Origin of the sequence: Nocardia sp. CDC159 (genome assembly GCF_023740735.1) — a bacterium.
GTDB lineage: Bacteria > Actinomycetota > Actinomycetes > Mycobacteriales > Mycobacteriaceae > Nocardia > Nocardia pulmonis.
In genome coordinates this window covers 223,647-338,989 of record NZ_JAMRXH010000008.1, presented here as the reverse complement: position 1 = coordinate 338,989, position 115,343 = coordinate 223,647, and the positions used below count along the sequence as shown (strand labels likewise).

Annotated in this window: 100 protein-coding genes (2 of these 100 cut by a window edge); 76 read left to right on the top strand and 24 right to left on the bottom strand. The window is 68.4% G+C overall.

Going from position 1 to position 115,343, the window contains the following annotated elements; translation table 11 throughout:
* Window positions 1–149, top strand: partial view of an Nramp family divalent metal transporter gene (locus NDR87_RS20225; protein ID WP_251914272.1) — the 3' portion only. The gene continues 1,099 nt to the left of window position 1, outside the view; the window shows 149 of its 1,248 coding nt (coding positions 1,100–1,248); its start codon lies off the left edge, out of view; its stop codon occupies window positions 147–149.
* On the opposite strand, the gene NDR87_RS20220 is transcribed toward NDR87_RS20225, so the two are convergent.
* On the bottom strand, window positions 150–1,016 hold the full coding sequence (locus NDR87_RS20220; RefSeq protein WP_251914274.1) for a polysaccharide deacetylase family protein: 867 nt from the start codon (window positions 1,014–1,016) through the stop codon (window positions 150–152).
* 65 nt (window positions 1,017–1,081) lie between these two features.
* On the opposite strand from NDR87_RS20220, the gene NDR87_RS20215 reads away from it, so the two are divergent.
* Complete coding sequence (locus NDR87_RS20215) at window positions 1,082–1,468, top strand: MerR family transcriptional regulator (protein ID WP_251914277.1); 387 nt, start codon at window positions 1,082–1,084, stop codon at window positions 1,466–1,468.
* Here the strand turns inward: NDR87_RS20215 and NDR87_RS20210 are convergent.
* On the bottom strand, window positions 1,448–3,049 hold the full coding sequence (locus NDR87_RS20210; protein WP_251914279.1) for an aldehyde dehydrogenase family protein: 1,602 nt from the start codon (window positions 3,047–3,049) through the stop codon (window positions 1,448–1,450). The two genes, NDR87_RS20215 and NDR87_RS20210, sit on opposite strands and share 21 nt — an antisense overlap.
* A gap of 320 nt (window positions 3,050–3,369) precedes the next feature.
* On the opposite strand from NDR87_RS20210, the gene NDR87_RS20205 reads away from it, so the two are divergent.
* Genes NDR87_RS20205 through NDR87_RS20195 form a run of 3 tightly spaced genes read left to right on the top strand, consistent with a single transcriptional unit; the run spans window position 3,370 to window position 6,013 of the window.
* Window positions 3,370–4,359, top strand: a complete 990-nt coding sequence (locus NDR87_RS20205) for an ATP-binding cassette domain-containing protein (RefSeq protein WP_251914281.1) — start codon at window positions 3,370–3,372, stop codon at window positions 4,357–4,359.
* Between the two features lie 41 nt (window positions 4,360–4,400).
* The gene (locus NDR87_RS20200; RefSeq protein WP_251914576.1) at window positions 4,401–5,168 is read left to right on the top strand and encodes an ABC transporter permease; all 768 of its coding nucleotides are present in this window, start codon (window positions 4,401–4,403) and stop codon (window positions 5,166–5,168) included.
* Window positions 5,169–5,173: 5 nt separating this feature from the next.
* On the top strand, window positions 5,174–6,013 hold the full coding sequence (locus tag NDR87_RS20195) for an ABC transporter permease (RefSeq protein ID WP_372494233.1): 840 nt from the start codon (window positions 5,174–5,176) through the stop codon (window positions 6,011–6,013).
* Here the strand turns inward: NDR87_RS20195 and NDR87_RS20190 are convergent, their stop codons facing one another.
* Window positions 6,014–7,228, bottom strand: a complete 1,215-nt coding sequence (locus NDR87_RS20190) for a TetR/AcrR family transcriptional regulator (protein ID WP_251914283.1) — start codon at window positions 7,226–7,228, stop codon at window positions 6,014–6,016.
* 133 nt (window positions 7,229–7,361) lie between these two features.
* Here NDR87_RS20190 and NDR87_RS20185 point away from each other — a divergent pair, with 133 nt between their 5' ends.
* From NDR87_RS20185 to NDR87_RS20175, 3 genes are all read left to right on the top strand, one after another.
* Window positions 7,362–8,162, top strand: coding sequence for an enoyl-CoA hydratase-related protein (locus tag NDR87_RS20185; protein WP_251914285.1), 801 nt, complete (start codon window positions 7,362–7,364; stop codon window positions 8,160–8,162).
* A 74-nt stretch (window positions 8,163–8,236) separates the two neighbouring features.
* Window positions 8,237–8,995: an SDR family oxidoreductase gene (locus NDR87_RS20180; protein ID WP_251914287.1), complete on the top strand. Its 759-nt coding sequence runs from the start codon at window positions 8,237–8,239 to the stop codon at window positions 8,993–8,995.
* Window positions 8,996–9,076: 81 nt separating this feature from the next.
* Complete coding sequence (locus tag NDR87_RS20175) at window positions 9,077–10,105, top strand: SDR family oxidoreductase (protein ID WP_251914289.1); 1,029 nt, start codon at window positions 9,077–9,079, stop codon at window positions 10,103–10,105.
* Here NDR87_RS20175 and NDR87_RS20170 read toward each other — a convergent pair.
* Window positions 10,052–11,266, bottom strand: a complete 1,215-nt coding sequence (locus NDR87_RS20170; protein ID WP_251914298.1) for a lycopene cyclase family protein — start codon at window positions 11,264–11,266, stop codon at window positions 10,052–10,054. The two genes, NDR87_RS20175 and NDR87_RS20170, sit on opposite strands and share 54 nt — an antisense overlap.
* A gap of 175 nt (window positions 11,267–11,441) precedes the next feature.
* Between NDR87_RS20170 and NDR87_RS20165 the strand changes: the two genes are divergently transcribed.
* Both NDR87_RS20165 and NDR87_RS20160 read left to right on the top strand, forming a co-directional pair.
* Window positions 11,442–12,461: an alpha/beta hydrolase gene (locus tag NDR87_RS20165; RefSeq protein WP_372494224.1), complete on the top strand. Its 1,020-nt coding sequence runs from the start codon at window positions 11,442–11,444 to the stop codon at window positions 12,459–12,461.
* Window positions 12,462–12,465: 4 nt separating this feature from the next.
* Window positions 12,466–13,386, top strand: a complete 921-nt coding sequence (locus tag NDR87_RS20160; protein WP_251914301.1) for a triacylglycerol lipase — start codon at window positions 12,466–12,468, stop codon at window positions 13,384–13,386.
* A gap of 9 nt (window positions 13,387–13,395) precedes the next feature.
* On the opposite strand, the gene NDR87_RS20155 is transcribed toward NDR87_RS20160, so the two are convergent.
* On the bottom strand, window positions 13,396–13,872 hold the full coding sequence (locus NDR87_RS20155) for a hotdog fold domain-containing protein (RefSeq protein WP_251914303.1): 477 nt from the start codon (window positions 13,870–13,872) through the stop codon (window positions 13,396–13,398).
* Window positions 13,873–14,046: 174 nt separating this feature from the next.
* Here NDR87_RS20155 and NDR87_RS20150 point away from each other — a divergent pair, with 174 nt between their 5' ends.
* The 17 genes from NDR87_RS20150 (at window position 14,047) to NDR87_RS20070 (ending at window position 24,706) form a co-directional block, all read left to right on the top strand.
* Entirely contained in the window at window positions 14,047–14,439 is a 393-nt protein-coding gene (locus tag NDR87_RS20150; protein ID WP_251914305.1) for a hypothetical protein, read from the top strand.
* Window positions 14,440–14,540: 101 nt separating this feature from the next.
* Complete coding sequence (locus NDR87_RS20145; RefSeq protein ID WP_372494225.1) at window positions 14,541–16,094, top strand: hypothetical protein; 1,554 nt, start codon at window positions 14,541–14,543, stop codon at window positions 16,092–16,094.
* Window positions 16,091–16,522: a hypothetical protein gene (locus NDR87_RS20140; RefSeq protein WP_251914308.1), complete on the top strand. Its 432-nt coding sequence runs from the start codon at window positions 16,091–16,093 to the stop codon at window positions 16,520–16,522. The genes NDR87_RS20145 and NDR87_RS20140 overlap by 4 nt, the downstream gene beginning before the upstream one ends.
* A gap of 31 nt (window positions 16,523–16,553) precedes the next feature.
* Window positions 16,554–17,699 carry a hypothetical protein gene (locus NDR87_RS20135; protein ID WP_251914310.1) on the top strand — a complete coding sequence of 382 codons (1,146 nt, stop codon included), beginning with the start codon at window positions 16,554–16,556 and terminating at the stop codon, window positions 17,697–17,699.
* Window positions 17,696–18,241, top strand: a complete 546-nt coding sequence (locus tag NDR87_RS20130; protein WP_251914312.1) for a hypothetical protein — start codon at window positions 17,696–17,698, stop codon at window positions 18,239–18,241. Before NDR87_RS20135 ends, NDR87_RS20130 begins: the two co-directional genes overlap by 4 nt.
* 417 nt (window positions 18,242–18,658) lie before the next feature.
* A complete protein-coding gene (rpsJ, locus tag NDR87_RS20125) occupies window positions 18,659–18,964 on the top strand; it encodes a 30S ribosomal protein S10 (RefSeq protein ID WP_003938093.1) in 306 nt (101 codons plus the stop codon).
* A 14-nt stretch (window positions 18,965–18,978) separates the two neighbouring features.
* Window positions 18,979–19,644, top strand: a complete 666-nt coding sequence (gene rplC / locus NDR87_RS20120; RefSeq protein WP_251914314.1) for a 50S ribosomal protein L3 — start codon at window positions 18,979–18,981, stop codon at window positions 19,642–19,644.
* Window positions 19,641–20,312 (top strand): 50S ribosomal protein L4, encoded by a 672-nt coding sequence (gene rplD / locus NDR87_RS20115; RefSeq protein ID WP_251914316.1) that lies wholly within the window; start codon window positions 19,641–19,643, stop codon window positions 20,310–20,312. Before rplC ends, rplD begins: the two co-directional genes overlap by 4 nt.
* Window positions 20,309–20,614 (top strand): 50S ribosomal protein L23, encoded by a 306-nt coding sequence (gene rplW / locus NDR87_RS20110; RefSeq protein ID WP_251914318.1) that lies wholly within the window; start codon window positions 20,309–20,311, stop codon window positions 20,612–20,614. The genes rplD and rplW overlap by 4 nt, the downstream gene beginning before the upstream one ends.
* Before the next feature lie 33 nt (window positions 20,615–20,647).
* Window positions 20,648–21,478 carry a 50S ribosomal protein L2 gene (gene rplB, locus NDR87_RS20105; RefSeq protein WP_251914320.1) on the top strand — a complete coding sequence of 277 codons (831 nt, stop codon included), beginning with the start codon at window positions 20,648–20,650 and terminating at the stop codon, window positions 21,476–21,478.
* Window positions 21,479–21,493: 15 nt separating this feature from the next.
* A complete protein-coding gene (rpsS, locus tag NDR87_RS20100) occupies window positions 21,494–21,775 on the top strand; it encodes a 30S ribosomal protein S19 (RefSeq protein WP_251914321.1) in 282 nt (93 codons plus the stop codon).
* Window positions 21,772–22,170 (top strand): 50S ribosomal protein L22, encoded by a 399-nt coding sequence (rplV, locus tag NDR87_RS20095; protein WP_251914322.1) that lies wholly within the window; start codon window positions 21,772–21,774, stop codon window positions 22,168–22,170. Before rpsS ends, rplV begins: the two co-directional genes overlap by 4 nt.
* On the top strand, window positions 22,171–22,977 hold the full coding sequence (gene rpsC / locus NDR87_RS20090; RefSeq protein ID WP_251914323.1) for a 30S ribosomal protein S3: 807 nt from the start codon (window positions 22,171–22,173) through the stop codon (window positions 22,975–22,977).
* Between the two features lie 3 nt (window positions 22,978–22,980).
* Entirely contained in the window at window positions 22,981–23,397 is a 417-nt protein-coding gene (rplP, locus tag NDR87_RS20085; RefSeq protein WP_251914324.1) for a 50S ribosomal protein L16, read from the top strand.
* Window positions 23,397–23,636: a 50S ribosomal protein L29 gene (gene rpmC / locus NDR87_RS20080; RefSeq protein WP_062507077.1), complete on the top strand. Its 240-nt coding sequence runs from the start codon at window positions 23,397–23,399 to the stop codon at window positions 23,634–23,636. The genes rplP and rpmC overlap by 1 nt, the downstream gene beginning before the upstream one ends.
* Window positions 23,633–23,929 (top strand): 30S ribosomal protein S17, encoded by a 297-nt coding sequence (rpsQ, locus tag NDR87_RS20075; RefSeq protein WP_251914325.1) that lies wholly within the window; start codon window positions 23,633–23,635, stop codon window positions 23,927–23,929. The genes rpmC and rpsQ overlap by 4 nt, the downstream gene beginning before the upstream one ends.
* A gap of 243 nt (window positions 23,930–24,172) precedes the next feature.
* Window positions 24,173–24,706, top strand: a complete 534-nt coding sequence (locus NDR87_RS20070) for a hypothetical protein (RefSeq protein WP_251914326.1) — start codon at window positions 24,173–24,175, stop codon at window positions 24,704–24,706.
* On the opposite strand, the gene NDR87_RS20065 is transcribed toward NDR87_RS20070, so the two are convergent.
* Window positions 24,703–25,122 carry a VOC family protein gene (locus NDR87_RS20065; protein ID WP_251914327.1) on the bottom strand — a complete coding sequence of 140 codons (420 nt, stop codon included), beginning with the start codon at window positions 25,120–25,122 and terminating at the stop codon, window positions 24,703–24,705. The two genes, NDR87_RS20070 and NDR87_RS20065, sit on opposite strands and share 4 nt — an antisense overlap.
* Window positions 25,123–25,202: 80 nt before the next feature.
* Between NDR87_RS20065 and NDR87_RS20060 the strand changes: the two genes are divergently transcribed.
* The gene (locus tag NDR87_RS20060) at window positions 25,203–25,805 is read left to right on the top strand and encodes a TetR/AcrR family transcriptional regulator (protein ID WP_251914328.1); all 603 of its coding nucleotides are present in this window, start codon (window positions 25,203–25,205) and stop codon (window positions 25,803–25,805) included.
* 101 nt (window positions 25,806–25,906) lie between these two features.
* A complete protein-coding gene (locus tag NDR87_RS20055; RefSeq protein WP_251914329.1) occupies window positions 25,907–26,524 on the top strand; it encodes a hypothetical protein in 618 nt (205 codons plus the stop codon).
* Here the strand turns inward: NDR87_RS20055 and NDR87_RS20050 are convergent.
* Window positions 26,514–27,278, bottom strand: a complete 765-nt coding sequence (locus NDR87_RS20050; protein ID WP_251914330.1) for an alpha/beta hydrolase — start codon at window positions 27,276–27,278, stop codon at window positions 26,514–26,516. The two genes, NDR87_RS20055 and NDR87_RS20050, sit on opposite strands and share 11 nt — an antisense overlap.
* Window positions 27,279–27,359: 81 nt before the next feature.
* On the opposite strand from NDR87_RS20050, the gene NDR87_RS20045 reads away from it, so the two are divergent.
* From NDR87_RS20045 to NDR87_RS20035, 3 genes are all read left to right on the top strand, one after another.
* The gene (locus NDR87_RS20045) at window positions 27,360–28,409 is read left to right on the top strand and encodes an aldehyde reductase (protein WP_251914331.1); all 1,050 of its coding nucleotides are present in this window, start codon (window positions 27,360–27,362) and stop codon (window positions 28,407–28,409) included.
* Between the two features lie 42 nt (window positions 28,410–28,451).
* On the top strand, window positions 28,452–29,636 hold the full coding sequence (locus NDR87_RS20040; protein WP_251914332.1) for an MFS transporter: 1,185 nt from the start codon (window positions 28,452–28,454) through the stop codon (window positions 29,634–29,636).
* 258 nt (window positions 29,637–29,894) lie between these two features.
* Window positions 29,895–30,806: a DUF6585 family protein gene (locus tag NDR87_RS20035; protein ID WP_251914333.1), complete on the top strand. Its 912-nt coding sequence runs from the start codon at window positions 29,895–29,897 to the stop codon at window positions 30,804–30,806.
* A gap of 21 nt (window positions 30,807–30,827) precedes the next feature.
* Here the strand turns inward: NDR87_RS20035 and NDR87_RS20030 are convergent, their stop codons facing one another.
* The 4 genes from NDR87_RS20030 to NDR87_RS20015 form a co-directional block, all read right to left on the bottom strand.
* Window positions 30,828–31,439: a maleylpyruvate isomerase N-terminal domain-containing protein gene (locus NDR87_RS20030; RefSeq protein ID WP_251914335.1), complete on the bottom strand. Its 612-nt coding sequence runs from the start codon at window positions 31,437–31,439 to the stop codon at window positions 30,828–30,830.
* Window positions 31,440–31,663: 224 nt separating this feature from the next.
* Entirely contained in the window at window positions 31,664–32,374 is a 711-nt protein-coding gene (locus NDR87_RS20025; RefSeq protein WP_251914336.1) for a hypothetical protein, read from the bottom strand.
* A gap of 158 nt (window positions 32,375–32,532) precedes the next feature.
* Window positions 32,533–34,932 (bottom strand): hypothetical protein, encoded by a 2,400-nt coding sequence (locus NDR87_RS20020; RefSeq protein WP_251914337.1) that lies wholly within the window; start codon window positions 34,930–34,932, stop codon window positions 32,533–32,535.
* A 180-nt stretch (window positions 34,933–35,112) separates the two neighbouring features.
* The gene (locus NDR87_RS20015) at window positions 35,113–35,847 is read right to left on the bottom strand and encodes a CPBP family intramembrane glutamic endopeptidase (RefSeq protein WP_251914338.1); all 735 of its coding nucleotides are present in this window, start codon (window positions 35,845–35,847) and stop codon (window positions 35,113–35,115) included.
* A gap of 212 nt (window positions 35,848–36,059) precedes the next feature.
* Here NDR87_RS20015 and NDR87_RS20010 point away from each other — a divergent pair, with 212 nt between their 5' ends.
* Both NDR87_RS20010 and NDR87_RS20005 read left to right on the top strand, forming a co-directional pair.
* Window positions 36,060–36,494 carry an EXLDI protein gene (locus NDR87_RS20010; RefSeq protein WP_251914339.1) on the top strand — a complete coding sequence of 145 codons (435 nt, stop codon included), beginning with the start codon at window positions 36,060–36,062 and terminating at the stop codon, window positions 36,492–36,494.
* A 28-nt stretch (window positions 36,495–36,522) separates the two neighbouring features.
* Entirely contained in the window at window positions 36,523–38,649 is a 2,127-nt protein-coding gene (locus NDR87_RS20005) for an MMPL family transporter (protein WP_251914340.1), read from the top strand.
* Window positions 38,650–38,693: 44 nt separating this feature from the next.
* Here the strand turns inward: NDR87_RS20005 and NDR87_RS20000 are convergent, their stop codons facing one another.
* Window positions 38,694–39,635, bottom strand: a complete 942-nt coding sequence (locus tag NDR87_RS20000; RefSeq protein WP_251914341.1) for an RluA family pseudouridine synthase — start codon at window positions 39,633–39,635, stop codon at window positions 38,694–38,696.
* A gap of 106 nt (window positions 39,636–39,741) precedes the next feature.
* The gene (locus tag NDR87_RS19995; RefSeq protein WP_251914342.1) at window positions 39,742–40,206 is read right to left on the bottom strand and encodes a hypothetical protein; all 465 of its coding nucleotides are present in this window, start codon (window positions 40,204–40,206) and stop codon (window positions 39,742–39,744) included.
* A gap of 145 nt (window positions 40,207–40,351) precedes the next feature.
* Between NDR87_RS19995 and NDR87_RS19990 the strand changes: the two genes are divergently transcribed.
* The 19 genes from NDR87_RS19990 (at window position 40,352) to NDR87_RS19900 (ending at window position 78,757) form a co-directional block, all read left to right on the top strand.
* Window positions 40,352–41,650, top strand: a complete 1,299-nt coding sequence (locus tag NDR87_RS19990) for a SidA/IucD/PvdA family monooxygenase (RefSeq protein ID WP_251914343.1) — start codon at window positions 40,352–40,354, stop codon at window positions 41,648–41,650.
* A 42-nt stretch (window positions 41,651–41,692) separates the two neighbouring features.
* Entirely contained in the window at window positions 41,693–42,634 is a 942-nt protein-coding gene (locus tag NDR87_RS19985; protein WP_251914344.1) for a methionyl-tRNA formyltransferase, read from the top strand.
* Between the two features lies 1 nt (window position 42,635).
* The gene (locus NDR87_RS19980; protein WP_251914346.1) at window positions 42,636–45,743 is read left to right on the top strand and encodes an amino acid adenylation domain-containing protein; all 3,108 of its coding nucleotides are present in this window, start codon (window positions 42,636–42,638) and stop codon (window positions 45,741–45,743) included.
* Window positions 45,740–46,822: an AMP-binding protein gene (locus NDR87_RS19975; protein ID WP_251914348.1), complete on the top strand. Its 1,083-nt coding sequence runs from the start codon at window positions 45,740–45,742 to the stop codon at window positions 46,820–46,822. Before NDR87_RS19980 ends, NDR87_RS19975 begins: the two co-directional genes overlap by 4 nt.
* Window positions 46,823–46,882: 60 nt before the next feature.
* Window positions 46,883–47,890, top strand: coding sequence for an ABC transporter substrate-binding protein (locus NDR87_RS19970; protein ID WP_251914349.1), 1,008 nt, complete (start codon window positions 46,883–46,885; stop codon window positions 47,888–47,890).
* Between the two features lie 11 nt (window positions 47,891–47,901).
* Window positions 47,902–49,569, top strand: coding sequence for a condensation domain-containing protein (locus NDR87_RS19965; RefSeq protein ID WP_251914350.1), 1,668 nt, complete (start codon window positions 47,902–47,904; stop codon window positions 49,567–49,569).
* Window positions 49,566–53,900 (top strand): amino acid adenylation domain-containing protein, encoded by a 4,335-nt coding sequence (locus tag NDR87_RS19960; RefSeq protein WP_251914351.1) that lies wholly within the window; start codon window positions 49,566–49,568, stop codon window positions 53,898–53,900. Before NDR87_RS19965 ends, NDR87_RS19960 begins: the two co-directional genes overlap by 4 nt.
* Window positions 53,897–55,696: an ABC transporter ATP-binding protein gene (locus NDR87_RS19955; protein ID WP_251914352.1), complete on the top strand. Its 1,800-nt coding sequence runs from the start codon at window positions 53,897–53,899 to the stop codon at window positions 55,694–55,696. The genes NDR87_RS19960 and NDR87_RS19955 overlap by 4 nt, the downstream gene beginning before the upstream one ends.
* Window positions 55,693–57,423, top strand: a complete 1,731-nt coding sequence (locus NDR87_RS19950) for an ABC transporter ATP-binding protein (RefSeq protein ID WP_251914353.1) — start codon at window positions 55,693–55,695, stop codon at window positions 57,421–57,423. Before NDR87_RS19955 ends, NDR87_RS19950 begins: the two co-directional genes overlap by 4 nt.
* 132 nt (window positions 57,424–57,555) lie before the next feature.
* Window positions 57,556–60,990, top strand: a complete 3,435-nt coding sequence (locus NDR87_RS19945; RefSeq protein ID WP_251914354.1) for an amino acid adenylation domain-containing protein — start codon at window positions 57,556–57,558, stop codon at window positions 60,988–60,990.
* A gap of 44 nt (window positions 60,991–61,034) precedes the next feature.
* Window positions 61,035–67,118: a non-ribosomal peptide synthetase gene (locus NDR87_RS19940; RefSeq protein WP_251914355.1), complete on the top strand. Its 6,084-nt coding sequence runs from the start codon at window positions 61,035–61,037 to the stop codon at window positions 67,116–67,118.
* 21 nt (window positions 67,119–67,139) lie between these two features.
* Window positions 67,140–67,889 carry a thioesterase II family protein gene (locus tag NDR87_RS19935; RefSeq protein WP_251914356.1) on the top strand — a complete coding sequence of 250 codons (750 nt, stop codon included), beginning with the start codon at window positions 67,140–67,142 and terminating at the stop codon, window positions 67,887–67,889.
* Entirely contained in the window at window positions 67,886–69,184 is a 1,299-nt protein-coding gene (locus NDR87_RS19930) for a polyketide synthase (protein WP_251914357.1), read from the top strand. The genes NDR87_RS19935 and NDR87_RS19930 overlap by 4 nt, the downstream gene beginning before the upstream one ends.
* Window positions 69,177–72,227 carry a nocobactin polyketide synthase NbtC gene (gene nbtC, locus NDR87_RS19925; protein ID WP_251914358.1) on the top strand — a complete coding sequence of 1,017 codons (3,051 nt, stop codon included), beginning with the start codon at window positions 69,177–69,179 and terminating at the stop codon, window positions 72,225–72,227. The genes NDR87_RS19930 and nbtC overlap by 8 nt, the downstream gene beginning before the upstream one ends.
* 83 nt (window positions 72,228–72,310) lie before the next feature.
* On the top strand, window positions 72,311–73,264 hold the full coding sequence (locus tag NDR87_RS19920; protein WP_251914579.1) for an ATP-binding cassette domain-containing protein: 954 nt from the start codon (window positions 72,311–72,313) through the stop codon (window positions 73,262–73,264).
* A complete protein-coding gene (locus tag NDR87_RS19915) occupies window positions 73,261–74,040 on the top strand; it encodes an ABC transporter permease (RefSeq protein ID WP_251914359.1) in 780 nt (259 codons plus the stop codon). Before NDR87_RS19920 ends, NDR87_RS19915 begins: the two co-directional genes overlap by 4 nt.
* A complete protein-coding gene (locus NDR87_RS19910; protein ID WP_251914360.1) occupies window positions 74,037–74,825 on the top strand; it encodes an ABC transporter permease in 789 nt (262 codons plus the stop codon). Before NDR87_RS19915 ends, NDR87_RS19910 begins: the two co-directional genes overlap by 4 nt.
* Window positions 74,826–75,335: 510 nt before the next feature.
* Complete coding sequence (locus NDR87_RS19905; protein WP_372494226.1) at window positions 75,336–76,637, top strand: glycosyltransferase family 4 protein; 1,302 nt, start codon at window positions 75,336–75,338, stop codon at window positions 76,635–76,637.
* A complete protein-coding gene (locus tag NDR87_RS19900; RefSeq protein WP_251914361.1) occupies window positions 76,634–78,757 on the top strand; it encodes a glycogen debranching N-terminal domain-containing protein in 2,124 nt (707 codons plus the stop codon). Before NDR87_RS19905 ends, NDR87_RS19900 begins: the two co-directional genes overlap by 4 nt.
* A 9-nt stretch (window positions 78,758–78,766) precedes the next feature.
* Here the strand turns inward: NDR87_RS19900 and NDR87_RS19895 are convergent, their stop codons facing one another.
* Window positions 78,767–79,441, bottom strand: a complete 675-nt coding sequence (locus NDR87_RS19895) for an AIM24 family protein (RefSeq protein ID WP_251914362.1) — start codon at window positions 79,439–79,441, stop codon at window positions 78,767–78,769.
* A gap of 380 nt (window positions 79,442–79,821) precedes the next feature.
* Here NDR87_RS19895 and NDR87_RS19890 point away from each other — a divergent pair, with 380 nt between their 5' ends.
* Window positions 79,822–81,381 carry a sugar porter family MFS transporter gene (locus NDR87_RS19890; RefSeq protein WP_251914363.1) on the top strand — a complete coding sequence of 520 codons (1,560 nt, stop codon included), beginning with the start codon at window positions 79,822–79,824 and terminating at the stop codon, window positions 81,379–81,381.
* On the opposite strand, the gene NDR87_RS19885 is transcribed toward NDR87_RS19890, so the two are convergent.
* Window positions 81,321–81,911, bottom strand: coding sequence for a Uma2 family endonuclease (locus NDR87_RS19885; RefSeq protein ID WP_251914364.1), 591 nt, complete (start codon window positions 81,909–81,911; stop codon window positions 81,321–81,323). The genes NDR87_RS19890 and NDR87_RS19885 overlap by 61 nt on opposite strands.
* A 57-nt stretch (window positions 81,912–81,968) precedes the next feature.
* A complete protein-coding gene (locus NDR87_RS19880) occupies window positions 81,969–84,008 on the bottom strand; it encodes a M13 family metallopeptidase (protein WP_251914365.1) in 2,040 nt (679 codons plus the stop codon).
* Window positions 84,009–84,331: 323 nt separating this feature from the next.
* On the opposite strand from NDR87_RS19880, the gene rplN reads away from it, so the two are divergent.
* The 8 genes from rplN (at window position 84,332) to NDR87_RS19840 (ending at window position 88,682) form a co-directional block, all read left to right on the top strand.
* Complete coding sequence (gene rplN, locus NDR87_RS19875) at window positions 84,332–84,700, top strand: 50S ribosomal protein L14 (protein WP_040745724.1); 369 nt, start codon at window positions 84,332–84,334, stop codon at window positions 84,698–84,700.
* A gap of 1 nt (window position 84,701) precedes the next feature.
* The gene (gene rplX / locus NDR87_RS19870) at window positions 84,702–85,016 is read left to right on the top strand and encodes a 50S ribosomal protein L24 (RefSeq protein ID WP_195107361.1); all 315 of its coding nucleotides are present in this window, start codon (window positions 84,702–84,704) and stop codon (window positions 85,014–85,016) included.
* A complete protein-coding gene (gene rplE, locus NDR87_RS19865) occupies window positions 85,016–85,579 on the top strand; it encodes a 50S ribosomal protein L5 (RefSeq protein WP_251914366.1) in 564 nt (187 codons plus the stop codon). The genes rplX and rplE overlap by 1 nt, the downstream gene beginning before the upstream one ends.
* A gap of 2 nt (window positions 85,580–85,581) precedes the next feature.
* Complete coding sequence (locus tag NDR87_RS19860) at window positions 85,582–85,767, top strand: type Z 30S ribosomal protein S14 (RefSeq protein WP_062507012.1); 186 nt, start codon at window positions 85,582–85,584, stop codon at window positions 85,765–85,767.
* Between the two features lie 125 nt (window positions 85,768–85,892).
* The gene (locus NDR87_RS19855) at window positions 85,893–86,231 is read left to right on the top strand and encodes a WXG100 family type VII secretion target (protein WP_251914367.1); all 339 of its coding nucleotides are present in this window, start codon (window positions 85,893–85,895) and stop codon (window positions 86,229–86,231) included.
* Entirely contained in the window at window positions 86,228–86,533 is a 306-nt protein-coding gene (locus NDR87_RS19850; protein WP_251914368.1) for a WXG100 family type VII secretion target, read from the top strand. Before NDR87_RS19855 ends, NDR87_RS19850 begins: the two co-directional genes overlap by 4 nt.
* Window positions 86,530–88,023 (top strand): hypothetical protein, encoded by a 1,494-nt coding sequence (locus tag NDR87_RS19845; protein ID WP_251914369.1) that lies wholly within the window; start codon window positions 86,530–86,532, stop codon window positions 88,021–88,023. Before NDR87_RS19850 ends, NDR87_RS19845 begins: the two co-directional genes overlap by 4 nt.
* Complete coding sequence (locus NDR87_RS19840; protein WP_251914370.1) at window positions 88,020–88,682, top strand: pentapeptide repeat-containing protein; 663 nt, start codon at window positions 88,020–88,022, stop codon at window positions 88,680–88,682. The genes NDR87_RS19845 and NDR87_RS19840 overlap by 4 nt, the downstream gene beginning before the upstream one ends.
* A gap of 241 nt (window positions 88,683–88,923) precedes the next feature.
* Here NDR87_RS19840 and NDR87_RS19835 read toward each other — a convergent pair whose 3' ends face one another.
* The gene (locus NDR87_RS19835) at window positions 88,924–89,535 is read right to left on the bottom strand and encodes a Uma2 family endonuclease (protein ID WP_251914581.1); all 612 of its coding nucleotides are present in this window, start codon (window positions 89,533–89,535) and stop codon (window positions 88,924–88,926) included.
* A 733-nt stretch (window positions 89,536–90,268) separates the two neighbouring features.
* Here NDR87_RS19835 and rpsH point away from each other — a divergent pair.
* The 13 genes from rpsH to NDR87_RS19770 all read left to right on the top strand — a co-directional run bounded on the left by rpsH (window position 90,269) and on the right by NDR87_RS19770 (window position 100,913).
* Window positions 90,269–90,667: a 30S ribosomal protein S8 gene (gene rpsH, locus NDR87_RS19830; RefSeq protein WP_251914371.1), complete on the top strand. Its 399-nt coding sequence runs from the start codon at window positions 90,269–90,271 to the stop codon at window positions 90,665–90,667.
* 14 nt (window positions 90,668–90,681) lie between these two features.
* Complete coding sequence (rplF, locus tag NDR87_RS19825) at window positions 90,682–91,221, top strand: 50S ribosomal protein L6 (protein ID WP_251914372.1); 540 nt, start codon at window positions 90,682–90,684, stop codon at window positions 91,219–91,221.
* A 3-nt stretch (window positions 91,222–91,224) separates the two neighbouring features.
* Window positions 91,225–91,632 carry a 50S ribosomal protein L18 gene (rplR, locus tag NDR87_RS19820; RefSeq protein WP_251914373.1) on the top strand — a complete coding sequence of 136 codons (408 nt, stop codon included), beginning with the start codon at window positions 91,225–91,227 and terminating at the stop codon, window positions 91,630–91,632.
* Window positions 91,633–91,666: 34 nt separating this feature from the next.
* Window positions 91,667–92,302, top strand: coding sequence for a 30S ribosomal protein S5 (rpsE, locus tag NDR87_RS19815; RefSeq protein ID WP_251914374.1), 636 nt, complete (start codon window positions 91,667–91,669; stop codon window positions 92,300–92,302).
* 1 nt (window position 92,303) lies between these two features.
* Window positions 92,304–92,516 (top strand): 50S ribosomal protein L30, encoded by a 213-nt coding sequence (gene rpmD, locus NDR87_RS19810; protein ID WP_251914375.1) that lies wholly within the window; start codon window positions 92,304–92,306, stop codon window positions 92,514–92,516.
* A complete protein-coding gene (rplO, locus tag NDR87_RS19805) occupies window positions 92,513–92,959 on the top strand; it encodes a 50S ribosomal protein L15 (protein ID WP_251914376.1) in 447 nt (148 codons plus the stop codon). Before rpmD ends, rplO begins: the two co-directional genes overlap by 4 nt.
* Window positions 92,960–93,069: 110 nt before the next feature.
* Window positions 93,070–94,392 (top strand): preprotein translocase subunit SecY, encoded by a 1,323-nt coding sequence (secY, locus tag NDR87_RS19800; protein WP_251914377.1) that lies wholly within the window; start codon window positions 93,070–93,072, stop codon window positions 94,390–94,392.
* A complete protein-coding gene (locus tag NDR87_RS19795) occupies window positions 94,389–94,934 on the top strand; it encodes an adenylate kinase (protein ID WP_251914378.1) in 546 nt (181 codons plus the stop codon). Before secY ends, NDR87_RS19795 begins: the two co-directional genes overlap by 4 nt.
* Window positions 94,935–94,939: 5 nt before the next feature.
* Window positions 94,940–95,740 (top strand): type I methionyl aminopeptidase, encoded by an 801-nt coding sequence (gene map, locus NDR87_RS19790; protein WP_251914379.1) that lies wholly within the window; start codon window positions 94,940–94,942, stop codon window positions 95,738–95,740.
* Between the two features lie 171 nt (window positions 95,741–95,911).
* The gene (locus NDR87_RS19785) at window positions 95,912–97,732 is read left to right on the top strand and encodes a hypothetical protein (protein WP_251914380.1); all 1,821 of its coding nucleotides are present in this window, start codon (window positions 95,912–95,914) and stop codon (window positions 97,730–97,732) included.
* Window positions 97,733–97,737: 5 nt separating this feature from the next.
* Window positions 97,738–98,556: an ESX secretion-associated protein EspG gene (locus tag NDR87_RS19780; RefSeq protein WP_251914582.1), complete on the top strand. Its 819-nt coding sequence runs from the start codon at window positions 97,738–97,740 to the stop codon at window positions 98,554–98,556.
* 157 nt (window positions 98,557–98,713) lie between these two features.
* Window positions 98,714–100,597 carry a hypothetical protein gene (locus NDR87_RS19775; RefSeq protein ID WP_251914381.1) on the top strand — a complete coding sequence of 628 codons (1,884 nt, stop codon included), beginning with the start codon at window positions 98,714–98,716 and terminating at the stop codon, window positions 100,595–100,597.
* Window position 100,598: 1 nt separating this feature from the next.
* Window positions 100,599–100,913, top strand: a complete 315-nt coding sequence (locus NDR87_RS19770; RefSeq protein WP_251914382.1) for an ESX-1 secretion-associated protein — start codon at window positions 100,599–100,601, stop codon at window positions 100,911–100,913.
* Between the two features lie 71 nt (window positions 100,914–100,984).
* On the opposite strand, the gene NDR87_RS19765 is transcribed toward NDR87_RS19770, so the two are convergent.
* The 4 genes from NDR87_RS19765 to NDR87_RS19750 all read right to left on the bottom strand — a co-directional run bounded on the left by NDR87_RS19765 (window position 100,985) and on the right by NDR87_RS19750 (window position 105,879).
* Window positions 100,985–101,209 carry a hypothetical protein gene (locus NDR87_RS19765; RefSeq protein ID WP_251914383.1) on the bottom strand — a complete coding sequence of 75 codons (225 nt, stop codon included), beginning with the start codon at window positions 101,207–101,209 and terminating at the stop codon, window positions 100,985–100,987.
* 211 nt (window positions 101,210–101,420) lie between these two features.
* On the bottom strand, window positions 101,421–101,864 hold the full coding sequence (gene dtd / locus NDR87_RS19760) for a D-aminoacyl-tRNA deacylase (RefSeq protein ID WP_251914384.1): 444 nt from the start codon (window positions 101,862–101,864) through the stop codon (window positions 101,421–101,423).
* 31 nt (window positions 101,865–101,895) lie between these two features.
* Window positions 101,896–104,214, bottom strand: coding sequence for a serine/threonine-protein kinase (locus tag NDR87_RS19755; RefSeq protein WP_251914385.1), 2,319 nt, complete (start codon window positions 104,212–104,214; stop codon window positions 101,896–101,898).
* Between the two features lie 138 nt (window positions 104,215–104,352).
* Complete coding sequence (locus tag NDR87_RS19750) at window positions 104,353–105,879, bottom strand: amino acid permease (RefSeq protein WP_251914386.1); 1,527 nt, start codon at window positions 105,877–105,879, stop codon at window positions 104,353–104,355.
* Between the two features lie 159 nt (window positions 105,880–106,038).
* On the opposite strand from NDR87_RS19750, the gene NDR87_RS19745 reads away from it, so the two are divergent.
* Complete coding sequence (locus NDR87_RS19745; RefSeq protein ID WP_251914387.1) at window positions 106,039–106,809, top strand: MerR family transcriptional regulator; 771 nt, start codon at window positions 106,039–106,041, stop codon at window positions 106,807–106,809.
* Between the two features lie 71 nt (window positions 106,810–106,880).
* On the opposite strand, the gene NDR87_RS19740 is transcribed toward NDR87_RS19745, so the two are convergent.
* The 3 genes from NDR87_RS19740 to NDR87_RS19730 form a co-directional block, all read right to left on the bottom strand.
* The gene (locus NDR87_RS19740; RefSeq protein ID WP_251914388.1) at window positions 106,881–107,189 is read right to left on the bottom strand and encodes a WXG100 family type VII secretion target; all 309 of its coding nucleotides are present in this window, start codon (window positions 107,187–107,189) and stop codon (window positions 106,881–106,883) included.
* Between the two features lie 76 nt (window positions 107,190–107,265).
* Window positions 107,266–107,583: a hypothetical protein gene (locus tag NDR87_RS19735; RefSeq protein ID WP_251914389.1), complete on the bottom strand. Its 318-nt coding sequence runs from the start codon at window positions 107,581–107,583 to the stop codon at window positions 107,266–107,268.
* Between the two features lie 35 nt (window positions 107,584–107,618).
* On the bottom strand, window positions 107,619–115,343 hold the 3' portion of the coding sequence (locus NDR87_RS19730; RefSeq protein ID WP_251914390.1) for an alpha/beta hydrolase. 3,753 nt of this gene lie beyond the right edge of the window; 7,725 of the gene's 11,478 nt are visible here — the last part of the coding sequence; its start codon lies beyond the right edge, outside the window; its stop codon occupies window positions 107,619–107,621.

Below are 115,343 nucleotides of genomic sequence, written 5' to 3'. Positions count from 1 at the left end.
TGATCCCGCTGGTGCGCTTCACCAGTGATCGCGCTCTGATGGGCGACGCCACCAACCATCGCGTAACCTCCGCGCTGGCCTGGCTGATCGCCGCCGTCATCAGCGCGCTCAACCTGTTGCTGATCTACCTCACGGTCACCGGCGCCTGATCAGCGCGCCTGCGCCGCATATCGTTCGGCGATCTCATCGCTCGTGGTCACCCACACCCCGGGGTGATTGGTGACGTAGTCGAGAGCCTCGTCGAGATACCGGTGCCGGAACGCCTGCCCCGTGATGAACGGATGCAGCGCCAACGCCATCACTCGTCCGCTGTCCGCGGCATCCTCGTGCAGCTGATCCACCTGATCCCGCACGATGCGTACGAAGTCCGGTCCGGTGAGCCCCTTGCTGACGAAGATGCCGATGTCGTTGAGCTCCACCGAATACGGAACGCTCAGCATGCCCGGCACGTTCAGGCGATACGGCTGATCGTCGTTGGTCCAGTCCAGCACGTAGCTCAGGCCCAGTTCGGCCAGCAACTCGGGGGTGTGGAAGGTCTCGGTCAGCCCCGGTCCCATCCAGCCCTTCGGCCGCTGCCCGGTGCTCTTCTCGATCGCCGAGACGATATCGCGCAGCACGCCGCGCTCCTCGTCGATCGACAGCCCCGTATGCAGATGGCTGTTGCTGCTGCCGTGGGCCAGCCATGCCCAGTCGCGCTCCCTCCCCGCGGCGATGATCTGCGGATACCGCTCGCCCACATCGGAATTGAGCAGGGCGCTGGCCCGGATGCCGTACTTGTCGAGCAGTTGGATCTGCCGCCAGATGCCCACCCGCGGCCCGTAGTCGCGCCAGCCGTAGTTCAGCGCGTCGGGGGTGAGGGAGGTGGTGCCCTCGTAGGTGGCGGTGCCGGGCAGATCCACGTAGAAGTGCTCGATATTCAGGCCCACGTAGAACGCGACCCGCTTGCCCTCGGGCCAGTGGATCGGCTCGCGCTCGGTGATGGGGCGGTAGTCGTAGAGGGTGATGTCGGTGCTCATGCGCCTATGCTGAAACCCTCACACAGATGTGATGGTCAAGCGAGAGTGGTTGTGAGGTAGGGCATATGCGAATCGGCGAACTCGCCAAGCGCACCGAGACATCCCCGCGCCTGCTGCGCTACTACGAGGAGCAGGGCCTGATCCGGGTCGCCCGCCGCGCCAACGGCTATCGCGACTACGACGAGCGGCTGGTCGAGCAGGTCCTGCACATCCGCGGTCTGCTCGAGGCGGGTCTGCCCACCCGCCTGATCAAGCAGATCCTGCCGTGTCTGGGCGATCCGACCGACATCCACTTCGCCGATGCCTCCCCGGAAATCATTGCCACCCTGGAGGATCAGCGCGACCGGCTCTCGGCGCGGATCGAGCTGCTGAGCCGCAACCGGGACGCCATGTCGGCCTATATCGACTCCCTGAAGGGCTGCATGCGTCGGTCAGACGCGTCCGTGGCGTAGCCGGAAGATGGCCTTGGCCAGCCGCAGATGTCGCGGATGACGGTCGAAGGTGGACAGGTTGACCGGGGCGCGGTAGCGCTTCTGCGCGATGGCCAGCGTGCGGCTGAATTCGCGCAGACCCGCCTCGCCGTGGGCATGGCCCTGACCGTACTCGCCGACGCCGCCGAAGGGCAGCGACGGGATGCCCGCATAGGTCATCGACGAATTGATCGTCACCACACCGGTTCTGATCCGCTCGGCCAGTTCGGGTACCGCGCCCACGTCGCGGGTGAACACCGGCACCGCCAGCCCGTGGTCGGCGGCATTGATCCGCTCCACCGCCTCGTCCATGGTCGCGACCCGGTTCACGATCAGCACCGGTCCGATCGCCTCGCCGGTGATGGCCAGGCTGTCCTCGGGCACCTCGGTCAGCACGATGGGTTCGATATACGGCTCCCGGATCGATTCCAGCCCGCCGACCACGGCCCGGCCGCCGCGCGCGAGCGCGTCCTTGATCTGGCGGCGTACCACCTCGACCTGCGACTCCAGGATCATCGGGCCGTAGGAGGCCTTGCGGTCCCCGCCCGGGCGGAGCTTGCGGGCCTGGGCCACAACGCGTTCCAGGAACGGCTCGTAGACCGACTCCGCGACGTAGGCCCGCTGGATCCCGGCCGCGCTCTGCCCGGCATTGGCCATGGCGCCGAACACCGCGGCCTCGGCGGCGTCGTCGAGTTTGGCGTCGACCTGTACCACCATCGCGCCCTTGCCCGCGCGCTCCACCACCACCGGGGTCATGGTCTGCGCACACAGTGAGATCACCTCGCGCGCCCCGGCCTCGGGTCCGGCATAGGCGATCTTGTCCACCCGCGCCCGGCACAGCGCGGCCCCGGTGCTGATATCGCCGGTAACCACCTGCAGCACCGGCTGATTCGGGGCCTGGCGGGCCCAGCTCTCGGCCAGCCACACCCCGACCCCCGGGGTGAGCTCGCTCGGCTTGAACACCACCGCGTTGCCCGCGGCCATGGCGTAGGCGATCGAGCTCATCGGCGTGAACACCGGATTGCTCCACGGCCCGAGCACGCCGACCACGCCCAGCGGCAGATGGCCGACCGAGGCGCGCTGATTGCGGGTGAGCCAGGTCGAGCCAAGCCGCCTTCGGCCCAGGGCCGATTCGGCATTGCGCGCGGCCCAGTCCAGATTCTCCACCGCCAGCATGACCTCGATGGCCGCGTCCACCCCGGGCTTACCCGTCTCGGTGCAGACGATCTCGACCAGTTCCGAGGCGTGCCGGGCGATATCGCGCTTCCAGTCCAGCAGCCAGCGCCGCCGCCCCGCGAATCCGAGTGCCGCCCACCACTTCTCCGCCGATCGCGCGGCGCGCATCGTCCGGGTCAGCTCGCCCGTGCCCATGATCGCGTAGTCGCCCACGGCCTCCCCGGTCCGCGGATCATAGGACGTCAGGACCCGCGAGCGGCCCGATCCGGTGGAACGCGCTGCCGCCGTACGAGACTGTGTCGCTTGGCGGCGCTCCCGGGTCCCTTCGTGGTTACGCACGCTGCCGCCTTCGGTCTCGTCGCTCGCGCCGCGGGCAGACTCGGCCATTGGTAACCCTTCTCGCTGGCGAAATGCCCTCGGCGCGGTGCGATCACAGCCACCGAGGACAACTGAGTCGTGTCAGTTCCCCTTGTCCGCCACACTATGGGCGGGGCCGTCGCGCGGACAAGGAACGACTCTTGACGCATACCGTTCGGTCTGTCGCTGGACCAGCGCGGATTCCTGGATGGACCGACAGGTATGGCAAATTGTGAGCAACGACACAAATATCCGGATCATGAAGTGGGTACCGGTTTGCTCGACCAGTAACATCGGCGCCGGTGGAAGGGATCACCAATCGACGCCCCGGCCCCGATAGTGGAGAGTTGATGCCGAGCTTGGACAACGCAGAATCGCACCCCGCGCCGGGTGACCCCGCCGTGGTGGTATCGGAGGTACGCAAATCCTTCGGCGAGGTCCATGCCCTGCAGGGCATCAGCTTCACCGCCGCGCGCGCCTCAGTCCTCGGCATCCTCGGCCCGAACGGCGCGGGCAAGACCACCACGGTGAAGATCCTGTCCACCCTGTTGCGTCCCGACTCCGGCACGGCCGTGGTCGCCGGACACGACGTGAGCAGGGATCCGGCGGGCGTGCGGCGCTCGATCATGATGACCGGCCAGTACGCCGCCCTGGACGAGAATCTGTCCGGCCGCGAGAATCTGGAACTGTTCGGCCGCCTGATGGGCCTGTCCAAGAAGGCCGCCCGCACTCGCGCGGACGCGCTGCTCGAGGAGTTCGATCTGGTCAGCGCCGGTCGGCGTGCGGTGCGGCACTATTCGGGCGGCATGCGCCGCCGCGTCGACATCGCCTGCGGCCTGGTCGTGCGCCCCGAGGTGGTGTTCCTCGACGAGCCGACCACCGGCCTGGACCCGCGCAGCCGCCAGGGCGTGTGGGACCTGGTGACCGCGCTCAAGGAGCAGGGCATCACGGTGCTGCTCACCACGCAGTACCTCGAGGAGGCCGACGTCCTGAGCGACAACATCATCGTCATCGATCGCGGCACGGTCATCGCCGAGGGCACCGCCGACGAACTGAAGGAGAAGACCGGCGGCAGCTACTGCGAGGTGGTCCCGCTGGACCCCTCCCGCCTGCTCCGCGCGGTCGACGCACTCGGTGATCTGGTGCCCGACCATGTGCGCAGGGATCTGAACGGCGCCGACCGCGTCTCCATTCCGGCCCCCGACGGCGCGGCCACCCTCGCCGAGGCGCTGCGCCGTCTCGACGCGGCCGCCGTCGACCTGGCCGATATCGCCCTGCGTCGCCCGTCGCTCGACGATGTGTTCCTATCCATCACCGGCCGCTCGGGTGGCCACCGGTGACCGCTTCCACCCTCGACGCCCGGGTCCGGCTGTTCGCCGACATGCCCACGGCCCGGCTCTCCAGCTTCGCCCAGTGGCGGGCATTGACCGGCCGGATCGTGTGGACGATGGCCACCAAGGGCGAGTTGATCGTCGCCGTCGTCACCCCGCTGGTCTTCACCCTCGGCTTCTATCTGCCGCTCAAATTCGTCATGCAGTTCCGGGGCATCGACTACGCCCAGTTCGTCATGCCGATCATCGTGCTGCAGACGATGGCCTTCACGATGATGTCGAATGCGCAGATCGCCGCCTTCGAATCGATGACCGGGCTGAACACCCGGATGCAGACCATGCCCATCGGCACGCTGGTGCCGCTCACCTCGCGGATCTCGGCCGGGATGGTGCGGTCGGTGACCTCGCTCGTCGCGGCCCTCGGCTTCGGGCATGTGATCGGTTTCCGCTTCGTCGCCGGGTTCTGGCAGGCCGCGCTGTTCTGCGTGTTCTCCCTGGCGGTCGGCACGGTGCTCGCGATCGGCGCCGACGCGCTGGGCTGTCTGACCAAGAGCCCGGAGTCGCTGAGCCAGGCGCTGACGCTGCCGACGCTGATCTTCGGCATGCTGTCGTGCGGGTTCGTGCCGGAAAGCGGCTTTCCCGCGTGGATTCGGCCGTTCGTGCGTAATCAGCCCGTCTCGCAGTTCTCCTTCGCCATGCGGGATATGGCGGCGGGCGGAGTGAGCTGGGATGTGCTGTGGGTGCCGCTGCTGTGGCTGGGCGGACTCGCGGTGTTCTTTGTGCCGCTGGCGATCTGGGCGAGTGTGAGGCGTTCGTGAGTTCTGTGGAAGTTGCCGATCGAACCGACCGCGTCGCCGTGCTGCCGCGCGTCGCACCGCCGTCGGAGCGGGCGCTGTCGACCTGGGTGCGGCACAGCCTGATTCAGTGCAAGCGATTGCTGCTGGTGTGGGCTCGCGATCCCGCGACCACCATTCAGACGCTGGTGTATCCGGCGCTGACGCTGCTGATGTTCCGCGTGGTACTGGGTGATTCGATCACCAGCGCCACCGGGATGCCCAGCGTCTACGGCACGGTCCCGTTGATCACGCTGGTGGCGGCCATGTCCGGGGCGGTGGTCAGCGCGCTCGGCTTCAAGGGCGAGAAGTACACGGGCCTCCTGGGCCGGTTCTGGACCATGCCGATCCACCGCGCCGCCGGGTTGACCGGGCGGCTGCTGGCCGAGGCGGTCCGGGTGCTGGTCACCACGCTGTTCGTGATCGCGGTCGGCGTGTGCATCGGCTTCCGCTTCTGGAACGGCCCGCTGGCCTCGCTGGCCATGATCCTGGTTCCGGTGCTGTTCGGGGTGGGTTTCGCGGTGCTGGTCACGGCGCTGGCCACCTTTTCCGAGGGCGTGATGCTGGTGCAGATCATCGGCATCATCAATACGCTGCTGATGTTCTTCAACTCCGGCTTCGTCCCGGTGATGGCCTACCCGATGTGGCTGCAGAAGGTCGTGCAGTACCAGCCGATGAGTACGGCCATCGACGCCATGCGGGGACTGGCCTGGGACGGCCCGGTGGCGGAGCCGCTGCTGCAGACCCTGGCCTGGATCATCGGTTTCATCGTGGTCTTCACCTATCCGGCCATCCGCGGCTATCGCCGCGCGGCCGAGACCGGGGCCTGATCAGCCCTTCTCGCCCAGCAGAACCGCGGTCATCAGGGCCTGCACCCGGGCCAGGCTCTCCGGGCGTGAGTCGAAGCGCATGCGGCGTCCGGCGTCGATCACCTGGGCGATGGCGGCGTGCACGCGGAAGCGGGCCTCGGCCTGGTCGCCGTCGAGCAGGTGCGCCCATTCCAGGACGTTCTGGCGCTGGATGGAGCGCAGCTTCTGCTGTTCGGCGGGGGGCAGATTGGAGAATTCGGCGAAGTAGACCGGCAGGATCTCCGGCATGGCGAAGGTGAGCCGGGCGAAGCGGGCCGCGATGCGCACGGCGGCGTCGGCGCGGCTGGTGGCCTCGGCCAGAGCCTCGGCATTGGCGATCGCGACTCGCTCACCGGTGCGGTGAAAGGCGGCGGCCAGCAACTCGGACTTGCTGGGGAAGTAGCGGTAGACGCTGGAGGCGTTGATGCCGACCGCCGCGCCGATCTCCTCGATGCTGGCCTCGTGATAGCCCTGGCGGCCGAAGATCCGGATCGATTCCGCCAGCAGCTGTTCGCGTTTGGAGCTCAGCGGCAACCCGCGCACGGGCGAGCGGGTCGCCGGCTCGGTGGGCGCGGGCGGCAGATCGGTGCGCAGGATCGAGGCGCAGACATCGGCCAGCAGATCGGTCAGCCGACCGGTGGCCAGCGCGGTGCGATGGGCGGTGATGCTGCCGATCGCACCGAGCATGCCGGTGGCCAGCAGTTCCACATCGTCGCCGGGGAGCTCGGGGCGCAGCCCGGCGATCGCCCGCTCGACGGTCTGGTGCAGACCCTCGTAGACGAGCCGGATGCGGGCGCGGTCCTCGGGCTCCAGATACCGGCGCTCCCAGCGGTACAGCCCGCCCTCGCGGCGCACCTCGATGGTGTGTTCGGCCAGCGCGCGGATCAGTGCGGTGAGTCGCGATTCCGGATCCAACGCGGGATCGTCGGCCGCACGGGCCACCTCGAGCAGCTGCTGCGCGCCGGATTCGGCGGCGGCGACCAGCAGCGCGTACTTGTTGGTGAAGTGGCGGTACAGGGCCGGGCCGGAGATGCCGACCTCGGCCGCGATCTCGTCCACGCCGACCGGGTGATAGCCCCGCTCGCTGAACGCACGGGCCGCGACCCGCACGATCTGGGCCTTGCGATCCTTGGGCCGGCGCTGAGTGGGTTGGCGTCGCGCGGAAGCGAGCCCGGCCTCGCTGCGATCCGCGACCATACACCTCTCCTTCTACCCGAGCCGCCTTTGTTGACAGCGCCGGACCAGTCAACCTAAGTTAACCACAATTCGCAAAGTTAACCACCATTCTGGCGGCCGTGCCAGCGCTGGCGGTCCACTCCCGGGAGTAGCAATGAGCGAGCTCGACCACCCGACCTCCGGCACCGGATTCAGCGCGGTCCGAGACGGCCGGGTGCTGCGCGTCACGATCACCAACCCCAGGCGCAAGAACGCCGTCGACTACGACACCATGGCCGCGCTGGGCGACACCTTCCTGGCGGCCGCAGACGATACCTCGGTCCGGGCGATCGTGCTGACCGGCGAAGGGGGCGACTTCTGCACCGGGGCCGATCTGTCCGCGGCGGCCGGCGAGGCGCAGCGGGGGATCACCCCGGAGATGACCATGGATGTGGCCAACCGGATGGTCACGTCCATCGTCCAGGCGCCCGTGCCGGTGGTCGCGCGGATTCGGGGCGCGGCCGCGGGCGTCGGCGTCGCGCTGGCCCTGGCCGCGGATCTCACCTACGCCGCCGACGATTCCTATCTGTTGCTGGCCTTCATCAATATCGGACTGATGCCCGACGGCGGCGCGGCCGCGCTGGTCGCCGCCGCGGCGGGCCGCCCGCTGGCCGCCGAAATGGCCCTGCTCGGCGAGCGGCTGCCCGCGACCGAGGCCGCCCGCCGCGGCCTGCTGACCGCCGCACTGCCCGTCGACGAACTCGACGCCCGCGTGGAGGCGGTGGCGGCCAAGCTGGCGGCCGGCCCCCGCCGCGCCCTCGAACTCACCAAGCGCGCCCTCAACCAGGTCGCCCTGACCTCCCTCGACACCGCCCTCGCGGCCGAGAAGTCCGGGCAGACCGAACTGCTGCGCTCCCCGGATTTCGCCGAGGGCGCCGCGGCCATGCTCCAGAAGCGCAAGGCTGTGTTCGATTAGTCGGTTCACGACATTGTCACACTCGCACCGCGCCCGTCGTCATCGGCGTGAACCCGAGACGAAAGGGAGTGGACATGCGAATCGCGGTCATCGGGGCGAGCGGGCGGATCGGCCGGGAAGTGGTCGACGTGCTGAACAATCAAGGGCACGAGACGGTTTCGATCACCCGCGCGGCGGGCGTGGACGTCTACACCGGGGAGGGACTCGCGCGGGCGCTGGCCGGGGCGCAGGCCGTGGTGGATGCCACGAATGCGAGCACCACCGAAACGGCGGCGGTCACCGAGTTTTTCGCCACCGTCGCCCACAATGTCCAGCGCGAGGCGGTCGCCGCGGGTGTGCGGCACATCGTGGTGGTGTCGATTATCGGCATCGACCGCTTCACCGCCGGGCACTACGCCGGAAAGCTGGCCCAGGAGCGCGCCTACCTCGCGGGCCCGCTGCCGGTCCGCATCCTGCGCGCGGCCCAGTTCCACGAATTCACCGAGATGATGCTCGACTGGACCACTCGGGGCGATACGGCCTGTGTGCCCAGAACCCGCACGCAGCTGGTGGCCGCCCGCACGGTCGCCGAGCGGCTGGCCGAGCTCGCCGTCGCCGAAACCGCCCCGGCCCGGCTGGATATCGCGGGTCCCGAACAACTCGAGCTGGCGGCCGCCGTGGCGAAGCTGGCCGCCCGCCGCGGCGCACCCGCGACGGTGACGGAGATCGTGGACACCGCCGACCCCAACCACGAACTCCAGGCGAACGGGGCGCTGCTCGCGGGCGCCGAGGCGATCATCGCGGGCCCGACCTTCGAGGAATGGCTCGATCGAAACTACCCGGTGAACCGTTGAGCCGGACATGTCCGACACGGGCGAATGGTACGCAACCATCCCATTGATCTGGCTTTTTCGCCGAAGCGATAGGCTGTCGCTATGGCTTACCTGGTAACCGGGGCGACTGGGTGGATAGGGCGGTATCTCATCCCCGAGTTGCTGAAGCGTAGCGATGAGATCTACGTGCTGGTGCGGCCCGGGGCCGACTCCGCGTACCGATTCGACCGGTGCGCGCGGGAATGGCTGGGCGGGGATCGGGTCCGACCGGTGCGCGGCGATCTCGACGTGCCCGGACTCGATCTCGACCCGGATTGGCTTGCCCGCCATCGCGGTTCGATCGACCAGATCTTCCACTTGGCCGCCGGATACGACGCGGGCAGGCCGGGTGACGGCACCCGCAATCTGCTCGGCGTCGCGGAGCGGCTGGGAGCGGGTGTGCTGCATCACGTTTCGACGGCCGAGGTGGCGGGTTCGGCGGAGGGCCTCTACACCGAGGACATGTTCGATGTGGGCCAGGTGCTGCTCACGCCCTATCAGCGGGCCTGCTTCGAGGCCGAGCGCGCGATCCGGGAGCAGCACCGGGTGCCGTGGCGAATCTATCGGCCCTCCATCGTGATCGGGCACTCCCGCACCGGCGAGATCGATCGCATCACCGGCCCATACTACTTCTTCCGGCTGCTGCGTATCGCTGCCCAGTTACCGCGGCTGCTGCCGCTGGTGGTGCCCAAACTCGGCGAGACCAATATGGTCCCGGTCGATTTCGTGGCCAGGGCGCTGGACCACATCGCGCATCTGCCCGAATCCACCTCCACCACTTACCATCTGGTCGATCCACGCCGCCAGACCGCGGCCGACGTGCTCAATCTGTTCGCCGACGAGGCCGGTGCCCCGCACCTGGTCGAGGTCATGCCCAAGGAGAGCCTCGACGTGCTCATGCGGGTGCCGGGGGTGAGCTGGGTGCTGCCGCGCCTGGGCGTCCCCCGGGACGTGCTGGAGCACAGCGAATTCGGCTGCTGGTTCGACTGCCGCAACACCACCACGGCCCTGGCGGGCACCGATATCAGCGTGCCGCCGTTAGCCGCCTACGCCCCGATCATCTGGAAATATTGGATCGAGAACTGGGTCTGACGGACCGTATTCATAGCCCACCCAGCGGTTCCGGTTGGTCCAGCCCACCAGGTCGAACCGCCAGCGGAACGGCCAGGTCCGCGCCACCGTCATGAACAGCACCGCCCCCAGCGCGGCATAGTCGTCGTGGGCCGACAGCAGGGCCCGCTGCTGGCGCGGTGCGGCGGTGAAGAACGCCTCGAACATCGAGATCGACTGCGCCGTGGTGAGTCTGCCCAGCCCGTACAGGCCGCGCTCGCGCATCCAGTACACCAGCCGCGCCCGCGTCGGCCACAGCTCGCGAATCGGATCGCGCCCGGCCCGCACGGCCTCGACGGCCGTATCCACCAGCGCCAGCGAGTCGGCCACGCTGTAGCCGGTGCACGGATGCATCATCCCGCCGCGCGAGCCGAACGGGATCGCCATCGTCGACCCCGGCCGGGGTGGGGGTTGATCCAGCGGATAGTGCGCGGCCTCGCTCGGCTCGTCGCCGCGCAGCCGGATGCCGTGCGCGGCAAGCCGGTTCAGCGTGCGGCGGCGCAATTCGCGCTGCGGCATCCCGCCGCGCAGGCCCAGACTGGTCTCCTCGAAGATGACCCGGCCGTCGCCGAGGGGCACCGCGTACAGGAACGAGGGCGGCTCCCCGGGGCCCGCGCCGTTCTGGTCGCGCCAGTCCAACAGCAGCCCCTCGCCCTCGCCGACCATGGGCGCGGCCCGTTCGGCGTCGACGAAGATGCCGTGCGCGCTGGCGGTGCGGCGGGCGCCGGGGGCGGGCAGGCCGCGGGTGTCGAAGACCGTCTCGGCCGTGACGACCGTATCGTCGTTCAGCTCGACCCGGTGCGCCCCGACCGCGGTGGCCCGCGCGGTCAGCACCGTGGTATCGGCCAGCGGCAGCGCCTCGCGCAGGCCGGATTTGGACAGCACACAGTAGGGCCGCTGGATCCGGTGCTCGGATCGGGTCCACACGGTGGGCGCGGCGATCCGGGCGGCGATGGCCGACCCCGGCAACCACGCGGGCAGTTCGTCCACCCAGCAGGAGAACGTCGGCACCCACGGGCGCTCCGGTCGCGGGTCCACCGCCACCACGTCGAGGCCGGCCGCCATCGCCCGATGCGCCAGCGCCCGGCCCGTCGGCCCGAGGCCGACCACACAGATATCCGTCCGGACCCGCCGACCACTCATATGTCTCATTCAATCAAGACCGATTCATCGGGTTTGTACCGACTCGTGTTACGCCCCAAAAAGTCCTGACCCAGCAAATTCTGTCATGAAATCCATTACGCTCGTTCATAACCTGACTCCGGGCGCCGGAGGCCGGTGCCCGGGACTAGTGCGGGTACGCCCTGGAGTGTGGGAAATGAACAAGGCTCGATACGGGCGTGGGTGGCGTTGGGCTGCTGGGATGGGGGCCGCGGTCGCGATCGTCGCCGCGAGCGTGGTGGCGGCGCCGATGAGTCGGGCCGAGCCGGGGGAATCCGCGATCGTCGCCGTGAGGTCGGACGATGAACGGCATCAGGTCCTGACCGTGCGCTCCGCGGCGATGGCCGCCGACATCCCGGTGGAAGTGCAACTCGCGGCCGATCGGAGCGTGCCGCGCCCGGTGCTGTACATGCTGCTGGGCGCCGCGGGCGGGGTTGACGGCGCGACCTGGGCGTCCAAAACCGATGCCTGGCAATTCCTTTCCGATAAGAACGTGAATGTTGTCACACCTATCGGCGGTATGTTCAGCTACTACACCGACTGGGTGCGCGACGATCCCCGGCTGGGCCGCAACAAATGGCGCACATTCCTGACCCAGGAATTGCCGCCACTGCTGGATCGGCATCTGAATGCCAACGGCCGCAACGGAATCCTGGGCTATTCCATGTCGGGCACCAGCACCCTGGCGCTCGCGGCCACCACGCCGAATCTGTATCAGGCCGTCGCCGCCTACAGCGGCTGCGCGCAGACCAGCGATCCGCTCGGCCACGAATTCGTCCGACTCACCGTCGAGGAGTGGGGGCTGGCGAATGTGCAGAACATGTGGGGCCCGCCCGACGATCCGAACTGGGTCCGAAACGATCCATACGTACAGGCGGAGGGCCTGCGCGGCAAGGCGATCTACATCTCCAACGGCTCCGGACTGCCCGGCGCCTACGACGTCTACGGCGGCAAGCACTCGCTGCCCGGTGCGTGGGGCTATGCCAACCAGCTCGTGGTCGGCGGAGTCATCGAGGCCGGTACCGACTACTGCGCGCGCAATATGCGCAAGCGGCTGGACGACCTGGGCATTGCGGCCACCTACAATTTGCGGCCCACCGGCACCCACTCCTGGGGCTACTGGGAGGAAGATCTGAAGGACTCCTGGCCGGTGCTGGCCGCGGGGCTGGGTGTGTAGAGCCGTGCGCCATCCGATTCGCCGCCTCGCGGCCCTGCTCGCGCCGCTGGCCGCCGCCCTGATCGCACTGCCTCCCAATGCCGCCGCCGTGGAGATTCCCGACGTGCCCGGCGCCAACGACTTCACCTGCCGCCCCGCGGCGGGCAAGCAGAATCCGGTTGTCCTGGTGCATGGTTCGGCGACCGATGCGGTGCGCAGCTTCGGTGTGCTCGCACCCGCGCTGCGCGCCGAGGGCTACTGCGTCTACGCCGCCAACCTCGGTCGGACGCAATCGCTGGCGAGCAATGCGAGCGCGCCCGCCAACCCGGCCTGGCCGGGTCTGGGACCCATCGGCGCCGCCCTGTCGGGGCGGACGCTGTTCGGAGTGGCCGATCTCGCCACCTCCGCCGCCGAACTGGCCGCCTTCGTGACCACCGTGCGCGCCACCACCGGGGCCGAACGCGTTGCGCTGGTGGGGCATTCGACCGGCGGCAACATCATCCGCCAGTATCTGAAGGCGCATCCGAACGAGACCGCCGCGGTGGTCACCCTCGGCACCCCCTATCGCGGTTCGGATTTCGCCGAACTGCCCGCGAAGTATCCGGACCTGGCCTCCCTGGGCCTGGACGGCCCGCACATCGCCGCGCAGGTGTTCGGCAGCGCCGGGGTGCAGCAGACCGCCGGATCGGCGGTGCTGTCCCAGCTCAACCGGCCCGCCGAAACCGTGCCCGGCATTCGCTACACGGCCATCGCCAGCCGCGACGACGAGGTGATCACCCCGACCGACACGGCCCTGCTGGCCGCGCCGACCGAGGTCGATCGCAATGTCTGGGTGCAGGACGGCTGCCCGGACCGCAAGGTGGACCACAGCTATCTGCTGGCCGATCGGCACGCACTGGCCCTGGTCGCCGCGGCCCTGGCCGACGCGCCGCCCCCGCCGTGCTGAGCGGGGCCCCTACTTCGGCGTGACCCAGGTGGTGATGTCGGCGTGCACCACCTCGCGGCCCGACTTGTCATAGATCGACACCGGAACGACCAGATCCCGCCCCTCGGTGATCTGGTCGAAGTCCGGCACCTCGGGCAGTTGGGCGACCGCGCGCAGACCGGTCTCGGCCTTGGTCAGGTACTGCACGTTCATTGCCTTGGGAATCCAGCGGTGGGTGGTGGGAACCGTTGCCTCGCTGAGCATTCCCATGGCCGCCTCGGCCAGATTGCACGCGGCGATGGCGTGGAAGGTGCCGAGGTGGTTGTGGATGCCGAACCACTTCGGCGCGGTGACCTCGCACAGACCGGGTTCGAGCCGCACGACCGTCGGCAGCACGGTGCCGAAGTAGGGCACCCGGGCCACCATGGCCAGCGAGAACAGCGTATGTCCCAGCCGGTTGTCGGGCAGCCGCTTCCAGCCGCGGAGGGTGGTCGTCTCTTTCGTCATACGCGCATCTTACTTCGGAGTAAGTTTTGTGCGCGGCGACCCGTAGACCCCCTAGTTGGGGGCACATTTTCCCGGGTGTTCGGGCATTTGTTCTGCTACGTTGAGCGCGCACGCCGAGGGGGCGTCGCCGGGGGGCCGACGCCGTTCAGTCGGCGAAGTGGAGTTCGACATCTCATGCGTATCCGCACAGTCGTCGCGACGGTCGGCACCGCCGTCGTGGGCGGCGCGATCGCCGCGACCGTCACCGCGGGTCCGGCCGCGGCGTTCCGGCCGATCATCAACGATGCCCGCAACGGGATCGTCGTCGGGGTCGGGCTCGACCACGGCGAAACCGTCGCGGTCGCGAACAGCCCGATTCCGGCGCTGCTGGACCAGGCATTCCCCAACACCCAGTACTGGATGGATCCGGCCTCGCAGCTGCCGCAGGACGACGAGTACGTCTATGCCGACCTGCCCGCCGTCTTCACCGAGACCGCACGCGACCCGCAGGGCCAAATCGCCTTCGCCGTGGTGAATCCGGCCATGTACGAGGGCCACAACTCGATCATCGTGCAGGATCTGGGCTGATCCCTGGCGATACCCCGACTTCCCCCGAGTCACGATCACTCTCGCGGGGGAGTCGGGATCAACTCGGGGAGTGATGTTTTCGCGGCCGGATGGTTCCTACGATGGCCTGCGTGAGCGCAGCGATGAGGACCGTCCGACTCGGATTGCTCCTGCTCGCCGCCCTGTTCGTCGCCGGAATGCCGGTGGCGCAGGCCGATTCGCCGTCGTTCGGCGGGGATGTCTCGGTGGCCCAGACGCTCGGCGATCGCGAGCTGACCGTCATCCTGCGCCGGATCACCTCGATTCCCGGGCCATTGCGCGTCGACATCGTCACCCACGCCGGAACCCCGCCCGGTCGGCTGCGGGTGGCGGCCGTCCCGTTCGGTTCGGCGCGGGATCGGCCCGCCCCCGGTGCGCCCACCAGCCGCGGCGAGGTGGAACTCGGCGCCGCGGCGGGGATGTATTCGACCGATCTCGAAGTGGACCGCGCGGGGCCGTGGGAGCTGACGGTCGATGACGGCATGCGCGTGGCACGCATACCCTTCGCGGTGCCCGCCCAGGTCGTCTCGCCGCCGGAACGACTGGTCTACGGCGGCTTCCTGATCGCCGGTGTGCTGCTGCCGATTTCGGTGCTGGTGGCGGTCCGGGCCCGGCGCACCGCATGGGCCCTGGTACCCGCGTGCGGCATGATCGCCGGTGTCGCGGTGGCCGTCACCGCCGCCCTGCTCTCCGCCACGCTGCCCCTGCCGCCGCAGCCGGGCGCGCAACTGGATCCGAGCGCCGCCAACCTGACCGATCCCTACTACCTCGGACAGCCTCAAATCTCGGACTACTCGCGGCCGCCGGTCATGCTGACCGTCGCGGACGGCGCTCTCGTGGCCGGGCGGCCGGGGGAGCTTCGCCTCGCGGTCACCGACTCCGCGACCGGGGCGACCGCGGACGATCTGGTCGTGCACGACAGCGCGCTGATGCATCTGCTCGTCATCGGACCGGGCGGCGATCTGCACCATCTGCATCCGATCCGCACCGGTCCCGGTCGTTACGAGGCGCATCTGACGCCGTCGACGCCGGGGCGGTACGCGCTGTCGGCGGAGGTGGCGCGTCGCGGGGGCGGCGTCCAAATGGTATGGGCGGCAACCGGTTTCGCGGTCGGTCCGGGTGCGGCGGCGCGGCCGGTCGACCCCGTCCGGCTCGGCGCGAATCAGAGCGTCTCGACCGTCGTCGGCGAAACGCCCGTCACCGTCACCATGACACCCGCCCGTGCGGGAACGCCGACGACCCTCTCCGCGCGCTTCGGCGACCGCTCGGATCTGCAACCCTGGCTGGGGATGGTCGGCCATATGATCGTCGCCGGGCCGATCGCCGACGAGGCGGATATCGCCGCGGGAGTGCACAATTCGCCGGTCTGGGGTCATGCGCACTCGATGGGCGGGACCGCCGCGGGCCACGATATGACCGCTATGCACGATATGCCCGGTCATGCGGGCTCGAGGAGCGTCATGCTCATGCTCCCCGCCAACGGTGACAGCGCGCCCGACGAGACCGTCGCCGCCTACGGTCCCGAGGTGCCCTTCACCTACACCTTCCCGGCCCCCGGCCGCTACCGGATCTGGATCCAGGCCGAACGCGGGTACACCGTGCACACCGTCGCGGTCGCGCTGGATGTGGCACCATGATCACCGAAACCCTCTACCGCACAACGGTTCTGCGCGTCGCCGGACCCGTGGTGGTCGTCGGACTGATCGTCGCGGTGGTGGGCTGGCTGCTCTGGCCCAGCCCGCCGGGCCCGCTCACCGTGCGCTCGGGCACCGAGCGGCACCTGGTGACCGTCACCGTCGCCAACCCCCGCGTCGGCGACAGCGAGGTCGATATCGAGGTCACCGATCGAGACGGCCGCGCCGCCGAGGCCATGGTGCATCTCGAGGCCATCGAACCGCGGATGGGCTACGCCGCCCCGGTCGTCATGGCGAAGCCGGTGCGACCCGGGCTGTTCCGCGCCGTGGCGGTGGCCTTCATGTCGACCGGCCCCTGGGAGTTGCGGCTGTCGGTACGCACCGCCGAGGGTGACGATCGAATCGGTCTGCCGCTCTGGATATCCGGCTGAGCACCTGCGCGAACACTGGAAGGAAGCAACGATGAGCACCTCCGTCCCGTTCGACGCGGCCGCCCGCGCGAGCGATGCGGCGACCGCCGCCCCGATCGTCGTCACCGACGACACCGGCACCGCCGCCCGGCTGGGCGCGTGGATCGTCCTGCTCGGCACCCTCGTCACCACGGTGGGGATCAGCTGGGACATCCAGTGGCACAACGAGGTCGGCCCCGACACCTTCTTCACGCTGCCGCATCTGTTCCTGTACTCCGGCAGTGCGATCGCCGGTTTTGCCAGCCTGGCCATGGTGCTGATGGCGACCGTGGCTCAGCGCGCCGGGCGGCCCGTGCCGCGTGCGGGCGGGACGCCGGTGCGAGTGTTCGGCGGTGCGCTGACCGTGCCGCTGGGTTACATGATCTCCGGTGCGGGTGCGGCCGCCTTCCTGCTCTACGGCCTGCTGGATCTGCAGTGGCATTCGATCTACGGCTTCGACGCGGTGCTGAACACGCCCGCGCACGTGGCGCTGTTCCTGTCGATCACGCTGACCATGATCGGCAGCCTGATCGTCTTCGCCGCCCATTGCGACGAGCGCTGGGGCCGAATCGGTTTCGTCTGTGCGCTGCCGATCCTCATCGCCTTCGCGCCGATTCCCTTCACCGCGCTGGACAATATCGATCCGCCGGTCGATCCGATGTTCTGCGGCACTGTGCTGTGTGGATCGCTGCTGCTGATCCTGGGTGCGCTGGTGCTGGCCCGGCCCGGCGCGGCACTGACCATCGCGGTGGCCACCGGCATCCTGCAGGCCGCGCTGTGGTGGTTCTCGCCGTGGGCCGCGGAGACCTACGCCGCCGCGATCGGGCTGCCGCTGCGCGACGAGGTGAATCGCGAGCCCGCGTTCCCGAGCATGCTGCCGATGTTCCTGATCGCCGCGGCGCTGGTCGTCGAGGCGGTGTTTCGGCTGGCCCGGGGGCGCGATCTGAAGTGGATCCTGCTGCCGACGGGGGTGGCGGTCGGCGTGACCATCGCGGTGAGCATGCCGCTGCAGTATCGGCTGGTCTTCCAGTCGCATGTCGCGGTCTACGACGTGCTGCTGCTGGGCGTCATCGCGATTCCGCTGGGTTTGCTCGCCGGATATCTCGGCGGCCGCTTCGCCGTCATGTTGCGCGCCCTGGCCCCGGAGGAGGTCCGATGAGATCGCTGCGCCGACTGGGTGCCGCCCTGCTGACGCTGTTCGTGGTGTCGCTGTTGGCGGCCGGTCCATCCGCGGCGTACGCGCCCGTGGACATCGTGCACACCGAGCGGGTGCAGGCCGGTCCGTACGGCGTGACCGTCGGCTTCTCCACCTGGCCGATCCGGGCCATGCAGTCGCTGGACTTCACGTTCATGCCCGACGACGGCATCGCGGGCAAGTCCGGCACCCTGACGGTGCGGGGTCCGGGCGTGCGCAATGGCGAACGCACCAGGCCACTGGTCCGCCATCCCCGCAAGCGCGAATCGTGGGGACTGGATGTGAAGGCCTACGACGATCCCGGCAGCTACAGCTTCCGCTTCGTCATCGACGGACCGCAGGGCCGGGGCGAGGGCACGCTCGCCAATGTTCGGATTCTGGATCAGCCCGGTCCGCCGCTGGCACTGAGCTGGACCATCGGCTCGCTGCCGCTGGTCGGACTGTTGATCTTCCTCGGGGTAGTGTGGCGACGGGTGCGCCCGGGGCGCGCGCCGCTGCGGGTCTGAGGCTTGTCGCGGCTCACACCACCCCCGATTTGAACTCGTCCGAGCCCGTCGGGCATACTGTTCGGGTTGCCTGCACCGGGTGGCTTATGTCCATGAGGCATTCGACCTGATCGGAGCGGGCGAGCAGTACCCACTTTGTATCCCGTCGAGTCCGGCGCGGGTACGTCCGGGACGGCGTTCCGAGGCTCATGGGAAGTATTCCGGGGCCGAAGAATGAGCGGCGGCGCGACACGCCCGACCGCGTGGACCGGAAGAACCATGACAGATGAACAGCGGCGATGGATCGGGTCCAAGTCCCCGGTCGTTGGTAGAGACGGATGCGTCTGCTGTGACTTCTTCGGGTTCGGGCATGCAAATGAGGGTGCTTCGGGAGGCGACTCCCGGAACACGACGAAAGCGGAGAAAAGGACACTCAGCGTGGCGGGACAGAAGATCCGCATCAGGCTCAAGGCCTACGACCATGAGGCGATCGACGCGTCTGCGCGCAAGATCGTCGAGACGGTGACCCGCACCGGTGCCCGCGTCGTCGGGCCGGTGCCGTTGCCGACCGAGAAGAACGTGTACTGCGTCATCCGTTCGCCGCACAAGTACAAGGACTCGCGCGAACACTTCGAGATGCGCACGCACAAGCGGCTGATCGACATCCTCGACCCGACGCCGAAGACGGTCGATGCCCTCATGCGCATCGATCTGCCGGCCAGTGTCGACGTCAACATTCAGTGACGGGGACTTCGAATATGACTGACAACAAGAGCCGTCCGGCCGCGGGCATTCTGGGCACCAAGCTCGGCATGACCCAGGTCTTCGACGAAAAGAACCGCGTCGTTCCCGTGACCGTCGTCAAGGCCGGTCCGAACGTCGTGACCCAGATCCGCACCGTCGAGAAGGACGGCTACTCCGCCGTCCAGGTCGCCTTCGGCGCCATCGACCCGCGCAAGGTGACCAAGCCGGTCTCCGGCCAGTTCGCCAAGGCGGGCGTCACCCCCCGTCGCCACGTGGTGGAGATCCGCGTCGCCGACGCCTCGAAGTTCGAGGTCGGCCAGGAGATCAGCGCCGACGTGTTCGAAGAGGGCACCTACGTCGACGTCACCGGCACCTCCAAGGGCAAGGGCTACGCGGGCACCATGAAGCGCCACGGCTTCCGTGGTCAGGGCGCCTCGCACGGTGCGCAGGCCGTGCACCGCCGCCCGGGTTCGATCGGTGGCTGCTCCACCCCCGGCCGTGTCTTCAAGGGCATGCGCATGGCGGGCCGGATGGGTAACGACCGCGTCACCACGCAGAACCTCTCGGTCCACAAGGTGGACGCCGAGAACGGCCTGCTGCTGATCAAGGGCGCGATCCCGGGCCGCAAGGGCGGCGTCGTGATCGTCAAGAGTGCTGTGAAGGGTGGTGCCCGGGCATGAGCACCGAGACCAAGACCAACCTGACGCTGCCGGTCAAGGAACCGGGCGGCAAGACCAACGGCACCGTCGAGCTCCCCGCGGAGATCTTCGACGTGACTGCCAACATCGGGCTGATGCACCAGGTCGTCGTGGCCCAGCGGGCCGCGGCTCGCCAGGGCACGCACGCCACCAAGACCCGCGGCGACGTCCGCGGCGGTGGTAAGAAGCCGTACCGCCAGAAGGGCACCGGCCGCGCCCGCCAGGGTTCGACCCGGGCGCCGCAGTTCGCCGGCGGTGGCACCGTGCACGGCCCGCAGCCGCGCGACTACTCGCAGCGGCTGCCCAAGAAGATGAAGGCCGCCGCCCTGCGTGGCGCCCTGTCGGACCGTGCGCGCAGCGAGCGCATCCACGTGATCACGGAGCTGGTCGCGGGGCAGACCCCCTCGACCAAGGCCGCGAAGAACTTCCTGGCCGAGCTGACCGACCGCAAGAAGCTGCTGGTCGTGGTGGGCCGCGAGGACCTCGCCGCGTGGAAGAGCGTCGCGAACCTGCAGAACGTGCACCCGATCGCGCCGGACCAGCTCAACACGTACGACGTGCTGAACAGCGACGACGTCGTGTTCAGCGTGGAGGCCCTGAACACCTTCGTGCACGGGCCCGCTGAGGCTGCACAGGAGGAGAGCAAGTGACCACCATCGCCGACCCGCGCGACATTCTGCTGGCGCCGGTCATCTCGGAGAAGTCCTACGGACTGATCGAAGAGGGCACCTACACCTTCCTGGTGCACCCGGACGCGAACAAGACGCAGATCAAGATCGCCGTGGAGAAGGTCTTCGGCGTGAAGGTGACCAGCGTCAACACCGCCAACCGTCAGGGCAAGCGCAAGCGGACCCGCTTCGGTTACGGCAAGCGCAAGGACACCAAGCGCGCGCTCGTGACCCTCTCGGCCGACAGCAAGCCCATCGAGATCTTCGGAGGCCCGGTCGCGTAAGCGGCGGGGATTCCAGAAAGCAGAGAAGAACTCATGGCTATCCGTAAGTACAAGCCGACTACGCCGGGCCGCCGTGGCGCCAGCGTCTCGGACTTCGCCGAGATCACCCGGTCGACCCCCGAGAAGTCGCTGCTGCGCCCGCTGACCAAGTCCGGCGGTCGTAACGCGCACGGCCGCATCACGACTCGTCACCGCGGTGGCGGTCACAAGCGGGCCTACCGCATCATCGACTTCCGTCGCCTGGACAAGGACGGCATCCCGGCCAAGGTCGCACACATCGAGTACGACCCCAACCGGACCGCGAACATCGCGTTGCTGCACTACGCCGACGGCGAGAAGCGCTACATCATCGCGCCCAAGGGCATCGCCCAGGGCACCCGGATCGAGTCGGGCGCCGGTGCGGACATCAAGCCGGGCAACAACCTGCCGCTGCGCTCGATCCCGACCGGTACCACCATCCACGCGGTGGAGCTGCGTCCGGGTGGCGGCGCCAAGCTGGCCCGTGCCGCGGGCATGAGCATTCAGCTGCTGGGTAAGGAGGGCGCCTACGCCGTCCTGCGTATGCCGTCGGGCGAGATCCGCCGCGTCGACGTGCGCTGCCGCGCCACCGTCGGCGAGGTCGGCAACGCCGAGCAGTCGAACATCAACTGGGGCAAGGCCGGCCGCATGCGCTGGAAGGGCCGTCGCCCCACGGTCCGTGGTGTCGTGATGAACCCCGTCGACCACCCGCACGGTGGTGGTGAGGGCAAGACCTCCGGTGGTCGCCACCCGGTCTCGCCGTGGGGTCAGCCCGAGGGCCGCACCCGTAAGCCCAACCGTCCGAGCGACAAGCTCATCGTCCGCCGCCGCGGCAAGAAGCGTTAAGGAGGAGGTTAAGACATGCCACGCAGCCTGAAGAAGGGCCCGTTCGTCGACGAACACCTCCTCAAGAAGGTGGACGTCCAAAACGAGAAGGGCACCAAGCAGGTCATCAAGACCTGGTCGCGTCGTTCGACCATCATCCCCGATTTCATCGGGCACACCTTCGCGGTGCACGACGGTCGCAAGCACGTGCCGGTGTTCGTGTCGGAGAACATGGTTGGCCACAAGCTCGGTGAGTTTGCGCCCACCCGTACGTTCAAGAGCCACGTCAAGGAAGATCGGAAGAGCAAGCGGCGATGAGCACTGACACTCAGATCACGACCGCGCGCGCGACCGCGAAGTTCGTTCGCGTGACGCCGATGAAGGCTCGCCGCGTCGTGGACATGGTCCGCGGCAAGCGGGTCGAGGACGCGCTGAACATCCTGAAGTTCGCGCCGCAGGCCGCGAGCGAGCCGGTCGCCAAGGTCGTGGCCTCGGCCGCGGCCAACGCCCAGAACAACTTCGGCCTGAACCCGGACACCCTGGTGATCTCGACGGCCTACGTCGACGAGGGCGCCACCCTGAAGCGGTTCCAGCCGCGTGCCCAGGGCCGGGCGTTCCGGATTCGCAAGCGCACCAGCCACATCACCATCGAGGTCGAGAGCGTCGCCAGCGCCGTTCCGGCTCGCAGCCGCCGGAAGGGAGGGGCTAAGTAAATGGGACAGAAGATCAACCCCCATGGCTTCCGCCTCGGTATCACCACCGACTGGAAGTCGCGTTGGTACGCGGACAAGCAGTACGCGGACTACGTGAAGGAAGACGTCGCGATCCGTAAGCTCCTGGCCACGGGCATGGAGCGGGCCGGTATCTCGAAGGTCGAGATCGAGCGCACCCGGGACCGCGTGCGGGTGGACATCCACACCGCGCGTCCGGGCATCGTGATCGGCCGTCGTGGCGCCGAGGCCGACCGGATCCGCGCCGAGCTGGAGAAGCTGACCGGCAAGCAGGTGCAGCTGAACATCCTCGAGGTCAAGAACCCCGAGTCGGATGCGCAGCTGGTCGCCCAGGGCGTTGCCGAGCAGCTGTCCAACCGTGTCGCGTTCCGTCGCGCGATGCGTAAGGCCATTCAGTCGGCCATGCGCTCGCCGAACGTGAAGGGCATCCGGGTGCAGTGCTCGGGCCGTCTCGGCGGCGCCGAAATGTCGCGCTCGGAGTTCTACCGCGAGGGTCGGGTGCCGCTGCACACGCTGCGCGCCGACATCGATTACGGCCTGTACGAGGCGAAGACCACCTTCGGCCGCATCGGCGTGAAGGTCTGGATCTACAAGGGCGACATCGTCGGCGGCAAGCGTGAGGTCACCGCGACCGCTGCCCCGGCCGGTGAGCGTCGCGAGCGTCGTGAGCGGCCGAGCCGTCCCCGTCGCAGCGGTGCCCAGGGCACCACGGCGACCAGCACTGAGGCCGGGCGTTCGGGCGCCGCGACTGCGGTGGCCGAGGCTCCGGCAGAGAATCAGGAGGGCTGACCCATGCTGATGCCTCGCAAGGTCAAGTTCCGCAAGCAGCATCACCCGCGTCGCACCGGTGCGGCCAAGGGTGGCACCTCGGTGGCGTTCGGCGAGTACGGCATCCAGGCGCTGGAGCCGGCCTATGTCACCAACCGCCAGATCGAGTCGGCGCGTATCGCGATGACCCGCCACATCAAGCGTGGCGGCAAGATCTGGATCAACATCTACCCCGACCGCCCGCTCACCAAGAAGCCCGCCGAGACCCGCATGGGTTCCGGTAAGGGTTCGCCGGAGTGGTGGGTCGCGAACGTGAAGCCCGGTCGGGTCATGTTCGAGATGTCTTACCCGAACGAGGAGACCGCTCGCGAGGCGCTGCGCCGCGCGATGCACAAGCTCCCGATGAAGTGCAGGATCGTGACCAGGGAGGAGCAGTTCTGATGGCTACCGGAACTCCGGCCGCAGACCTGCGCGAGCTCACCGAGGAAGAGCTCGTCGCCCGCCTGCGTGAATCGAAGGAAGAGCTGTTCAACCTGCGCTTCCAGATGGCGACGGGCCAGTTGCAGAACAACCGTCGTCTGCGTGTGGTCCGTCACGAGATTGCGCGTATCTACACGGTCATGCGTGAGCGCGAGCTCGGCCTGGCCTCGGCTCCGGCGGACAAGGGAGATGCGGCATGAGTGATGCCAAAGGTCCGGCCAAGACGCCGGCCAAGGAGAAGGAGCGTGGCAGCCGCAAGGTGCGGATCGGCTACGTCGTCTCGGACAAGATGAACAAGACCATCGTGGTCGAGCTCGAGGACCGGGTGAAGCACCCCCTCTACGGCAAGATCATCCGCACCACCTCCAAGGTGAAGGCGCACGACGAGAACGAGATCGCCGGCGTCGGCGACCGGGTCCAGCTGATGGAGACCCGCCCGCTGTCCGCCACCAAGCGCTGGCGACTGGTGGAGGTCCTGGAGAAGGCCAAGTAGTCCTTCCCGCGGCTGACAGTCGAAAATCGAAGGCCCGCTTCCCGATTGGGAGGCGGGCCTTCGTGCGTACGCGGTCGGTACCCCCACGGCGGGCCAAATGCGTTCTGCGCGTGCGGTGATCGGTGACACGTGCGACGGGGGTTATTGGCGAAGTCGCGGGGGATTCGCTACCGTAGTCGGGCTATGAGTGGGGCAGCTACTTCGACGACTTCTGGGGCCTGGCGGGCGAGTGACGGGACGGCGGTGTCCTTTCGGGATGCCACGGTGGCGTGGGCGTTGGCCGCGCACGAGGTGCTCGTCGAAACCGCAAGGGGTTACGGGCATTTCGTGACCATCAACGAGCTGGCCGCGCAGGTGCAGGAGATGTCGGGGGTGCGCACCAGCGCGCCGACGCGGACGTGGGTCGATGCCGTGCTGCGCAAGGTGGCCCGGCGCTGCCACTCCGCCGGGGAGCCGCCGCTGACCGCGCTGTGCGTGCGGCCGAACCACACCGTCACCGACAGCTACAAGTACGTGCTGGAGCTGGCGGCGCTGCCGATTCCGGACGATATCGAAATGCACGCCGCCTATGCGCGGTGGCAGTGCTACGCCACGCACGGCACCGATGTGCCCGCCGGAGTTCCGCCGCTCACCCCGAAGGTCGCCGCCCGCCGCGGTCAGGCCCCGGCCCGACCCGAGCCGAAGCCCGAACCGGAGGTGCGGGCCAAGGTCTGCGAGGAATGCTTCATTCAGCTTCCCGCCAGCGGAATCTGCGGATTCTGCAACCCCTCCCGCTAGGAGCCGACCCGGAACTGTCCGGCGTACTCCGCCGACGGCGGGACCTCGGTGATCACGTCGATCAGCACACCGCTCGGGTCGGCGACGATGAAATGCCGCTGCCCGAACTCCTCGGTGCGGATCGGTAACTCCGCGCGCAACCCACCCGCGACGACCAGCCGCTCCCACTCCGCGTCCACATCGTCGACCTCGAAGTTCAGCAGCAGGCCACGGACCGGTTGGCGGTAGCCCTCCGGAATGGTCGGATGGGCCGGATCGAGCAGGGCCAGTTCGTATTCGACCGCGCCCGGGCGGCGCAGGCTGATGTACCAATCCGTCTCGAAGGTGATCCCGAAGCCGAGCCAGCGGGTGTAGAAGTCACGCGACTCGATCAGCCGGGTGGTGCCGATGACGGGGTAGAAGCTCTGGAGGTGCACAGCCGTTCGCCTTTCGCATACCGGTGGTATGTGAGGTAACGTAGTTCGCGTACCAACGGTATGTCAACGGAAAGGTTCGCATGCCCAGCGCCCTGCGCGCCCAGCAGCGGGAACAGACCCGCCGCACCCTGCTGCGCGAGAGCAGGCGGCTGTTCGCCGCCAAAGGCTTTGCGGCCGTGGGGCTCTCGGAGATCGTCGCGGCCGCGGGCGTGACCAAGGGTGCGCTCTACCACAACTTCGACAGCAAGACCGAACTGTTCCGCGCGGTGCTCGAACAGGTTCAGCAGGAGGTCGGCGAGCGGGTGGCCGCGGCGGCGGACACCCATGCGGATCCGTGGAGCCAGCTGCGCACCGGCTGCGAAACCTTCCTGTCGACCTGCGCCGATCCGGAGATTCAGCGGATCATGCTGATCGATGGTCCCGCGGTCCTGGGCTGGCACGACTGGCGGGCCATGGACGAGGCCGCCTCCGCCCGCCACCTCGCCGACGCGCTCACCGCGGTGGTGGACGCGAAGGTGATTCCGCCGCAACCGATCACGCCGCTCACCCGGCTGCTCTCCGGGGCGATGAACGAGGCCGCGCTCTGGTTGGCGGGTAATCCCGATCCGAACGCCCTCGCCGATGCGCTCGCGGCCCTGCGTCGACTGCTGGACGGATTGCGCACCGAGCCATCCGGACGATAGCCGCGTGTCCGACGGTGTGATCCGAACTTCGCCGCCCGCATTGCTCGGCGAGCCGTGGTTACGATCGGGGCGATTTCGGGTGTGTGATTCGTGAGGTCGGTATGGGTGCGGTAGTCCGGAAATTCGGTGCGGTCGCCGTCGCGGCGGTCGCCATAATGACATTGGCCTCGGCATACGCATCGGCCGACACCGGAAGTGGGGTGCCGCGCGCCGACGGGCAGTGCGTGATCGACCCGGCCGATCGCGAGAAGACGGTCGATTCGCTGCGTTTCCACTGCACCCCCGAACAGGCCGCCGACCTGTTTCTGCGGGCCGAGCCCGGTCCGGCGCCGGTCGGCTCGCAGCGGTTCTGGGTGCTGCCGCAGGTCCGGGTCGCGGGGCAGCCGCTGGACTATGCGCTGGGCCGCGCCTGGGCCGCGGCCGAGGGACAGTTGGGCAATGGGCTCACCTTCGTCCCCGGTCCCGGCGGCACGATCGTGCACAAGAACTATCTGCTCGGCTCCTCACCCGGCGGCCCGCTGCGGCTCGGCATCTCCTACGGCGACGGCAAACCGGCCTGGACCATCGACTTCGCCGGGGAAATGCTCGGAATTCCGGTGAGCTATCACGAGTTTCGAGAGATCGCGCCGGGGGTGTGGCTGGGCTGGTCGTACTTCTTGCAGCAGTGGAATCCGGATCCGGCCCGCCCGGTCCACGGCAGCTATGTGATCACTCGCTGACCCGCTCGCGCACGGCCGCGGCGATCGCGGGCCAGGCCGGGGAATCGGGTTCGACCAGCCGGAAATGGTCGATCCCCGGCAATTCGACCAGCCGGGCGCCCGCCTTCGCACAGTAATCGCGCGACATCTCGATCGGCACTCGCTGATCCTGTGCACCGTGTACGACCGTGGTTGAAACCGGCGGTGGCCCGAGTTCCGGCAAATCGGCCACGGCATAGCGCTCGGGGAAGCGATCGGGGCCGCCGCCGAGGAATTCCGCTACCGCATTTTCGCCGTGACCGCGCCGATAGGCCTCGGCGAGATTCGTGACCGGTGCGAGCGCGACGATACCCGCGATGCGCGCCGACTCGTCGCGATACCAGGATGCGTTGGTGGGCAGGCGATCTCGCAGCGCCGCCCACAGGGCGAGGTGACCGCCCGCGGAATGGCCGAGCCACACCACGCGGGCGAGGTCGATCCGTCCGGGCTCGGCGCGATCGATCCGCCCGGGCAGCGTATCCAGGGCCAGGGCCGCGTCGTCGAACGTCTCCGGCCACCCGCCCCCGTCGCCGACGCGCCGGTACTCGACATTGGCCACCGCGTACCCGGCCGCGGCGAGCGCCCGCGCCAGCGGGTCGGCATACCCGCGATCGATCCGCGCCCGCCAGAATCCACCGTGCAGCAACAGAATCAGCGGCGCGGGCCCGTCCTCGGGTAGACCCACATCGGCCACCTGATCCGGATGGGACCCATAGGCAAGGGTTCTCGTCGTCATGCCCTATAGACTGCGCCCTGCTCTTTCTCGGTAATGCGCTTTCTGAATACCTGCAACTCCGACCGAACGGATGGCGATGGTATGACGGACGAAACAGTGCTGGTGACCGGTGGTACGGGCTTCCTGGCCACGCGGTGTATTGCTCAGGCGTTGAACGAGGGATACCGGGTGCGGACCACGGCCCGCAACAACGATGCGGCGCAACGGATTCGGGAGCAGGTGGCGGCCGCCGGCGCGGCGAACGCACCCGCGGTGGAGGTGGCGGCGGCCGATCTGACCGCCGATGCGGGCTGGGCCGAGGCGGCCGCGGGCTGCACCCATGTCCTGCACGTCGCCTCGCCCTTCCCGGCCGCCCAGCCCGAGGACGAGGACGAGGTGATCGTCCCGGCCCGTGACGGCACGCTCCGGGTGCTGCGCGCCGCCCGCGATGCGGGGGTGCGTCGGGTGGTGGTCACCTCCGCCTTCGGGGCCTGCGGGTACGGCCACAAGGAGACCAAACGTCCCTTCACCGAGGAGGATTGGACCAATCTCGACGACCCCACCCTGCCGCCCACGGTCAAGGCCAAGACCCTGGCCGAGCGGGCGGCCTGGGACTTCCTCGCCCGCGAGGGCGGCGGGCTGGAGCTGTCGGTGGTCAACCCGGTCGGCATCTTCGGTCCGGTGCTCGGACCGGAGTTCTCGAACTCGATCTCGGTGCTGCTCAAGCTGCTCGACGGCACCGCGCCCGCCATCGTGCCGCTGTCCTTCGCCGTCGTCGACGTCCGCGATGTCGCCGAGCTGCACCTGCGGGCGATGACCCACCCGGCCGCCGCGGGCCAGCGGTTCATCGCCTCCGCCGGCGACGTGATCGAGATGGGTGCGGTCGCGAAGCTGCTGCGCGACCAGCTCGGCCCCGACGCCGACCGGGTGCCGACCAAGCAGCTGCCCATGTGGGTGGTCAAGGCGGCGGCCAAGATGGCGCCCGGGGCGAGCGAGCTGGCGGGCAATCTCGGCAAGGTGCGCCATGTCAGCAATGCCAAGGCGCGCGAGATCCTCGGCTGGACACCGCGTTCCACCGAGGACACCCTCCTCGTCACCGCGCGCAGCCTGCTCGAACAGGGGCTGGTCGGGACGCCCGCAATCATGGGATAAATCCGTGGCGCGGCGGCGGGTGCACATGCCAGGCTCGGTGGAGTGCGGTCCTATCGGGAGGTCCTGAGTATCGCGGCGGCGCGCAATGTGCTGCTGCTGGGCGCGTTGGTACGGATCCCGTTCTTCGCCGGTACCGTCCTGTTGGCCGTGCATGTGGTGCAGACGCTGCACGGGTCCTATGCCCAGGCCGGGGTGCTGAGCACGGTCGTCACCGTGTGCACGGCGGCGAGCGGGCCATGGCGCGGGCGACTGCTGGACCGATTCGGGCTGCGCCGCACGATCGTGCCGTCGCTTGTCGTGGGCGCGGTCTGCTGGTCGATCGCGCCGTTCGTCGGCTACGTCCCGCTGCTCGTACTCGCCGCCGTCGCAGGGCTTTTCGATATTCCGATCTTCACCGTGGTGCGCCAGGCGGTGGTCGCCGCGACCTCCGAGCGCACCCGGCAGTCGGCGCTGGCCCTGGAGTCGGTGTCGGTGGAGGCGGCGTTCATGGTCGGCCCGGTGCTGGGCGTCGCGGCGGCGACCTGGGCCGGGTCGACCTCGCCGGTGCTGTTCGGCGCGCAGTGGACCCACATCCTGGCGGGTGTGCTGGTGTGGGTGCTGAATCCACCGCTGCGCACCGACGCCGAGCGGTCCGCGCGCGCGGCGCCGCGCCGGGAGTGGTTCCGGATCGAATTCGTGGCGTTGTGTATCGGCGCCAGTGCGGCGGTCGCGGTGCTGGCCGGATCGGAGCTCACCTTCGTCTCGGCCCTGCGGGAATTCGAGGCGCAGCGCTGGCTGGGCGCGGTGATGGCGGTGTGGGGCTTCGGTTCGCTGGTGGGCGGGCTCGTCTACGGCGCCATGCGGCGGTCGGTGTCGACCTATGTCCTGCTGGCCGGGCTGGGCGCGCTGACCTTGCCGATGGCCTTCGCGAACGGCCCGCTCGCGCTGGCGATCACGGGGTTCGTGGCGGGGCTGCTGTGCGCGCCGACGATCACCGCCTCGGTCGACCAGGTCACCCGCATCGTGCCCGATGGTGGTCGGGGGGAGGCATTCGGCTGGCACGGCGCGGCGCTGACGCTGGGTAACGGCATCGGCAGTTCACTGGCCGGATTGGCGATCGACGCGGGCGGGTTCGCGGCGGCATTCGGCGGGGCGGCCGCGCTGGGAATCGGGGCGGGGGTGGGTTTGGCCGCATTGGTCGTGTTGGTCGCGCGTTCCCGGAAGCGAGAGTACGTGTCGGCGTGGTGAATTCCGGAGCCGCCGATTTGTTGCGAAGGGCATTTTTCGGGGTATAGGGGTGTCGACGGGCGGATACCGGTCCGTCGCACGCGGTTCGGTGGGCGCTAAGATGGCCCGACTCGCACACGACCGAGATCGAATCGAGATCTGGCGATCCAGGCCGTGTCGGTTTGTCCAAATTTCCGGCGCGTCGACCGCGCGTAGCGGTAGCAGGATGCCACTCGGTCGAATACGCTTCGCGCGGAGAAACCGCCTATTGGAGGGATATTGACCACCACCCCGAGCACGCTCGAACGCGGCGACGGGGGAACCGATGGCCGCCGAACGGTGCCCCTGACGCAGCTGATTCATCTCATGGCCGAGTACGAGAAGCTGGGCGCACACCGGCAGACGTTCCAGCCGGCGCCGATCAGCAACGACACGGTCGTGCGTGGCTGCGCGCTGGTGGCGGGCGGATTGCTGATCGTCGGCGTCATCTGCGCGGCGGCGGGTTCGCTCGTCGGCAGTGTGGCGGTCGGTGGCCTGGCCATCATCCCGCTCACGGCCATGGGGTTGCGCGGTCAGCACAATCGGCGCGCCCGCGGCGCCCGGTTGGACCTGTTCGACCACGGCATGACGGTGTATCACTCGGGGGAGGAGATCGTCGCATTCCGTTGGGACAGCGTCCAAGTGCGGCAGCTGGTCATCCCATTCCGCCCGGCCGACGCCGCGGCGACCGACTATTCCTTCGTCGTCACCGGCCCGGGCGCCATGCATGCCGAATTCGACGAGCATCTGTTCGCCGACGCCCGGGAATGGGGCCCGCACATCCAGTCGGCCGTCACCGCAACGCAATTACCGATGGTGGTCGCCGCCATCGATGCCGAGCAGACCGTCGATTTCGGCGAAATCGCGGTATGCCTGGACGATCTCAGATATCAGGGCGCCTCCTATCGCTGGGAGCGGGTGCAGACCATCGACTCGCGCGACGGTATGGTGCGCATCAAGGTCGACGGCCGCTGGCACTCGCTCGCCCCGGTCGGCACGATTCCCAACTTCTACATCTTCAACGAGGTCGCCGAGCGGCTGCGGATCGCGGCCGCCATGGATCAGGTCGCGCTCGAGGCGGTGGGCGTCGAGGACGAAACGGACGGTGCCGCTTCGGATGTCGGCGAGCCGCCCGCCCGCGAGGTGTCCTGAACGTCGGGATCGTATTGTCGCTCAACGCATGACGGGTAGTACGGTCGCGGTCGATCGGCCCGAGGCCGCCTCGATGAATTCGACCGGATCGGGGACCGCCGACAGGATCTCCGCTGTCCGGCGCAATGCCGCCGCGGGAATCGGATCGCCGCCGACGGCGGCCATCAGATCGAGCATGTGGACGGTCGCCTCGACGATCATTACCTCGATCAGCGTGCCGAAGCTGACGGTGCCGAGGGCCGGATGTGGGTGCGCGACACCGATATTCGGGTCGGCGTTGCGGAATTCGGCGATCACCTCGGGCCCGTCGTCGATGAAGAAGGCGACCAGTGCCTCGGGGCCCGCGCTCGCGGCCTCACGCGCCAATTCCGCGTTCTGGTCGGCGGCGGTGTGCGCGACCCCGCCCGGCATGTTGTAGATCCGCAGCATCTGGGCGCCGCTCGTGATGGCCGGGGAGTCCACTCGCGGACCGCGCAGCAGCTCCAATACCCGCTTGTCCGGTGCCATATGGGCGACCAGATCCTGCACCGTCCAGCCCGGCAGGCGGGTGGGGGTGGACCACTCCGCTTCGGTCAGCGCACGAACCCGTGCCGCCCAGGCCGCGAAGACCTCCGCCAAGACCGTGCCGTCCATGCCTGCCCCCTCTTCCGTTCGGAACCACTGTCACCATCCATGCCAGCACCCGGTCCGACGGCACGCAACGGGTTGAGGCGCGGCGCGCCGTCCGGTCTTGGGGATGGCGCGAGCACCGAAATGATTGCCTGGTCCGGTATTCGAAACGCGCCGAGCCCCCGCCCGCGGACGGGCGAGGGCTCGACTGTCCCCCGGGCGGCTCTCTTTCCGCCGGGTTGGTTCCGCTACTTCGCGGGCGGAGTGAAGGGCTGGTTGATGGTGGTGAAGTACTGCACCGCGGCGGCAATGGCCACGGGCGCTGTGATCAGGAGCTGGCCCGCCAGGACGCCGAGCGCGCCAAGGCTCGCGGCCCCGAACAGGCAGCCGACCGCCGCGGCGGGAAGAAACGCGAACAGTGCACCGATGACGCCGGTGGCGAGGGTCGCACCTGAGGCCACCACGGCCCCACCGAGAATACAGCCGACCGCGCCCGCGCCGAGGCCGCCGACGACGGTGCCGATGGTCGCACCCATGGAGATGGTGCTGGTCAGGCGGCTCCACGCCGCCTGCTCACGGTCGTACGGGGTCTTCCAGGGCGCCTGATCCTCGAACGGCAGGGCAACCGGCTTGTAGACCGCGTGCTCGGCGTCGAACCTCGGGGTCAGTGTCGCGGTGCGGTCCTTGATGTCCGCCGCGATCGGAAACTCGAAATCGTCAACGCGGAATTTCAGATCGGTGCCGGTAAGCACCGTCCCGTTGGCCGCTTTGATCTTGAATACGCCGTCCTCGACAACCATAGAGCCGGCATCGGTCCGGATGATCGCGGACGAATCCTCGGTAGTTGCCTTGACATTGACGGCGTCGGTATCGGTCGGGTTAGCGTGCACGGCACCGGCCGTAACGCCAAGGGCGGCGATCGTCATCGCGGCCGTCGCCGCGAATCTCCTCATCAGCATGCTTACTTCGGTTCCTTGGTCTGTTGTCCAACAGAGACCGAAGGATCGAAACCGGACATGGGAAACGAAGAATGTCCGGTTGTGCACTTCCAGGTGAAACCTTCGAGGGTGTGCTGGAGAACACGGTGTACCGACCGCGTCCTGCACAGCGGCGGTGATCAGCTGGGGATGGCGTAGGGGCGGCGGATTCGACGGGCGGCCTCGAGGATGCCGAGGATTCGGGAGCCGGGGAGCCCGATGGCGGCGCCGATGGCGGCGGGGGTCCAGGATTCGTCGGCCAGGGTGAGGACCTCGGCGAGTTGTTCGACCGGGAGTTTGGAGAGGCGGCGCTCGGAGATCGCGCGGGCCACGGCCCAGACCTCGACGTCATCGATATCGGCGGCGATGTCGTCGGTGTCGTCGTTGGGAGGCTCGGGGTCGAATTCGTCGGGCATATCGGGGTCGGGCTCGACATCGGTGAAGCGGCCGCGGGGCAGCGGGATTTCGATCGGGGCGTCGTCGAGGGCCAGTTGGGTGGCGCGTTCGATTGCCTCGTGGGTGCGGGTCTTCCCGTTCGTGGCGGCTTCGTCCTCGGTGGTCGAGGGGCCGCTGGGTCGGCGAGTGTAGGGGTGTTCGGCGCCAGCTTTCCGGTTACTCGAAGGGCGGATCTCCGTGGGCGCCGAGCCTTTTCCCCTGCCGCCGGGGGCGGGAGTCGATGCGTCGGTGGGTTTCTCGTCGATGCGGCGGTCATCGAGCTTCCGAGCGGATTGCGATCCGTCGCCTTGCCCCGTGGAATGCGTTGCCGCCGCGGAATTTTCGATCTCTTGCGGGTCGTCCTGCACGGATTCGGAGGTGGTCGGGTGCGCGTGACCGTTGTGCTGTGGCACCCGGGCGTCAGGATGTTCGTGGCCGCTGCGAGAGGGAGCGTGCGCGTCGAGAGGGGCGCGGTCGAGCTGGGGCATCGGCTGCGCCGCAAACGTCGCGGTGGGATGAACGTTTCCACTGCCGGACTGCACCTGCTCGGCAGGGTGCCGGTGGCCATTGCGCGAGGTGGGCTGGGGCGCGGGGTATTCGTGACCGTTGTGGGGCGCGGGAGGTTCATCGGCGGCACGAGCCTGACCGTTGTGAGTGGGGGCGTGCGCGGCGGGAGGCACGTGGCCGCGGAGGGGAGTCGGCCGCGCTACGGATGTGGCGGTGTGGACGTGGCCGTTGGCGAATGCCGTCTTCTCGCTGCGGTATTCGTGGCCGTTGGGTGCGGAGGACGTGGCCGCGGGGTGGACCCGGCCATTGTGCGAAGCGTTGCGCGCCTGGGCCGGCACGGCCTGGTCGAAGTCGCCCTGCTCCAAGGGATACGTCGCGTCGGTTTGTTTTCCGGCCTGGGGCTGTGTGCCCGGTCCCGAGCCGGGGATGCCGGGATGCGGGTGACCGTTGTGGGAGAGGGCCTGTGCGCCAGGGTATTCGCGGCCATTGGAGGGCGTGGGTTGCGTGTGGGACGCGTCGGCGGAATGAACTCGGCCGTCATGAGGGAGGCCGGGCGCGGCAGGGTTCTCGTGGTTGCGGTCGTGGGTTGGGTGCGTCGCGGATGTGGCAGTGGGACGAACCTCGCCGTTGGTCGACGGCGACTGCGCGGCAGGATGCTGGTGGCCGTTGTGCGCAGGGAACTTCGCCGCGGGGTGAATATGGCCGGTGGGGGTGGGGCGGGATTCGAGCGGGCGCGGGGTGGCTTGGAGGACGCTGGGTGTGGGGGTTGGCAGGTGGGAGTGACTCGGGGGAGTGGAGAGGTCGGTGCGTTCGCTGGGAATCGTTGTGCAGGTCCGGGGCTCGTGGTCGGGGAGCGGGACGGCGTCGATCAGTTGGGCGTAGCGGGTAGCGACCCAGGCGTGCAGCCAGATGACGACGCCGACCATGAGGGGGGCCACCGCGGCCTCGGCGGCGCGGGCGGGGGCGCCGTTCACCAGGTGGGGTCCGGAATTGAGGGCGATGGTGACGCCGAGGAGGGTGGCCTCGAGGAAAACGACCTTGCCGCGCGGGATTTCGCGACCCCAGCGGGCGGCGGTGGTGGCGACCACCATGATGGCGATGATCGGGATGGAGATCATGGCCTCGAAGCCGTAGCTGAGCCAGTACAGCGGGTCGCGCATATCACCGCTGGGGACGAGGTTCTGCTGGACGTTGACGCCGGACCACAGCATGCCGAGGACGACGACGCCGATCAGGGCGCGCGAGGTCCACTCGGCGCGGCGGTACAGCTGGGCGAGGCGGGCATCGGGATTGGCGACGCGGCGGCGGGCGGCCAGGGCGCGGCGGTGCCAGCGCACGTCGGCGTCGTCGGCGCGGCGCACGGACAGCGCGACGCGGCGCTCGCGCTTCTCGGCGGCCAGTTCGGCCGCAACGGCGCGGCGGCGCTGCCGCCGCCGCTGGGCCCGGATCCACTCGGCCAGTTCGCGTTCCGCGGCGATCTCCGCCTCGGACAGCTCCTCGAACAGCGCCGGATCGGTCTGCAGCGGCAGCTTGCCGCGCGCGATGGCGACCCGCTGGGCCAGCGTCTCGATCTCGGAATTGCCGGACTCGTATTTCATGGCCTCGCTCCGCTCGGCGGGTGGATGCGTTTCCGCGTCGTGCAATGCCTGAGGGTGATTACTCGAACGTATGTGTGATCGAGGTGAGAGTAATCCGAGACCTACCCGTGGTCAATGCCGCAACCGAACATCAGTTCGGTGTCGCATGCGAAAACGCCCCGCTACCGGCAATTTTCGATTTCAGCGCGACGCGACATGCCACGCCAGCGCGGCGGCCAGCGCGCCCGCGCCGTTCAGCGACCAATGCAGGGCGATCGGCGCGAGCAGGCTGCCGCTGCGCCGCCGCAACCAGGTGAATACCGCCCCGGCGGCCGCCGTCGCCGCCACCGCGAGCGCGATACCCGCGATCTGCCCGGCCAGCCCGCCGCCGAGAATGCCGCTCAATCCGCGATTACCGCTGGTCAAGCCCAGCGACGAGGCGATATGCCAGAGCCCGAAAAGCAGTGAACCGGCCGCGAATACACCCCGCACTCCGGACGCGCGGTCGAGCGCGCCGTGTAGCACGCCGCGAAATGCCAGTTCCTCCGGAATGGCGGTCTGCAGCGGGATGACGATCATCGAGGCGACCAGCGCGCCGGAAATGGTGGCATAGCGATCGGCCAAAAAGAACGGCCGCGTGATCGGCAGCAACGCCCCGATCGCCACCGCGGCGACCACGATGCCCACCGATCCGACCGCGTACAGCGTCCCGCGTCGCCACTGCCGCGGCGAGAGCCCGAGTTCGGCCCAGCCGAGCCCGCGCCGCCGCATCATCGCCACCAGTGCCAGCGCCGCCAGCGGCACCGTCACGATGTTCGCCCACGCCGAGGTGAAGTGGGCGATCAGATTGGTGCAGGCCAGGACGGCGACAACGACGGCAACGTCGATCCAGGCGTGCAACCGGCGCGGCGCGACGCCGTTATCGGTTCGAGACATCGCGGCCAGTCTACGTTCATTCGCCGAAGGTGTGCCGGGCGAAGTCGATCACAGGTCCGAGAATTGGGCCTTGCTCTATATGTATACGTCTACGTATAGTCAGTCGCGGAGCGAGACGTGCGATCAGTGCACCGACGTTCCGACGCACGCGCTCGCCCGCGCGATCAATCGAAGAATGCGCACCTGCGCAGCAATGCATGAATGGAGCAGCCATGACCACCGAACCGCAGCAGCCCGCCGTGCTCGACGACGAGCGATTCGAGGAGATCCTGGTCAAGGACGGCCCGGGCGGCCTGCGTGCCAAGCGCTTCGTCGGCCGCTTCCTGGCCGAAGCCAGGGAGCACACCAAGACCGGCATCGAGGTGACCAAGGTGTACCGCAGCCGCAAGGGCAAATTCGTCGCACAGCGCCAGGCGACCGAATGGCTGGAGTTCCCCAACCACGCCGATCTGGTGGCGGAGCTGAAGTCGGATTGGCGCAACTGGCGCAACCTGCTGGGATTCGGCCCCGAACTGCCGGAGTGGGGCGACTACACCGTCGAGATCGTCGACTCGATCGAGGAACTGCGCGAGCGGATTTCGCCGAAGCTCTACCGCCGGGTCGCGGCCGCGGTGGAGACCCCGCGCACCGACGACCTCGACATCTGAGCTCGCCGCGCGCGGAAGGGTAGCCGATATGTTCGCACGCCTGGGCCGCCTGGTCGTCCGCCATCCGTGGTGGACGATCGGCCTGTGGCTGCTGGGCGTCGTCGCCGTCGTGGCGACCGCGCCGAAGCTGACGACCACCACCGACCAATCCGAGTTCCTGCCTTCGCATTACGAGTCCATCCAGGCAATGCGGCTGCAGGAGGGGGCGTTTCCGAATACCGCCGCCCCGGCGGCGATCATCGTCTTCGAACGATCCGACGGCGCACCGCTGCGCGACAGCGATGTCGCGACGGTCGGATCGATCACCGCCCGGCTCGCCGAGGCTCGCATCGCCGATGTCACCGCGATCCAGGCCCTGCCGCCCTCGGACAACCGGTTGATCCAGATTGCCGCGGTCCAGATGACCAAGGTCACCAATCCCAGCGATACCCGCCAGGGCGATGCGGTCAAGGAGCTGCGAAAGGCACTGCGGCCCACTGTCTCCGGCGCCGAGCTGCGCGCCGGTGTGACGGGGCAGGCCGCGCAGGCGCTGGACGCGCAGGAGTCCTCGACCAAGGGCCTGGCCATCGTCGGCATCGCGACCATCGTGCTGATCCTGGTGCTGCTGCTACTCATCTTCCGCAGCCCGATCATCGCGCTGTTGCCGATCGTGGTGATCGGCGCGGTCACCGGCGCGGTCAACGGTCTGATCGGCTGGGTGAGCCAGGGCTTCGACCTGAAGATCGACAGCTCGATCAGCTCCATCCTGGTGGTGGTGCTCTACGGCGTGGGCACCGATTACATTCTTTTCCTGATGTTCCGCTATCGCGAAAGACTGCGCGCGGGAGAGGATTCCAAGTCGGCGATGATCAGCGCGGTCGGTCGCGTCGGTGAGGCGATCACCTCGGCCGCGGCTGCGGTGATCATCGCGTTCATGGCGCTGATCCTGTCCACGCTCGGGATGTTCCGTGCACTCGGCCCGGCCCTGGCGATCGCGGTGGCGGTGGCGCTGCTGGCGGGACTGACCCTGGTGCCCGCGGTGGTATCGCTGTTGGGCACCAGGGTGTTCTGGCCGTCCAAGGCGTGGCGCGCGGAACCGCGCGGGGCGCGTTTCGCGGCCCTCGGATCGGCGCTGGGGCGGCGGCCCGCGGCGTTCGCGGTCGCGTCGGGGCTGGTGCTGGCCGGACTCGGCGTCCTCGCCGTCGGCTTCAACCCGACCTTCGATCTGACCTCCGGATCGACCGCCAATGCCTCCGAATCCGTGGTCTACAGCAAGGAATTGCTCAGAGGCATGCCCGCCGGTGTCACCCAGCCCTCGGATGTCCTACTGCGCTCGCCGGGCTCGCTCGGCGACGAGCAGTTGGCCGCCTATCGCGAGGCCCTGCGGGTGCCGGGTGTCGGCCAGGTCGCCGAACCCATTGTGTCCCAGGACCGGACGGTCGCCGACTTCAAGGTCACCCTGGCGTCGGCGCCGGAATCGGATGCGGCGATCGATACCGTGCGCGGTCCGCTGCGCGAGGCCGCCCATGCGGCCGCCCCACCCGGCACCACCGCCGTCGTGGGCGGAATGACCTCGGTCTTCGTCGATTTCCAGGATGCGATGAAGCGCGATTACGCGATCGTGTTCCCGGTGGCGGCGGTCCTGATCATGATCGTGCTGGCGTTGCTGCTGCGCAGCCTGGTGGCGCCGTGGTATCTGATGGCCTCGGTCTTCCTCGGATTCGCCGCCACGCTCGGTGCGTCGGTGCTGGTCTTCCAGCATATTCAGGGCGAGACCGGATTGATCTTCACCCTGCCGGTGATCATGTACCTGTTCGTCGTCGCGCTGGGCACCGACTACAACATCCTCATGGTGGCCCGGCTGCGCGAGGAGGCCCGCGAGGGCAACGATCCGCGCCGGGCGGCGGCGCTGGCGGTGCGGCACGCCGGGCCGACCATCGCGGCTGCCGGTGTCATCCTGGCCGGGACGTTCGCGTCGATGATGCTGGCGGGCAATACGGTGCTGTCGGAGATGGGTTTCGCCATCTCGGTCGGCATCGCGATCGCGGCCTTCGTGATGGCGTTGTTCTTCACGCCCGCGCTGACCGCGCTCATCGGCCACCGGGCGTGGTGGCCGGGGCACGGCGATCGAAAAGCGGTGCGCGAGAAGAGGTCACCGGACTCGGTCCGCGTCTGAGGTAGCCGCGGATGCGGGCCGCCCGAGCGGGTGGCCCGCATCCGTCACGGCATGCGGCCCGTCGCCCAACCCCGCGGATCGGCCCACGCCTGCAGGGTGCGGGTGGTGCGGAATCGACGTGGCTCACGGGTGATCGGATCGGTGAATTCCAAGGTGGCGGCCAGCAATTGGAGCGGCCGGGTGAAATCGTCGACCGGGCGGTCGGTGATCTCGGGATAGAAGTCGTCACCGAGGATGGGAATGCCGAGGCCGTTCATGTGCAGGCGCAGCTGATGGGTCCGGCCGGTGTGCGGGATCAGGCGGTAGCGGCCCAGGCCGTCGCGATGCTCGAGCAGTTCCACCCGGGTTTCGGCATTGGGTTCGCCGTCCACCTCGAAGGCGCGCAAAATATTGCGCTCCTTGATGATTCGGCTGCGGATCGTGCGGGGGAGGTCGAGCCCGGGGTCGTGGCGCGCGATCGCCTCGTATTCCTTGTGCACGCGGCGCCGATGGAACATCGTCTGATACGCCCCACGTCGCGCCGGATTGACGACGAACAGCACCAGTCCGGCGGTGGCGCGGTCGAGCCGATGCGCCGGAATCAGCTCGGGCAGATCGAGTTCGCGGCGCAGCCGCACCAGTGCGGTCTGCAGGATGTGCTGTCCGCGGGGGATGGTGGACAGGAAGTGAGGCTTGTCGACGACCAGCAGATCCTCGTCGCGGTGGACGATGGTGATCTCGAACGGCACCTCGGTCTCCACCGGAAGGTCGCGATGGAACCAGACCGCGCCACCCGGAACATAGGGCGCGTCCGGGGCGATCGGACCGTCCAGATCCACGATCGCGCCCTCGGCCAGCATTCGATCGATGCGTTCGGCGGGCACGCGGGGCAGCCGTTCCACCAGATGGTCGCGGATGGTCGTCCACGCGCCGTCCTCCGGAAGCCGGAGCCGCGCCGGATCCAGTCCATGCCGCTTGCCCAGGGGCGGCTGCTGCCTGCGTCTCATCGGTTACGACAGTAGCTGGCCGATAGCACTACCCGGACAGGGAGCGAGCCGCGGCCGGTATCGGTCCTCATTCGACCGGCCCGGCTCGCCCCCTGTCACCGGCCTGCTAGACCGTGCAGGCCTGGCCCGCGTAGTAGGCGATGGTGCACTCGGACTCGCGGGTCAGCTTCCAGGTGCCGTCGATCTGCTTCCACGACAGCTCGATGAACATCGCATCGAAGCCGGGGACGTTGACCTGCAACTGGTGGGTGAGGGTGTCGCCCTGCACCGCGATCGGCTCGACGACCTGCCACTGGAAGCCCGGCACCGTGGCCATCACGCCGCCGACGGTGTCGACCAGCGGCAGTCCGGCCTCGCCGGCCTCGAGCTGGGCGGCCCGGCTGGCGCGCGGCGCACCGGGGTTGAGCACCAGCTGCAGCTTGCTCTGCAGCTCACCGGCGCCGGGGGCGGCCGTGCGCACGCCGACCGAAATGGGCGCGGCGACAGCCGGAACCGCCGCCGCCACACCGCCGGTGAACAGCGCCGAGGCTAGGGCGAGGGCCACCAGAGCACGGGACTTGATCTTGATCATGGGCATATCCAATCGTTCGTGGTACGGGTGTGCCAGACCCGACCCGTCCGTTTCGGACGGCTGGCACCACCGACCAATATAAGGTAAGCCTATGCAAAGATAGGAGACGCTTACTCGGTCGCCGAGTATGCAGAACGGAGAACCAGTGGAAACGCTTCTCGTGGTCGGTGCGGGTCCGAAGGCCATGGCCGTCGCGGCGAAGGCGCGGGTGCTGCGGGAGCTGGGCCTGCCGTCGCCGCGGGTCGTGGTGGTGGAATCGCATGCGGTGGGCGGTAATTGGCTGCCGAGCGGCGGCTGGACCGACGGTCAGCACCGGCTCGGAACCAGCCCGGAGAAGGATGTCGGTTTTCCGTATCACTCCACCTGGGCGCGCGGTCGCAACCGTGACATAGATCGCGCCATGACGGCGTTCGCATGGACCTCCTTCCTCATCGAGCACGGCACCTATGCCGAGTGGATCGACCGCGGTCGGCCGAATCCACATCACCACGTGTGGGCCAAATATCTGCAGTGGGTCGCGCGCAAGGCCGAGGTCGAACTGGTGATCGGCACCGTGCGGCGGGTGCGCGCGGCCGCGGCGGGCTGGCTGGTGTCGGTCGCCGACGCCGCGGGGGCCGAGCGCGATATCGCGGCCGACGGCCTGATGATCACCGGGCCGGGCGACAGCCGCCGGGCCCTGGCCGGACATCCGAAGGTGTTGAGCATTGCCGATTTCTGGGATCTGGCGGGCAAGCGGCGGCTGCCCCCGTCCTCGCGGGCGGCGGTGATCGGCGGCGGTGAGACCGCCGGTTCGGCCGTGGACGAACTCGTGCGCCACGACGTGCTGACGGTTTCGGTGATCTCACCCGCGGCCACCATCTACACCCGCGGTGAAAGCTATTTCGAGAACGCGCTGTACAGCGATCCGGCCAAATGGCGCGCGCTGAGCCTGCAGGAGCGCCGCGACGTCATCCGCCGCACCGATCGCGGCGTGTTCTCGGTGCGGGTGCAGGAAAACGTGCTGGGGGACAACCGAGTTCACCATCTGCAGGGCCGGGTGGTGCGGGTGGTCGAACAGGGCGACGGGGTGGCGCTCACGCTGCGCAATGCGCTGCGCCCGGATCAGGTGCACGCCTTCGATCTGGTGATCGATGCCACCGGCGGGCAGCCGCTGTGGTTCCTCGACCTGTTCGACACCGATGCGGTGGATCTGGTCGAGCTGGCCGTGGGCGGGCCGATCACCCAGGAGCGGCTCGAGGCCGCGATCGGTCACGATCTGGCGGTCGGTGGGCTGGGGGCCAAGCTGTACCTGCCGAATCTGGCGGGTGTGGCGCAGGGCCCGGGTTTCCCGAATCTCAGCTGCCTGGGCGAACTTTCGGACCGGGTGCTGGGCGGCGGGTCGGCCGCCGCGGGGGCGCGGGTGCATGCCGCACACCGCCCCGTACCCATGCTCGGCAAACAGTAGGCTAGGCTAGCCTTAGTTCTCGAGAATGATGAGGTTCGGTTCATGCGTATCGTGTCGTTCGGTTACCAGACCTGGGGCCGCAGGACCCTGCAGGCTCTGATCGATTCCGGTCATCAGGTGGTGCTGTCGGTCACCCATCCCGACAGCTCCGACTCCTACAAGGGGATCTGGTCCGATTCGGTCGCGGAACTCGCTCGGGAGCACGGTATTCCGGTGCATCTGACCGAGCGGGCCGACGCCGAGACCATCGATCTGGTCAAGCGGGCCGAGCCCGACCTCATCGTGGTGAACAGCTGGTACACCTGGATGCCGCCCGAGCTGTACAACCTGCCGCCGCACGGCACGCTGAACCTGCACGATTCGCTGCTGCCCAAGTTCACCGGCTTCTCACCGGTGCTGTGGGCGCTGATCAGCGGCGAATCCGAATTCGGGCTCACCATTCACCGGATGGACGACGGGCTGGACACCGGCGACATCCTCGTGCAGCGCTCGCTGCCCATCGGACCGACGGCGACCGGCACCGAACTGGTGCTGGCGGGTATGGACCTCATCCCCGGTGCGCTGCAGGAGGCGCTGGACGCGATCGAATCCGGCAATCCCGTGTGGCGGCCGCAGAACAAGGCCGAGCGCACCTACTTCCACAAGCGCTCCGAGCGCGACAGCAAACTCGACTGGCATTGGGCGGCAGCCGATCTCGAGCGGCTGGTGCGCGCGCTGTCGGACCCCTATCCGCCCGCGTTCTCCTACTATCGGGGCGAGAAGGTCGAGGTCCTGAAGGCGACGGTGTCCGAGGCCCGCTACGGCGGAACGCCCGGCCGGGTGATCGTGCAGGAGGGCGGCGGCGCCGTGGTCTGCGGCCCGGACGCGCATCGCGGCGGCAATCACGGCCTGTTGATCACCCGCGTGCGCACCGCGGACGGGCAGGAGCGCGACGCGGCCGAATTCTTCCGCCGCGGCGGCTATCTCACCGACGCTCCCGCATAGCATGAGACGCCTCTCGGCGGGGCAGCGCCGCATCTGGTTCCTGCAGACCCGCGACGCTCAGGACATCACCCTCAACACCTGCGCGGTCTATCGGCTGACCGGCGCGCTCGATGCCGGGCGGCTGCGTGCGTCGGTCGAGGCCGTGGCCGCCCGGCACGAGATCCTGCGCGCCACTTACGGATCCGATGCCGACGGGGTGCCGTACGAGGTCGTGCGGTCGGATGCGGGACCGGCGTGGCAGGAACTGGACCTGTCGGAGTTGCCCGAGCCGAGCCGGGCGCTGCGGACCGAGGTGCGGATCCGCCGGGCGGCCGCGCGGCCGTTCGACCTGAGCGCGGAGACTCCGCTGCGCTGCCTGCTGATTCGCACGGGCGCGGCGGAATTCGTCTTCGTGATCGTGGTGCATGCCATCGGCTGGGACGATCGGTCGTGGGCGCTGTTCTGCGCCGAGGTGAGTGACGGATACAACGGTCGCGGCCTGCCGCCCGTGGTGGCGCGGCCGGATGATTCCGAAACCGACTGTGCCGCAGAGGAGTACGGGGCCGAGTACTGGCGTGGTGCGCTGCGTCCATTGCCACAGCCGTTGGAGCTGCCGGGCCGGACGCTGTCCGCCGTCCCCCGAGCCGAGCGCGCCCAGCGCGCACTGCCCGCGGAAGCGATCGCCCGCGTCGAGGAATTCGCCCGCGCCCGGGGGGTCACCCCGTTCGCGGTGTTGCTCGCCGCCTACGATGTGCTGATCCACCGGTACACCGCCGCAACGGATTTCCTGGTAGCGGTGCCCACCACCGTGAGTGCCGGTGACCGCGCGGGCATCGGCTACTTCGGCAACACCCTGCTGCTGCGGGCCACACTGCGTCCCGGTGACACCTTCGCCAGCCGCACCGCCGCGGCGCACGAGACCCTCACCGCCGCCCGCGCCCACCGCGACGTCGGGATCGATCGGGTGGTCCGCGCGATCAATCCGGAGCGCGGCGGCGGCCGTGACGGACTCGAACAGCTCGTGCGCACGGAATTCGCTGTGCGCGAGGGTATTCCCCGCTTCACCCTCGACGGTCTCACCGCCGACCGGCTGGAGTTCGGCAGCCCCGACGCGCGCATCCCGTTGGCCGTCACCGTGCTGCTGGAGCCCGGTGCGGCGCGGGTGGAGGCCGAGTACCGCGCCGATCTGCTGCAGCACGATATCGTCGACCAACTGCTGGGCCACTATGTCCGGCTGCTCGACAGCGCCCTGGCCGAACCGGATCGGCACATCGGCGATCTCGATCTGTTCGGCGCGCACGACCGCGCCGGACAGCTGGAACGCTCGCACGGCGAACTGGTCTCGAGCGCACCCACTACGCTCGTCGACCTGTTCGAGCGCCGGGTGGCCGCGACCCCGGGCGCGACGGCCCTGATCGCGGCCCGCGACGGCGGTGACCTCGAACTCGACTACGCCGCCCTGGACCGCCGGGCCAATCGCCTGGCGCACTGGCTGATCGGGCAGGGCGTCGGCAGCGAGGACATCGTGGGGCTGCGGCTGGCCACGTCGGTGGAGTTCGTGATCGCGGTGCTGGCCGTGCTGAAGGCCGGTGCGGCCTATCTGCCGATCGACCCGCACTATCCGGAGGAGCGCATCGAGTTCCTCGTCGCCGACGCTCGGCCCCGAATCGTGCTGGGAGGCAACGAATTCGAGGCCGCCGAACAGGCGGCGAGCGGACTGCCCGCGCACGCCCCGGCCGATGCCGAGCGGGTGCGGCCGCTGCGGCCGGACAATCTCGCCTACGTCATCTACACCTCCGGATCCACCGGAACGCCCAAGGGTGTGCCGGTTTCGCATGCCGCCATCGCCGACCATCTGCAGGGGTTCTGCGCGCAGTGGGAGATGACCGCACGCGACCGGCTGCTGCAATCGTCGTCGGTGAGCTTCGACGCCTCCCTGCTCGACATCTTCGTCACGCTGACTCTCGGTGCCTGCCTGGTGGTTCCGAAGCCTGGCGCGTTCACCGACCTGCCGTACGTCACCGAGCTGATCGCCCGCTGCGGGGTCACGGTCCTGCACCTGGTGCCCTCGACGCTGAGCACCCTGCTGCTGCTGCCCGAGGTGAAGCAGTGGCGCGCGCTGCGCTATGTGCCGGTGGGTGGGGAGGCGCTGCACGGGGAGGTCGCCGACCGCTTCGCCGGTGTCTTCGACGCCGAACTGCGCAACCACTACGGCCCCACCGAGGCGGTCGTCTCGGCCACCCACCTCGCGGTCGAGGGTCCGCAGGGCACCGGGATCGTGCCGATCGGACGACCGAACCGCAATGTGTACGCCTATCTGCTGGACGAGCGGCTGCAACTGGTGCCGACCGGGGTGGTCGGCGAAATCTACTTGGGCGGACCGCAATTGGCCCGTGGCTATCTCGACCGCCCCGGGGCGACCGCGGAACGATTCGTGGCCGACCCGTTCGCGGCGGCCCAGGGCGCCCCGGCCGGTTCGCGGCTGTACCGCACCGGCGATCTGGCCCGCCGTAACACCGCCGGGGAGCTGGAATTCCTCGGCCGCGCGGACGAACAGGTGAAGGTCCGGGGCTACCGCATCGAACTCGGTGAGGTGGAGGCGGCGATCGCGAGCCATCCGAGCGTCGGGCACTGCGTCGCGACGGCCGTGCCGGACCGGGCCGTCGGAACCCTGCTGGCCGCGTATGTCGTGCCCGCGGCCGCCGACGTCGATATCGACGAGGTACGGGCCCATGCGGCGGCGACCCTGCCGGAGTACATGGTCCCCGCCGCCTTCGCGGTGATCGAGGAGATCCCGCTCACCGAGCACGGCAAACTCGATCGGCGCACGCTGCCCGAACCGGTTCGCACGAGCGTCGAGCTCTATCGAGAACCCGCCACGGCCACCGAGATCCGGCTCACCGAGGTATTCGGTGACCTGTTCGGCCGGGACCGGGTCGGCGCGGACGACTCGTTCTTCGACCTGGGCGGGCACTCGCTGCTGGCCACCCGGCTGCTCGCCCGCATCCGCGCGGAATTCGGCGTCGAGATCGCCGTGCGGGTGCTGTTCGACAATCCGACCGTGGCGGGCCTGGCGGCCCTGGTGGAGGCCGCCACCGCCCGCCGCGCACCGATCGGAGTGGAGCGATGACCCGCGTGCTCATCCGAATGCCGAGCGAGATCCGGCGGCGGCTGGTGGACGAATGGGCCAGCGGCGTCGAACCGTCGGATGTGCTCGGCGTACCGGCCCTGATCCGACGCGCCCGCATGGTGCCGCCGGGCCGGGTGGCGCTGCGGTACGACGAACGCACCCTCGACTACGGCGAGCTTTTCGCCCGGGTCGACCGGCTGCGGGGGAGGCGGATGAGATCGGCCGTCGCCGATCCGCTCGACGCACTCGTCCGGGTGCTGACGACCCTTGAGGCCGACGGCGCGGTCGCGGTCCGGCCGCGCGGCCATGGCGCCGACACCCTGCTGTTGCGCGAGGCCGTCCTGGCCGCGGCGGTCGCCGACCGGCGCGCGGTCGCCTCCGAATGCCGCCGCCGCACCACCGATCCCGCCTTCGGATCCGCCGATATCCGGCTCGTGGCCACGGCGGCCGACAGCGTGGCGACGGTGGCGGAGCTGCTGGCCGCGCTCGCCGACGGCGCGGCCCTGATCGTCCCGACCGCGGCGCAGTGCGGGGACCCGGCCGCTCTCGCCGAGCTGATCGCCACGCGAGCGGTGACCCATATCGTCGCCGACGCCGCGATGGTTGCCGAAATATCCACGGACACTTCACTTCCCACCATGCTGCGCTGGGACGTGACCGGAACCGCCTGCCCACCGGAACTTTCCGAACGGCTGCGTGCGCTGTCCCCGGTGGCCGTCGCGAGTTTCGGCTACGCCGTACCGGAATACGCCGGCGTGGTGACCCGCGGTCCACTCGACGGCACCGGACGCACCCGGCCGATTCCGGGCGCGCGGGTACTCGTCCTGGACGAACACTGGCGACCGGTCCCGCCCGGCGTCGTCGGCGACGTGTACGCGGGCGGAGTCGCACTGCTGGAACCCGAAGACACCGAGACGTTTTCGTGGCACTTCATCGCCGATCCCTTTCCACCCGAGGGTGCGGCGGGCGCCCGGCTGGTGCGGACCGGCGATCGGGCGCGCTGGACCGAGGACGGTCGGCTCGTCTTCGAAGCGCAGCGTGCGGCACCTCACCTTCGGACGATAATTAGCTTAGCCTAAGCTACGATCCTCGAGGGTCCGGGCATTCGGACGGACCGCGATGGGCAAGGAGCTGACGGAATGAAACCGGATCGAACGGTCGCGAGGCGGCCCCTCGGAGACCGGGTGCGGACCGCGCTGCTGCGGCTGGGTGTGGTCGCGGTGGCACTGGGGCTCACACTGACCGCGACGGGTTGCGGTTCGGGGGGCTCCGAATCCGGCTCCTCCGACGCGGTCACCATCACCCACACCATGGGCGAGGCCGTCATCGAGGGAACGCCCCAGCGGGTGGTCACCATCGGCACGCAGTGGCTGGATGCCGCGGTGGCACTGGGCATTACGCCCGTCGGCTATCTGGTGCCCGGCGGCGCGGCCAATGTGACGGTGCCCTGGCTGCCCGACACGCTGAAGCAGCAGTCGAAGGCCCTGACCGCGGGCGGTGATCTGGTCGAGCAGATCGCCGCGCTCAACCCGGATCTCATCGTGGCCCCCGGTTTCATGATGGACAAGGCCATGTACGACAAGCTGTCCAAGCTCGCGCCGACCATCGGGCCGCTGACCAGCGCGCAGGTCGATCCGTGGGAGGACCAGATGGCCACCCTCGGCAAGGCTTTGCGCAAGCGGGCCGAGGCCGACAAGGTCGTCGCCGATGTGCACGGCAAGATCGACGCCGCGGCCGCGCGGCATCCGGGACTGCGCGGCAAGACCTTCCTCACCTGCATGTTGACCACGCCGAGTCAGCTGATGGTGCTGGCCGATCCGAAGGACGGTTCGGCGCGGCTGTTCACCCGGATGGGAATGACGATGCCGGAACAGCTGGTGCGCCAGGCCCCCAGCGGCGGCCGGTTGGCGCTGTCGCCGGAGCGCCTGACCGACCTGACCGCCGACCTGCTGGTATGCGCCGCCGCGCCCGGCCTGGATGCGAAGTTCAAGCAGCTGCCCGGATATGCGGAGCTGCCGTCGGTGCGCCAGGGCGGCATCGCCTTCGTCGACATGATCACGATCAACGCCATCAATCTGCCGACCGCGCTGTCGCTGCCGTACGTGCTCGACAAGCTCGAGCCGACGCTGGCGAACGTCGGAAAGTGAGAGGTACCGCCATGTCCGATTCGCTCGCTGACACCGCCTCCGCATCGCGCGGTGGCCGCGGCATCCCACTGTCGCTGTCCCAGCAGGCCGCCCTGCTGCCGGAACGGATGCGCCGCACCCCGGCCGTGAACCTGTTCGTGGCGCTGGAGATCGTCGGCGGCCTCGATGCCGAGCGGCTGGACCGCGCGGCGGGGGCGGTGCTGGCCCGGCACGAGATCCTGCGGACGGTATATCCCGACGATCGCCGAATTCCCTACCAGCGCACGGTGGATGCCCCCGACTCGGTACTCGAATCGGTCGAGACGGCCGACCTGGACGGCGACCTGCGCGCCGATGCCGGACACCGCTTCGACCTGGTGCGCGAGCTGCCGCTGCGAATGCGGTTGTACCGCCTGCCCGATCGCGATGTGCTCACGCTCGCCGTGCATCCGGTCGCCGCCGACGATCGCAGCCTCGAGCTGCTGCTCGCCGAGCTGTTCGCGACCTACGGCGGGGAAACGGTTCCCGCGGCGCAGCAGTACCGCACCTTCGCCGCCGCGCAGCTGAAGGCGCTGGCGGCCGACGCATCCGCGGACCCGGACCTGGCCTACTGGCTGCGGCAGCTGACCGAGCTGCCCGAGCGGGCGACGGTGGCCGCCGCCGACGCGCTGGCCGAATCCGCGCCGAGCGCTCCTCGCAGCTTCCAGATTCCCTCGGATGTGCTTGGCGCGCTCGCCGCCGAGGCGGAACCGGTCGTCGTCGCGGTGCTGGCCCGGGCGCTGTCGGAGGCCGGGCTGGGGGAGGAGGTCGCGATCGGCATCACCGCTGCGGGCCGCGCCCCCGGTGCGGAGGCCGCCCTGGGCAACTTCGCCAATTACCTTGTGCTGCGCACCCGTCCGGCGGATGAGCGCACGCCGCGCGAGCTGATCGCCGACACCACGCGACTGGTCGCCGAGGCGCGGTCGCATGCGGGCGCTCGGATCGAACGGCTCACCCACGAACTGCGCGGTGCCGCCGCCGTCGCCACCGGTGCGCCGTTCCAGGCGCTGGTCACCGTGCGCCCGGTGCTGTCGGTGGCCGGGCGGACCGTGCGCGAACTCGCGCGCCGGGTGGCCCGGCCGCACGGCGTCGACATCGTGGTGGACATCAGCGGGGAGGACGCCGCCACCGTGCGCGTCGACTTCTCCGATGCCCTCGCCGGACGTCCCGAGGGCGAGGAATTCGCAAGCCTGCTGCAACGGCTCTGCGCGAACTGGGCCGCCGCCCCCGATCTCTCGCTGGCCCAGCAGGCCGACGCCGTGGCGCCGCACCTGTTCGAGCGGGAGGATCCGGAGCAGTTCGGCGCGACCGGCCTCGGCGGCCCACCGCGCACCGATGCCGAGCGGGCGCTGGCGGCGGCCATTCGGCAGATCCTCGAACTCGACGAGGACGATCCGGTCGGACGGGCGGACACCTTCTTCTCCCTCGGCGGGGACAGCATCGGCGCGCTGAAGCTGGTGACGCTGCTCGCCGAGCAGGGCTACGCGCTGGATGTGCAGAAGGTGTTCGAGTATCCGGCGATTCACGAACTCGCCGAACAGCTTTCGGCGGCGGAACCGGCCGCGGCGCAGCCGGCGGCCCCCGAGGTGGCCCCGATGAGCGCGTCGGGCCTGGACCCGGCCGCGCTGGCGGCACTCGGCCGAAAGTTCGCCGACCGGTGAGCGTCGAAATCCTCGACGTCGTCGCGCTGTCCCCGCTGCAGCGGGGGCTGTACTCGGTGAGCTCGATATCCAGCGGTGTCGACCCGTACCTGGTGACCTTCGCCGCGCGCATCGAGAATCTGACCGACCTGGCCGCGCTGCGGCGGGCGTTCGGTCGATTGCTGGAGCGGTACCCGCATCTCGGCGGTGCGGTGCTGGCCGAGGACGTGCCGCATCCGGTGCTCGTCATCACCTCGGCAGGGGAGATCGGCTGGCGCGAGGTGGATCTGCGCGCCGCCGCCGATCCGGACGAAGCCGCGCGGCAACTGTACTGGGACGAGGCGCGGCGGCGGTTGGACCTCGAGCGCGGCCCGCTGTTTCGGGTGGTCTCCGCGCGGGTGGGCGAGACCGCTTACGAATTGATCTGCACCGCACACCATATCGTCGTCGACGGCTGGTCGATCCCGCTGCTGTTCGCCGATCTGATCGCCCTGCACCGCGGGGACGGCGACACGCTGGCGCCCGCGCCGCCGCTGCGCGTGCACGCGGCGTGGCTGGCGAGCCGGAACACCGAGGAGTCGAGACGGGCCTGGGCGGCCGCCCTGGCCGGGCTCGCCCCGATGCCGATGATCGGGCCGCCCGCCCCGGCCGACATCGATCTGCCCGTCGTGGGCGAGGCGCGGCTGGACCCGCGGGCGACGGCCGCGCTGCAGTCCTGGGCGCGCGGTCGCGGGCTGACCCTGAACACCGTGCTCCAAATGGCCTGGGCCCGTATTCTTGCCGGCCTCACCGGCCGCGACGATGTGGTCTTCGGACAGACCACCTCCGGCCGGGACGCGTCGCTGCCCGAGGCCGAACGCCTGGTGGGGGCGCTGGTCACCACGATCCCGGTGCGCGTGGTGGTGGACGAGCGCGATCCGGCCAGCGCGGGTGCGCGACTGCAGCGCGAGGTGGCGCAGCTGCGCGCCCACGAATATCTCGGCATCGCCGAGATCACCCGGGTCGCGGGTGCGGGCCAATTGTTCGACACGCTGCTGGTTTTCGAGAACTCCCCGATCGGAAGCGTGACCGCCGAGATGCCGATGGGCGGCGGGGCCAGCCTGCGGCCGCGTCGGGTCGATTCGCCGAGCCACTATCCGCTCGCGGTGGTGCCGGTGGTCGAGCAGGGCGAACTCATCTGCCGCGTCGAGACCCGGCCGGACCTGGTGGCGATCTTCGATCCGGACCGCATGGCGCGCCGGGTGCTCGCGGTCGCCCAGCGCATCGTCGCGGCGCGGCGCTGCTGCGAGGTGGACATCCTGCTCGACGACGAGCCCGCGATACTGGCGGATCCGCAAGGGCGGGAAGCGATTACGGCCCGGTCGGTGCCGCAGGTGCTGCTGGAGGCGGCGGCCCGGACCGCCGACCGGACGGCGGTCGTCGACGCGATCGGGCGGCAGAGTTTCGAGGAATTCGGCCTGGCCGTGCGGACGTTGGCCGCGGAACTGCGGACGGCCGGTGTGCGGCCCGGTGACGCCGTGGCGGTCCTGCTGCCGCGTGACCGGCGAGTCCTGCACGCGCCCTTCGCGATCGGTCATGCCGGGGCGCTGTGTGTGCACGTGGACCCGGCGACGCCCGCCGATCGGGTGGCCTACATGCTCACCACCGCCGGGGCGCGCATCGTCCTGGCCGACGCGGGGCAGGCCGATGTCCTCGGCGAGGTCCGTGCCCAGGGTGTCGACTGCGTGCATGCGATTCCGGCCGATGACGGGCGGTTGCGGTTCGCGCAGCCGCTCGAATCCGAACCCGCCGATGTCGCGGCACAGCCGAATCCGCAGGCACCGTTCTATGTCGTCTTCACCTCCGGCACCACCGGTCGCCCCAAAGGCGTTGCCGTATCGCACGGTGCGCTGCTCAACCACTGGGCCAATCACGAGCGGCGGTTCTTCGCGCCCACCTCGGCGGCGCTCGGGCGGCAGCTGCGGATCGGGCACGGGTGGTCGACCGGCTTCGATGCCGCCTGGCAGCCGACGGCGGCGCTGCTGAGCGGGCACACGGTGGTGCTGCTGGGCGACGAGGTGCGCACCGATGCCGAGCGGATCGTGGCCGCGATCGCCGAATACGGCATCGATATCTTCGACACCTCGCCGTCGATGCTGAATCGGCTGATCGCCGCGGGTCTATTCCAGCGGCAGGACGGCGTCGAGCGGTGCCCGCTGGCGGTATTGGCGCTGGGCGGCGAGGCGATCGTCCCGGACACCTGGCGGCGGCTGCAGGGCCTGCCGACCACCCGCGTCGTCAACTTCTACGGTCCGACGGAGACGACCGTCGAGGCGCTGATGGCCGATGTCCACGACCACCCCGCCCCGACCATCGGTCGACCGTTCGACAAGATGCGCGCCGAGGTGCTCGATCACCGGCTGCGACCGGTTCCGGCGGGCGGTCAGGGTGAGCTGTATCTGTCCGGACCGCAGCTGGCGCTCGGCTATCTGGGCAGGCCCGGGACCACGGCCGCAGCCTTCGTGGCGGGGCCGGGCGGACGGCGCTATCGCACCGGGGATCTGGTGCGGCGCAACGCGGACGGCACCGTGGCCTACGAGGGTCGCATCGACGATCAGGTCAAGATCAACGGCTATCGGGTGGAGCCCGACGAGGTGACCGTCGTGCTGCGCGGACTCGACGGCGTGCGGCACGCCGCGGCGCTGGCGTTCACCGAGAACGGCCGCACCCGGTTGGGCGCGCTGGTCGTCGCCGATCGCCCGCCGGCGTGGATCCGCTCGGAGCTGGCCCGGCGGTTGCCGCGGTTCCTGGTGCCGACGCGCATCGCGCAGGTCGACGAGATTCCGTTGAACCGCAACGACAAACTCGATGTGCACGCCGCCGCCGCACTGCTGGCCCGTCCGGTCGAGACCACCGCGGCGGAGCCGGAGACCGATACCGAGCGGGCCCTGCTCGCGGTGGTCGAGGCCGTCGGCGGCGGCCGGGTCGGAATTCTCGACAGCCTGACCGATCTGGGCATCGACAGCATCGGCGTCATCGATCTGGTGTCGCGGCTGCGCGGCGCGGGGTATCGGGTGGCGGCCGGTGACGTGCTCGCCGCCGCGGATCTGCGGGATCTGGCTCGTCTGCTGGCCGAGTCGGATGCGGCTGCCGACGAGCCCGCGGCCGAGCTCGTGCCCGCGGGCACGGTGCTCGCGCTGACCGATCTGGCGCGGGAGATCGTCGCCGACGGTGATTACCGGTATCTCGCCCAGTCCCAGGCGATTTCGCTGCCGCCGGAGGTATCCGCGAGCGAGATCGTGGACCGGTTGGAGGCGCTCGCCACCGCCCATCCGACGCTGCGATCGCGGTTGGGAATCGACGACGCCGGGACGCCGGTGCTGATCGTGGGCGAGCGGTCGAGTGCGAGCGAACTGCTCGTCACCGCCGACGACTCCCGCGATGCCGCGGCCTGGCTGGCCGATACGGTCGAACGCCTGGACCCCGAATCCGGCCGAATGATCGCCGCGACCGTGCTGGACGGCCCGAATCCGCGCCTGCTGTTGTCGATTCACCATCTGGCTGTCGACGTCGTCTCCTGGCTGATCCTGCTGGACGATCTGCGCCGCCTGGAGCAGGGGCAGCCCCCGCTCAACGAAACACCGGTCGGCACACCACCACCCGCCACTGATTCCGGTCGCCCGCCGACGCTGGGCCGCCCGATTCGCGGGCGGCTCACCGACCCGGCCGCCGATCGGGCGGGCAAGGCGATTGCGCGCCGCGTCGAACTCGGAGCCGACCACACCGAGCGGCTGCTCGCCGCCTGCGCGGAATCCGGTGTGCGGCTGGAGGACGCGCTGCTGCTGGCCTGCGCGCACGTCGTGGCCGACACCGCCGACGCGGACGGCCGCATCCCGGTGACCCGCGAGTCGCACGGGCGGGCCGAGCGCGACGCGGACACCCGTCGGGTGGGCTGGTTCACCGTGGAGGAGACGGTGCTGGTGCCCACGGCCGCGATCGCGGACTGGGCCCCCAGCGCGGGCCGCCCGCCGGTCACGGACCGAACACTGCACGCGCGCGGCCAGATTCGCCTGAACCACCTGGGCCGATTCGATCTGCTGCGCCTCGAGGCGGGCCCGTGGTCGCCGGTGCCCCTGTCGGAGTTCACCTCCGAATTCGGGGTGGCGGCGCATCCAGAGCTGCCGCTGCGCTTCACGATCGATGTCAATACCGCCGTGGTGCCGCGGGATTCGCGGCCGCGGCTGGTCGCCCAGTTCGATGTCAACTCGGCGGTCCTCGACGAGGCCGAGGTGCGCACCCGCACCGATCGGTGGTTGACCGCACTGTCCGGATTCGCCGAGGGGCGAGCGGAATTGGGAGGGAAGAACTCGTGACTCAGGTGCTGGAGCCGGACCGGGCGGCGGTGAAACGGCAGCGCAAGGCCGACGCCGCGGCGCGCAAACAGATCCTGGCCCCGGTCAACGGGACCCTGTCGCTGGCGAGCCTGGTGATCGTGCTCGCCTCGGTCTGCGGCGTCGTCCCGTTCATCCTGATCATCGAGGCGTGCCGGGAACTGCTGGCCACCCCGATCGACTCCGGCCGGGTGTGGCGGCTGGTGCTCGCCGCGATCGCGGTGCTGGTGCTGCGCGGCCTGTTGCAGGCCGGTGCGCTGGTGTGGACCCACCTGGTGGACGCGCGCTTCCAGCTGACCCTGCGCCAGCTCCTGGCGGCCAAGCTGACCCGGGTGCCGCTGGGCTGGTTCACCGAGCGCAGCTCCGGTGAGGTGAAGAAATTACTGCAGGACGATATCGAGGCGCTGCACTATCTGGTGGCCCACGCCCGGCTGGAATTCGTCGGCGCGGTGACCGTCCAGGCGGTCGCGCTGATCTATCTGTTCACCGTCGACTGGCGGCTCACCCTGGTGCTGCTGGTGCCCCTGCTCCTCTACACCCGGGCGCTGGCCGCCATGATGAGCCCGGCCCATGCCGAGCGGCTGAAGCTGTTCGAGGGCTCCGAACGCGAGATCGAGCAGTCCACGATCGAATTCGTCGACGGCATTCAGGTGGTGCGCGCGTTCGGCCAGGCCCGCAAGGCGCACAACGTCTTCCAGGAGGCGGTGGACCGGACGGCGGCGAATCTGCTGGCCTGGAAGACGCCGATGACGCGGTTGCAGTCGGCCGCCGAGATCCTGCTGACCCCGGTGTTCCTGATGCTGGTGGTCGTGGTGGCCGGGCTCGGCTTCGTCGAACTCGGCTGGAGCGAGCCCCTGGACATCCTGCCGTTCCTGCTGCTCGGCATCGGACTGGGCAGCGCGTTGCTGGGCATCGGTTACGGTGGACAGGCCCTGCGCGAGGGCGCCGCCGCCGCACTGCGACTGCACGACCTACAGCAGACGCCCGAATTGATCGCGCCGACAAGCGAAATCGCGTCCGCTCCGATTCCCCGGGCCGGGGTGGCGGTGCGTTTCGAACGGGTCGGCTTCGGCTATCGCGAGGACCGCATGGTGCTGCGCGATATCGATATCGAACTCGCGCCCGGCACCATCACCGCGCTGGTCGGGCCGAGCGGATCGGGTAAGTCGACGCTGGCCCGACTGCTGCCGCGCTTCTACGACGTGAGCTCCGGGCGGATCACCCTGGGCGGGCGGGATCTGCGCGAGCTGTCCACCGAGGAGCTCTATCGCACGGTCGGATTCGTTCTGCAGGACGTGCGGATGATCCGCGGCAGCATTCGCGAGAACATCTGCCTGGCCCGCCCGGACGCCGACGACGCGGCCGTGGAACGGGCCGCGCGCGCCGCGCAGATCCACGACCGCGTCCTGGCGCTGCCCCGCGGCTACGACTCCGAGATCGGGGCCGACGCGGTGCTCTCCGGCGGTGAGGCGCAGCGGCTTTCGATCGCCCGCACCCTGCTGGCCGACACCCCGGTGCTGGTGCTCGACGAGGCGACCGCCTTCGCCGATCCGGAATCCGAGGCCGCCGTGCAGGACGCGCTCGCGACGCTGGTGGCCGACCGGACGGTGCTGGTGATCGCGCATCGGCTGCACACGATCACCGGCGTCGATCAGATCCTGGTACTCGACGACGGGGTGGTGACCGAGCGCGGCGACCACGCCACCCTGGTCCGCGCGGGCGGTCTCTACCAGCGGCTGTGGGAGATGAACGAGGCGTCCGTGAGGGAGATGCGGTGATCACCAAGGTTTTTGCGCTCGTCCCGGCCGAACTGCGTGGGCGGGTGCCGCGGTATTTCGCGCTGATCGGCGCGCAGGCGCTGGGCCAGATCGCGGCGTATCTGCTGCTGATTCCGCTGCTGGGCGCGCTGTTCGACGGTGACACCGGTCGCGCCTGGAAGTGGGCGGGGTGGATGGCGGTCGCGGTGGCGGTGGCCTCGGCGCTGTCGTATGTGCAGTCGATGACCGGCCTGCGCATCGGGGTCGGCATGCTGCGCGGCGCGCAGACCCGCCTCGGCGATCATCTGAGCACCCTGCCGCTGGGCTGGTTCGCCACCGCCGACGCCGGATCGGTCTCTCGGATCATCGTCGGCGGCGTGCGGGAAATCCTCGGTGTCGTCTCCTATCTGGTGGCCCCGGTGCTCACCGCGGTGCTGGTGCCGATCGGCGTCGCGGCCGGGGTGGCCTTCGTCGACTGGCGGGTCGCGCTGACCATGGTGCTCTCCCTGCCGGTGCTGCTGCTGGTGAGCCGGTGGGCGAACAACAGCTATTCGCGCTCCAATCGCGAACTGCACGAGGCCGCCGCCGAGGCCAATGCCCGGGTGATCGAATTCGCCCAGGCCCAGCCGGTGCTGCGGGCCTTCGGCGCGGTGGGCGAGGGGAACCGCAAGCTGTCGCAGGCGTTGCGCGGGCAGCAGCGGGCCGCTACCGGGCTGATCTTCGCGAGTGTGCCGGGGCTGATGGTCTTCGCGCTGCTGGTGCAGGCCGTCTTCCTGCTCCTGGTCTCGGTGGTGGTGGCGCGCGGCACCGAGGGCGGGCTGTCGGTGCCCGCCGCCATCGCGTTGATCGCGGTGAGCTCCCGGTTCATCGAACCGATCAATCGCGCGGCCCAGCTCAGCAATGCCCTGCGCAGTGCGGCCGACGCCGCCGATCGCATCCTCGAATTCCTCGCCGTCCGCGGTCTGCCCGAAGCGACCGCGGCGGTCGAGCCGGGCGCGCCCGCCATCGAGTTCACCGAGGTCGAATTCGGTTATCGCGACGGGGAGAAGACCATTGCCGGGGTGTCCTTCACGGTGCCCGGCGGCACCACGACGGCGATCGTCGGCCCCTCCGGCGGCGGCAAGACGACGCTGCTGCGGCTGGCGGCGCGCTTCTACGATGTCGATGCCGGGTCGATCACCGTCGGCGGGCACGACGTCCGCGCGCAGCCGTCGGAAACGCTGCTGCGCCAGGTCTCCCCGGTCTTTCAGGACGTGTACCTGTTCAACCGGACCATCGCGGAGAACATCCGCATCGGTCGCCCCGACGCGACCGACGAGCAGGTCCGCCGCGCCGCCGAGACCGCCCGCGTCGACGAGATCGTCGAGCGCCTGCCCGACGGCTGGGACTCGCTCGTCGGCGAGGGCGGCGCCGCGCTGTCCGGCGGTGAGCGCCAGCGGGTCTCGATCGCGCGGGCCCTGCTCAAGGACGCCCCGATCGTGCTGCTGGACGAGGCGACCAGTGCGCTGGATCCGCACAGCGAGGCCGTCGTGGTCCGCGGTATCCACGAACTCACCCGCGGCAAGACCGTTGTGGTCGTGGCGCATCGGCTGGCCACCATCCAGCACGCCGATCAGATCCTGTTCGTCGAGGGCGGCCGAATCGCCGAACGCGGTACGCACGCCGGACTTCTCGATCGCGGCGGCCGCTACGCCGAATTCTGGAAGGAACGCTCCCGTGCGAGCGGGTGGCATTTGGCCGACACATAACGGCTGATCTTGTTAGGTTAGCCATACCACAGTTGTGTATTCCGCGGCGGCCGCTGCGTTACTATTCTCAAAGGTTAGGCAAGCCTAGCCTTTGTGAGTAATAGGCTGGATTTTCGGCCGGTGAGGAGTCTGATGCTCGGCAAGGCTGACGTTCGCGACATCGTGGCGGCGGAGCTGGGAATGCACCCGGAATCGATCGGCTACGGCGACGATCTGGTGAGCCTGGGCATGCACTCCATGAAGCTGATGCGGCTCGCGGCCCGCTGGCGCAAACAGGGTCATGAGGTGCGCAGCTCCGAACTGGCCCTGCGGCCGACCATCGACGACTGGGCGGAACTGCTGGCCAGCGGCCGCGTCGAGCCCGAGCGGCCCGCCGCCGCGCCGGTCGCGGCCGCCGAGGCCGACACCGACGAATTCGCCCTGGCCACAATGCAGCACGCGTACTGGGTCGGGCGTCGGCAGGATCAGCGGCTCGGCGGTGTCGCGGCGCATCTGTACGTCGAATTCGACGGTCGCGGTCTGGTGGCCGACCGCATGCGGACCGCGGTGCGGCGGCTGGTGCGCCGGCACGAGCAGCTGCGCGTGCGGTTCACCGACAGCGGCACCCAGCGGGTGCTGCCGGAGCCGTTGCGGCCGGTCTTCCACGTCGTCGATCTGACCGGCGAATCCGATTCCGGGGCCGCGGAACTGGAGCGGCTGCGGCAGGAGAAGAGCCATCAGCGCATGGACGTCGAGGCCGGCCAGGTCATCGACATCACGCTCACGCTGCTGCCGGACGGCAACCACCGCCTGCACGTCGATGTGGACATGCTCGCCGGAGACGCGCTGAGCTACCGCCGCATTCTCGACGATCTCGCCCACCTCTACGAGACCGACGCCGACGCGCTCGCGCCCGTCGGCTATACCTTCCGCGAATATCTGTCCGCCAAGCGACGCACCGCACCGGACAATTCCGCGGCGAAGTCCTGGTGGGAGAACCGGATTCGCTCGCTGCCCGATATTCCCGCGCTGCCGGTCCTGCCCGAGGGCGAACGCCCGGATCCGGCGCGCAGCATTCGCCTGCACCACCTGTTCGGCCCCGAGGCGAAGGCGCGGCTGCACGCGGTGGCGCACAGCCACGGCATCACCCCGGCGGTCGCGTTGGCCACCGTCTTCTCCGAGGTGATCGCCCGCTGGTCGGCACAGCAGCGCTTCCTGCTCAACGTGCCGCTGTTCGATCGGGAACCGCTGCACGACGATATCGACCGGGTGGTCGGCGATTTCACCAATTCGGTGCTGGTCGATGTGGACGCCCGCCGGACGGAGTCGATGGTCGAGCGGGCCAAGCGGCTGCAGCGCGAGTTGCACACCTGCGCCGCGCACGCCACCTACGAGGGTCTGGACGTGCTGCGCGATCTGGGCCGACTGCGCGGCGGCCCGGTCACGCCGTCGGTGGTCTTCACCTCCGGACTCGATCTCGGCGAGCTGTTCTCCGAGCGCGTCACCGCGCTGTTCGGTGCGCCGGTGTGGATTCTGTCGCAGGGGCCGCAGGTGGATCTGGACGCCCAGGTGGTCGAGCTCGCGGGCGGGCTGCTGGTGAACTGGGACGTGCGCCGCGACGCCATGCCCGCGGGCGTGGTGGAGGCGATGTTCGCCGAATTCCGCGATCTGCTGCTGGCCCTGGTCGAGCCGGACGCCGATTGGCATGCGGCTCTGACGATCCCGCTGCCGCGGGCCCAGCGCGCCGTGCGCGACGCCGTCAACGCCACCGCGGCCGATCTCGGCGCGCGGACCCTGCACGACGCCTTCTTCGACCTGGCCGAACGCGATCCGGAGCGGGTCGCCCTGCGCTGGCGCGACGGCGGTTCGTCCAGCTATGGGGAGCTGTCCGAGCAGGCACTGGCCGTGGCCCGCGCGCTCGTCGAGGCCGGGGTACGACCCGGCGACACGGTCGCGGTGATCGTGGCCAAGGGCCACCGGCAGATTCCCGCCGTGCTCGGCGTGCTCGCCGCCGGTGCCACCTACCTTCCGATCGGGACCGGGCAGCCCCCGGCACGGCGCGACCGCATCCTGACCCGCGCCGCGGCGCGCGTCGCGCTCGTGGACGAGGCCGCCCCCGACCTGCCCTCCGAGATCACCGCGGTGTCACTGCGATCCGCCGTATCCGGCCCGCGCCTGGACCGGCGGCCCGAGGTGACGCCGGACGCGCTGGCGTATGTGCTGTTCACCTCCGGCTCCACCGGCGAGCCGAAGGGCGTCGAGGTCGGCCACCGCGCCGCGACCAACACCATCGACGCCATCGCCGCGCATTTCGCGCTGGGGCGCGACGATCGGCTCATCGGACTGTCCTCGCTGGAATTCGATCTGTCGGTCTTCGACATCTTCTGCCCGCTGGCCCTCGGCGGCGCCCTGGTGTGCGTGGACGCCGAGACCGAGCGGGACGCGGCGGCCTGGGCGGCACTGATCGCCGAAACCGGTGTCAGCGTGATCAATTGCGCGCCCGGACTGCTCGGCATGCTGCTCGATACGGCCTCGGCCGAGCAACTGCGCTCGCTGCGCGTGGTGATCACCGGCGGAGACCGAGTGAAAACCGAACTGGCACAGCGCTTCCGGGTCGCCGTGCCCGGCCTGCGCTTCGCCGGTCTGGGCGGCACCACCGAGACCGCGATCCACTCCACGGTGTGCGAGGTGACCGACGACTTCCCGGCCGACCGGCCCACCGTCCCCTACGGCACCCCGCTGGCCAATGTGGCGCTGCGGGTGGTCAACGAGCGCGGCGAGGACTGTCCCGACTGGGTGATCGGCGAATTGTGGATCGGCGGAACGAGTGTCGCCGACGGCTATCGCGGCGACGCGGAGCGCACCGCCGATCGCTTCGTCGAACTCGACGGCGTGCGCTGGTACCGCACGGGCGATCTGGCCCGCTATCTGCCCGACGGCACCGTGGACTTCCTGGGCCGCGCCGACCATCAGGTGAAGATCCGCGGCTACCGGGTCGAACTCGGCGAGGTCGAGGCGGCGCTGACCGCGCAGCCGGGGGTGCGCGAGGCCGTGGCGCTGGTCACCGACGCGGGCCGCCTGGTCGCGGCCGTGACCGTCGACGGTCCGGCCCCCGAACTCACCTCCGGACTGCGGGACCTGTTGCCCGCCCACATGATTCCCGAGGCCGTCGAGGTGCTCGACGCCATTCCGCTGACCGCCAACGGCAAACTCGACCGGGCGGCGATCCGCCGGATGATCGATGCCGACGCGCTCGCCGAACGCGCCTATGTCGCGCCCGCGAACGAGGTCGAGACCGCGGTGGCCTACATCGTCGCCCAGATCCTCGGCGTCGAGGCGGTGGGCGTGGAAACCGATTTCTTCGACATCGGCGGCAATTCGATCCTCGCCACCACCCTGACCGCCAAGATCCGCGGGCTGCTGGCCGTGCGGAAGTTCGGGGTCACCGAGATCTTCGAGGGCCGCACCGTCCGCCGGATCTGCGCGAGCCTGCTCGCCGCCGAGGCCGATCCGGCCCGGCTGGAACAGGTTTCGCGGATTCTGCTGGAACTGGCCGAGGTGCCCGTGCCGGTCGGCGCGGCCAACTGACCCGCGGCACACCGGATCTCGCAAGACACAGATTGGTTCGACAGATGCGTTCGCTCGAAGACCTGCAGGAAGCGATGGCGGCCCGGCTGGCCCGGGAGGGGCTGGCCACCGTGTCGTCGGTGCCCGCGCGGCGGGACCCGGCCCGCGCGCCGCTGTCGTTCGGGCAGCGTTACGTCTGGGCGCATCAGCAGATCGCGCCCGACAGCGTGGCCTACAACCTGTGCCTGGCGCTGACCTTCGACGGCGAGGTCGACGCGGCCGCGCTGCGGGCGGCGTTCGAGGCGCTGGCGCGTCGGCACGAGGTGCTGCGCACCACCTATCACACCGACGAGAACGGCGAGCCCTATCAGCTGATCCACGCCGAACTGCCGCCGCGGCTGACCGACGTCGATCTGACCGGCCGGCCCGAGGCCCGCGGCGAGCTGGCCGAGCTGGTGACGGCCGCGGCGCGCGAACCCTTCGACCTGAGCCGCGAATCCTCCCTGCGGGTCACCTTCGTCCGGATGACACCGGCCGAACTCGTCGCGATCGTGGTGATCCAGCACATCGCCTGGGACGGTATGACACTGCCCGCCCTGTCCCGGGATGTGGAGAACTTCTACCGGCAGGCGCGCGGCGGCGCGATCGAGGTCGAGCCGCTGCGTCGGCAGGTCGCCGACTTCGCCGAATGGGAGCAGGACCGCTTCCGCGCCGACGACCACACCGACGACATCCGGTTCTGGGAGACCCGATTCGACGGTGAGGTGCCCGATCTACAACTGCCCTACGATCGCCGCCCGGTCGCGGTCTCCGAGCGCGGCGCCCGGGCGGATCGGCCGCTGAGCGCCCGCGCCGACGCCAATCTGCGACGGCTGACCGCCGAGCTGCGTACCACCGCGTTCTCGGTCTTCCTCGCCGCCTACTACCTGGCGCTGCGGCAGCTGACCGGCCGGTCGGACATGGTCATCGGCACCACGGTCGCCAACCGCGAGGAGGCCGGGATGGAGCTGCTGATCGGCAATCTCGGCAATATGCTGCCGTTGCGCATCGAGCACGGGAGCGCGGGAACCTTCGCCGATCTGGTCGAGCGCGTCCGGACGGTCACCACCGAGGCGTTCCGGCACAAGAACTTCCCGCAGGAGGAGATCGTCCGCGCGGTCAACCGGGCGACCGGCAATGTCGGCTCCCGGCTGTTCGACACCATGGTGCTGTTCCTGCACGAGCAGATCTCCGGGCCCCGGCTGCCCGGCGCCACCACCCGCTGGGAGCTGGTGGACAACGGCGCGGCCCTGCTGCCGCTGGTGGTCGAGACGTTCCAGCACACCGATCGCACCGATGTGCAGATCACCTATCGCACGGACGTTTTCGACGCGGTGACGATCGAGCGGCTGCACGAGTACATCGACCGGATGCTGGCCGAGGCGGACCGCGACAGCCGGATCGCGGCGCTGCTGACGCTGTCGGACTCCGATCGGGCCCGGCTCGGCGAGTGGTCGCACGGCCCGGTGGTCGACATCGTCCCGGACACCGTCGATGCCATGATCCGCGCGGCGGCGGCGCGGTATCCGGAGCGGGTCGCCGTGGTGTTCGAGGATCTCGAGCTGACCTACGCCGAATTCGATGCGCGGGTCAACCGACTCACCCGCCTGCTGCTGGCCCGCGGGGTGCGCCCCGGCGACCGCATCGGGGTCTACGCCGAGCGCGGCTTACAACTGCCGGTCGCCTTCGCCGCGGTGCTGCGGGCCGGGGCGGTGTACTTCCCGGTCGATCCGAGCTATCCGCGCGATCGCATCGAGTACATGCTCGGCGATGCCCGGCCCAGCCTGCTGCTGCGCTCGGCGCAGCGTGATCCGGACGTCGACATCGAGGTTCCCGTCATCGATCTGGCCGACCCCGCCGTCATCGAAGAGCTGGCGGCGCTGGATGGTTCGGCACTGGGAGCGGACGAGCTGGTCCGCCCGATCCATCCGCTCGACGCCGCCTATCTGCTCTACACCTCCGGCACCACCGGGCGGCCGAAGGGCGTGGCGAACCAGCACCGCGGCGTCGCCAATCATGTGCAGTGGATGCGCGACCACCTCGGCTTCGGGGCGGAGCGGATTCTGCAGAAGGCGCCGATCGGATTCGACGTCTCGGTATTCGAACTGGTCAATGCCCTGTGCACCGGATCGGCGACCGTACTGCCGCCGCCGCGGTGGTGGCAGGCCGATGTGGAGGCGCTGGCCGGGATCATCCACCGCCACCGCATCACCCAGATCTCGCTGGTGCCCAGCGTGGTTCGCGCCTTCATCGATGCCGGGCCCGATCCGGCGCGGCTGCAATCGATGCGCTATGTCTATCTCGGCGGAGAATCGGTGCCCCCGTCGCTGGTCGAGGAGGCGAGTCGATTCTTCGGCGGCACCGTGATGGGCCTGTACGGTCCGACCGAGGCCGCGATGGACCTCACCCACGAGGATTTCGCCGACACCCGCGGCCGCGACGAACTGCAGCCCGCGCTCATCGGTATTCCGGAATCGAATTCGTCGGTCTATGTGCTCGACGAAGGTCTGCGCCAGGTTCCGCCGGGCGTCATCGGCGAGCTGTATCTCGGTGGCGTGCAATTGGCCCGCGGCTATCACCGCCGTCCCGATCTGACCGCGGCGGCCTTCGTGGCCTGCCCGTTCGGCGGTGGGCCGGGGGCGCGGATGTACCGCACCGGCGATATCGTGCGCTGGAATTCGCGGGGTCGGCTGGAATATCTCGGGCGCGTGGACGATCAGGTCAAGATCCGCGGCCACCGCATCGAACTCGGCGAGATCGGCACGGTGCTACGGCGCATGCCCGGCATCGCCTCGGCGGTGGCCGTTACCCACGAGCAGGGCAGCGGTCCCGTGCTGGTGGCCTACTACGTCCCCGAACCGGATGCGGAGTACGCCACCGCGTCCGAGGCCGACAACTCCGCGCGCATCCGGTCTCATCTCGCGGATCGCCTACCGGAGTACATGATTCCGGCGGCCCTGGTCCGGCTGGCCGCGCTACCGCTGACCGCCAACGGCAAGCTCGACCGCCGCGCCCTGCCGATGCCGGATCTCGGCGGCGGCACCGGACACGGCCGCGCCCTGCGCGATGCGGCCGAGCGGGCCGTGGCCGAGGTGGTGCGCGAGGTGCTGGGCATCGCCGCGGCCACCGAACTGGCGGCCGAGGACGACTTCCTGGTGCTCGGCGGGGACTCCATCACCGCCATCCGCATGGCCTCCGCCCTGAAGAAGCGCGGCCTGCTGATCACCACGAGCGATCTGTTCGAGGCTCGCACGATCGCCCGGATCGCCGCCGCCACCACGCCGCTCGCCGCGGGCGGTGCGCCCGCGCTCGCCGAGTCCGGTGCCGCCACCGATTGGTTCCCGCTCAACCCGATCGCCACCGCGCTGACCGAACAGTCCGCCGACTACCACGCCTACAGCCAGGCCACGGCCGTGGTGACGCCCGCGCACTGCACCCGCGAGCAGGTCGCCGACGTCGTCGCGGCGCTGGTCGACCGGCATCCGATGCTGCGGGCGCAGGTCGCGCCCGGCCCCGACGGCCGCATCGCCTGCCGGATCCCGCCGCGATCGGCCCGGCCGGAGCTCGTGGAGGTGGTGCTCGACCGCGCGGACTGGGAGCGTAGCGCGGGACATGAACTGCGCGAACGACTTCGGGCCGCGAGCGAATCGCTCGACCCCGCCGCCGGGCGCATGGTCGCCGCGGTATGGGTGCGCTCCGACGACGGTGCGCTCGGCCGCCTGCTGCTGGTGATCCATCATCTGGCCGTCGACGGCGTGTCCTGGCGGATCGTGCACGACGATCTGCGCCAGCTGTGGGCCGCCGCCGCACCGCAGGAGCCGGGTACCTCGATGCGGGCCTGGAACACCGGCCTGGCTCGGCTGGCGAGTGCCGATACCGTCGTCGAAGCCCTGCCGTACTGGAGTGCCGCCGCCGCGGGCACCGACCCGCTACTGGGCAGCCGCGCCTACGACCCGGCCGCCGACACCGTCGCGACCGTGCGCGAGGTGACCGCCGCCCTGGACCCCGACGACACCGCCTTGCTCATGAGCACGGTCACCACGGCATTCGGCTGCGACTTCCTCGATGTCCAGGTCGCCGCGTTGGCCGTGGCCGTGCACCGGTTCCGGCGGCAGCGCGGTCGGGACGCACGCACCGTCTCGCTCACCATGGAACGACACGGGCGGGTCGAAACCCTGTTCGCGGGCGTGGATCTGGCCAACACGGTGGGCTGGTTCACCACGACGTATCCGGTCGCGCTCCAGGTGACCGCGGATGGTGCCGTCGAGTTGGAGGCGGCGGTCAAGGCCGTCAAGGAGCAGCTGCGCGCGGTGCCCGACTCCGGAATCGGCTGGGGGCTGCTGCGCTGGCTCAACGCCGAGACCCGTCGCATCCTCGAGCAGCACCGTTCACCGCAGATCAGCTTCAATTACATGGGCCGCTTCGCCGCCGGGGCCGGGACCGAACCCTGGAGCCCCGCACCGGAATTCGGCTATCTGGGCGGCCACGCGAACGACACCATGCCCGCCCCGGCGCTGCTCGACATCAATACCGTCGCGCTGACCGAGGACGAGCGGGTGACGCTGCACGCCTCGTTCCGCTACCCGGCCGGCCCGCTGGCCGAGGCCGAGGTCCGCGAGCTGGCCGAGCTGTGGCGGCAGGCACTGGGCGAGCTGGTGAAGATCGTGCGGGACAATCCGATTCGCCGACTCACTCCCACCGATGTGGTCGCCGACGAGGTGAGCCAGCTCGATCTCGATCGCTGGCAGGCGCTCTACCCCGGTTGCGTCGACGTCCATCCGCTCGCGCCGCTGCAGGCGGGTCTGTACTTCACCGCGCTGGGTGCCGCGGGCAACGACGTCTACAACGTGCAGACGCTGATCGGCGTGCGCGGAGAGCTGGACGTGGCGCGCCTCGGTGCGGCCTTCGACACCGTCCTGAACCGTTATCCCAATCTGCGCGTGTCGATTTCGGTCTCGCATGCCGGGCAGCCCTACGCGATCGTGGTCGACCGCATGACGATTCCGGTGCGCGAGATCGACCTCACGGCCCTGCCGGACGCCCGGGAGCGGCTGGGTGAATTCCTGCGGTCCGATCAGGCCGAGCAGTTCGATCCGGCGCGCGGGCCGCTGTTCCGGGTCACCGTCGTCCATCTGCCGGACGCGGTGCACACGGTCGTGCTGACCTCGCATCATCTGCTCACCGACGGCTGGTCCGGCCAGCTGCTGCCGCGCGAGATCTTCGCCGAATACGCCGGCCCGGGCGCACCGCCCCTCGGCGATCCGGAGACCTTCGCGAAATTCCTGCGGCTGACCCGGGAGCGGGAGGCGGCGACGGAGGCCGCGTGGCGCGACCATCTCGACGGGGTGCGGCCGTGTCTGGTCGCGCCGTCGCGGGCGCCCGGCAGCGGTGGCGTACCGGCCATGCGGACGTTCGCCCTCGACGACGACCTGGTGCGGCGGGCCACCCGCCTCGCGGCCGAACTCGGCACCACCTTCAGTCTGATCTGCCAGCTGGCGTGGGCCAACGCGCTGCGGTATGTGACCGGCCAGCGGGCGACGGTTTTCGGTGAGGTGGTCTCGGGGCGGCCCGCCGACCTCGACGGGGTGGACAACGCCGTCGGCTGTTTCGCCAACACCGTTCCGGTCGTGGTGGACCTGCCGCCCGAACAGTCCTGGCGGGAGCGGCTGGCCGAGCTGCAGCGGCACCGGGTGGAGCTCATGGAGCACCATCAGTTCCGGCTCACCTCCGCGATGCGCCTGGCCGGTGGACGCAGGCTGTTCGACAGCATGTTCGTCTTCCAGTCCTATCCGCCGGGCCGGGCGGAGCTGGAAAGACTGCTGGGCAGTGCGGGTTTGGCGCTGGAGTCGTTCGAGGGTGGCGGCGCGACCGACAACGCGCTGCTGCTGATGATCTTCCCGGCGAATTCGCTGCTGCCCACCGATGCCGTCCAAGCGGCCGTCTTCTATGCCGAGGACGCCTTCGAACCCGACGACGCCCGGATCGTCGAAACCGCCTTCCGCAACAGCCTGCGCGCGATCGCCGAGCAGCCGGACCTGGGAGTCGGCGCGAGCGCCGTACTCGACGAAGAGGACCAGGGCCTGTTGGTGATGCGACGCATGTGGCAGTGAGAGCACCAGGAGAGAGTTGATATGGCTACCGCACCAGGTTGGATCCGACAGTTTCACAAGAGCCGTGGTGGGGCGCCGCTGGTGATCTGCCCGCACGCGGGCGGCGGCGCGTCGACCTACCGGCCGTTCTCCACCCGGCTGCGCGACGACTTCGATGTCGTGGTGCTGCAGTATCCGGGTCGACAGGACCGCGCGCGGGAGACACCGCTCGAGACCCTGCCCGAGATCGCGGCCGGGGCCTTCGAGGAATTCGCCCGCTCCCCGTACAACCGGGGCGAGCCGGTCACGGTATTCGGCCACAGCATGGGTTCGATCGTGGCATTCGAATTCACCCGCCTCGCCGAGGCCGCCGGTGTGCCGGTGCGCCTGCTCGGCGTCTCCGGGGCGGTGCCACCCTCGCGGGTGGCCGAACTGCCGCCGCATCCCACCGAGGACGAGCAACTGCTCGACCATGTGAGCGGATTGCAGGGCACCGGCTCCGACGTGCTGGGCAACCGCGAGCTGATGCGCATGGCGCTGCCCGCGCTGAAGGCCGATTACGCCGCGTTCGATCGCTATTCGTGCCCGGCGGACGTACAGGTGCGGGCCGCCATCCATGCGATGGGCGGCAGCGACGACGAGTACGTGACCATGGGCGATCTGTACGGCTGGCAGCGCCACACCAGCGCGGACCTGCGGGTCGACATGTTCGACGGCGGTCACTTCTATCTGCACGACCAGGTCGACGGCATCGCCGAACTGCTCGTCGCCGAACGGGAAGTGGCGGCATGACCGACGATCCCATCGTCATCACCGGCCTCGCCGTCGAGGCGCCGGGCGGTATCGAGACCCCGGCCCAGTACTGGACCGCGCTGGCCGAGGGTCGCGATCTGATCGGCCCGTTCCCGCGCGACCGCGGCTGGCCGATCGACCGGCTGCTCACCCTGGGGCAGCTCGACGGCTGGGCGCCGGTCCGTGACGCCGGTGGATTCCTCGACGGCGCGGGGGAATTCGATCCGGCCTTCTTCGGCATCACCCCGCGCGAGGCCGTCGCCATGGATCCGCAGCAGCGGGTGGCCCTGCGGGTGGCCTGGCGGGCGCTGGAGAATGCCGGTATCAATCCGGGGGCGATCGATGGGGCCGAGGTCGGGTGCTATATCGGCGCCTCCTTCTGCGAGTACGGCCCACGCGGTGCGGAGGTGACCGACTACAGCGGTTACCGGGCCACCGGGGCCATGCTCAGCGGCGCGTCCGGGCGGATCTCGAATTGCCTCGGCCTGGAAGGGCCTTCGATCGTCGTCGACACCGCCTGCGCGTCGTCGCTGTCGGCGCTGCACATGGCGGTGGCGGCGATTCGCGCCGGTGAGTGCGACTGGGCGCTCGCGGGTGCGGTATGCGTGATGGGTTCGCCCGCGGGGTTTTTCGAGTTCTCCAAGAACAACGCGCTCTCCTCCGACGGGCAGTGCAAGCCGTACTCCGACGATGCGGACGGCACGCTCTGGGCTGAGGGCGCGGGAATCCTGGTGCTGGAGCGGGAGTCCCGCGCTCATCGACTGGGCCACCGCGTCTACGGCCGGATCTTGGCGACCTGCGTGAATCACAACGGCGCCGGTGCCCCGATCGCGGTGCCGAGCACCGCCGCGCAGGAGCGGTTGATTCGGAAAACGGTTGCGGCGGCGGGCATCGCCCCCGAACTCGTCGGCATGATCGAAGGTCACGGCACCGGAACCGCGGTCGGCGACCCGATCGAGCTGACCGCGCTGCAGCGGGTGTACGGGGGCGGCGAGGCGCTGCTGGGTTCGGTGAAATCGAATCTGGGCCACGCGCAGGCCGCCGCGGGCATGCTCGGCCTGATCAAGGTGCTGCTGAGCGGATTGCACGGCCACATCCCGCCGACCCGCTTCGCTGACAACCCCACGACCAGGGTCGATTGGTCGACCTCGGGCCTGCGGTTGGCCCGCAAGCTCGACTATTGGCAGCCGCGCGACGGGGTCCGGTACGGCGCGGTGTCGTCGTTCGGCGTCTCGGGCACCAATGCCCATGCCCTGATTGCCATTCCGGCCGTGGAAGAGGAGATCCATGCCTAGCTACCGACTTCCCGACGGCAGCGTGCCGGTGCTGCTGTCCGCCGACTCTCCCGAGGCGCTGCGCCGGGAGGCGGCCGCGATCGCCGCCTACGTCGTCGACCACGCCGAGGCCACGGCGGATCGCGTCGCCGACATGCTGTTTCGTACCCGGATGGCACGCCGGTTCCGGGCGCTGGCCATGGTCACCGACCGCGCTGAACTGATCACGGCGCTGCGGGCCGTCGCGGATGCCGAGCCGCACCCGGACGTGGTGACCTCGGCTCACCCGGCGTCCGCGCGCCGGACCGCCTATGTCTTCCCGGGGCAGGGCAGCCAGCGTCCGGGCATGGGCCGCATGTTCTACGACCACTCGCCCGCCTACCGCGCGGCGGTGGACGAATGCGACCGGGTCTTCCACGAGCTGTACGACTGGTCTCCGCTGACCTATCTGCTCGATGCCGACGCGCCCGCCGACGACAACGCCCGCACCGTCCAGCCCGCGCTGTTCATGCAGGCCCTGGGCGTGGCGGCCATGTGGCAGGCGGTCGGCGTGCGGCCCGCGATGACCGTGGGGCATTCGCAGGGCGAGATACCCGCCGCGTATGTCGCCGGTGTGCAGACGCTGCGCGACGCGGTTCGCATCGTCACCGTCCGGGCGACGCTGGTCGACGAGGAGCGGTTGGTCGGGTATTCCATGGCGGTGCTGGGCATCGACCGCGAGGAGTGCGAGGATCTGCTGGCGCGGCAGGCGGGCTGGGCGGAATTGTCGGTGATCAACTCTCCGCACATCATCGCCATCTCCGGGGAACGCGACACGGTCGTCGATGTCGTCGAATCGCTTACTGCCGCAGGTAAATTCGCCAAGGAGATCCGGGTCAAATATCCCGCGCACACCTCCTATCTCGCCGGTGCCCCGCGCGGATATCTGGCTCGGGCACTGGGCGACGATCTGGACAACGCGACCTTCCTCGACGGCGAGATCGACTGCATCGGCGGCACCTTCGGCGATCGCATCCACGCGGAGGTGCCGGCCCTCGACTACTGGTACCTGAACCTGCGCAACCGGGTCCGGTTCGACCGGGCCATCGAGACGGCCGCCGCGCGGGGCGCGGACACGTTCGTCGAGATCTCCGAACATCCCACCCTGATGCTGGCGATTCAGGAGAACCTGCACGGCATCGCCGGACAGCGGGAGTTCCAGGCCCTGGGCACGTCCCGGCGTGGCGCGGAAGGATTACGCGAGTTCACCCGCAATCTGGCCACCGTCGTGGTGCACGACTCGAACTATTCGTGGGATGCGCTGCGGGACGACACTTCCGGGGATGCGCGGGCGTTGCCGCTGCTCGACTTCCCGAACACCCAGATGAGCCCGCGAACGCTGTGGGCGCCGTACTCGCGGACGGAGACGGCGACCGCGCCGGGTGCGGACAGCGGCCTGGTAGCCCCGCAGCGGCTGGTGGAGCGGTGGTCGCGCATGCGGCGTCGCGCGCTGGTACCGCCGCGCACCCTCGCGGTGCTGGATCCGGGCGGCCGGTGCGGTGAGCTGGCGGCGGCGGTTCGTTCCGTCGCGCCGCGCCACGGCGCGACCGTGGTCGAGGCCGACGGCGAATTCGATGCGCTGCTGGTTCTCGTGCCGCCGCCGTCGGATACCGATCTCGCGGCCGCGGTCGACGATCTGGCCGAATTCCTCGGCGATCGCGCGTGGCCGCTCGATACCGGGACCTCCGAGGTGTGGCTCGTGACCGCCGGTGGCGAACAGGTGCTCGACACCGACGTGCCCGATCCGTTCCATGCCGCGGCCCAGGCCGGATTCCGCTGTCTGGCGGCCGAACACGCCGGGGTGAGGTTTCGTCACGTCGATCTCCCCGCGGGCGAGGACGCCGCGGTGTCGGCCAAGGGGCTCCTGGGCGCGGTCCACATCGCCGCGGAACCCGAGCTCGCGGTGCGCGACGGCGGTGTGTACGCCAAGCGCCTGGTCGTCGACGACGCCACCGACGACCCGCCACTGGACGCGGCCGATCTCGGCGAGGTCGTGATCGTCGGGGGGACGGGCAAACTCGGCCTGGACTTCTGCGAACGCTTCGCCGCGGCCGGGGCCCGGCGGATCACCCTGGTCAGCCGGTCGGGTGGCGACGCTGCCGCCGCCCGGCGCATCGACGGCATCCGCGACTCCGGGCGTACCGAGGTCGTCGTGCGAACCTGCGACGTCGGCGACGCGTCCGCCGTGGCCGCCCTCGCCGACGAATACCGCGCGACCCCGGCGGATCTGATCGTGCACGCCGCCGTGGACTACGCGACCATGGCCGAATCCGACGACGCGGCGGTGCGCGCGGGTGCGGCCGCGAAGATCGTGGCGCTGGACAATCTGGTTCGGCACTTCCCGCTCGCCGCGGACGGCCGAATCGTGTTGTGCTCCTCACTGTCGGCCACCCTCGGCGGCCGCGGACATACGGCGTATTCGGCGGTGAACCGGCTGCTGGACGCGGCCGCCGCGCGCTATCGGGCGCAGGGCATCCATTGCGTCTCGGTGCAGTGGGGGCTGTGGCGGGCCGTCGGCGCCGACCACGCCGATGCGCTGGCCCGCATCGTCGGCACGGGATTGCTGCCGATGGATCCGGCCGCGGCCGTGGCCGCGGGCTTTCGCAAGGCGGCGGCGAACGTACTGGTCGTCGCCGCACGATGGAGCCGGGTCCGGGAGCTGTTCGCCGTCTACGGATTCCAACCGCTGTTCGCCGAGCTGCCCGAGGACGCACCGTCACCGGTACCGACCGCACCCGAGCCACCGGCCGAGCCGCAGCCGCCGGAGTCGGTCGCGAATCCGCCTGCGGTAGTGCCGGAATCGGCCGATACCGCCGAAACGGTTCGGCATGCCCTGCGGACCGTCATGGGCCTGGGCCGCTCCGAATCCATCGACGGTTCGGTGCCGCTCGTCGCGCTCGGTCTGGATTCGATCCAGGCGCTGGATCTGCGCAAGCGCATCGAGGCGGATCTGCGGCGGGACCTGCCCGTCACGGCGATCCTGGGCGGCGCCTCCCTCGACGAGGTGGTTTCCCTGCTCGCCTGAGCCGCGGAATGGCAAAGCCATGGGTATTAGGTTAGGTTAACCAAAGTAATCGGATCGCGTTCGTGAGTTCTCGGACGGAGAGCATTGTGTCGGAATCATTGGCGATCGTCGTCGAGTCGGTCGAGAAGTCGTTCGGGGCGGTGAAGGCCCTGCGCGGCATCACCTTCGGCGCGCCGGAGGGCAGCGTGCTCGGCGTGCTCGGGCCGAACGGGGCTGGCAAGACCACCACCGTGTCGGTGCTGTCCACCCTGGTGCGGCCCGATGCGGGCCGCGCCCTGGTGGCCGGCTACGACGTGGTCCGCGAGGCCGCCCGGGTGCGCGCCTCGATCATGCTCACCGGCCAGTACGCCGCGTTGGACGAGATGCTCACCGGCCGGGAGAACCTGGTGCTGTTCGGGCGGCTGATGGGCCTGCGGCGCAAGGCCGCCCGGCAGCGCGCGGAGGAGCTGCTCGAGCAGTTCGCCCTGACCGAGGCTGCGGACCGGCGGGTGGGTCAGTACTCCGGCGGTATGCGCCGCCGCATCGATATCGCCTGCGGCCTGGTGCGGCCGCCGCGCGTGGTGTTCCTGGACGAGCCGACGACCGGCCTGGATCCGGTGAGCCGCCAGAGCCTGTGGTCGCTGGTGCGCTCGCTCAAGGAGCAGGGCGTGACGATCCTGCTCACCACGCAGTACCTCGAGGAGGCGGATGCGTTGAGCGACAACATCATCGTCGTCGACAAGGGCACCGTGATCGCCGAGGGGACCGCCGATCAGCTCAAGGCCCGCTCGGGCTCGGGCTACTGCGAGGTGGTTCCGGTCGACGCCGGCGACGTGCCCGCCGTCGTCACCGCGCTGTCCGGCCTCGGCGAGGTGACGATCGCCGAATCGCGGGACCGGGTCTCGGTGCCCGCGCCCGGTGGGGCGGCGACGCTGTCGGAGGCGCTCGACCGAATCAACGCCGCCGGAATCGAGTTGATCGATATCGCCCTGCGCCGGCCCTCCCTCGACGAGGTCTTCATCGAACTGACCAAGCCGAACGTGGGAGCGCAGGCGTGAGCGCTGCGAATTCCCCGGGCGCACTGCATGTTCCGGCATGGTTGCAATGGACCGCGCTGAGCGGTCGCAGTATTCGGACCGCCCTGCGCGAGGGCGATGTGGTGCTGGCCTTCGCCGCGCCGCTGGTGTTCTTCGTGTGCTTCCATGTGCCGCTGCGCAAATCGATGGAGCGGGTCGGCATCGACTACGCGCAGTACCTGCTGCCGATGATCGCGGTGTACGCCATGTTCTTCACCTCGATGTTCGCCGGCGACCGGGCCGCGCGCGAGGTGGTCGGCGGGATGGCGACCCGGCTGCGGGCGATGCCGGTGCCGCCGTGGATTCCGGTGACGGCCCGGATGGGGGCGAATCTGGTGCGGGCGCTGGCCGCGCTCACCGGCGCGCTGGTGAGCGGCACGATCTTCGGATTCCGTTTCCACGACCCGGTTTCGGCGCTGGCGTTCGTGCTGATCGTGCTGGCGTTCGGGGCGGCGCTGGTGATCTTCACCGACGCCCTGGGCACCGTCACCCGCAATCCCGAACTCGGCGGCACGGTGTTGTTCGTCCCGCAGTTGGTGTTCGTGATGACCTCGACGGGTTTCGTTCCGGCACAAGGATTCCCGGGCTGGATCCAGCCGTTCGTGCGCAATCAGCCGGTCTCCCAGGTGACCGATGCGCTGCGCGCCCTGGCCGACGGCCGCTACACCGCCGAGCTGCGGGTCGCCGCGGTCTGGATCGTGGGACTGCTGATCGTCGGCGCGGTGCTGGCGGTCCGCGCGGAAGGACGGCGGGCATGAGTGACAGGACCGATCCGGTGCGCTCCTCGCTGTGGTCGCAGAGCCTGATCGAGTGCGGCCGGTTGCTGCGCCGGTGGTCGCGGCAGCCGGAGGTCATCTCCAGCACCCTGGTGCTGCCGATCCTGCTGCTGCTGGCCTACGACCTGGTGCTGGACAAGTCGCTGGGCGCGGGCGGCGGCGCCGATCCCATCTACGGCTTCGTGCCCATGATCGCGGTGGCCGGGGCCATGTACGGTGCGATGGGCACGGGGATGTCGCTGCACGGTGAACGCAAAAGCGGTCTGCTGCGGCGATTCTGGGTACTGCCGATCCATCGCTCGGCCGGGCTGATCGGCCGGCTGCTCGCCGAATGCGGCCGGGCGGCGGTCGCGACTGTCGTGGTGGTCGTGGTCGGAGTGCTGCTCGGGCTGCGTTTCCAGCAGGGCTGGGCCGGACTGTTCGGGGTGGTGGCGATGCCGGTCCTGGTGATCGTCGGATTCACGCCGCTGGTAGTTATGGTCGGCGTGAGCGCCATCGGCGACAAGGTCGTGCAGCTGTTCTCGATCGTGGTGCTGGTCGGCATGTTCTTCAATTCCGGCTTCGTCCCCGTGGAGAACTATCCGGGCTGGTTGCAGCCGGTCGTGCGGACCCAGCCGATGAGCTGTGCGATCGAGGCGATGCGCGGCTTCATCCTCGGCGGTCCGCTGCTCGTGCCGGTGCTGCAGACGCTGGCGTGGGCGGCCGGGCTGACCGTCGTCTTCGGCGCCCTGGCGGTGCGCGGCTACCGCACCGCCTCGGAGAGCTGACCGCCCATCCGGTTTCATCTGCGGGGCAACGGGTTTGAGAGCCGCGGCGATGGAGTGCGCACCATCGCCCCGGCATTGTCGATATACCCGACAGATGTCACGCCAAGCGCTACAGTGGTGACGAGCCCATGGCTGCCCAGCGCGACGAGGCGTTTCGGGGTGCCGTGGACCGTGGTGGCGCCACGCGCATGGTCGACCACCACGGCATCGTCGCCGGAGCCGGATTCAGCAGAACCCGAAACATAACCGGCCAAAGGTCACGGCGAGTGCGCCGGCCAGGGCGAGGACCGCCGCGCGTGCCCCCAGCGGTACCGAAACGTCCGGGCAGGCTTCATTGTCGAACCCTCCTCAGTGCGAGGGCGATTCGGTGCTGCGCGGGTGCAGCGACAGGCAACTCAGCCTCGACTTCCGCACGGAGAACTCGATCTTCCGAACGGGCGCGACGGTCGCCATAATTGGCACTCGGTACACCTGAGTGCTAACGGTTTGTGTCCCAGGAGGAAAAGGGTCATGAGCGCAGAGTTCTCGGCGCATATCGCATCGTTCGACGCGGCCGACCGCGGCGAAAAGTTCCGCATCGCAATGATTGTTCCGCCCTACTTCGACGTACCGCCCAAGGCGTACGGCGGGGTCGAGGCCGTGGTCGCCGATCTGGTCGACGCACTGGTGGATCGAGGCCACCACGTCACGCTGCTGGGCGCCGGCGAGCCCGGCACCAGGGCGCAGCGGTTCATTTCGGTCTGGGACGGCATCCAGGCCGACCGCCTGGGCGATCCGTTCCCCGAGGTCGTGCACGCGTTGAAGGCGCGCCGCGCGCTAGAGCAGGTCATGGCCCGCGAGGGGATCGATCTGGTGCACGATCACACCTTCGCCGGTCCGCTCAACGCTCCGTTCTACCGGGACCTCGGGCTACCCACCGTGGTGACGGTGCACGGGCCGGTCGACGGCGATCCGTACATGTACTACCGCGAACTCGGCGAGGACGTGGCGCTGGTCGCGATCAGCGATCGGCAGAAATCGCTCGCACCGGACCTCAACTGGGCGGGCCGGGTACACAATTGCCTGCGAGTCGAGGATTGGCCTTTCCAAACCGAGAAGAGCGACTACGCTTTGTTCTTGGGCCGGTTCACCGAATGCAAGGCGCCCCATCTGGCGCTGGAGGCGGCGCACGCGGCCAATCTGCCGCTGGTGCTCGCCGGAAAGTGCAGCGAACCACCCGAGAGAGCGTATTTCGATCGGGCGGTGCGGCCGCTGTTGACCGAACGAGACCAACTGTTCGGCATGGCCGATTCCGCCGCCAAACGAAAACTGTTGTCCGAAGCCAAGTGTCTGCTGTTCCCGGTGCAGTGGGAGGAACCGTTCGGAATGGTGATGATCGAGGCGATGGTGTGCGGCACGCCCGTGGTGGCGTTGCGCGGCGGCGCCGTCGCCGAGGTGATCGTCGACGGGATCACCGGTCGCATCTGTGACGATCCGGCCGAGTTGCCCGTGGCCGTCAAGGAAGTCCAGGACTACGACCCGCAGGCGTGCCGAGATCACGTTATGCGCAACTTCGGTGTCGACACCCTCGGGCGCGGGTACGAGAACGTGTATCGGCGGGTGTTGCGCAAGGCCCGTCCCGCGCGTGGCACCACCACGATCCGCACCTGGAACCTTCCGAGCGGGCACGCCACTGCGAGCGCTGTTGCGGCCGGGCACGTTCCGGCGATAGTTCCGGAGACGACTCAGGCCCGTCCGTTGGCCGCGACTCGGCGAGTGGCCGGGGTGGTGACGGCAGACACCTCCGATGCCATGGAAGGAGATAGTGCGTGAACGGAGCGCCCGCCGCATTGAATGCCGGGGAGCCATCGACCGTGGGCGGCCCCGGCGGGGCGGTCACTCTGGTGGAGGGGAGCACCTTCTGCCTGTCGGACCGCGTCGGTGATGTGGAACCGGGAACGGCGCACGGGCTGTTCTATCGTGACGCGCGGGTGGTGTCGCGATGGGAGCTGCGTGTTGACGGGCAGCGGCCGGAGCCGCTGTCGGTGCTGAGCCCGGAGGCATTCACCGCGCGGTTCATCCTGCGCCGGCCCCCACGGGCCGGCGCAGCCGACAGCACGCTGCTCGTGGTCCGCGAGCGACTGGTCGCTGACGGACTGCGCGAGACGGTGACGCTGGAGAACCTCGGCCGGGAGGCGACGGCGGTCGCGCTGGAGCTGCACGCCGACGCCGATTTCGTGGACCTGTTCGCGGTCAAGGAGGGCCGCGCCGGGCACGGCCGCGCCGAGGTTCTGGTCACCGACAACGAGCTGCTGCTCAACGACCGCTCGGATCGGGCGCGGGGACTGGCGGTGTCGTCGTCGGAGCCGCCGATCGTGCTGCCGGGATCGCTGTCCTGGCGGGTGGTGGTCCCGGCCGGCGGCCGCTGGCAGACCGAGATCCTGGCCCAGCCGACCACGGCGAATCAGCGCGTGCATCTGCCGCTGCGCCCGGGCGAGCACTACGGATCGAGCGAGCCCGGCCGCAAGATCGAGGCTTGGCGCGATACCGCCACCAAGCTGACCACCGGCGATCCGCTGCTGACGGCGGTGCTACAGCGCACCGAGAGCGATCTGGGCGCGCTGCAGATCCACGACTCCGACCGCGAGGGCCGCACCTTCGTCGCGGCCGGAGCGCCGTGGTTCATGACCCTGTTCGGCCGCGACAGCCTGCTCACCGCCTGGATGGCACTGCCGCTGGACGTGGGCCTGGCGCTGGGCACCATGCAGCAGCTGGCCGAGATGCAGGGGCAGCGGATGGATCCGCTGACCGAGGAGGAGCCGGGTCGGATCATGCACGAGATCCGGCGTGGTCCCTCCAACAGCCTGGTGCTGGGCGGCGAGGTCTACTACGGAACCGTCGACGCCACACCGCTTTTCGTCATGCTGCTGGCCGAGGCGCGGCGCTGGGGCGCGTCCTCGGAGGCCGTGCACGCCCTGTTGCCCGCCGCCGACGCGGCGCTGGACTGGATGACCCATTTCGGCGATCGCGACGGCGACGGCTTCCTCGAATATCAGCGCGCCACCGACCGCGGCCTGATCAATCAGGGCTGGAAGGACAGCTTCGACGGCATCAACGATGCCGTAGGGCACCTGGCCGAGGCGCCGATCGCGCTGTGCGAGGTGCAGGGCTATCAGTACGCGGCGCTGCTGGCACGGGCCGACCTGGCCGAGGAGTTCGGCGAGACCGCGGTGGCCACCAGGCTGCGGGACCGGGCCTCGGCGCTGCGCACCAAATTCGCCGAGGCGTTCTGGATGCCCGAAAAGGGCTGGTACGCCGTCGCATTGGATCGCGGTAAGCGCCGGGTCGACGCGCTGACCAGCAATGTGGGCCACTGCCTGTGGTCGGGCATCGTGCCCGACGAGCACGCCGCGCAGCTCATCGCGCATCTGGCGAAGCCGGAGATGGATTGCGGATTCGGTTTGCGCACCTTGTCGTCCAAGATGGGCGCGTTCAATCCGATGAGTTACCACAACGGTTCGATCTGGCCGCACGACACCGCCATCGCGGTGGCCGGACTGCTGCGCTACCGCCACATTCCCGGCGCGGTCGAGCTGGCCACCCGGCTGGCCGACGGGCTGCTGGACGCGGCGGCGGCCTTCGGCGGCCGGTTGCCCGAATTGTTCTGTGGTTTCCCGAGATCCAGATTCTCCGCGCCGGTGCCCTATCCGACCTCCTGTTCACCGCAGGCGTGGGCCAGCGCCGCACCGCTGCTGCTGGTGCGTTCGTTCCTCGGCCTGGATCCCGATGTGCCGCACCGGAAGCTGACCGTGCTGCCGCATCTGCCCCGGCGCTGGGGTCGGGTGGAGCTCACCGATCTGCGCCTGGGTGGTGCGGTGATCGATCTGGCCGTCGACGGCGACCATGTGGTGGCCTCCGACCTGCCCGAGGACTGGCGGCTGATCACGCACTAGGCCGCGGCTTCAGTTGTTGTGGGTGTGCGGCGGCACGGTCGGTCCCTCGCTGGCCTGGACCAGGACGAAACCCTGGCCGCGGAAGGCCAGCTGCGCGGCCTCGCCGCTGCCGCGGCCGATCAGCGCACCCACCTTGAACGTCCGGTTGACCCCCACCTGCAGACTGGTGCTCCACGCCACGGCGGACTGGCCGTCGGCGAAGGTGGGGGCGCGGCTCGCGTCGAGCATCACGGGTGCGCCGTGGGTGGTGACCGCGACCCAGCCGGTGCCGTGCAGGGTGGTGTTGAACAGGCCGCCCGCGGCCATTCCCGCCCCCTGCACGCGCTGGATGTTCGACGCCAGCTGCGGCTCGTAGGCCAGCACGTTCTCGCCGTTGACGGTGATGCCCTCGTTCTCCAGATAGAACAGGTGGATGTCGTCGGCGTTGTGCGCGAGGTACAGCGCACCCTGGCCCGTGACCCGCATCAGCGGTACGCCCTCGCCGGTCACCGCCTTCTTGATGAACTTGCCGATACCGCCGGCGCCCTGGTAGTTGAAGTCCATCTGTCCCTGGAACGCCACCATGGCGCCCTGCCGGGCCAGCACATCGCCATCGAGGTGTACGCGCAGCATTTTGGGGTTCTGCAGGGCGAACTGCCCCGAGACCTGTCCCTGCTCCAGATTGCCGAAGAACGAACTACGCATCGCCGGTTGACCTTTCGTCTCGTATTCCCATGTCACCGTGGGGCGTTGCGCCGCTCATACCGGAACCCGCTGAGTGTCACTGGCTTTCGGGACCGATGGTATCCGGATGCGCGGTGCGCCGACCTGCCCCGGATTCGGCCGGGTCCCGGCCGAGACGACGGTCACAGCTCAGCAGACCGGGGCGAGGGGCGCAAGGAGCCGGGCGAAACGCCGGGCGCGGGCGGGAAGAGGCCAAAATCACAATACGGCCGGACGTTCACCTCCCGCGCTAGTCATCGCCGGTTCGACAGTTGCTCTCAGCTGGAATTATCAACCGCTCGGTTTGCGCTGTCCGGGGGGTCGGCGTTCGACTGGAGTGCATGGCTGGCGAGGTGAGGACCATGGGCAGGCGCAAAGGTCTCCTGCCGCGACTGCGCCGCCGCAATCTCGACGGGTACGAGATCGTCATCTCGCCGCCGGAGCGGCCGACGCACGACGAGAAGTTGAACGCCCATCGCAATGTGCTGATCGTGGCGCTGTTCGCCGCGCTGGGCGGCATGCTCTACGGCTACGACACCGGCATCATCTCCGGTGCGCTGCCGAAGATGTCGGCGCAATGGGGAATCGACCACGACTGGCAGGAGATCGTCACCGCGGCCATCCTCGCCGGGGCGGTGATCGGGGCGCTGGTGGGCGGGACGCTGTCCAAGGCGCTGGGCCGCCGCAAGACCATCTTCATCATCGCCTGCATCTTCGCCCTCGGCGTGGTGGCCTGCTCGGTGGCGGTGAACCAGTGGATGATGGCCGCCTGCCGGTTGTTTCTCGGACTGGCCGTCGGTGGTTGTTCGCAGATCGTGCCGACCTATATCGCCGAACTCGCGCCGCCGCGCCGCCGCGGCGCGATGGTCACCTTCTTCAATATCGCCATCGGAGTGGGCATCTTCCTGGCGAACCTGGTCAGCGTGCTCGCGGGCGACGCGTTCGAGGCCAACGACGACTGGCGCTGGATGATCGGCATCGCCGTGTTCCCCGCGCTGGTGCTGGCCGTGGCGATGCTGCGGCTGCCGGAGACGCCGCGCTGGCTGATCGAGAACGGCACGGTCGGCAAGGCCCGGGTGGTGTTGCGCAAGCTGCGCCCGAATCGTTCCATCGCGGTCCGCGAGACGCTGGAGATCTGGGCCATCACCCAGCAGGAGCGCACCGAATCCCGTGGCGGCTGGGCGAATCTGCGCCAGCGCTGGGTGCGCCCGGCGCTGATCGCGGGTCTGGGCATCGCGGCGTTCACCCAGCTGTCCGGGCTGGAGATGATGATCTACTACTCGCACACCATCCTCGGCGACGCGGGCTTCGACGCACATCTGGTCGCCTGGTCCGGCCTGGGCATCGCGACGGTCTACCTGATCTTCACCGCGGTCGGCGAGCGCCTGGTCGATGTGGTCGGGCGCCGCCGCCTGATGCTGTGCCTCATCCCCGGAGCCACCCTGTTCCTGTTCGGCTTCGGCGCCCTGTTCGTCCTCACTTCCCACCCCAACCGCTACCTCACCCTGGCCCTCATGCTGGCCTACATGGCCTGCAACGCCGCGGGCCTACAGGCGGTCGGCTGGCTGCTCGGCTCCGAGCTCTACCCGCTGAGCATCCGCGACCGCGCCACCAGCCTGCACGCCGTAGCCCTCTGGGGCTCCAACCTCATCCTCACCCTCACCGCCCTGACCACCATCGACACCCTGGGCATCGGCCCCGCCTTCATCCTCTACGCCGGATTCAACGCCCTGTCGTTCGTCTTCGTCTTCTTCCTGGTCCCCGAAACCAAGAACCATTCCCTCGAGGACATCGAACAATCCCTGCGCGAGGGCACCTTCCTCCCGCTACGCGGCAACATCTCCAGCCACGTTTCGGATTCTCACCAGGCGCTGTCGACGTCCAGAAGTTCCGCGGGGTCGATGCTGACGGGGAACGGATAGTCGACATTCAGGATATTGCCCGCGTGCACCGTTGTGGGCGAACCATATTCGCCGCCGACCAGCGTGTGTACCTCGATCCGGGGATGTGGTTCGAGGTCGATGATCCAGTACTGGGGAATTCCCGCGTTCGCGTAGTCGTAGAGCTTGTCGACCCGGTCGACGTGCTCGCTTCCGCTGCGTCGCGAGACCACCTCGGCGACCAGGAGCAGATCGCGTCCATAGAAGGTGCGGGTGTTGGCCTCATGGGCTGTGCGTGCCGCGTCGCGGTCGATGACACCCACGCCGGGTTTACGAACGCCCGCCGGGGTGGAGATATCCATCGGCGCCTGGACGTATACCTTCACGCCCGCCGCGCGGGCGGCGGAGCGAAACCGGTCACGAAGGATGTCTGCGGCCATGTCGTGGCGCGGGCTCGGCGACAAGGGGATCAGCCACCCGTCAGCCAGTTCGTAACCCTTACCTTCGTCCGGTAACGCATCCAGGTCGTAGATCGTGTACGGCCCGAAGGGGTGATCGTGGGCGACACTCACGGCGTCCTTCCTTCCCGGCCGACCTGCTGACCTCCACAGCGTAACCGGTCACGGGGGCTAGAGGCTGACTCGCTGATCCTCGGGCAGGAACAGTTTGTCGGTGTCCTTGACGCCGAAGGTCGAGTAGAACTCCGGCAGGTTGCGGACCACCTGGTTGCAGCGGAATTCATTGGGGGAGTGGGGGTCGTTGGCGACCTGCTGTTCGAGGTTCTGTTCGGTCTGCTTCTCGCGCCAGTTGCGGCCCCAGGCCTGGAACATCGGCGTGTAGTCGAGGTTGTCGCGGCCGTTCTTCTTCTCCTCGATGCGGAAGGCCGCGAGGGCGATCTGCAGGCCGCGCAGGTCGGCGAGGTTCTCGCCGACGGTGAGTTCACCGTTGACGTGCTGGCCTGGGTCCAGGCCCTCCGGAACCAGCGCGTTGTACTGCGCGATGACCTGTTTGGTCTTGGCGTCGAAGGCCTCGCGATCCTGCGTGGTCCACCAGTCGCGGCGGTTGCCCTCACCGTCGTACTTGGAGCCCTGATCGTCGAAGCCGTGCCCGATCTCGTGCCCGATGATCGCGCCGATGGCGCCGTAGTTGACCGCGGACTCGGCGTCCTTGTCGAAGAACGGCGCCTGCAGGATGGCGGCGGGGAAGTTGATCGAGTTCGAGGTGGCCTCGTAGTAAGCGTTGACCGTCTGGGGCGACATGCCCCATTCGGTTTTGTCGACCGGCTTGCCCAGGCGGTCCATGGCGCGCTGCGACTCGAAAGCCTCGATGGCCAGGATCGATTCGACGAGTTTGCCGCGGCTCACCTTCACCTTGGAGTAGTCGACCCACTTGTCCGGATAACCGATCTTCGTCGTGATCTTGTCCAGCTTCGCGATGGCCGCGTCGCGGGTCTGCGGCGACATCCAGGTGGAGTTGCGGAAGTTCTCCCGGTAGGCGGCCATCAGGTTGTCCACCAGTTCCTTGGCTCGGTCCTTGGCCTCGGGCGGGAAATACTTTTCCACGTACAGCTTTCCGAGCGGTTCGCCGAGGTTGCCGTCGACGACTCCGACTGCCGACTTCCACAGCTCGGGACGCTGCTGAATTCCGCTGGTGGCCTTCTGATAATCGAAGTTGGCGTCGGACAGATCCTTCTTCAGATACTTGGCGTACTTGCGAAGCAGGCTGAGCTTCAGGTAATCCCGCCAGATCGCGATGTCCACCTCGGTCCACAGCTGCCCCGCGGCGGTCACGAACGACGGCTGCCCGACGACGATCTTCTCGAACAGCTCCTTCGGTCGGTTGGTACTGCCCGCCAGCCATGGGTCCCAGTCGAATGTCGGTGCGAGCGAGACCAATCCGTTCCACGACTCGAGGTTGTAGGTGGCGTCGGTGTCGCGGGTGCGCACGTTGTCCCAGAACCCCGCGGCGATGCGCGTCTCGAGATCGAGCACCCGCTGCGCCATACCCTGCGGATCCGGGAACCCGGCCCCGGCCGACAGGCGTTCCAAGAGCGTCCGATAGGCCGAAAGGTATTCCGCGAATTCGGGTTTGCGATAGTACTGCTCGCTCATCCCGATGCCCGACTGGCTGACCTGGGGCAGATACGCGTTGGAATCCTTGCGGTCGACGGTGATGCTGAGCCCCATCAGACCGGCCAGTGGCAGTGCGCCCATCACCTTCGCCAGATCGGGTTTCGTGGCGGCCTTATCGATCTGGTCGAACATGCCCTGCAGCGGCGACAGACCCAGCTTCTCGATCGTGTCCAGATCCAGCCGGGCGTCGTAGAGATCGCGGATCTGCTGCTCGGTCGTGCCGTCCTTCGGATCCTTGATCCCGTCGATCACCGCGCGCAGCTGATCCAGCACCCGATCGCCGACCTCGTCGAAGGTGCCGAAGCTGGTCTTGTCCGGCGGCAGCTGATACTCCTTCAGCCATTTGCCGTTCATGTGCCGATACAGGTCGTCCTGGATCCGAACGGCCTCGTCCACTCCCGACAGATCCGGCCCGTGCAACTGCGCCTTGGGCGCCGATTCCTTCGAACAGCCCACCAGCGCGGTGGCCACCGGCACCGCCCCGAGGGCGATCAGAAACGAGCGGCGATCCAGGCGGGCCCGGCCTCGAGACGTCACAGACAACCTCTTCCCGACTTGGTGATCTTGTTCGGCCTTGTTGTGAGGAGGAGGCTAGTGCAAGCGGCTGAGGAACGGCTGAATTTGCCCCGCGCCGTCTTCCGGGCATGTCCGGCCGGATTTGGGTACCACCTGCGCCTTCGCTACACTGAACCGGTTGCCTGCGGCACAACTGTGCCCGCACTCAGGCCGTGAACCCCCAGTGGTTGATCTCTTCGATCAGGCGAAACCGCTGGCAGGCGCGCGTTCGGAGGGCAACTGACCATGCCCGTCGGGTCGGTAATCCGGCGTGCATATCGTCCAGGTCCAGGAGGAGAGCTGAAGTGATTCAGCAGGAGTCGCGACTGCGCGTCGCCGACAACACGGGTGCCAAGGAAATCCTGTGCATCCGCGTGCTCGGCGGTTCGTCGCGTCGCTATGCCGGCATCGGCGACGTGATCGTCGCCACCGTGAAGGACGCCATCCCCGGCGGCAACGTCAAGAAGGGCGATGTCGTCAAGGCCGTCGTCGTGCGCACCACCAAGGAGCGCCGCCGTCCGGATGGCAGCTACATCCGTTTCGACGAGAACGCCGCGGTGCTGATCAAGGCGGACAACGATCCGCGTGGCACCCGCATCTTCGGCCCCGTCGGCCGTGAGCTGCGTGACAAGCGTTTCATGAAGATCGTTTCGCTGGCCCCGGAGGTGCTCTGACATGAAGGTGCACAAGGGCGACACCGTGATCGTCGTCTCGGGCAAGGACAAGGGTGCCAAGGGCAAGGTCATCCAGGCCTACCCGAAGACCGAGAAGGTCCTGGTCGAGGGCGTGAACCGGATCAAGAAGCACGTCGCGAACTCCGCGAATCAGCGCGGCGCCAGCTCGGGCGGCATCGTGACCCAGGAGGCGCCCATCCACGTCTCGAACGTGATGGTTGTCGACTCCGACGGCAAGCCGACCCGCGTGGGTTACCGCACCGACGAGAACGGCAAGCGGGTGCGTATCTCCCGTCGTAACGGGAAGGACATCTGATGACCACCACCGAGAAGATCCAGCCCCGGCTGAAGCTGCGCTACCGCGAGGAAATCAAGGACGCGCTGAACTCCGAATTCAACTACGCCAACGTGATGCAGATCCCGGGCGTGGTGAAGGTCGTCGTGAACATGGGTGTCGGCGACGCCGCCCGCGACGCCAAGCTGATCAACGGCGCCGTGGCCGACCTGGCCCTGATCACCGGCCAGAAGCCGGAGATCCGCAAGGCCCGCAAGTCCATCGCGCAGTTCAAGCTGCGTGAGGGCATGCCGATCGGCGCCCGCGTCACCCTGCGCGGCGACCGCATGTGGGAGTTCCTGGACCGCCTGGTGTCCATCGCCCTCCCGCGTATCCGCGACTTCCGCGGCCTGTCGCCGAAGCAGTTCGACGGCAACGGCAACTACACGTTCGGCCTGTCCGAGCAGTCGATGTTCCACGAGATCGACGTGGACAAGATCGACCGTCCGCGCGGTATGGACATCACCGTCGTGACCACGGCGACCAACGACGAAGAGGGCCGCGCCCTGCTCCGTCACCTCGGCTTCCCGTTCAAGGAGAACTGAGCATGGCTAAGAAGGCTCTGATCAACAAGGCCAACGCGAAGCCGAAGTTCGCGGTTCGCGCCTACACCCGCTGCCAGCGCTGCGGCCGCCCCCACGCGGTCTACCGCAAGTTCGGCCTGTGCCGCGTGTGCCTGCGTGAGATGGCGCACCGCGGCGAGCTGCCGGGCGTGCACAAGGCTAGCTGGTAAGTCTCTCGGCCTCGGCCGAATTCGATGCGGTGGTTCGTCGATCGACGAACCACCGCATTCGTGTATCTCGGACCGTCCGAGGAACGAATGGACACCCCACACGGGGTGCCGTTACCGTCGATGGCATGAGCGCAGGCGGGGGACCATCCGGGTCGGAAGCGAATCTGTCCGTCGTACCCGAGGACGTGCAGGCGGTCGGCCGGTACGTCTACGAGATCGCCGACACGATGAGGCAGGCTCTCGACTCCGCTGCCCGTGAGGTCGACACCCTGCTCACCTCGGAGTGGACCGGTGATGCGGCCGAGGAGTTCAGAACCGGCTGGGACGAGACCCGCGACGGCGGCACCCAGCTGATGCAGGCGCTGACCGGTCTCGCGGAGAAACTCGGCATCACCGCCGCCAATTACCGCAGCACCGACGCGGACAATGCCGCAGGTTTCTCGAGCCTGAATCTGCCGTCGTGAGCTCACAATTCGCCGTCGACCTGGATCGGCTCGACCAGATCGTGTCCCGCCTCAACGGGCTGGCGGGCTTTCTGCACGACCATCTGGAGGAACTCGACCGCCGAGTCAACGCATTGCGGAACGGCAGCTGGGAATCGGCGGCCGCCGCCGCGTACGCCCAGACCCATGCGCAGTGGCTGGCCGCGGCCCGAGAATTCGCCGAGGGCGTCGCCGCGATGAGCGATGCCGCGCACAAGGCACACGGCCGCTACACCCAGGCCATCGACATCAATCGACGCATGCTCCAATCGGGACAGCCGTGATCGTCGACTGGCAGGTCTACTACGACGCCGCCAAGAAATGCCATGACCTGGCCGACGAGCTCCGCCGCGCGGACAAACCCGTACACGACGCGGTCAAGGGCGAATGCGCGGGCATGGCCGGTGACGCCCCGGGCTGTAAGCAATGGGGCGAGGCCTACGACAAGGCCGCGCAGCAGACCATGCAGGTCTGCTCGAGCCTGGCCAACGCCCTGACCAATTACGGTTCCGTGCTGTACGCCATGGGCTATAACTACGGCACGGCCAACAAGAGCAACCCCGCACCGCCGCGGCCGAGTGTGAGCCAGGTCGGCGAGTACCGGGTCGCTATCCCAACTTCGGTCGCCGACAACGGAATCGGATTCACCGATCACGGCGGTATCAAGGAGTTCCTCGACAAACTCATCGCGAAGGTCCTCTCCGCCTTCGGCAAGCTTCCGAACGGCCACGCGGGCAAGCTGGAAAAGGCGCACACCACCTGGAACACCTTCGCCAACCACGCGACCGTCACCGGCGCCCCCGCCCGCATCGCCACCATTTCGGCACTGTTCGACGGCATGGACGACGCCACCAACAGGCAACTGATCCAAGGCCATTTCACCACCCTGAAAACCAGCGCCGACACCGTCGCCACCGCGAGCCAGCACATGGCCGCCCCCGTGCGGGACTACCACGAGGCGACCATCGCCCTCGGCAACGAAACCAGCAACGCCATCAACACCCTCGAACTGACCATCGCCCTCACCGCGATAGCCGGTGGCGCCCTGGCCCTGTTCAGCCTCGGCACCTCCGCCGTCGCCGCGGCCGCCGCCATCGACGCCGACATCCTGCTCACCATCAACGCCATCCAGGCCTCCTACCGCGCCAGCCGGATGGTCAAGGTCATCGGCCTCACCAGCCTCGCCGCCGGTGCGGTCGGCGTGGCCGATGCCTTCCACGCCGTGCCCACGATCGACTTGGACAAGGCCGTCACCAATCTGGCCGCGATCATCGCGATGAAAGCGCTGATCGACGACGACTCCGGCACCGGCCCCGCCAATGCCGCCAACACCCCGGGGACCGAGGAATACCAGCGGCGTGTCGAGGAATTGGCGAAGGATCCGGCCAAGAACGGCGCCGTCTCGCCGCAATCGAGGCGAGAGGCCGAGGTTGCTCTCCAGGCCGAGCACGACGGATTGCTGCAAGGACCGATTCAGCGAGCGCAGCCGGGGCCCAACGGCGAGGACACCGGTGACTTCGTCGACAAGGACGGCAACCGTGTGGACGTGAAAAGTTCGCCGGACGCTCGCCCCAGCTATCGCCCGGGCGCCGGGACCCCGATCCCGAACCCGCAGACCGAACAAGAGTTCATGGATATGGTCAACAAGGATCTGGCGAGTGGTGAGAACGTCCTCGTGGATCCGGACGGCATGTCGGCCGCCCGCCGTGCTCTACTCGAGGGGCTCGTCGCCAAAAATCCGCATTGGCAGGGAAAGGTAATCTGGGGACGATGACCACGACCTACGGCCGCACGCAGGATGCGGTACGACGTTGGCCGGACGATGCCCGTGCGCGAGAGGCTCTGGAGGCGTATTTCGCGACTCTTCCGCTCGATCCGTCCGCGGAACGGACGACCTCGTCGCTTCTCAACGGCTGGGCACTCGACTTCCGGGGCGCAGACCTCACCGGTTTGGATCTTCTCGGAGCCGAACTCAGCGAGGCGAACCTGAGCGGAGTGCGCCTGGTGAATGCTGATCTGTATACGGCGTGGTTGTCGGATGCCAACCTGGAAGCGGCGGATCTTACCGAGGCCGACCTACGAAAGGTGCAGGGGCGCGGGTGCAATGCCGCTCGGGCTGTGCTCAGAAATGCCGATATCCAAAGAGCCGAGCTCGATGCGGCCAACTTGCAGGATGCGGACTTCAGTGGTGCCCGACTCCAGCACGCACTCTTTTCCGGCTCGGATCTTCGTGGCGCCGATATGCGTGGATGCGCCGTCGATGGAGCTGGGTTCACGCAGGCTCGTCTCGGGGGAGCTCTAGTACAGGACATGACCGGCACCATTCTCGGGCCGGTAGATATCGGGGAGCAGGAACCCCACGTCATAGACGGACCGCAGTTGGAACTGTGGTTCCATGAGCACGGCGCGCAGGTCCAGGTCAAAATTCTCTGATACACCGTTGTATTGCTCACCGCGGATCCGTGGCCGGGAGGATGTTGGGTATCTCGGTGGTAGTTCAGAATATGAACCACAAAGAGGTGGAATTGATTTCAGAGGTATGTCGCCGAAGGGCGACAGCCAAAGCGAAATGATCGTCGCCCTTCAAACCGCCGCCGAACAAGCGCTCCTTCTCCAAGGCTATCTTTGGTCCAGCGGCGACTGATGTTGGTTCGGCGGCGTCGGCATGGAAACGTCAGAATTCGAGCTCGGACCACGGGATGCGGATGGGGAATGGAAGAGCGGCCACGATGCCGTCGGAGTCCTTCGGGGTCCACTTGCCGGTCAGTAGGTAGTTAGCGGGGTAGAGGGGATGTACGCCGGGTGGAAGCTTGCCGTGGTCGGTCTCCAGCGCGTAGGCGCGAACCATGGCGATCGCGCTTCTCGTGCGTTCCAAAGTCACTTCCCAGTACCAGGGGATACCTACCGCGGCGTAACGCGCTTTCTTGTCGTCGATGTCGGTTTGGGTGTTCGTTGGTGACAGCACTTCACCGACCAGGAGGACGTCGTCCGCGCGAACGTCCTGGTATGGCTGCGGAAGGCAGCGGTGGATCAGGAAATCCGGCGTCACGAAGTCGTTCTTTCCCGATTGGGCAAGAAAGACATTCGTTTCCGTATGAACGCGCCAGCATTGCTCCGGTTGGCGCGCCATCTCGTCGCGGGCGCATCTCCGCAGCCCGCTCCACATCAGGTTGGTGAATTCCTGATGCTCGGCCGGTCCACGGCGGACCCAGACGACCCGCCCGTTCCACAGCTCGATCTGCCCGGCGATCTCTTCAGGCAAATTTTCGAGCTCTTCCCAGGTCATGTGTTCTGGGAGGTCGGGTCGCTCCATAGCTGGACTCGACATGCTGTCATCGTAGTCCGGGCTCGGGGCGACGACGCTCGATTGCAAACCGGACTCCGTCAGGCCGAAGGGTCATCCGTCGGTTTCACTCCCATTGCAGGACCCAGGGCCGAGGTCGTTAGGCAGCCAACGATGGCCGGGCCTTGTGTACCAGCGCATCGTTGTGCAGCGCCTCCACTATGGACAACGCATAATCCACCCGCCGCGTCCGATTCGACGCCGGGATCGGATCGCCCACATGCTCGCTCCATACGTGCCGCGATGCGCGAACGAGCGGAGTCGCTCCGTGTCGTCCAGAATCGGCACCTCTGGGCATCGTCGAGAACCTGCCTCGCGAAGGGTTACCGTATCTGCGCGAGATGGTGACCGAGCACGCCCTCCGGCCGGGCTACTCCTATGCCGACGAATTCGACTACGGCCTCGGGTTGATCCTCGACGGTCTCGACCGCGCCCATCGGGCCGAGTGACTGTGGCCAACCCCATGCCCCCCGGATTTTGCCCAGCTGACGGCCCCCTCTACACTGAACCGGTTGCCTGGGGAGCTCTGTGTCCGCACACGACCCTCGGTGACGCGACCTCAACCGGGCGGCCAAAGCCGTCCGGACCAGCCGAATTGCTGTAGGCCCACCATCGGCGTGCGAAAGCGCGCAGGTGCTGTATGGGAACCGCGGCGAGAAAGGTGAGTGGTCTACCCATGACCATGACTGATCCGATTGCAGACTTCTTGACCCGTCTGCGCAACGCCAACTCGGCGTACCACGATCAGGTGAAGGCGCCGCACTCCAAGCTCAAGGTGAACATTGCCGAGATCTTGAAGCGTGAGGGCTACATCGCCGACTACCGCGTCGAGGACGCGCAGGTCGGCAAGACCCTGGTCGTCGACCTGAAGTACGGGCCCAGCCGCGAGCGGTCGCTCGCCGGTGTGCGCCGGGTGTCCAAGCCCGGCCTGCGGGTGTACGCGAAATCCACCAACCTGCCCAAGGTGCTGGGTGGCCTCGGCGTGGCGATCATCTCCACGTCGCAGGGCCTGCTCACCGACCGTCAGGCCAAGCAGCAGAATGTGGGCGGGGAAGTCCTCGCCTACGTCTGGTAAGGGAGGTAGGAACAATGTCGCGTATCGGCAAGAAGCCGATCCCGGTTCCCGCCGGCGTCGAGGTGACCATCGACGGCCAGAACGTGTCGGTCAAGGGTTCCAAGGGCACCCTGTCGCACGTGGTGGCCGAGCCGATCACCGTCGCCAAGGGCGAGGACGGCCAGATCGAGGTCATCCGTCCGAACGACGAGCGTCAGAACCGCTCGCTGCACGGCCTGACCCGGACCCTGATCGCCAACATGATCACCGGCGTGACCCAGGGCTACGAGAAGAAGATGGAAATCTTCGGCGTCGGTTACCGCGTCGCGGCCAAGGGCTCGAACCTCGAGTTCGCCCTGGGCTACAGCCACCCGGTTCCGGTCGAGGCCCCCGAGGGCATCACCTTCAAGGTCGAATCCCCCACCAAGTTCTCGGTGTCGGGCATCGACAAGCAGAAGGTCGGCCAGATCGCCGCGGTCATCCACGGCCTGCGCAAGCCCGATCCGTACAAGGGCAAGGGCATCCGGTACGAAGGCGAAGTGGTTCGCCGCAAGGTCGGAAAGACGGGTAAGTAAGCCATGGCACAAACCGAAACTCAGAAGGCCGCGCGCAAGCCGCTCGGCAAGGACGTGTCGACTCGGCGCCGTGTCTCCAAGGCGCGCCGGCACTTCCGTCTGCGCAAGAAGGTCCTCGGCACCGCCGAGCGTCCGCGTCTGGTCGTGTTCCGCTCCGCGCGGCACCTGCACGCCCAGCTGGTCGACGACTCGGTCGGCAAGACCATCGCCGCGGCGTCCTCGATCGAGGCCGACGTGCGCGCCCTCGAGGGCGACAAGAGCGCCAAGGGCAAGAAGGTCGGCGAGCTGATCGCCGCCCGCGCGAAGGCCGCCGGCGTGGACACCGTGGTGTTCGACCGCGGTGGTCACGACTACCACGGCCGCATCGCCGCCCTGGCGGACGCCGCTCGGGAAGGCGGGTTGAAGTTCTGATGACCAACAGCAAGCGCAACGGAAGGAACGTCTGATGCCGGGACGTCAGCGGCGTGACGGCGGAAACGGACCCGCCGGACAGAACGGAAGCGGCGACGGCGGTCGCCAGGAGCGGCGGGGTCGCCGCGACGATCGTCGCGAGCAGACTCAGGCCGAGAAGAACCAGCTCGAGCGGGTCGTCGCGATCAACCGCGTGTCCAAGGTCGTCAAGGGTGGTCGGCGCTTCAGCTTCACCGCCCTGGTGATCGTGGGCGACGGCAACGGCCTGGTCGGCGTCGGCTACGGCAAGGCCAAGGAAGTTCCCGCGGCCATCCAGAAGGGCGTCGAGGAGGCTCGCAAGAACTTCTTCCGCGTCCCGATGATCGGCTCCACCATCACCCACCCGGTTCAGGGTGAGGCGGCGGCCGGTGTCGTCATGCTGCGCCCGGCCTCGCCCGGTACCGGTGTGATCGCCGGTGGCGCGGCCCGTGCCGTGCTGGAGTGCGCCGGCATCCACGACATCCTGGCCAAGTCGCTCGGCAGCGACAACGCCATCAACGTCGTGCACGCGACCGTGGCCGCCCTCAAGCAGCTGCAGCGTCCCGAGGAGGTGGCCGCTCGCCGTGGCCTGCCGATCGAGGACGTCGCTCCTGCGGGCATGCTGCGTGCGCGCGCGGGAGTGGGAGTCTGACATGGCACAGCTGAAGGTGACCCAGATCAAGTCCACGATCGGCGCCAAGAAGAATCAGCGGGAGTCGCTTCGCACCCTCGGCCTGCGGGGCATCCGCAAGTCCGTGGTCCGCGAGGACAACGCCCAGAACCGCGGGCTGATCAACGTCGTGCGCCACCTCGTTACCGTTGAGGAGGTCGCTGGGAGCGCAGCGACCAAAGGAGGCGCAGCATGACCCCGATTAAACTCCACCACCTGCGTCCGGCCCCGGGCTCGAAGACCGAGAAGATCCGGGTGGGTCGCGGTGAGGGCTCCAAGGGTAAGACCGCGGGTCGCGGCACCAAGGGCACCAAGGCCCGCAAGAACGTGCCCGCCCGCTTCGAGGGTGGCCAGATGCCGCTGCACATGCGCCTGCCGAAGCTGAAGGGGTTCACCAACCGCTTCCGCGTCGAGTACCAGGTCGTCAATGTGGGTGACATCGCCCGGCTGTTCCCGCAGGGCGGCACCGTCGGCAAGGACGAGCTCGTCGCGGCCGGTGCGGTCCGCAAGAACGAGCTGGTGAAGGTGCTCGGCGACGGGGAAATCGGTGTGGCCGTTCAGGTTACCGCCGACAAGTTCTCCGGTTCCGCCAAGGAGAAGATCGCCGCCGCCGGTGGTACCGCCACCGAGCTGGGCTGACAGTAAGGGTTGAAGACAGTGGTCGCCGGACGGGTGAGAGCCCGTCCGGCGTCGCTGTTAGAGTTCAATTGTTGTCTGCCACCGCCCCATGTCGTTAGCCAGGAGGATCTGTGCTTTCCGCCTTCGTATCGGCTTTCCGGACCCCGGACTTACGGCGGAAGATTCTCTTCACGCTGGGCCTGATAGTGCTGTACCGGATCGGCGCGACGCTGCCGTCACCCGGTGTGGATTACAAGGCGGTCCGACACTGTATCGATGTCGTCTCCGGTGGTGACTCGGCGGGTATCTACCAGCTGATCAACCTGTTCTCCGGTGGCGCGCTGCTACAGCTGTCGGTCTTCGCGATCGGCATCATGCCCTACATCACCGCGAGCATCATCATTCAGTTGCTCACGGTCGTCATCCCGCGCTTCGAGGAGTTGCGCAAGGAAGGCCAGTCCGGCCAGACCAAGATGACGCAGTACACGCGCTATCTGGCTGTGGCGCTTGCGATTCTGCAGGCGACCGGTCTGGTGGCGCTGGCCGCCCGCAAGCAGCTGATGCGCGGTTGCCCGCAGGACATCCTCGCGGACACAAGCGTTTTCGGCATGATCATCATCGTGCTGGTGATGACCGCCGGTGCGGCGTTGGTGATGTGGTTCGGCGAGCAGATCACCGAGCGCGGTGTCGGCAACGGCATGTCGCTGCTGATCTTCGCCGGTATCGCGGCGCGAATTCCCGCCGAGGGCAAGCAGATTCTGGACAGCAAGGGCGGACTGATCTTCGGTCTGGTCTGCTTCGCGGCGCTGCTGATCATCATCGGCGTGATCTTCGTGGAGCAGGGTCAGCGCCGGATTCCGGTGCAGTACGCCAAGCGCGTGGTCGGCCGCAAGATGTACGGCGGCTCCTCGACCTATCTGCCGTTGAAGGTCAACCAGGCCGGCGTCATCCCCGTGATCTTCGCCTCCTCGCTGCTGTATCTGCCCAATCTCGTCGCCCAGCTGACCCAGTCGAGTTCGGGCGGCCAGGGGAGCTGGTGGCAGGAGATCATTCAGAAATACCTGGTGAACCCGAGTAACCCGGTCTATGTGGCGATCTATTTCGCCCTGATCGTGTTCTTCACCTACTTCTACGTCGCGATCACCTTCAATCCGGAGGAGCGCGCGGACGAGATGAAGAAGTTCGGTGGTTTCATACCCGGGTATCGTCCAGGTAAGCCGACCGCCGACTATCTGCAGTACGTGCTGAGCCGAATCACGCTGCCCGGTTCGATCTACCTCGGTGTAGTGGCCGTGCTGCCGAACGTGTTCCTGAATATGGGTTCGGCCGGTGGGTCGGGCTTCCTGCCGTTCGGTGGCACCTCGGTGCTGATCGTCGTCAGTGTGGGCCTCGATACGGTCAAACAGATCGAGAGCCAATTGATGAACAGAAATTACGAAGGGTTCCTCAAGTGAGACTCGTACTGCTCGGACCGCCGGGTGCCGGCAAGGGCACGCAGGCTGAACTGCTGTCTGACAAGCTGGGTGTTCCGCACATCTCCACCGGGAACCTCTTCCGCGCGAACATCTCGCAGCAGACCCCGCTGGGCCGGGAGGCGCAGAAGTACCTCGACGCGGGCAACCTGGTGCCGAGCGATGTGACCAACCGCATGGTCGAGTCGCGCATTGCCGAGCCCGACGCCGCCAACGGCTTCGTGCTCGACGGCTACCCGCGCACGGTCGATCAGGCCGAGGCGCTGGAGAAGATGCTCAAGGAGTCGGGCCGCGAGCTCGACGGCGTGGTGAGCATCGTGGTGCCCGAGGATGTCGTGGTCGAGCGCATGCTGGGCCGCGGTCGCGAGGACGACAACGAGGCCATCATCCGCAACCGCATGCGCGTCTACCGCGAGGAGACCGCGCCGCTGCTGGACCACTACGACGGTGCGGTCGTCTCGGTGGACGGCGTGGGTGCGGTCGAGGAAGTCAACGAGCGCATCCTGCGGGCACTGGGTCACTGACGGGAATGGTCTTCGGCCGGAAGAACAAGAAGGTGGTGCCGTTCCGCACCGCCGGGGAGCTCGACGCCATGGCGGCGGCGGGCGCGATCGTCGGCAAGGCGTTGGTCGCGGTGCGAGCCGCGGCCAAGCCGGGTGTGTCGACGCTGGAGCTGGACGAGGTCGCCGAGCAGACCATCCGCGATGCTGGTGCGGTGCCCTCGTTCAAGGGATATCACGGGTTCCCGGGGTCGATCTGCTCCTCGGTGAACGACCGTGTGGTGCATGGGATTCCGTCGAAGGACGAGGTGCTCGCCGAGGGCGATCTGGTGTCGATCGACTGCGGCGCGATCCTGGATGGCTGGCACGGGGATTCGGCGTGGACCTTCGGGGTCGGGACGATCATCGAGGCCGACCGTCTGCTGAGCGAGGCCACCCGGCTGTCGATGGAGGCCGGGATCGCGGCCATGCTGCCGGGTAATCGACTCACCGACGTCTCGCACGCCATCGAACTGGGCACCCGCGCGGTGGAGAAGGAGCACGGGCGGGCCTACGGCATCGTCGACGGATACGGCGGGCACGGGATCGGGCGGCAGATGCATATGGACCCGTTCCTGGCCAACGAGGGTGAGCCGGGGCGCGGGCCGAAGCTGGTGGTGGGATCGGTGCTGGCGATCGAGCCGATGCTGACCCTGGGCACCACACAGACCCGGGTGCTCGACGACGACTGGACCGTGGTGACCGAGGACGGCAGCCGAGCGGCGCACTGGGAGCACACCGTGGCGGTCACCGAGGACGGGCCGCGCATTCTCACCCTGCGTTCCGAATAAGCACGGCAGCGCGCTGTCGGCGCGGCATGACAGCGCGTAACCAGCAATCCCCGAAAAGTTCTGTCCCCGTTGGCTTGTGCAGGCGTTGTATGCTTTCGCCTGACGAGGGCCCGACCGGCCCGCACCATGGGGGTTCGAACGCCGTGACGGGCATCGGGAGGAGCATTCAGGGTGGGTAAGGACACTCCCTGGTCACAGCTGAAGCAGGCTGCGGCGGAGGGCAAGGTCGAAGTCGATATCAACGTGGCACTGAACTGCGCGAAAGCCTGCTCAGATGTGATCGAGCGGTTGAAGGCGTATCAGGGTCTCGTCGACCGCGAGCACGTCAGCAATATGAAGCGCTACAGCCCGCAGCCGAGCGGGCAGAAGCTGGCGGACAAGTTCAACATCCGGGCGACCCGTTTGCGCGACGCGTTCACCAATCACATCGAAGTGCTGTCGAATCTGACCGACGCCTTCAAGGACGCGGGCAAGAATTACAAGGAGGCCGACCAGACCTCCAAGGCCAACCTCTCGAGGGTGAACTCGTCACCCGGCGCGGCCAACGTCAAATATGATGCGCCGCAGTGGAACGCGCCCGGGAGCAGGAAGAAGCCCAAAGCGCCGACCCCGGCGCCGGGGCTGACAATGGAGCCGTCCGATATCGGGCCCGAGAATCCCACCCATCTGCAGGGCCCGGATCTGCACAAGCTGCGTACCGACAGCCACCCCGAGATACCTGCGGCCGCGGGCGCATTGTGGCGCTTCATGGCCACCGACTTCTCCTCACACGGCAGCAACCTGGCCGAACAGGTGCGGAAGTTGACCGGGAGCGGTTGGAAGAGCCCCGGTGGCGAGTCCGCGGTCCAGGCGATCCAAAAGTATGCCGGTACGGTCAAGGACCTGACCAACGCCATGGATTTCATGGGGCAGAACCTGGAATACACCTCCGATTGGCTGTATTCGAACCAGCAGGTCATGCCGACCTACCCGAATGTGAGTGAATGCGCTCTGGAGGAATTCCAGAACAAGTTCAACGAACACTATGTGCAGGGGCTGCTGAACACGGAGAAGCAGTTCCCGGTCCTGCCCGACCCCAAGGCCAATCCGATCGCAGTCCAGCCGCCGAAAAAGGACGACCGCGGCGACGGCAAGGACAAGAACAAAGACGATAAGGGCAACAAGAAGGACGGCAACGGGTCGCACGCCGGTCCGGGGACGGGTGGTAAGGGTAACGGGAGCGGCAAGGGGAGCGGGCCCGGAGGCGGCTCGGGTGCCGGTAAGCAGCCTCCCAAGACCGCGCCGCTCGGTCCGTGGCCTGCCCCCAAGCAGAATCGGCCACAGCAGCAGCCACCGAAGACCGCCCCCAAGCAGCAGCCCCGCGCGGGCGTCCCGGGCTCGCAGTTCGGTGGCGGTTCGTCGGCCGACGGTGGTGCTCAGGCCCTGGCGGCCGTGGCGCAGCTGCTCGGGCCGTTGATGGCCGCGCTGTCGGCGGGTATACAGACCATTCCGGCTCTGGCGCAAGCCATTCCGGCGATCACCCAGGCGTTGGGTCAGCTCGGCGGACCGGCCCCGGGCGCGGGGATGGCCGCATTGCACGATGCGGCGGCCCGTGTTCCGGAGTTGAAGGATCTGATCTCCCGCAGTCCCGAATTGATGCAAGTGTTCCGCGACCATCCCGAATTGCGAGGCATCGCGGAGGTTTTCGGTGTCACCATGCCGGGTGCCGACAGCGGGCCGTTCGCCGCGGGCGCGAACGGCGGCGAGAACGCCGGGCGCGATACGCGATTGTTCCCGCGGGCCGCGGTTCCGGAATCGGCGACATCGCCGGGCCTCTCGATCCCCGGCTCGGCTTGGGGGGCGGGATTGGCCGGGCCCGGCTCGGCGGCCGTGCCGGACGTTCCGGTGACCGCGGGCCAGGGCGGCGGCTCTGCATCGGAGGCGGTGGTCGTCGGTGGCGAGCAGGAACTGGGGCGTCGTGACACCGAGATGAAGCCGGTGGTCCGGCCTTGACGCAGGTGTGGAATTTCACCGACGTGGAGTTCAAGGTGCTGTGGGAACGGCATTCCGACAGCCCCCTGCCACCGCCGATGGTCTTCCTCAGCCGCACGCCGATGCTCGAAGACTTCGAGCGTGAGAAGTACGGGGCGTGGCAGCATTTGCAGGCCACGTTGGACTCCTCGTTCGATGGGGTGCTCGAAACACTCCTGCGCCCTGACGTTTTCGTGGTGTTGCACGGCTGGAACGACCGAGAGATGGAGAATCCGCACAAGCGGATCCGGTTGTATGCCGCGCGTTCGGGCCTGCGCGGTTATGTGCTGACCCAATTGCCCGGCGAGACCGTGCTGCACAGCGGTGGTTACACGATCACCGAGTGCGATCCGCGCGCGTTGGCGGATGCGGTCGTCCGGGCGATGCCCACCGCGGAGGCCGGCCGCCGCTTCCGCAACGTGCCCATTGCCGGCGGGCCTGCCACGCAACAGGGCGGCTGGGCGGAGTCGGACCAGCTGTACCGGCCTGGCGGGTCGCTGGTGTCGGAGTCGGTCGAGCTCGGAGCGTCGTCGGACGGCCTGAGCGAGCGCTTCTTCGCCGTCCCCGCGACCATGACCGGCGGGATCAGCGTCAGCCAGGGACGGTCCAAGTACGGTCGACGAGGGATCCTCGAGGAGATCATGGTCTGGCGGGACCTTCCCGATGACGGCCGGTACGTGTTCGTGCTCGATCACGCCCCCACGGCGATGGGCATCGGATCCCGGCACCTCACGGTGAAGCTGGCCGCCTCCATCGATCGCATTCTCGAGCGAATGGAAACCCATCGGGAGTGGGAAGTCCGCTGAACCGGCCCGGCCCCACGCGTGCGCGGATGATGTCGCGATGATCCGGATTTGACGGGGCAGCTCGGCGAGTTTCCTTGTGCGCCACGGCGAATTCAATCCCGTGCGGTTTTCTGTCCGCGATGGAAGCGGACCGACGAACCCGGGGGAGCGGATCGCGATGACGCTGTATCTGCCCGAGGGACTGCGCTGGATCGGGTGGGTGGCCGGCTCGAGCTGGCCCGCCGGCGACGAGGACGCGATGTGGGCGGTCTCCGCCGCATGGCAGGCGGCCGGTGTGGAGCTGCAGGCGCTGCTGACCGAGATCGACACGGCCAAGCAGGTGACCATGCATGCCTATCCGAGCGGTACTGCCCCGGCGGCGATGGGCCAACGATTCGACAAGCTCCGCAACGGTGACCAATCACTGGAAACGCTGGCCGAACTCGTGCGCGCGGTCTCCGAGTCGGCCTTCGACATGGGCACTCAGCTGGAGGCGACCAAGCTCACCATCATCGTGTCGCTGGCCTGGCTGGCGCTCGAGATCCTGTGGGCCTGGCTGTTTCCGCCCACCGCGCCCGCGGTGGAGGCGGCGGCGATATCCACCACGCGCTCGTTTCTGCGGGTGTTCGAGGACATGGCGCAGAAGTCGATAATGAATCTGGCCAGGAAGCTCGGCGCCTCGGCGGAGAAACGATATTTTTGGAAGGAGATTGCCGGCGGGCGCGCGGTGCTGCCGACGGCGAAGGGAATCGGTGTCTACAGCGTCAAATTCACCGAATCCGCGCTCACTTCGATGGGGTTGAACTCTGCCGTGCAGCTCGGTCAGATGGCGGCGGGAAAGCGCCGGCACTTCGACGGCACGGAATTGGGGCTGTCCGCGCTGGCGTCGGTCGCCGGAGCGATGCCGTCCCGGGAGATGGCCCGATACCTCGGCAACGGTATCGACAAACTGGCCGGGCACCACCTGAACAGCTGGTGGGGACGGTCCGCGCGGGGGGCCTTCATCGGGGCGTCGGCGGGTGTGGTCGGGTCCGCGCTGGGCAATGTCGCAATGGGAGCCGCGACGGGGGACTGGTCGTCGTTCAGCTCGCCGACCGGATGGGTCGGCACCGTCTCGCGCGGCAGCGCCGTCGGCGGTGCGCGGGGCCTGTTCGCGAAGTCGACGCCGATTTCGACCTCGGATGTGCGATACCGGCTGTGGATGCACAGGCCCGGTGCGCCGCGGACCGCGCCGACTGCCGGTACTGCGGCGCCGACCGGTGCGAGCGCTGTCGGCCACGACGGTTCGGCGCTACCGCGCAGCCAGCGTAATGCCGATGGCTCACAAGCGCTTTCGACAGCCCCAGGCGGTGGTACGACGACGAGCGGTCGTGCGGGGAGCGCTGGGCAGGGCACCGACACCCCGACGGTGAACTCGGGGCGGCGATCCGATCATGGCTCGGCGTCCTATCGGACTGCTCGCGAGTCGTCGGTGAGCAGTGGGCAGGAGTCGTTTCATACCGCGCGGGAGTCGGCGGGTAGTGGGCGGGAGTCGTTTCATACCGCGCGGGAGTCGGCGGGTAGCGGGCGCGAGTCGTTTCACACCGCGCCGGACCCGATTCGGCACGCTGGTCGGGAGACGATTCACAGCGGGCGAGGGGCGGTCGGTGGCGATGCGCCCACGACGATCTCGCGTGGCTCGGATGCGCAGTCGAGGTCCGGCCGCGGGAGATTCGAACCTCCTACCTCGTGGTCGTCCTCGGTGGACGGTGGTTGGTCGCCACCGTCGAGGCCGGGCGTCGCTCCGCCGGCTCAGGCCGGCGATGCCGATGCCGCGGGGGGACAGCAGGGTTCGTCCGACCGGCGCGAGGAACCGTTCCTCGGAGCCGGAAAGGATATGAAGGCCAAGACCCGCCCGAAACGGTATCCGGAGTGGACGCCACTGCCGGAAACGTTCACCGCACCGGATGCGCCGAGCCCGGCCGAGTGGCTGCCCGCGCGGCCCCGACCGGTGGAGGACCGCGTGGATGTGGCCTTCACGCTCGACAGCGGTGGGAATTCGGAGCGAAAGAAGGAGAAGTGAGATGGCAGAGCAGGTCGAGGTCGATCCGGTCCGGCTGCGCGCGGCGGCGGGGCAATGCGATCGGATTCGGGAGTCCATCCGTCGCACATTGAGCACATTGGGGGTAGTGGTGGCCGACGGCCGCACCCCGTGGGGTGACGACGGTTTCGGTGGCAAGTTCGCCGACGGCGACCGCGGCTATCTAGCCGCCCGCGACAACATGCTCGCCGCCATCGAGAAGATGGCGGACACCTTCGGAGATTTCGCGCACGGCCAGCGGGTGGCCGCGGATCAGTTGGCGAGGACGGAGCACGGCAATGCGGAGCGCTTCTGCTGATATCCGCGCCCTTCGCCCGGTGCGAGGCTCGACTTCGAACACGACCGACTTTGCACCGTGCCCGTTTCCCGCTAGGGGGCGGAGGCGTTGCTGCGCGGCCCCCTCCGATGCGCGGTCATGGTCGTCAGCGGCACCAGCCCGCTCCATCCGCAGGGTCGATCGCAGGAGGCGAGGACCCTGTCCGCACCCTGGGCGGTGGCGGATGCCCGTGCCGGATAACCACATTCGGGGCACTTGCCGAAGAAGTCGAGAATCTCCTGGGTTCCGGGAGCCGCGGAGGTGCGGCGCTTGCTCATGATGCTCTCTCCTTGCCCGACCGGGCATACTGCGGTGGAACGTCCATCCCGTCGCATCGTCCGGTAATACCGAACGGTAGCTTCGTGTGCAGAAGAGTACGGCGACTTCGCCGCCCTCGCTGGAGATTTCACAACAGCCGCCACGGCGCTGCGCGGTGGCGTGTCGGGCCGTAGTGAGCGAACCCGAAACGCCGGCGGCCGGCGCGACGGCTCACGCCTCCAGCAGAACGGTGACCGGTCCGTCGTTGACCAGGGCGACGTGCATGTGGGCGCCGAAACGTCCGGTCGCCACGGTCGCGCCGAGCCCGCGCAGGGCGTCGGCGAAGAAGTCGACCAGGGGTTCGGCGACGGAGCCGGGCGCCGCGGCCGACCAGGACGGCCGGCGGCCCTTGGCGGTATCGGCGTACAGGGTGAACTGGCTGACTACCAGGATGGGCGCGTTCAGGTCGGCGGCCGAGCGTTCACCGTCCAGGATCCGCAGCCGGTACAGCTTGTCGGCCAGCGCCTTCGCCGTCGACTCGATATCGGTGTGGGTGACCCCGACCAGGGCGAGCAGGCCGTGCGGAGCGCCGTGCGCCGCCGGGTCGATTCGCCCGACCACCTCGTCGCCCACCGTCACCTGCGCGGAACTCACTCGCTGCACCAGGACACGCACGCCGCCTATCCTCGCAAAGGCCGCGGGGGGCCTACCACCAGGATCGTGGGCGCAGCGAATTGGCCAGGTCGACCAGGGCGTAGCGCTGTAAGCGGTGCGGGCTCATGCGCGCGATCGTCCGCAGCACCGATTCGAGTCCGCCGCGCAGTCCCGCCTGCGTGTAGGGGAAGCCGAAGATCGTCGCATCCGGTGGCCGTGGTCGCCTGCCGGTGCGCAGCCACGCCAGCGCCACGCCCAGCACGATCGCCTGCATCTGTGGCAGCCGCGGTTCGTCCGGCAGTGCCTGCAGCCGCATCGCCGCCTCGTCGAGATCGGCCTGGGTGATCTCGTTCGGCGGCCGGGAAACCAGCAGCAGGCACCCGGTCAGTCGCGCCGCGTTGTGATGGCGTGAGGTCTCCGGAACCTCCTGCAGCGTGTCCACCGCCGCCCCGGTGTCGCCGTCGGCCGCCAGCCGTCGCGCCAGTCCGAACGCGGCGCTGGTCACGCCCCGGTTGGTGCGCCACACCGCGCGGTAGTAGCGCGCCGCCGCCCGGGACCACCGGTCCGGATCACCCGACTTGTCGGGGGTTTGCAGGATGAGCTCGGCCGTGGCGGCCAGCGCCAGCTGCGGGGCGATCTCGCCTGGCACCCGGGAGTGGACGAGATCGAAACGTTCGTAAGCCTTTTCGTAGTGACCACCGCTGAGCGCCGCGATCCCCGAATACCAGTCGATGCGCCAGTCGTGATGCTCGGCGGCCAGGTCGGCCAGCTTCGCTCGAGCGATGTCCACCTCGCGCAGATCGAGGTGAGCGCGGATCGCGGCCAAGGTGCTTTCCAGTGCGAAGGTTTCGGGCTCGTCCACGGTGCCCGCGTGCATGCCGTTGCTGCTCTGCTGCAGGGTGTCGAGGGCGAGGCGGGGGTCGCCGTAGAGCAGCGGAGACAGTAGTTCGGCGCTGGGGTCCTCGCTGTCGATCAGGGGAATCGGCAGTGCCGCAACGACGCTCGACCCATCGAGGGAGAGCGTGCGATGGCGGCCGTCGATGAGGCCGTCGGTCCCGCGGATCCAGAGATCGATGCCGAACTCGCCGCGCGGTGCGCCGAAGACCGAGGAAACCTGCGGATACTCCCGGTTCGTCTCCTCGGCCAGTACCGCGCGCAGGACACCCGCGAGCTGTCGGTGCATCGCATACGCCGACGGAAATCGTTGCGCCGGATCGGGATCGGTCGCCCGCAGCAGCAACCGGTGGAAGGACGGACAGCGACGCAGCACCGGCTCCTGATCCGGTGGCGGGATGCCGGGCAGCTTGTGGCCGTCGCGGTCGGCGGGCAGATTCAGGGTCAACGCGGCCAGTGTCCGCCCGACCGTATAGATGTCGGAGGCCACCGTGGGTCCCGTGCGGGTGAACTCCGGCGCCTGGTAACCGGGCGTGCCGTAGAGATTGCCACCGGATTCCCTGGCGGCGACCGCGCCGAGATCGATGAGCTTGACCTCGTCCTCGCTCACCATGATGTTGTCGGGCTTGAGGTCGTTGTAGGCCAGCCCGCACGAGTGCAGATAGTCCAGCGCCGGCAACACCTCCATCACGTAGGTGATGGCCTCCGACACCGGCAGCCGTTCGGGTGCTCGAAGGTCGAGCATCGTCTTCAACGACCGTCCGCCGACGTATTCCATGACGATGTATCCGCACGGGACGCCGTCCGCGGCCCGATGCTTGACGAAGTTGAAAATCTTGACGATCCCGGGATGCGCCATTTCCGACAGGAACTGGCGTTCGGCCAGCGCGACGACGTGGGCCTCGAAGTCCAGCGGGTTCTGCAGCCCTTTGAGCACCACCCAGCGGTCGCTGACGTTGCGGTCCCGGGCCAGGAAGATCCAGCCCATGCCGCCGTAGGCCAGGCACCCCTGCACCTCGTATTGACCCGCGACCAGCTCGCCCGGACGCAGCAGCGGTCGGAAGTTGAACGGTGATCCACAGTGTTCGCAGGCGCCGCTCGTCGGACCGGGCCCGTTCCCGGACGAGCGCCCGACCGGCTTCAGGCATTTCCAGCAGAACCGCTTGGCCTCCGGTACCTCGGGATTCGGCAGGATCGCAGTGGCCGGATCGACCGGCTCCACCCCGGGGAGGGCGACCAGACCGGCACCGAGGCGACGAACACTGGGCCGGGATCGAACGCTCGTGCCGGAGCCCGCGTCGCCGCTCGGGCCGGTCGCCGGTCGCGTGTCCGGTTGCCACGGACCGGGGTTGTCCGTGGCGCGTCGGGTGGCCCAGATGGACGTGCTGGGACTCGGAGGACGTTCCGTCTCCCGCGTCCGCCGGCTCGCCCAGGCGTGCGGGCGCGGACGGTCGGATGCGCTGGATTCTTCCGGCATTCAACCCTCTCGGACCCACGGTGCGACGAACCGGCTCTATCCCGCGCCACCGCGCAGTCCGGAGGGTGGGACTCGGCGCACTGCGCGGCGGGCGGACGGGCTCCTCGCGATTGTGCCTCATCGCGAGTTACCGCGTCGCTACTCGTCTGCGACGGTGTTGCCGCGCTGCTCGCGATGCTGGAGGGGCCGTTCGGCCAGCACCGGGAATTGGCCGGTGGCGCCCTCGCGCTGGGCGGCCAGCAGCAGCACCCGCCGACGGGCGAGGAACCAGCCGCCCACCAGGGCGGGAAGCATGATCACCACCATGGCGATGACCGCGCCGCGCTGCACGTCGCTGTCGCTGAACAGCATGAGCAGGACCACCGCGGCCAGGAAGACCAGCGTGGCGATGCCGGTGTAGGGCGCGCCGATCAGCCGGAATGCGGGCCGCTGCATCCGACCCTCGCGCGACCACTGCCACAGCTTCAGCTGGCAGAGCACGATTGCTGCCCACGCGGTGATGGTGCCCAGCGCCGATATGTTCAGCACGATCTCGAACGCCTTCTCCGGGACGACGGCGTTGAGTCCGACGCCGAACAGCGCGATCGTGCCGGTGGCGAGAATGCCCACGTACGGAACGCCGCGGCTGGACATACGGGAGGCGACCGCCGGCGCGCTACCGTTCATCGACATCGAGCGCAGAATGCGGCCGGTCGAGTACAACCCGGCGTTGAGGCTGGAGAACGCGGCGGTCAGCACGACCAGGTTCATCACGGTGCCGGCGCCGTCCACGCCCAGCTTGGAGAAGAAGGTCACGAACGGGCTCTCGCTGGATTTGAAGGCGGTGTAGGGCAGCAGCAGTGCCAGCAGCACCAGCGATCCGACGTAGAACAACGCGATGCGGGCAATGACGGAGTTGATGGCTCGCGGCATGATCTCGGCCGGCTTCTCCGCCTCCCCGGCGGCGGTGCCGATCAGTTCCACCGCGGCGTAGGCGAAGATGACGCCGGTGGTGCACAGCACGAGCGGCAGCACACCGTTGGGGAGCAGCCCGCCGTGGTCGGTGATCACGGACAAGCCGGTGCTCTGGCCCTGAATGGGGAACCGGCCGGCAAGGAAGACGGTTCCGATGACGAGGAAGCCGACGAGCGCGACCACCTTGACCAGGGCCGCCCAGAACTCCATCTCGCCGAACCACTTCACCGACACCATGTTGATGGCCACCACCGCGGCCAGCGCGATGAATGCGATCAGCCACTGCGGGACGACCTGCATCGCTCCCCAGTAGTGAACGTAGGTGGCGATCGCGGTGATGTCGACGATGCCGGTCATACACCAGTGGAAGAAGTACATCCAGCCGACGCCGAAAGCCAGTTTCTCGCCGTAGAACTCGCGGGCGTAGGAGACGAACGAGCCGGAAGACGGGCGATGCAGGACCAGTTCACCGAGGGCTCGCAGGATGAAGAAGACAAATACGCCGCACACGGCATAGGCCAGGAACAGTCCGGCGCCCGCCTCCGCGAGCCGACCGCCCGCGCCGAGGAACAGCCCGGTGCCGATGGCCCCGCCGATCGCGATCATTTGCAGCTGACGGGGACGCAGCGCCTTGTGGTAGCCCGCGTCCTCGGCGTGCAGGGCGTCGGCGGCTGCCTGCGTCTCTCCCGCCGGCGGTCGAAGTGTGGTCATGAGATGCCTTTCATGTGATGGCGATCATAACGCAGGATAACGTACCGCTACTTAACGGCACGTTCAACGTTTGTGCACGGTTGTCATCTCATGTTTTCGGGGGCCACAGCGACGTCGCGGACGGGTCCGGCCCCTGTTTCGTTGTGGTTTCCTTGACGTATGGCAGCGGGTGCGGAGTTTACGATCGACGAGCTGGCGCGCGAGGCCGGCACGACCGTCCGAAGCTTGCGGGTCTATCACGAGCGCGGAGTGCTACCGCCTCCGCAGGTGAAGGGGCGCACGGGTTTCTACGGGCCGGAGCATCTGAACCGGGTGCGGGTGATCAGTCGGCTACTGGATCGCGGGATCAAGCTCAACGGGATCCGGGAGCTGTTGGAAGCCTGGGATCGCGGTGACGATCTGGGCGCCATCCTCGGCGTGAGCGAGCCGGCCGCCGGGTTCGGCGTGGCTGCGATCGCCGCGCCGGTCGCGGCCGAGCCGACGGACCGGCCCGCCGAAACCCTCGTTGCCGCAACCGAACTCGCGCAGCGTTATCGCGATGTGCCCAACGGGCTGGCCCGCGTGATCGCGGCGGGCATGTACGAGCCGGTCGACGCGGACACCTATCGCGTCGTGGATCGGCAGCTCATTCGCGTCGCCGAGCAGCTCGCCGCGGCGGGTCTGACGCAGGCGCAGGTGCTCGACGAGCTGGAGCGGCTGGTCGCCGACTGCGATCGCATCGCACGCCGGTTCGTCGACCTGTTCGAGCGGACCGCCTGGCAGTCGTTCCAGCAGTCGAACCGCGCGAACGAGGATGTCGCCGAACTCGCCGCCCGGCTGTCCGAGGCGCGGGTCGTTCCCGGTCGGATGGCGGCCGAGCTGGTCGATCGCTTCGTCGCGCGCTATCTGGAGCGAGACACCGGAGAGTGGCTGCAGACGCCTTCCCGGTGATCGTCGGCCGCTGGGTCCGAGCACTCCTGCGATGATCGCGCCGTTGAGCAACGGCACGTTATTCCGTCGCGCTAGCGCCGCGACAAGTTCGATTCGTTCGTCTCGAACGTCTGGGCGGCATCACGCAGGTTCTTCGCGTTGTCCGCGAACACCTGCACGAGGTTGCCCAACACGCCGTACATCCGGTCGCGACCGGCCTTGTAGCCCCGGTCCCCGTTGGCGAACTGTTCGCCGCCATGGTCGTTACCCCACGGCTCGCCTTTGCCCTCGGCGGCGGCGCGAAGGGTGTTCAGCGTGGTGCGGGTCTTGTCGGCCACGGCCTCGAATTCCGTTGCGGCTTTGCGTATTCCGGCGAGGTCGACATGAACGGTCTGGGTCATCGTGGAGGTTCCTCAGGGGTTGCGGCGAGGGCGGTTCAGGTGCGTGAGGCTGCCTGCCTCGCGGGTGGCCATGCGACTAAGGATTGCCATCCGCGTAAGAGTATTCGGCGTCCCATTGCCAGTGCCCGCTCGGTTGCTTGGAATACCTGTAGTGCGCCTTTGTCAAACTGGTTCCCGATCGCTCGTGGGCGGTCACCAGCTGACCGACGGCCTGCAGGAGTCCATCGGATGGGACGATGATCGGCTGCGTTTCGGCAACCAGCCGAACGGTGATCTCGCCGCGATCGACCTCGAAGGTCAACTCCGCGGTGTTGTCGTCCTCGTACATTTCCTCCAGCACCAGGCTGCCGATGACCGAATCGAGGCGTTGCTGTTCTTCCAGGGAGATGGACACTATTCTCGCTCCTGATTGTATTCCGGGCTTTCGTTCTACCAAAAAGAGCTTTTGTACTTGTAGACAGCCTTCGCTTTCGTCCAGTTATCTCTCGGGTTGTCCAGTTCCATTGTGAACTGTGTTAGCTCTCTGCCCGTGTGATCGAACAGGGCATATGCGGAACGAGTGGGGCGGCCCGTGGAATCGCGATCCAATATTTTTGCCAGCATTTTAGTGCCCGGGTTGTTTCGCGCATATTTGATCGCGGCATTCTCCCACTTCTTCTTTGCCGAGGTATTTGCATTGCCCTGTTGTGCGAATATGTTCTCCGGGACGTTGACGTCTGCCTGCTCCCCGGCCCCGGCCTCGGGAATCATGTGCCCGCGGTGGTCGACGCCTTCGATGAATCCGACCGGATGTGGTAGGTGGCCGACTCCTCTCTTCTTGTACTTCGCCGGCGGTTTGAGCGAACCATGCGCGTACTTGGGCTGCATCGCCGAGTCCAGGATATAGGTCATATCCCCTCTGTTGACCACGGTATGCGTACTGCTGTCGACGACTGTATTGTCGGGCAGCCGCCAAGGGGTGCTCGAGTCTCCGGCAGGTGCGGCGGAATACGTTGAGGTGGTGGCGTATCCAGCCCACTGTGACGGCTGTCCGCCACCCAATTGGAATGAGATATCCACCGATCCGCTGCTGGGCGGTTGTGCCTGGGTGTAGTAGGTCTGCGAGTATTGAGGGTAGGCATGCTGCGCCTGGTTCGGCTGTTGGGTGTAGCCCTGCGGTGAAAAGTAGAAGGTCTGCCCCGGCTGTGCGGGAGGGTACCCCTGCTGCGAAAAGTAGTAGGGATGCTGCTGCCACCCCTGATTGGGATACATGCCGATTCTCGGTAGGTCGTTCCCGCCGAAACCGACCGGACGATCTGCGACGATGCGGGACTCGGGGTGGCTGCCGTGAGTTGGTCCCGCCGATGTGTCGAGCACTGCTGTGCCGTCGCCTCGGCCAGGGGAGTTGGCGGTCGAGATTTCCGCCGTACTGGCGCCCGGGGCGAGGACCTCGCCCACGAGGACGACTGTGCCGTTGGGTTCGCGTTCTACCGCGGTGATTCGGTACTCGGTGTTGCGGGCCAGCAGGACCTCCTGCTGGTCGCGGACTACGCCGTCCTCTCCGATGTACAGACCGAGAGATCCGCGTGGAACGGCGAGCTTCATTACATAGGGGTGGTTCACCAGGGGGGTCGCGGTGAGCGAGGTCGACAGGTAGCCGCGCTCCGTCTGGACGGTGCCGATCAAGTTCTCAGGATCTCGGTCGGCGAGCGGGGTGCCCTGGCTGTCGACCAGATAATGGATATCGGGCAGTGCCCGAAATACCTGAACAGTTTCGGGGAGGCGCAATTGCCTGCGCGTAGCCTGGTCGAGGAGGTCGATCTGTCGCTGTACGACCTCCGGCCCGAAATCGCCGAAATACTGCTGGTAGTAGGCCATCAGGAGGTAGTAGTGATCCCACTCTCCCTTGATTTCCGTCCACCGTTGCCCGGGATCCGGATGATTCAGGATCTCGTCGATGAACTGGATGCGCTCGTCCGTCTCCGGTGACGCGCCCTCGGTGATCAGCTGTGCCTTGGCCTGCGCGAGGCTCGGAGCATCCGATAGGTCCGGGTAGTCGCTGTCCAGCAGGTCGACGATCTCCGCATTCCGTTGGAGCCGATCGAGATAGGGCTCGATTTCGCCCGGATCGGAGTGCGTACGGAGAATGCTGTTGACGACCGTCTCCCTCTCGTAAGCGTGGACGGCCAGTCGCACCTGCGGAGGTAACGTCTTCAGTTCCCGGAGATGGCGAGATCCGTACTCGGCTGCCTCCGCGTCGGTTTGGAAGCGCCTGACGTTTCGACTCGATTCCGGCGCTGCCTGGTCGGCGGTCGGCCGCGTCGGTGTCGCTGGTATCGGCGTGCCGTCCGCGGTGTAGAGGATCGCGTGTACGGCCCCGATCCCTTCGACGGCCTTTGCTCGCAACGGCGCGGTGTGATTCCTGCTGGGGTCGATGACGACGATGCCGTCGGGGCGGTTGGTGATCAGGTAGGCGTGGGCGCCGACGCCGTGGGCGTCGGTGGGACCGCGGTAGGTGTCGACCACGAGTGCCGTCGTGCCGGGACCGTGGTGAAGGAGTTGGTCGGCGATGTCCTGGTGGTCGGTGAATCGGTGCAGCGGTGCGCCGGCGGCCTTTTCGAGTTCCCGTTGCGACATGCCCGCGGCGTCGGTCGGCTGCTCCGGGACCCGGACCACCGCGCTGCGGGTGAGTTCGACCAGGGCCAGGAGTGCGCGGGGGCCGCAGTCGTTGGCCTGCCGAGCGATGTGCTCGGTCGGCGTGGTGGCGGTGGCCCCGATTCGAGCTTCCTCGGCCCCCAATTCGCCGGGCGGTTCGGGAGTCGGCGGGCGGGGCGGGAGATCGTGGGGCGGGTACGGGTGGGTATGGCCGGCGGTGGTCGCGCTGGGACGCGGGGATTTGGGCGACAGCGCGGCGTGGTTGTCGGCGGCGATGGCGCCGAGATTCGTCAGGGAGAGCAGAGTTTCCGCCCCGTCCTTCGGGATCGAGCGCAGATATCGGCGGTGTGGATCGATGGGATTGGCGGTGGTGAGGCCGGAGGGGTATCCGGTGCGCAGGCGTTGCGCGCCGAAGTTCTCGGTGGCGGGGTCGATGCCGAGGCCCTTGACCGGCAGGAGATGGCGCAGTCCCGATCGACCGGTGCCGTACTTGGTGACGAAGTCCCAGCCGGAGGAGATGACGTAGACGTTGCTACCGATGCCGAATTCCTCGGCGTTGGTCACCGGGCCCGCCCCGGGGGAACCGAGCAGGGTGAGGGTGGACAGTTCGTGTGCGAGTTGGCGGTGTGCGGCGGCGAAGGCGACAGTGGTGGAGCCGTAGCTGTGGGCGAAGACGTGATTGCGCAGGGTGGTGGCATTGCCGAGGACCTGCTCGCGCAGGGCATGGTAGGCGGCAATGTCGCGGGCGAAATATCTCGCGCCGTCGCGGGCGAGGTGGGGAACGACGACCTTGTCGGGCGTGGTGGGGTGCTCGTACCCGAACCAGAGGATGGCGGCGGGCTCCAGCCGCCGGACCGGGTTCGCGCGGTGCGGGTCTGCGGCGAGCGTTGCGAGGTAGTGGTTGTGGACGTAGTCCCAGCGATGCGCGAGCCTCGAGAGCTTGGTGCCGAAGCCGCCGACGTGCCAGGAGACGCTCTCAGCGGTGGTGATGTCGCCAACGGTCATGACGATGCGGCCCTTGCCGTGGAAGGCGTCGGCGTCGTAGGACAGGATGCGGATCGGCGGCGACCCGGGCAGGGGCAGGGCGTCGTACTGGATTGTCAGCAGTTGTGCGATGGTGAGATTCAGGTTGCGAAGCCGGATTTGCTGCTCGGCGGTGGGCGGGCCCTCCTGGTTGCGCAGTCCTACCAGGTCGTAGGCGATGGCTCGGCGATTGGCTTTGTCCCGGACGTCGGGCGGAAGGCCGTCGGCATTGCCCAGTTGGTGCGGGTGGGTGTTCAGCAGCGCGCGGCGCTGTTCCGCATCGAGTGACTGCCACCAGGACGCGTTGCGGACGGTGGTTACTCGTGCCTTCTCCCGGATTGCCGCGATCTCCCGGGTGTAGTCGAGGGTGCCGGCCGCCTCGGCGGTGGCCAGGTCCCGTTCGTGTAGGCGGACGCCTTCGATGTCCGCGCGGGAGACCGGAACATGAAGGAGATCGGCGGCGGTCGCGGTGTGCCCCAACATCTCCAGGGCGTCCCGCGCGATGCGATGCTGCTCGGCGAGGAAACGGGCGAGCGAATCGCTGTCGGACGAGGCGGCTGGCTGGCCTGCGGCTACCGAGAGCCCCTCCGATTGGTCTTCGGCAAATCGGAGAATCTCGTCGTGGTCGACCGGACCGGCGGCCTCGGGATCGAGACGGTGCAGAGATTCCGAATCGGGTGCGCCGCCGAGATGCCGGCGGATGTAGGCCGCCAACTCACCGTACTCTGTGTGTTGCGAGCGTATTTCCCGCCAGTATCGGTGTGGATCGTCAGCGTCGAATATCTCCTCCAGATAGGCCAACCGATTACGATCGGAGGCCGACAGCGGCTCCTGGTTTCGCGCCGCCCGATCCAGGTGTGCCAGCTGCTGCTCGAGCGCGTGGATATCGAGCGAATCGCTTCCCCCGGTCAGCGATTCGACAATCGCGTGACCTCGACGCAGCACGGTCGAGCGGTCGCGGAAGGCCGCCGCGGCATCGGGCTCACTCGCCATCGCGTCGAGCAGTTCTGGAGCCTCCAGATAGCCACGCACGGCCTGTCGGATGTCGGCCGGAAGGTCGTCCCACCCTCGGCGTCCGCCGATTCGTACCGTGTCGAGATCGGTCGCCGGTTCCGTCGCGATGACCGTCGTGCGAATCGTGAACTGCGGCCGGTCCGGAGTGCCGGTGTCGGTGACACTGTCGATTCGGTAGGTGATGCCGCGGGGCAGTAGAATTTCGCACTCCTCGTAGGCGTGGGCGCTCAACGAGGGATCGAGCCACAGGGCACGCGTTCCGGCGGGAATGCGAAATTCGAAGCGATGGTGGAAATTTCGTCTGCTGGTGGTGGTGTATTCGTCGGCCAGCGAGGTGGACAGAAATGTTGGGTCGCGCTGAATCGTGCCGACGAGCATATGCGGATCGCGCGTGCCGAGCCGGTTACCCGCCCCGTCGAGCAGCGAGGCGATGTCGTGGACACCACGCACGGCCCGCAACGCATGCGGCAGCGGCCGGTCGAGCTGGAAGGCGGCATCGATGTTCTCGATGTGTTTCTCGATGTGCTCGATGGTCGGATCGAGGGTTCCGTAGTACTCGGCCAGTTCCCGGTGATCGGCCTTCAGCAAGAGTTCGCGAAGCCGTTGATCGTCGGCGAGTGCGGTCCGCAGACTCGGGTAGTCGGCCAATCCCGGATGACGCCCTGGGTCGGGTATCGCCGTGGCCTCGGACGGTATCGCGAGCAGGTCGCGCAGGGACCTGCCTTCCGCTCGCGCCCGTCCGATCAGGGCGAAGTGTTCCGCGATCGCGGTTTCGTTCAGACGCAGGAAGTAGTTGGGCACCGGCTCTCTGGCGTACTGCCGGAGGGATGTCAGCTGCTGTGGCGAGAATCCGGCACCCGTTTCGTCGAAGTGCTGCCGCCGCAACGCTTCCAGGTGCTCGCCGTACATGCGAGCCGCTACATGATTGTGAAAGTACAGGTACCCGTTGTCGTTTCCGGCTGTGACCGCTATGAGCGGCGGGAGAGGCGGTTGTGCCGGCGGACCTGCGTCGGCCGGTTCAGCCACCGAGAAATGCCGACCATCCGCGGAGTGCACCAGGATGTGCATCGGCCGGTCCTGCTCGCCGTACACGATTCCCGCGCCGTGCGCGTCGACGACGGCGAGACGGATATCGAACATCCGGGCAGCCTCGCCCAGCAGCAGATGTGCCAGCGGGTGGTCCGGGTTCCACGACGTGCGCAGGTCCTCGAGTTGGTGCAGGAAGACGTGCCGCTCGGTGATATCGGCGGGGAGACGATCGCGATGGATGGGCCAGCTCTCGCCGAATTCGTCGATGATGCTGGAACGTAACTGTGCGACTCCGATGTCGTCGCCGAACTCTTCGGCGAATATGCGACCGAGGGCAGGGAAGGGTCCCTGTTCCGCCGATCCCATGGGCACCAGCCGATATCCACTGAGGTCCACGAGCTGTGCCGCCGCGTTCGTCGCGTCCGCGGGGAGGTGCGCCGGTGACACCGGAATGCCGTCGGCGGCATACAGGATGGCGTGTGTGCTGTCGAGGGCTCTGGCAGTTCGGGGTGGGAAGCCGTGGTGGCGATCGAGGCCCGGGTCGAGGACGGTGATGTGGCCGTTGTCGTTGGTGAGGAGATAGGCGTGGGCGCCGACGCCGTGGATGTCGGTGGGGCCGCGGTAGGTGTCGACGATGAGGGCGGTGGCGCCGGCACCCAGTTGGAGCAGGTGCCGGGCGACGGTGTCGTGATCGCGGTATGAGTGCAGGGAGGCGCCGGCGGCGTCCTCGAGTTCCCCGCGGCTCATGCCGGTGATGCCGACCGGGTGCTCGGGCAGGCGGACCACTGGACTGCCGGTGAGTTCCACGAGCCGGCGCAGTGATTGCGGCCCGCAGTCGTTGGACCGGTGGTTGGCGCTGCTCTCGGATTCCGTCGGCATGGCGCCGATTCGGTGGTCGGACCGGGGACGCCCAGGGTCGGTGGCGATGGAAAGTGGCCGGCTGCCGTCCGCGGCGGTGGAGCCCTCGCGGGGTCCGCTCGTGTGCGAGGGGGCGTCGATGGCACCGGGTGCGTTCGAGCGCAGCGGCTTGAACGACAATGTCTCGGTGCTGCCCGCGGCAATGGCCGCGGTGGCTTGCAGGGAGGCGAGCGGTTGGGTGTTGCCGTCGCGCACGATCGTGCGCAGGTATCGCCGGTGCGGGTCGATGGGGTTGAGGGTGGTGAGGCCGGAAGGAAATCCGGTGTGCAGGCGTTTCGCTCCGAAGCTCGCGACGGCCGGATCGACGCCGAGGCCCTTGAAGGACATGAGGTTGCGGAAGCCGGGTCGGCCGACGCCGAACTTGGTCACGAGGTCCCAGTCGGAAGAGACGACGTAGACGCGGGGGCCGATGCCGAATTCGTCGGCCCGTGCCACGGGGCCGGCGCCGGGTGAGCCGAGCAGGGTGATGGTGGACAGCTCGTGGGCCAGTCGCGCGTGCGCGGCGGCATGGCTGACGGTGGTCGAGCCGTAACTGTGCGCGAAGACGTGGTTGTGCGGGAGATCGGCGTTGCCGGACGCCTGTTCCCGCAGGGCATGGAAGGCCGCGAGGTCGCGGGCGAAGGCTTTCGACCCCTCGATGGCGAGATGCGGGGTGACCACTTCGCCGACACCGGTGGGGTGTTCGTAACCGAACCAGAGCACCGACGCGGCCTCGAACCCTTCGGACGAAGCGGTGCGGCGGGCGGCGTGCGCCAGGGTCTCCGTGTAGTGGTCGTACAGGTAGTTCCAGCGATGTCGCAGCCGGGACAGCTTCGTGCCGAAGCCGCCGATATGCCAGGAAACACTGGTTGCGGTGGTGATATCACCCAGGGTGAGGACTATCCGCCCCTTGCCGTGGAATGCGGTCGCGTCGAAGGACAGCACGCGCACCGGTGGCGAGCCGGGCAGGGTTCCGGCATCGCGTTCGATCTGCCACAGTTGCCCGACGGTCAGTTCGAGATTGCGCAGCTGGACGCGCTGCTCGGCGGTGAGCGGGACCTCGCGCCCGCGTAGCGCCGCGAGGTCGTAGGCGATGGCGCGTCGGTTGGCCTTGTCACGAATCTCGGGAGGGATGCCGTCGGCATTGCCGAGCTGGTGTGGATAGGTCTCCAGCAGGGCACGGCGATGTTCGGTGTCGAGCGAGGCCCACCATGCCGCATTTCGGGTCGTCGTATCGCGGGCCCGCTCTCGGATGACGGCGATGGTGCGCGCGTGGGCGAGATCTTCGGCGGTGTCCTCATGCGCGCCCGGACGGGTGGCGAGAGTCTCGGGCGACATCAGCCCGTGCAGCAGATCGTCGGCAACCGCGTTGGGGCGCAGCAAGTTCAGCGCTTCCCGGGCGAGGCTGCGGTGCTCGGAAGAGGGTTCGGACACGACGGCCGCGGCGATACCGGCTGCGCCGGTGCCAGGTCCGGATTCTCCGCCGGCGGCGCGGTCCGGCCGCGTCGGGCCGATAGCCGGCGGCGCGGTCACCGCCCTGGTGAGAGCGCGCGGATG

Coding starts and splice junctions, on each gene's coding strand:
- NDR87_RS19985 (WP_251914344.1), top strand. CDS start 41,693: ATGCGTATCGTGTCGTTCGGTTACCAGACCTGGGGCCGCAGGACCCTG.
- NDR87_RS19860 (WP_062507012.1), top strand. CDS start 85,582: ATGGCTAAGAAGGCTCTGATCAACAAGGCCAACGCGAAGCCGAAGTTC.
- NDR87_RS20190 (WP_251914283.1), bottom strand. CDS start 7,228: ATGGTCGCGGATCGCAGCGAGGCCGGGCTCGCTTCCGCGCGACGCCAA.
- NDR87_RS20020 (WP_251914337.1), bottom strand. CDS start 34,932: ATGAAATACGAGTCCGGCAATTCCGAGATCGAGACGCTGGCCCAGCGG.
- rplX (WP_195107361.1), top strand. CDS start 84,702: ATGAAGGTGCACAAGGGCGACACCGTGATCGTCGTCTCGGGCAAGGAC.
- NDR87_RS20025 (WP_251914336.1), bottom strand. CDS start 32,374: ATGCTGATGAGGAGATTCGCGGCGACGGCCGCGATGACGATCGCCGCC.
- NDR87_RS19775 (WP_251914381.1), top strand. CDS start 98,714: ATGACGCTGTATCTGCCCGAGGGACTGCGCTGGATCGGGTGGGTGGCC.
- rplC (WP_251914314.1), top strand. CDS start 18,979: ATGACTGACAACAAGAGCCGTCCGGCCGCGGGCATTCTGGGCACCAAG.
- NDR87_RS20000 (WP_251914341.1), bottom strand. CDS start 39,635: ATGAGACGCAGGCAGCAGCCGCCCCTGGGCAAGCGGCATGGACTGGAT.
- NDR87_RS19740 (WP_251914388.1), bottom strand. CDS start 107,189: ATGACCCAGACCGTTCATGTCGACCTCGCCGGAATACGCAAAGCCGCA.
- rplO (WP_251914376.1), top strand. CDS start 92,513: ATGACCCCGATTAAACTCCACCACCTGCGTCCGGCCCCGGGCTCGAAG.
- NDR87_RS19975 (WP_251914348.1), top strand. CDS start 45,740: ATGACCCGCGTGCTCATCCGAATGCCGAGCGAGATCCGGCGGCGGCTG.
- rpsC (WP_251914323.1), top strand. CDS start 22,171: ATGGGACAGAAGATCAACCCCCATGGCTTCCGCCTCGGTATCACCACC.
- NDR87_RS20185 (WP_251914285.1), top strand. CDS start 7,362: ATGAGCGAGCTCGACCACCCGACCTCCGGCACCGGATTCAGCGCGGTC.
- NDR87_RS20010 (WP_251914339.1), top strand. CDS start 36,060: ATGACCACCGAACCGCAGCAGCCCGCCGTGCTCGACGACGAGCGATTC.
- NDR87_RS20215 (WP_251914277.1), top strand. CDS start 1,082: ATGCGAATCGGCGAACTCGCCAAGCGCACCGAGACATCCCCGCGCCTG.
- rplP (WP_251914324.1), top strand. CDS start 22,981: ATGCTGATGCCTCGCAAGGTCAAGTTCCGCAAGCAGCATCACCCGCGT.
- NDR87_RS20055 (WP_251914329.1), top strand. CDS start 25,907: ATGGGTGCGGTAGTCCGGAAATTCGGTGCGGTCGCCGTCGCGGCGGTC.
- NDR87_RS19765 (WP_251914383.1), bottom strand. CDS start 101,209: ATGAGCAAGCGCCGCACCTCCGCGGCTCCCGGAACCCAGGAGATTCTC.
- NDR87_RS20045 (WP_251914331.1), top strand. CDS start 27,360: ATGACGGACGAAACAGTGCTGGTGACCGGTGGTACGGGCTTCCTGGCC.
- rpsQ (WP_251914325.1), top strand. CDS start 23,633: ATGAGTGATGCCAAAGGTCCGGCCAAGACGCCGGCCAAGGAGAAGGAG.
- rpmC (WP_062507077.1), top strand. CDS start 23,397: ATGGCTACCGGAACTCCGGCCGCAGACCTGCGCGAGCTCACCGAGGAA.
- rplF (WP_251914372.1), top strand. CDS start 90,682: ATGTCGCGTATCGGCAAGAAGCCGATCCCGGTTCCCGCCGGCGTCGAG.
- rpsH (WP_251914371.1), top strand. CDS start 90,269: ATGACCATGACTGATCCGATTGCAGACTTCTTGACCCGTCTGCGCAAC.
- NDR87_RS20140 (WP_251914308.1), top strand. CDS start 16,091: ATGATCACCGAAACCCTCTACCGCACAACGGTTCTGCGCGTCGCCGGA.
- rplV (WP_251914322.1), top strand. CDS start 21,772: ATGAGCACTGACACTCAGATCACGACCGCGCGCGCGACCGCGAAGTTC.
- NDR87_RS20205 (WP_251914281.1), top strand. CDS start 3,370: ATGCCGAGCTTGGACAACGCAGAATCGCACCCCGCGCCGGGTGACCCC.
- NDR87_RS19995 (WP_251914342.1), bottom strand. CDS start 40,206: ATGATCAAGATCAAGTCCCGTGCTCTGGTGGCCCTCGCCCTAGCCTCG.
- NDR87_RS20060 (WP_251914328.1), top strand. CDS start 25,203: ATGCCCAGCGCCCTGCGCGCCCAGCAGCGGGAACAGACCCGCCGCACC.
- NDR87_RS20150 (WP_251914305.1), top strand. CDS start 14,047: ATGCGTATCCGCACAGTCGTCGCGACGGTCGGCACCGCCGTCGTGGGC.
- NDR87_RS20135 (WP_251914310.1), top strand. CDS start 16,554: ATGAGCACCTCCGTCCCGTTCGACGCGGCCGCCCGCGCGAGCGATGCG.
- NDR87_RS19940 (WP_251914355.1), top strand. CDS start 61,035: ATGCGTTCGCTCGAAGACCTGCAGGAAGCGATGGCGGCCCGGCTGGCC.
- NDR87_RS19755 (WP_251914385.1), bottom strand. CDS start 104,214: ATGCCGGAAGAATCCAGCGCATCCGACCGTCCGCGCCCGCACGCCTGG.
- NDR87_RS19835 (WP_251914581.1), bottom strand. CDS start 89,535: ATGACCTGGGAAGAGCTCGAAAATTTGCCTGAAGAGATCGCCGGGCAG.
- NDR87_RS19965 (WP_251914350.1), top strand. CDS start 47,902: ATGTCCGATTCGCTCGCTGACACCGCCTCCGCATCGCGCGGTGGCCGC.
- NDR87_RS19770 (WP_251914382.1), top strand. CDS start 100,599: ATGGCAGAGCAGGTCGAGGTCGATCCGGTCCGGCTGCGCGCGGCGGCG.
- NDR87_RS20170 (WP_251914298.1), bottom strand. CDS start 11,266: ATGAGTGGTCGGCGGGTCCGGACGGATATCTGTGTGGTCGGCCTCGGG.
- NDR87_RS20165 (WP_372494224.1), top strand. CDS start 11,442: ATGAACAAGGCTCGATACGGGCGTGGGTGGCGTTGGGCTGCTGGGATG.
- NDR87_RS20030 (WP_251914335.1), bottom strand. CDS start 31,439: ATGGACGGCACGGTCTTGGCGGAGGTCTTCGCGGCCTGGGCGGCACGG.
- NDR87_RS19980 (WP_251914346.1), top strand. CDS start 42,636: ATGAGACGCCTCTCGGCGGGGCAGCGCCGCATCTGGTTCCTGCAGACC.
- NDR87_RS19935 (WP_251914356.1), top strand. CDS start 67,140: ATGGCTACCGCACCAGGTTGGATCCGACAGTTTCACAAGAGCCGTGGT.
- NDR87_RS20155 (WP_251914303.1), bottom strand. CDS start 13,872: ATGACGAAAGAGACGACCACCCTCCGCGGCTGGAAGCGGCTGCCCGAC.
- NDR87_RS20050 (WP_251914330.1), bottom strand. CDS start 27,278: ATGACGACGAGAACCCTTGCCTATGGGTCCCATCCGGATCAGGTGGCC.
- NDR87_RS20005 (WP_251914340.1), top strand. CDS start 36,523: ATGTTCGCACGCCTGGGCCGCCTGGTCGTCCGCCATCCGTGGTGGACG.
- NDR87_RS20175 (WP_251914289.1), top strand. CDS start 9,077: ATGGCTTACCTGGTAACCGGGGCGACTGGGTGGATAGGGCGGTATCTC.
- NDR87_RS20180 (WP_251914287.1), top strand. CDS start 8,237: ATGCGAATCGCGGTCATCGGGGCGAGCGGGCGGATCGGCCGGGAAGTG.
- NDR87_RS19745 (WP_251914387.1), top strand. CDS start 106,039: ATGGCAGCGGGTGCGGAGTTTACGATCGACGAGCTGGCGCGCGAGGCC.
- rpsE (WP_251914374.1), top strand. CDS start 91,667: ATGCCGGGACGTCAGCGGCGTGACGGCGGAAACGGACCCGCCGGACAG.
- NDR87_RS20200 (WP_251914576.1), top strand. CDS start 4,401: ATGCCCACGGCCCGGCTCTCCAGCTTCGCCCAGTGGCGGGCATTGACC.
- rplD (WP_251914316.1), top strand. CDS start 19,641: ATGAGCACCGAGACCAAGACCAACCTGACGCTGCCGGTCAAGGAACCG.
- nbtC (WP_251914358.1), top strand. CDS start 69,177: ATGCCTAGCTACCGACTTCCCGACGGCAGCGTGCCGGTGCTGCTGTCC.
- NDR87_RS20130 (WP_251914312.1), top strand. CDS start 17,696: ATGAGATCGCTGCGCCGACTGGGTGCCGCCCTGCTGACGCTGTTCGTG.
- map (WP_251914379.1), top strand. CDS start 94,940: ATGGTCTTCGGCCGGAAGAACAAGAAGGTGGTGCCGTTCCGCACCGCC.
- NDR87_RS19910 (WP_251914360.1), top strand. CDS start 74,037: ATGAGTGACAGGACCGATCCGGTGCGCTCCTCGCTGTGGTCGCAGAGC.
- NDR87_RS20145 (WP_372494225.1), top strand. CDS start 14,541: ATGGCCTGCGTGAGCGCAGCGATGAGGACCGTCCGACTCGGATTGCTC.
- rpsS (WP_251914321.1), top strand. CDS start 21,494: ATGCCACGCAGCCTGAAGAAGGGCCCGTTCGTCGACGAACACCTCCTC.
- rplE (WP_251914366.1), top strand. CDS start 85,016: ATGACCACCACCGAGAAGATCCAGCCCCGGCTGAAGCTGCGCTACCGC.
- rplR (WP_251914373.1), top strand. CDS start 91,225: ATGGCACAAACCGAAACTCAGAAGGCCGCGCGCAAGCCGCTCGGCAAG.
- NDR87_RS19970 (WP_251914349.1), top strand. CDS start 46,883: ATGAAACCGGATCGAACGGTCGCGAGGCGGCCCCTCGGAGACCGGGTG.
- NDR87_RS19840 (WP_251914370.1), top strand. CDS start 88,020: ATGACCACGACCTACGGCCGCACGCAGGATGCGGTACGACGTTGGCCG.
- NDR87_RS19890 (WP_251914363.1), top strand. CDS start 79,822: ATGGGCAGGCGCAAAGGTCTCCTGCCGCGACTGCGCCGCCGCAATCTC.
- NDR87_RS20210 (WP_251914279.1), bottom strand. CDS start 3,049: ATGGCCGAGTCTGCCCGCGGCGCGAGCGACGAGACCGAAGGCGGCAGC.
- NDR87_RS19930 (WP_251914357.1), top strand. CDS start 67,886: ATGACCGACGATCCCATCGTCATCACCGGCCTCGCCGTCGAGGCGCCG.
- rplB (WP_251914320.1), top strand. CDS start 20,648: ATGGCTATCCGTAAGTACAAGCCGACTACGCCGGGCCGCCGTGGCGCC.
- NDR87_RS19855 (WP_251914367.1), top strand. CDS start 85,893: ATGAGCGCAGGCGGGGGACCATCCGGGTCGGAAGCGAATCTGTCCGTC.
- NDR87_RS19895 (WP_251914362.1), bottom strand. CDS start 79,441: ATGCGTAGTTCGTTCTTCGGCAATCTGGAGCAGGGACAGGTCTCGGGG.
- rpmD (WP_251914375.1), top strand. CDS start 92,304: ATGGCACAGCTGAAGGTGACCCAGATCAAGTCCACGATCGGCGCCAAG.
- NDR87_RS19750 (WP_251914386.1), bottom strand. CDS start 105,879: ATGACCACACTTCGACCGCCGGCGGGAGAGACGCAGGCAGCCGCCGAC.
- NDR87_RS20015 (WP_251914338.1), bottom strand. CDS start 35,847: ATGTCTCGAACCGATAACGGCGTCGCGCCGCGCCGGTTGCACGCCTGG.
- NDR87_RS20220 (WP_251914274.1), bottom strand. CDS start 1,016: ATGAGCACCGACATCACCCTCTACGACTACCGCCCCATCACCGAGCGC.
- NDR87_RS19945 (WP_251914354.1), top strand. CDS start 57,556: ATGCTCGGCAAGGCTGACGTTCGCGACATCGTGGCGGCGGAGCTGGGA.
- NDR87_RS19905 (WP_372494226.1), top strand. CDS start 75,336: ATGAGCGCAGAGTTCTCGGCGCATATCGCATCGTTCGACGCGGCCGAC.